Source organism: Phycicoccus mangrovi (genome assembly GCF_018729305.1).
Classification (GTDB): Bacteria; Actinomycetota; Actinomycetes; order Actinomycetales; family Dermatophilaceae; genus Phycicoccus; species Phycicoccus jejuensis.
In genome coordinates, this window is the sequence record NZ_JAHHWP010000014.1 from 168,918 (window position 1) to 280,040 (window position 111,123).

Genomic DNA, 111,123 nt, shown 5'->3' on the forward strand with positions numbered 1-111,123 from the left:
TCGCCCGAGTTGGTGCGGATGGCCGTCGCGATGGCCGCCAGGTCCGAGGAGCCGGCGTAGCCGAAGAGCAGCGCCGCCCCGAAGAGGAAGAACGCGCTGGAGAAGGCCCCGAGGAGGAAGTACTTGAGGGCCGCCTCCTGCGAGAGCAGCCGGCGCCGTCGGGCCAGGCCCGTCATGACGTACAGCGGCAGCGAGAGGACCTCGAGCCCGACGAAGAGCGTGATGAGGTCGTTCGCCGAGACGAAGACCATCATCCCGAGGACCGCGAAGAGCGTCAGCGGGAAGACCTCGGAGGTCGCGTACCCGGCGCGGGTCGCGGCGTCCTCCTGGTGCGAGCCCGGCGTCGAGGCGCCCATCGGGGTGAACGCGTCGGAGCCGGTGCCGCCGAAGCGCTCGGCCATGACGAGGACGCCGATCGTCGCGAGGAGCAGCAGCGTGCCCTGGAGGAACAGCGCGACCCCGTCGACGGCGACCGAGCCGCCAAGGGTGATCGCCTGGTGGTCGCGGCTCCAGACGGCGAGGACGACGAGGGCGGCCACGAGGACGCCCGTCGTCAGCCACACCTGGATGGCGTGCCGCTTGGCCCGGGGCGCGAAGGCCTCGACGAGGACACCGACGAGGGCGCCCGCGACGACGAGGAACATCGGCAGGACCGCGAGGTAGTCGATGCTCACGGCCTTGAACTCGGCCGGCATCACGCTCGGCATCACTTGGCACTCCCGGAGGCGTCGGTGGCGGCGGCCGGGTCGGTGACGCCGACGATCTGCAGCGTCTTGTCCACGGCCGGGTTGACGATGTCGAGCACCGGCTTCGGGTAGAAGCCGAGGACGACGAACGAGGCGATGATCGGCGCGACGACCCACCGCTCGCGCGAGGAGAGGTCGCGCGGGGCGCTCCCCTCGGCGAAGGAGGGCTTCGGGCCGGTCATGACGCGCTGGTACATGAGGAGGATGTACAGCGCGGCGAGCACGATGCCGAGCGCCGCGATGACGGCCGCGACCTTGTAGCGCATGAACGTGCCCTGGAGCACGAGGAACTCGGAGACGAAGCTCGACAGGCCGGGCAGCGCCAGCGAGGACAGGCCCGCGACGAGGAAGGTGCCGGCGAGGACGGGCGTGACCCGCTGCCAGCCGCCGTAGTCGGGGATGCGCTTGCTGCCGTGCCGGGTCACGAGGAAGCCGGCGATGAGGAACAGTCCGGCCGTCGAGAAGCCGTGGTTGACCATGTAGAGGGTCGACCCGGCGCCGCCGACGCTCGTCATCGCGAAGATGCCGAGCACGATGAAGCCGAAGTGGCTGATCGAGGTGAAGGCGATGAGCCGCATCATGTCGGTCTGGCCGATCGCGAGCAGCGCGCCGTAGATGACCGAGATGACCGCGAGGGTGATGACGACCGGCGTCGCCCACTGCGAGGCCTCCGGGAAGAGCTGGAGGCAGAAGCGGATCATCCCGTAGGTGCCGACCTTGTCGAGGACGCCGACGAGGAGGACCGCGGTCGCCGGGCGCGACTCCGTGGCGGCGTCGGGCAGCCAGGTGTGGACCGGCCACATCGGGGCCTTGACCGCGAAGGCGATGAAGAAGCCGACGAACATCCAGCGCAGCGCGGCCGTCGAGCCGTCCATGCCGCCAATGAGGTTCTCGACGAGGAAGCCCTCCCGGCCGCCGGGGCCCGCGAAGTACACCGCGATGACCGACACGAGCATGACGAGCCCCCCGGCGAGCGAGAAGAGGAGGAACTTGACCGCCGCGTACTGCCGCTGCGGGCCGCCGTACAGCCCGATGAGGAAGTACACCGGGATGAGCATCGCCTCGAAGAAGACGTAGAAGAGGAAGACGTCGGTGGCGGCGAAGACGCCGACCATGAACGCCTCGAGGACGAGCATGAGCGCGAAGTAGCGCTTGAGCCGCCCGGCCTCGGCCTCGGGGACGTCGTTCCAGGCCGCGAGGAGGCAGACCGGCACGAGGATCGCGGCCATGACGATGAGCGCCAGCGCGATGCCGTCGACCCCGAGCGCGTACGAGACGCCGAACTGCGGGATCCACGCGTGCGTCTCGGTCAGCTGGAACATCGCGGTCGACCCGGAGTCGAACGCCACCCACGCGAGCACCGCGAGGACGAGGGTCACCAGCGAGGCCCCGAGGGCCACCGGGCGCGCGAGGCGCACCGAGCCGTTCGGCAGGGCCGCGACGACGACCGCGCCGAGCACCGGCACGACCATCATCAGGGTGAGGAGGGGCAGGGAGGTCACTGGATCACCCACAGAGCACCGAGGACGGCGACGACACCGGTGAGCATCGTCAGGGCATACGACCGGGCGTAGCCGGTCTGGAGGCGACGCAGCCTCGAGGAGAACCCGCCGACGAGGGCGGCGAGGCCGCCGGCCGCGCCGTCGACCCCCTTGCCGTCGACGTAGACGAGCGAGCGGGTCAGGTGGATGCCCGGCCGCATGAACAGGCCCTCGTTGACGGCGTCCTGGTAGAGGTCGACGCGCGCCGCGCGGGTGAGCACCGAGCCGCGCGGGGCGACCTCGGGCACGTCCTCGTTCCAGTACTGCCGCCACGCGAGGAAGATCCCGATCGCGACGAACAGCAGGGTCAGGCCCATGAGGACCGGCACCGCGAGGACCGGATGCTCCTCGCCGTGCTCGCCGACGACCGGCGCGAGCCACGAGACGATCGGGGCGGTCTCGGCGAAGGGCCACGCGAGAAGGAGGCCGAGGAAGGCCGAGCCACCCGCGAGGACCATCATCGGGACGGTCATGATCTTCGGCGACTCGTGCGGGTGGACCTCGTCGGTCCAGCGCTTCTCGCCGTGGAAGGTCATGAAGAACAGGCGCGACATGTAGAAGGCCGTGACCCCCGCGCCGACGAGCGCGGCGCCGCCGAGGACCCAGGGCTTCCAGCCCTCGCCGACGAACGCGGCCTCGATGATCTTGTCCTTGGACCAGAAGCCCGAGAACGGCGGGACCCCGAGGATCGCGAGCCAGCCGAGGCCGAAGGTGGCCCAGGTGATCTTCATGGCGCCCGACAGCCCGCCGAAGCGGCGCATGTTCACCTGGTCGTTCATGCCGTGCATGACCGACCCGGCGCCGAGGAACATCCCGGCCTTGAAGAAGCCGTGCGTCAGCAGGTGGAAGATCGCGAACGCGTACCCGACCGGGCCGAGGCCGGCGGCGAGCATCATGTAGCCGATCTGGCTCATCGTCGAGGCCGCGAGGGCCTTCTTGATGTCGTCCTTCGCGCAGCCGACGACCGCACCGAAGAGCAGCGTGATCGCGCCGACGATCGCGACGGCGAGGGCGGCGTCCGGGGCGGCGTCGAAGATGACGTGCGAGCGGACGACGAGGTAGACGCCGGCGGTGACCATCGTCGCCGCGTGGATGAGCGCGGACACCGGCGTCGGGCCGGCCATCGCGTCACCGAGCCAGGACTGGAGCGGGAACTGCGCCGACTTGCCGCAGGCGCCGACGAGCAGGAGCAGGCCGATGGCGGTGAGGGTCGACTGGTTCGCGCCGGCGACGCCCTCGTTGACGGTCGCGTAGTCGACACCGCCGAAGGTGATGAACATCGTCATGATCGCGATGGACAGGCCGAGGTCGCCGACGCGGTTGACGAAGAACGCCTTGTTGGCGGCGCTCGCGTAGGCCGGGTTCCAGTTCCAGAAGCCGATGAGGAGGTAGGACGCCAGGCCCACGCCCTCCCAGCCGACGAAGAGGAGCAGGTAGCTGTCGGCGAGGACGAGGACGAGCATCGCCGCGACGAAGAGGTTGAGGTAGGCGAAGAAGCGCCGCTTGTCGGGGTCGTGCTCCATGTACCCGAGCGAGTACACGTGGATGAGCGAGCCGACGAACGTGATGAGCATGACGAACGCGATGGACAGCGGGTCGACGAGCATCCCGAGGTCGAGGTCGAACGACCCGGCCGGCACCCAGCTCCACAGCGTCAGGTGGTGGGCGCGCGCCCCCGCGTCCTGGCCGAGCAGCTGGAGGAGCACGACGACGCCGACGCCGAAGCTCGCCCACGACAGGCCCGTGGCCAGCGCGGGGCCGACCTTGTTCGTGCGGCGTCCCCCGAGGAGGAGGATCGCCGCACCGAGGAGGGGCAGCGCGACGAGCAGCCACGCGACCGACGCGGCGCCGGTCGCGGGGGCCGCGGTCATCGCGTCGCCCTCGGTGATCAGAGAGTGCACGTCCTACTCCTTCAGAGCTTCAGCAGGTTCGCGTCGTCGACCGAGGCCGACCGGCGGGACCGGAAGATCGCCATGATGATCGCGAGGCCGACGACGACCTCCGCGGCCGCGACGACCATGACGAAGAGGGCGAGGACCTGGCCGTCGAGCGAGCCGTGCATCCGCGCGAACGTCACGAAGACGAGGTTCGCGGCGTTGAGCATCAGCTCGACCCCCATGAACACGATGATCGCGTTGCGCCGGGTGAGGACGGTGGCCGCCCCGACGGCGAAGAGGATGGTCGCCAGGTAGATGTAGTTGACCAGGCTCATCGCTCGCCTCCTTCGCGCACGTCGCGCTCGATCTGGCGCTCACCCTCGGTGTAGACCTCGGGCGAGCGGTTCTGGTCGCGGGCGGTGAGCACGCGCGAGACGGACAGCTCCGACGGGGTGCCGTCGGGCAGGAGGGCCGGGGTGTCGACGGCGTTGTGGCGCGCGTAGACACCGGGCGCGGGCAGGCCGGCGAGGTGCTCGCCGCCCTGGAAGCGCCGCTTGCTCCACTCCTTCTGGTTCGGGCCCTTGCCGAGGCGCTCGCGGTGGGCGAGGACCATCGCGCCGAGGGCCGCGGTGATGAGCAGCGCGCTCGTGATCTCGAAGACCCAGACGTAGCGGCCGAAGATCAGCTGCGCGACGCCCGAGACGTTGCCCTGGTCGGCGTTGATCGACGCCACGCCGACCGGGTCGCCCAGCGCGACGTGGCCGACCGAGAACCCGAGCAGGCCGCCGAGGCCGAGCACGAGGACGACGGTGGCCCAGCGCTGGCCGGACAGCGTCTCGACGAGGCTGTCGCTGGAGTCGACCCCGACGAGCATGAGCACGAAGAGGAAGAGCATCATCACCGCGCCGGTGTAGACGAAGATCTGGATGACGCCGAGGAAGTCGGCGTCCTGCGCGATGTAGAAGACGCCGAGGATGATCATCGTCAGGGCCATGCCGAGGGCCGCGTGGACGGCCTTCCTCGCGAAGACCAGGCCCAGGGCCCCGAGCACCGCGAGGGGCCCGAGGATCCAGAACATGATCTCCTCACCCGTGCCGGTCACGAGCCCACCTCCGCGTCCTGCTCGCCGCCGGCGCGGGCCGCGACGACCTCGCGCTGGCTGTCCGTGGCCTCGGTGACCTTGCCGAGGTAGTAGTCGCGCTCCTCCATGCCGTCCGCCATCGGGAACGGCGGCTGGAGCATGCCCGGCTGGAGCGGGGCGAGGAGCTGGTCCTTGGTGAAGATGAGGTCCGCGCGGTTGTTGTCGGCGAGCTCGTAGAAGTTCGTCATCGTCAGCGCACGCGTCGGGCACGCCTCGATGCACAGCCCGCAGAAGATGCAGCGCAGGTAGTTGATCTGGTAGACGCGGCCGTAGCGCTCGCCCGGGCTGAACCGGCCCGCGCCGCCCTCGCTGTCGTCGTTGTTCGCGCCCTCGACGAGGATCGCGTCGGCCGGGCAGGCCCACGCGCACAGCTCGCAGCCGACGCACTTCTCGAGGCCGTCGGGGTGGCGGTTGAGCTGGTGGCGCCCGTGGAAGCGCGCCTGGGTCGGGCGCTTCTCCTCCGGGTACTCCTCGGTGATGACCTTGCGGAACATCGTCGAGAAGGTGACGCCGAACCCGGCGACGGGGGCGAACAGGTCGGAGAAGAAGCCGGACTTCTTCTGCTCGTCAGCCACGAGTGGCCTCCTCGGTCTCGGGACGGGCGGCGAGGGCGGGGGCGAGCGAGGGCTCGCGCAGGCGCTGCCCGGGCATCGGTGGGACGGGGTGCCCACCGGCGTAGGGGTCGATCTCGGTCGGCACGCTGGGGTGCAGCGACGCCTCCTTGCGCTCGGCCCGGCTGTCCCACAGCCAGCCACCGACGAGCGCCAGCACCGCGATGATGCCGACGAGGGCCAGCGAGAAGGCGGGGAAGCTGCGGCCGGCGAAGTCGATGTTGCCGCCGAGCCAGCCGTTCTGGCCGGCGCGGAAGAACGCGACGAGGACGACCCACCCGAGCGTCGTCGGGATGAGGAACTTCCACCCGAAGCGCATGAACTGGTCGTAGCGCACGCGCGGCAGCGAGCCACGCAGCCAGACGAAGACGAACATGAACGCCCACAGCTTGGCCGTGAACCACAGCACGCCCCACCAGCCCTCGTTGAACATGCCGCCGTTGATGGCCGCGATGCCGGGAGGGGCCTGGGGGCCGCCGAGGAACATCGTCGTGGCCAGGGCCGCGACGGTGAACATGTTGATGTACTCGCCGAGGAAGAACATCGCGAAGCGCATCGAGCCGTACTCGGTGTGGAAGCCACCGGTCAGCTCGCCCTCGCCCTCGGCGAGGTCGAACGGCAGGCGGTTGGTCTCGCCGACCATCGTGATGACGTAGACGAAGAAGCTGAAGAACGCCGGGATGACGAACCACATGTTCTGCGCCTGCGCGGCGACGATCTGCGAGGTCGACATCGAGCCGGCGTAGAGGAACACCGCCACGAGCGAGAGGCCCATCGCGATCTCGTAGGAGATCATCTGGGCCGACGCGCGCAGGCCACCCATGAGCGGGTAGGGCGAGCCGGAGGACCAGCCGGCGAGGACGACGCCGTAGATGCCGATGCCCGCGACGGCGAGCACGAGGAGCACCGCGACGGGGGTGTCGGTCAGCTGGAACGGCGTCGTGTGCCCGAACATCGACACCTCGCCGGCCAGCGGCATGATCGAGAACGAGACGAAGCACATCGTCGCCGTGATGAGCGGCGCGAGGGTGAAGACGAAGGCGTCGGACGCCTTGGGCCGCACGTCCTCCTTGAGCATCGACTTCATGCCGTCCGCGAGGGTCTGGAGCAGACCGAAGGGGCCGTTGCGGTTCGGGCCCGGGCGCTGCTGCATCCGGCCGATGACGCGGCGCTCGAACCAGATGACGAGCAGCGTCGAGACCAGCAGGTAGACGAAGATGATCAGCGCCTTGACGAGGCTGAGCCACAGCGGGGTGTCGCTGAAGTCGGCCGCGGGGTTGTCGGTGCCCGCCGTGGCGAGCGTGCCGAGACCGGCCAGCGCGGTGACGGTGCTCATCGCGCACCCTCCTTCGAGACGGTGACGAGCGCACCGGGTGCACCCGCGAGGGTCGCCCGCAGGTCACAGCCCTGCGAGTTGGTCGGGAGCCAGACGACGTGGTCGGCCATCTCGCTCACGAGGACGGGCGCGGTGACCGTGGTCTGCGCCGCGCGCACGGTGAGGTGGTCGCCGTCGACGACGCCGAGCGCCTCCGCGGTGGCCGCCGAGATGCGGGCCACGGGCTTCGGGGCGGTGCCCGCGAGGAACGGCTCGCCGTCCTGGAGGGTGCCGCGGTCGAGCAGGTGGCGCCACGTCGCGAGGACGAGCGTGCCCTCGGTCAGCTCGGGGACCTCGCCGGCCTCGGCGACCGGGGCCGCCGGACGCGCGCCGGCCCATGAACCGAGGGACTGCATCTCGGCGCGGACCTCGCGCAGCGTGCGGGTCCCGAGGAACTCGCCCATCTCGTCGGCGAGCATCTCGAGCGCGCGGTAGTCGCTGACGTAGGAGGTGTCGAGCGCGGCCTCGAAGGCACGGACCCGGCCCTCCCAGTCGACGAACGAACCGCCCTTCTCGGCGTGCGCCGCGACGGGCAGGACGACGTCGGCGTGCTCGGTGACCGCCGAGCGCCGGATCTCGAGGGAGACGACGAACGGGGCGGCGAGGGCCGCGGCCGCGGCGTCGCTGCCGAGGTCGGCCGGGTCGACGCCACCGACGACGAGGGCGCCCAGCTCACCGGACGCGGCCGCGGCGACGATCCCCGCGGTGTCGCGGCCCGGCGTCTCCGGCAGCGCGGCGACCTGCCAGGCGGCGGCGATCTCGGCGCGGGCGGCGGCGTCGGCGACCGGGCGGGCACCGGGCAGGAGGGTCGGCAGCGCGCCGGCCTCGAGCGCCCCGCGCTCCCCCGCCCGACGCGGCACCCACGCGAGGCGGGCGCCGGTGGACGCGGCGAGGGCGGCCGCGGCGCTCAGCGCACCGGGGACCATCGCGAGCCGCTCGCCGACGAGGACGATGCCGCCCTCGCGCAGGCCGCGGGCGGCCTCCTCGACGACCTCGGAGCCGGACCCCTCCTCGAGGGCGCGCAGCACCTCGGGCTCGGTGCCCGGCGCGGTGGGGATGAGCGTGCCGCCCATCTTCGCCAGCCCGCGGGTGGCGACCGCGGAGACGGCGAAGACGCGGGTCTTGTGCTTGCGGTAGGCCTTGCGCAGGCGCAGGAACACGATCGGGGACTCGTCCTCGGGCTCGAAGCCGACGAGGAGGACCTGGCCGGCCCGCTCGAGGTCCGCGTACGTGACCGCGCCACCCTCCGGCCCCGTGCCGACGACCGTCGAGGCGAGGAAGTCCGCCTCCTCGGCCGAGTGCGGGCGGGCGCGGAAGTCGACGTCGTTCGTGCCGAGCACGGTGCGGGCGAACTTGCCGTAGGCGTAGGCGTCCTCGGCGCTGACGCGGCCACCGACGAGCACGCCGGCCTTCGCGCCGCGCAGACCCTCGGCCGCGCGCTCGAGCGCCTCGCGCCACGACGCGACCCGCAGCTCGCCGTCCTCGCCGCGCACCATCGGGTACTCGAGGCGGTCGGCGGTGCTCGCGTAGGCGAAGGCCCAGCGGCCCTTGTCGCAGTTCCACTCGTCGTTGACGAGCGGGTCGGCGGTCGCCATCCGGCGCAGGACCGTGCCGCGGCGGTGGTCGGTGCGGGTGGCGCAGCCGCTCGCGCAGTGCTCGCAGACGCTCGGGGTCGACACGAGGTCGAACGGGCGGCTGCGGAAGCGGTAGGCCGAGCCGGTCAGGGCGCCGACCGGGCAGATCTGGACGGTGTTGCCCGAGAAGTAGGACTCGAACGGCTTCTCCTCGTAGATGCCGACCTGCTGCAGCGCGCCGCGCTCGACGAGGGCGATGAACGGGTCGCCGGCGACCTGGTCGGAGAAGCGGGTGCAGCGCGCGCACAGGACGCAGCGCTCGCGGTCGAGCAGCACCTGCGAGGAGATGTTGATCGGCTTGGGGTAGGTGCGCTTGACGTCCTCGAAGCGCGAGGTGCTGCGGCCGTTGCTCATCGCCTGGTTCTGCAGGGGGCACTCGCCGCCCTTGTCGCAGACCGGGCAGTCGAGCGGGTGGTTGATGAGCAGCAGCTCCATGACGCCCTTCTGCGCCTTGTCGGCGCCCTCGGACGTGTACTGCGTCTTGACGACCATGCCGGGGGCGACGGTCATCGTGCAGGAGGCCTGCGGCTTCATCCGGCCGGGCGGGCCCTGCATCTGCGTGGGCTCGCCGGGGGTGCCGTCGGGGCCGGGGCGGCCGGGCATCCACACCTCGACGAGGCACTGGCGGCAGGCGCCGACGGGGTCCAGGCCCGGGTGGTCGCAGAAGCGCGGGATGTCGATCCCGGCGGTCTCGGCGGCGCGGATGATGAGGGTGCCCTTGGGCACCGACACCTCGACGTCGTCGATCGTCAGCGCGACGAGCTCGACCGGGGCCTGGGTCTCGGGCGTGGCAGTCATGCGGAGACGGTCTCCTTCGCGCCGCCGGCCGTGGCCCACAGGGTCGAGGCGGCCCGGTCGAACGGGCACCTCCCGTGGGTCAGGTGGGCGACGTACTCGTCACGGAAGTACTGGATCGAGCTCGTGATGGGGCTCGTCGCGCCGTCACCGAGGGCGCAGAAGCTGCGGCCCAGGATGTTGTCGCAGATGTCGAGGAGCTTGTCGAGGTCCTCCTCGCTGCCCTCCCCGTGCTCGAGCCGGCCGAGGATCTGCTTGAGCCACCACGTGCCCTCGCGGCACGGGGTGCACTTGCCGCAGGACTCGTGCTTGTAGAAGTCGGTCCACCGGTCGACGGCGCGCACGACGCAGACCGTCTCGTCGAACACCTGGAGGGCGCGGGTGCCGAGCATCGAGCCGGCAGCGGCGACGTTCTCGAAGTCCAGCGGCACGTCGAGGTGCTCGTCGGTGAAGAGCGGGGTCGAGGACCCGCCGGGGGTCCAGAACTTCAGCTTCTTCTCGGGGTCGCGCATCCCGCCGCACAGCTCGATGAGCTCGCGCATCGTGATGCCGAGCGGGGCCTCGAACTGGCCGGGGTTCTTCACGTGGCCGGAGACCGAGAAGATGCCGAAGCCGGTGGACTTCTCGGTGCCCATGCCGGTGAACCAGTCGACGCCCTCGAGGATGATCCCGGGAACGGAGGCGATGGACTCGACGTTGTTCACCGACGTGGGGCGGGCGTAGAGGCCCGCCGCACCCGGGAACGGCGGCTTGCTGCGCGGCTGGCCGCGGCGGCCCTCGAGCGAGTCGAGGAGCGCGGTCTCCTCGCCGCAGATGTACGCGCCGGCGCCGGCGTGGACGGTGATGTCGACCGTGCGCCCCGAGCCCTTGATGTCGGCGCCGAGCAGGCCGGCCTCGCGGGCCTCCTCGACCGCGCGCAGGAGGCGGCGGTAGACGTGGACGACCTCGCCCCGGAGGTAGATGAAGGCGTGCTCGCAGCCGATGGCGATCGAGCTGATGATGATGCCCTCGATGAGGACGTGCGGGTTCGCCATCATCAGCGGGGTGTCCTTGCACGTCCCCGGCTCGGACTCGTCGGCGTTGACGACGAGGTAGCGCGGGCCGCCGTCCGGCGGGGCCATGAAGGACCACTTCATGCCGGTCGGGAAGCCGGCGCCGCCGCGGCCGCGGAGGCTGGAGTCCTTGACCATCGCGAGGATGTCGGCCGGCTCCATCGAGAGGGCCTTGTCGAGGGCCCGGTAGCCGCCGCCGTCGCGGTAGGTCGCGAGCGTCCACGACGTGGGGTGGTCCCAGTCGCGGCTGAGGATCGGGGTCAGCGCGGTCATCACTTGCCCTTCCCGTCACTGTCGTCGGTGTCGTCGCCGGTGGCGTCGAAGAGGGTCGCCTCGGGCGAGGCGTCGTGGTCGGTCGGGACGCTGGCCGTCTGGGCCGAGACGACGGCGCGGCGAGCCTTGCCGGTCGGCTGCTCCTCCTGGCCGGGGGCGACGTCGACGGCGTCGGCCTTCGCCTCGGCCTGGCGCGCGACGCCCTGGACACCGTCACCGGTGGAGACGACGGCGGGGCCCTCGTCCTTCGTGGGGGTCGCGTCGTCGTCGTCCGCGGCCTTCGCGTCGCCCTCGTGCTTCTCGCCGGGGGCGTCGTCGGTCTCGTCACGCTGCGCGGCGGGCTCGGCCTTGTCGGCCCGGGCGTCGTCGCTGGCCGGCGTGGTCTCGGTGCTGCCCGGGGCCTCGTCGGTGGCGTCGGGCGCGGACCCGGCGCCGTTCGCCGAGGAGGAGGCGTGCGCACCCTCGCCCTCGGGGGCGGTCCAGCCGTTGCGCTTGGCGATCTCGAGGCCGAGGAGCGAGGCCGGACCGGCGCCCACCCCCTCGTCCGCGAGCCCGTCGGAGAAGCCCGCGAGCGTGCGGCTGACCTGCTTGAAGGTGCACAGGCGGTTCGGACCGCGGGTGGGGCGGACCTCCTTGCCGGCGCGCAGGTCGTCGACGAGCTCCTTGGTGGAGTCCGGCGTCTGGTTGTCGAAGAACTCCCAGTTCGCCATGACGACCGGCGCGTAGTCGCACGCGGCGTTGCACTCGACGCGCTCGAGGGTGATCTTGCCGTCCTCGGTCGTCTCGTCGTGGCCGATGCCGAGGTGCTCCGAGACGGCGTCCCAGATCTCGTCGCCGCCCATGACCGCGCAGAGGGTGTTGGTGCAGACGCCGACCGTGTACTCGCCGTTGGGGTGGCGCTTGTACTGCGTGTAGAACGTCGCGACCCCGCTGACCTCGGCGGTCGTCAGGTCGAGCAGCTCCGCGCACAGGTCGATGCCCCGACCGGTGACGTAGCCGTCGACCGACTGCACGAGGTGCAGCAGCGGCAGGAGCGCCGAGCGCTTCTGCGGGTAGCGGGCGATGACCTCCGCGGCGTCGGCGCGGAAGGTCGCCTCGACGTCGGTGGGGTAACGCTCCTTGGACTCCTCGGGCACCGTGAGGTGACCGGAAGCGGACTGCAGACCGAAGTCGCCGGCCATCAGCGGTCGACACCTCCCATGACGGGGTCGATGGAGGCGACGGCGACGATGACGTCGGCGACCTGCGAGCCTTCGCACATCGCGGCCGTGGCCTGGAGGTTGTTGAAGCTCGGGTCGCGGAAGTGCGCCCGGTAGGGGCGGGTGCCGCCGTCGGAGACGGTGTGGCAGCCCAGCTCGCCCTTCGCGGACTCGACCGCGACGTAGGCCTGGCCCGGGGGGACCCGGAAGCCCTCGGTGACGAGCTTGAAGTGGTGGATCAGCGCCTCCATCGAGGTGCCCATGATCTCGCGGATGTGGTCGAGGCTGTTGCCCTGGCCGTCACCCCCGACCGACAGCTGCGCCGGCCAGGCGATCTTCTTGTCCTCGACCATGACGGGCTGGCCGTCGGTGCGCTGCAGGCGCTCGAGGCACTGCTCGACGATCTTCAGCGACTCGTACATCTCGTCGATGCGGATGCGCAGGCGGTCGTAGGCGTCGCAGCCGGTGCGGGTGACGACCTCGAAGTCGTAGGTCTCGTACCCGCAGTACGGCGTGGCCTTGCGCAGGTCGTGCGGCAGGCCGGTCGAGCGCAGCACCGGGCCGGTGACGCCGAGGGCGATGCAGCCGGTGAGGTCGAGGTAGCCGACGCCGACGGTGCGGCCCTTGAGCAGCGGGTTCTCGTTGAGGAGCTTCTCGAGCTCGCCGAGCCCGGTGCGCAGCTCGGCGATCACCTCGCGGATCATGTCGACCGCGCCGTGGGGGACGTCCTGCGCCACGCCGCCGGGGCGGATGTAGGCGTTGTTCATCCGCAGGCCGGTGATCGCCTCGAAGACGCGCAGGATGCGCTCGCGCTCGCGGAAGCCGACGGTCATGACCGTCGTCGCGCCCATCTCCATGCCACCGGTGCCGAGGGCGACGAGGTGGGAGTTGACGCGGGTCAGCTCCATCATCAGGACGCGGATGATCGAGGCGCGCTCCGGGATCCGGTCCTCGATGCCGAGCAGCCGCTCGACCGAGAGGCAGTAGGCGGCCTCCTGGAACATCGGGGTCAGGTAGTCCATCCGGGTGCAGAACGTCACGCCCTGCGTCCAGGTGCGGAACTCCATGTTCTTCTCGATGCCGGTGTGCAGGTAGCCGATGCCCGCGCGGGCCTCGGTGACCGTCTCGCCGTCGAGCTCGAGGATGAGCCGGAGCACGCCGTGGGTCGACGGGTGCTGCGGGCCCATGTTGACGACGATCCGCTCCTCGTGGAGGGCGGTGGCCTCGTCGACGAGGTCGTTCCAGTCGCCGCCGGAGACGGTGAAGACGCGCGCGCCCTCGGTGTCGTCGTCGACGGATGCGCCGTAGGGGTCGGGGACCGTGAGGTCCTCGGCGACGGTGTCGTGCTCGTGGGTCGTCATCAGCTGTACGCCCTCCGCTGGTCCGGCGGCGGGACGGTGCCGCCCTTGTACTCGACGGGGATGCCGCCGAGGGGGTAGTCCTTGCGCTGCGGGTGGCCCGGCCAGTCGTCGGGCATGAGGATGCGGGTCAGGGCCGGGTGGCCGTCGAACTCGATCCCGAACATGTCCCAGGTCTCGCGCTCGTGCCAGTCGTTGCCCGGCCAGATGCTCACGAGCGAGGGGACGTGCGCGTCGTCGTCGGGGCAGGTGACCTCGAGGCGGAGCCGGCGGCTGCCGTGGGTGATCGACAGCAGCGGGTAGACGACGTGCAGCTCGCGCCCGGTCTCGCCGGGGTAGTGGACGCCGGAGGCACCCATGCACATCTCGAAGCGCAGGCCGGGGTGGTCGCGCAGGACGCGGGCGACCTCGAGGAGGTGCTCGCGCCGGACGAAGACGGTCATCTCGCCGCGGTCGACGACGACCTTCTCGACGGCCGCACCGAGGCCGGGACCGGCCTCGAGGGCGGTGCCGAGGAGGTCGGCGACCTCGTCGTAGTAGCCGCCGTAGGGGCGGGGCGAGGCGCCGGGCAGGAGCGTCGGGGTGACGAGCCCGCCGTAGCCGGTCGTGTCCTGGCCGCGGGTCGCGCCGAACATGCCGCGCCGCTCGCCGATCTGCACCGGCTCGGAGTCGGCGCCGGCGAGCTCGACGACGCGGCCGCCGCCGGTGTGCTGCGCGGTGTCGGACGAGCGGGGGTCGTCGTCGGTGCGGGTGGCCTCGGTGTCGAGGGCCTTGTCGGGCACCGGGGCGCCCTCGCCGCTCTCGAGGTGCTTCGGGTCCTTGGCGTCGCTCATGCGAGGAGGTTCTTCCCGGCCGGCGCCGCGAGGTGCGCGAGGTGGTCGTGGGTCGGCGCCATGAGCGAGGTCGGGGTGGCGCGCAGGGCGGCCTCCTCGGCGGCGCGGGCGGCGGCGACGCGGTTGACGCCGAGCTTGCTGTTCTGGATCTGGTCGTGGAGCTCGATGATCGCGTTGAGCAGCATCTCGGGGCGCGGCGGGCAGCCCGGCAGGTAGATGTCGACCGGGATGACGTGGTCGACGCCCTGGACGATGGCGTAGTTGTTGAACATGCCGCCCGACGAGGCGCAGACGCCCATCGAGATGACCCACTTGGGGTTGGGCATCTGGTCGTAGACCTGGCGGACGACGGGCGCCATCTTCTGGCTGACCCGGCCGGCGACGATCATCAGGTCCGCCTGGCGCGGCGTGGCCGAGAACCGCTCCATGCCGAAGCGGGCGATGTCGTAGTCGGGCGTGCCGACGGCCATCATCTCGATCGCGCAGCAGGCGAGCCCGAAGGTCGCCGGCCAGATCGAGGCCTTGCGCATGTACCCGGCGACGTTCTCGAGCGTCGTCAGGACGAACCCTGCGGGCAGCTTCTCCTCGAGTCCCATCACGCCTCCTCGGCGGTGTTGACGGTTGTGCGGGCGGTGCTCAGTCCCACTCGAGCCCACCCCGCTTCCAGACGTAGGCGTAGGCGACGAACACCGTGAGGATGAACAGGACCATCTCGACGAGGGCGAACAGGCCCAGCTGGTCGAAGGCCACGGCGAACGGGTAGAGGAAGACCGACTCGATGTCGAAGATGATGAAGAGCATCGCGGTCAGGAAGTACTTGATCGGCACGCGACCGCCGCCGGCGGCGCGGGGCGTCGGCTGGATGCCGCACTCGTAGGCCTCGAGCTTGGCGCGGTTGTAGCGCTTCGGCCCGACGACCAGGCTCGTCCCCACCGACAGCGCCGCGAAGCCGAAGCCGAGCGCCAGGAGGATGAGGAGGGGGACGTAGGGGTTGCTCATCGCGGGCGAACTCCCCTTTCGCTGCTCGGGTGCGACGGGTGGTCGACGGGCGCCGGGGCCGCACACGGCGTCCCCGCCATCCTAGGGGCGATGGCCGACGGCGCACCCAGGGGCGTCTCGCCCCCGGCCACGGCGCGTCGAGACGCGCGGTCAGTGCAGGTCACAGGTCCCTCGGATGCTTGTGAACGTGTTCACGAACGGTCGGAAGTCTAGGACGCGCCTCGCGGCGCCCGAACTGAGGTATGCCTAACCCTCGACGCCCGGCTTCGTGGCGCGGTGGAGGGCGACGATCCCGCCGCTCAGGTCGCGCCACTGGACGCCGCTCCAGCCGGCGTCCGCGACCTGCCGGGCGAGCCCCCGCTGGTCCGGCCAGGCCTGGATCGACTCGGCGAGGTAGACGTAGGAGTCGGGGTTGGAGCTGACCGCGCGGGCGATCCGCGGCAGCGAGCCCATGAGATAGGTCGAGTAGACGCGGCGGAACGCCCGGTTCGTCGGGCTGCTGAACTCGCAGACGACGAGCCTGCCCCCCGGCCTGGTCACCCGGAGGAACTCGCGCAGGGCGACGGCCGGCTCGGCGACGTTGCGCAGGCCGAAGCTCATCGTCACGACGTCGAAGGAGTCGTCGGCGAAGGGCAGGCGCATCGCGTCGGCCGCGGTGAACCCGAGGTCCGAGCGGCGGCGGTGGCCGACGCGGAGCATCCCCAGGGAGAAGTCGGCCGGGACGACGTCGACGCCGGAGTCGGCGAAGGGCTCGCTGCTCGTGCCGGTGCCGGCGGCGATGTCGAGGACGCGCTGGCCGGGGCGCGCGTCGCACGCGGCGACGACGGCCCGGCGCCACAGCCGGTCCTGGCCGAGCGAGAGCACGTCGTTCGTCACGTCGTAGCGGTCGGCGACGTCGTCGAACATCGACGCGACGTCGCGGGGGTCCTTCTCGAGGGAGGCGCGGGACATGGTGGCCATCCTCCCACCGATGCCGGAGGGCACCGCACCGCGCCGTATCGTTGCCTGCTGATGACCTCGCTCCCCGCGGGCCGGCCGGCCCCCTCCGCACCGGCGGCGCACGCCCCGGCGGCGCCCCTCGTGGCCCGGACCGTGCCGCTGGACCCCGCGCTCGCCGCGGACCTGCTCGCCGTCCTCCCCGCGGCCGGGCCGACCGACGCCTGCTCCTGGGTGCGCCGCGGCGAGGGCCTCGTCGGCTGGGGCCGCGCCGCGTCGCACGTCGCCGTGGGGGAGGACCGGTTCGGCGAGCTCGAGCGCTGGTGGAGCGGGCTCGTCGGGGGCGCCGTCGTGCGCGACGAGGTCGACCTGCCCGGCACCGGCCCGGTGGCCTTCGGGTCCGTCGCCTACGCGGCCGGGTCGGCCGAGGGCGGGACGCTCGTCGTCCCCGAGGTCGTCGTCGGCCGCCGCGGCGACGTCGCCTGGCTGACGACGATGAGCGCCGGGCCCGCCGTCCCCGGCGCCGCCGAGGTCGCCCCGCAGCCGGCGCCCCCGCGCCCCGTCGACGTCGCCTTCTCCGACGGCGCCCTCTCCCCCGCCGACTGGTCCGCCGCCGTGGCGACCGCCGTCGCCCGCATCACGGAGGGCGAGCTCGACAAGGTCGTGCTCGCCCGGGACCTCGGTGTGACGACCCGCTCGCCGCTCGACGTCCGCTGGCTGCTGCACCGCCTCGCCGAGCGCTACGACACGACGTGGGTCTTCGCCGTCGACGGCCTCGTCGGCGCCACGCCCGAGCTGCTCGTGCGCCGCGAGAAGGGGCTCGTGACGTCCCGGGTGCTCGCGGGGACCATCCGGCCGACCGGCGACGACGCGCACGACCTCGCGCTCGCGGCGTCGCTGGCCCGCTCGTCGAAGGACCTCGAGGAGCACGAGTACGCGGTGCGGTCCGTGGCCGACGCCCTCGCGCCGCACTGCTCGTCGATGAACGTGCCCGAGGCGCCGTTCGTCCTGCACCTCTCCAACGTCATGCACCTGGCCACCGACGTGGCGGGGGTGCTCGTCGACGACACGTCGTCGCTGACCCTCGCGGCCTCGCTCCACCCGTCCGCGGCGGTCTGCGGCACACCGCGGCTCGTCGCCGACGACGTCATCACCGAGCTCGAGCACATGGACCGCGGCCGTTACGCCGGTCCGGTCGGGTGGATCGACGCCGACGGCGACGGCGAGTGGGGCATCGCGCTGCGCTGCGGGGCGGTCGACCGCGACGACGCCTCGCGGATGCGGCTGTTCGCCGGCTGCGGCATCGTCGCCGGGTCCGACCCCGACGACGAGCTCGCCGAGTCCTCGGCCAAGCTCGTGCCGATGCGCGACGCCCTCACCGCCGACGCCCCCTGACCGCGGCCCCCTCGGGGTCGCACGTGCAGAAATCGACGAAAGTGTCGATTGCTGTACGCCGACGGCCCTCAGGCGCCGGGCGCCGGGCGCCGGGCGTCGGGCGTCGGGCGCCGGGCGTCGGCCCGAGGTTCCGCGCCCGCTGACCCGGCACGTGCGGGGTTTCCGCGGTCGCTGCCCCGGACGGACAGCGATGACCCCGCACGTGCGGGGTTTTCGCGGTCGAGGTCGGTCAGGTGAAGGGCGGGCGGGCGTCGACGGCGACCGAGCGCCGGCCGGCCCAGCGCCAGATGCGCGCCGAGGCGTCGCGGTCCTCGTCGGTGATCAGGTTGCCCATCCAGCGCAGCGCGAGCGTCATCAGCCAGTCGCTGCGCATCCCGACCGGGCCGAGGGCCGCGAGCGTGCGCGGCACCGTGAAGATCGCCGCCATCCGCCGGGCGATGGAGAACGCCTCGCCGTAGTGGTCGCGCAGCAGCGCCGGCCACACGGTCGCGAGGTCGTCGTCGAGGTGCAGGGCCGCGAGCCGGCCGGTCTCGAGGCCGTAGTCGATGCCCTCGCCGTTGAGCGGGTTGACGCACGCGGCGGCGTCGCCGACGAGCGCCCAGTTCGGGCCGGCGACGTTCGACACGGCGCCGCCCATCGGCAGCAGCGCGCTCGTCGGCATCCGCTGCTCGCCGGTCAGCCCGAAGTCGGCCCGGCGCTCGTCCGTGTACCGGCGCATGAGCGGCTTGATGGCGACCTCCGCCGGGCGGCGGGTCGTGGCCAGCGTGCCGACGCCGACGTTCACCTGGCCGCCGCCGAGCGGGAAGATCCAGCCGTAGCCGGGCAGCGCCTCGCCGGCGTCGCCGCGCAGCTCGAGGTGGCTGGAGATCCACGGGTCGTCGGCCCGGTCCGAGTCGACGTAGCAGCGGCCGGCGACGGCGTAGACGGTGTCCTTGTGCCACTCGCGGCCGAGGACCTTGCCCAGGCCCGAGCGGACCCCGTCGGCGACGACGAGGCGCTCGCACGCGATCTCGTGGGTGCTGCCGTCGTCGCGGCGGAAGGTGACCGACCGGACGCGGCCGCCCTCGAGCGTGGCGTCGACCGCCTTGGCGCCCTCGACGCCGGTCGCGCCGGAGTCGAGCGCGGCCTCGCGGATGCCGGCGTCGAGCTCGGTGCGCGGCACGGCCGAGCCGTGCGAGGGCAGCGTGCCCCCCGGCCAGGGCAGGTGCAGCGTCTGGCCGAAGCCGTGCGCCCGCAGGCCCTGGTTGACGGTGTGCGAGCGCACCCACTCGCCGAGGCCGAGCCGGTCGAGCTCGGCGACCGCGCGGGGGGTCAGGCCGTCGCCGCAGGTCTTGTCGCGCGGGAAGGTGGCGGCGTCGGCGAGGACGACGTCGCGGCCGGCGCGCGCGGCCCACGCGGCGGCGGAGGCGCCCGCGGGGCCGGCGCCGACGACGAGGACGTCGGTACGGGTGGGGGTGGTCGGCACGGGTCGATTCTCGCAACCGCGGGCGCCGTGGCCGAATCGGCCCCCGGTCAGCTGTCGAGGGTGCGGGCGGCGAGCGCCCGGAGCGCGGCGTGCGCGTCGCGATGGGTCGAGCGGCCGACCGGGACCTCGACGACGCGCAGGCCGTCGGGACGGCGGGCGACGGCGGCGGCGAGCGCCTCGCGGTCGGCGACGACCTCGTGGGCCACGCCGTGCGCCCGGCACAGGGCGGCGAGGTCGGTGCCGGTCGGCGTCCCGAAGACGCGCTCGAAGGAGGCGGCACGCTCCGGGGCCCCGTGCTCGAGCGTGGTGAAGATGCCGCCGCCGTCGTCGTTGACGACGACGAGCGTGAGGTCGGGGCGCGGCTCGTCGGGGCCGAGGAGCAACCCGTTGGCGTCGTGGAGGAAGGTCAGGTCCCCGAGCAGGGCGTGGGTCGGCCGGCCGCACCCGAGCGCGACACCCGCGGCCGTCGAGACCATCCCGTCGATGCCGGCGAGCCCGCGGTTGGCGAGCACCCGGATGCCGGGCGCGTCGTCCCGGCGACCGGCCGTCGCGAGGTCGAGGTCGCGCACCGGGTTGGACGAGCCGAGTACGAGGACCCCGTCGGCCGGCAGGGCGTCGTGGACGGTGGCCGCGACGGCGAGGCCGCTCGGCCACGGGACGCCCTGCGCGGCGACGGCTTCGGCGAGGCGGGTGCCGGCCTCGTCCCAGGCCTGCGCCCAGGCGCCGCGCTCGGCGGCAGCGACGTCGGTCCCGGCGGAGAGCGCGGCCAGGGGGTGGACCACCGCCGCCACGTGCGAGGGGTCGGGCCACGTCGTGGACCCGGCGACGACCTCGACCCGCACCCCGGGGCGGCGCAGCAGCGCCCCGACCGGGCGGGCGAGCGTGATGCGCCCGACGACGACCACCCGCTCGGGTGCGTGGGCGTCGAGCCAGCCGGTGGCCGTGAGCAGGAGCGGTCCGTGCGGCAGCGCGCCGGCGCGAGCGGTGGGCCCGACGAACGGTTCGGCGACGACGGGGTAGCCGCGGCTCGCCGCCCACGCGACGGCCTCCTCGCCGCCGTCCCCCGGCAGGTCGCCGACCACGACGAGGGTGCGCTCGACGTGGTCGAGGCCGCCGGGCGCGGTCCGCGGGGTCGTGGGCACCGCGGTCCACGGCGCTCCGTCCGGCCGACCGGCGAGGTGCGCCGGCAGCGCCTCGGGCTCGCCGACCTCCGGGGCCAGCGGGTCGCGGAAGGCGATGTCGAGGTGGGCCGGCCCGGGCTCGCCGCCGGTCGCCCCCCGCGCCGCGGCGAGCGCGCGGCACACGGTGGTGCGCCACCAGGCCGCCCGGCCGTCGCCGTCCGTCGGGACGGCGTCGGGGGCGGGCACGTCCGCCTCGAACCGCACGGCGCCGAACAGCCCCGGCTGGCGCGTCGTCTGGTTGGCGCCGCTCCCCCGCATCTCGTGCGGGCGGTCGGCGGACAGCACGAGCAGCGGGACGCCGGCGTGGGACGCCTCGAGGACGGCGGGGTGGAGGTTGGCCACCGCGGTGCCGGAGGTCGTGACGACGGGAACCGGCCGGCCGGAGCCCTTCGCGAGCCCGAGCGCGAGGAACCCGGCCGAGCGCTCGTCGACCCGCACGTGCAGCCGCAGCCGACCCGCGCGGTCCGCCTCGAGCAGCGCGTAGGCGAGCGGCGCCGAGCGCGAGCCCGGCGCGAGCACGGCGTCCCGGACCCCGCCGCGCACGAGCTCGTCGACGAGGACGGTGGCGAGCGCGCTGGAGGGGTTCACGGGCGGCGATTCTGCCAGCCCTCCCGCGACCCCGCGCCGGGTCAGCGGCTGCCGACCAGGCGGCGGAGCGCCGCCTCGGGCGCGGACCCCACCGAGGGCGTGCCCCCGACGACGGTCACCCGGTTGGTCGCGAGCCGCAGGAGGATCGTCCCGACGGCCGGGGGCAGCCGGTCCCGGCCCGTGAGGAGCACGGGTCGGCCGGTCCCGGCCGCCGCCGCACCGCCGCTCAGGCCGTCGGGGAACACCTCCCCGGAGGTGACGACCGCCGCCGCGTCCGTCCAGAACGTCCGGGCGACGACCCGCGAGACCTCGTAGCGATCGGCCCCGGCCAGCCGGGTCACCCCGGCACCGGTGCCCGACACGTACGTCCGGAGCCGGGCCAGCACGGCGTCGTCGACCGTCGGGGAGCCGCCGACGAGGTAGATGCGGGTGGGTCGCAGCCGCTGCAGCTCGGTGGCCGTGGCGGCCGGCAGGGTGCGGCGTCCGGCCAGGAGGAGCGGGGCGTCCTGCCGCGCCGCGGCCGGCCCGGCCGAGAGCGCGTCGGTGAAGACCTCGCCGGAGGTGACGAAGACCGTCCGGGCGCCGGACGGGTACTCGGCGCGGGACAGGGCCGCCGCCACGTCGTACCGCGTGTCGCCGCCGACCCGCGAGACCGTGGCTCCCCCGACCGCTCCCCGGATGGCGTCGAGGACGCCGTCGGACACGGTCGGCGGCCCGCCGACCACCGTGACCCGCGTCGGCGCCAGGCGCTGCAGCTCGCGACGGGTCGCGTCGGGCAGCGTGTCGTCCCGGGTGAGCAGGAGCGGCGCACCGGCCCGCCCGGCGACCGGCCCGGCGGCGAGGGCGTCGGCGAAGACGAGCCCGCTCGCCACGTAGACCTCGCGGGCACCCCCGGGGTACGTGGCCGCACTGATGCCGGCCGCCGCCGCGTAGCGGTCCGCGCCGCCGACCCGCGTCACCGACCCGGTGGCGGGCCGGATTCGGAGCACGCGGTCGTCGGTCCCGTTGGACGTCGTGACGTAGAGGTCGCCGCCCGGTCCGCTGACGGCGGCGCGCAGCCGGCCGTAGGCGCCGTCGTACAGGCGCTGCGCGAGGGTCGCGGTGGTCGACCCGGCGATCTCGAAGCGGCGCAGCTCGGTGTCCTTGAGCGTCGGCACGACGAGGTCGCCGGCGAAGTCCGCCCACTGCGCACCGTGGACGAAGGTCGCACCGGAGGTCGCGACCGTCGGCATCCCCGACGCCCACGCCGGGTCGCGGTAGGCGCTCGCCGCGCCGCAGCTCGTCGAGGTGGCGTTGCGTCGACCCGCGCCGGTGTAGCAGGGCCAGCCGTAGTTGCCCCCGGCGACGATCCGGTTGACCTCGTCGTCGGTGTTCGGCCCGTGCTCCACCTCCCAGACCTCGCTCGTGCCGGGACGCAGGGCGATGCCCTGCGGGTTGCGGTGCCCCATCGACCACACCGCGCCGCGTGACCCGGCGATGACCGGGTTCGACGACGGCACGCCGCCGCTGCGGGTGAGGCGCAGGATCTTGCCGTTGAGGCTGTGCCGGTCCTGCGCGAGGCCGTCGACGCCGGCGTCGCCCATGCCGAGCCAGAGGTAGCCGCTCTGGTCCATCTCGAGCGAGCAGCCGTCGTGCCGGTTGCTGGCCGCCATCCCGCTGCGCAGGACGGTCGGGCCGGACCACGAGCCCCCCGAGGAGACGGTGTAGCGCAGCAGCTGGTTGACCCAGCCGTTGCTGCCCGCGTAGTCCCGTGACGCGCAGACGTACACGTAGGGGTGGTCGCGGAAGTCGACGTCAACTGCGACCCCCATGAGGCCCGACTCGTCCACGGACCGCACGCTCGGCACGGTGACGGTCCGCTGGAGCGCGGCACCCGGGGCACCGTCCGCGTAGACGCGGATGCGGCCCGGTCGCTCGGTGACGACCATCTGGCCCGTCGGGAGGAACGCGACGTCCCACGGGATGGTCAGCCCGGAGGCGACCGTCGAGACCGTGAGGGAGGGCGCGGCGGCCGCGAGCGACGGCGCCGCGGCCGCGGTGGCCGACGACGTGCCCGGGGACGCCACCGCACCGGGCGCGGCCGCGACGAGCGACCCCCCGAGCAGCGTGCAGGCGGCCGCACACGCGAGCAGTCCCCGACGGCGTCGGGACGGAGCGGAGGACGGCACGGGACCCGGGCGCGACGTCGCGCGGTCAGCCGGCACGGGACGATGGATGCGGAGCACGGATGCCTCCTGCCGTCGGCGGTGCCGTCACCCTACGGCGGCCGGGCACCGTCCGCCTGCCGGGCGTCCCGCGTGACGACGACCTCGGTGACGCCGAGCACCGGCCGCCCGAGGACCGACCCCGCGGACGCCTGCCACGCACGGACCCCCGGCACGGTGCCGAACGGTGCGCCGGCCGCCGCCCGGACCGTGCGCTCGTAGGCGCCGAGGCGGTGGCGGGCGACGTCGACCGGTGGGCCGGCGCCGACCCGCAGCGTGAGCCAGGACGCGCGGGCCGGGTTGGGGGCGAGGTCGAGCGTCGGCACCGGGTCGTCGGCGTGCTCGACGGACAGGACGCGCACGTCGTCGGGTACCGGCACCAGCCCGACCGGTGCGCCGGTGGTCAGGACGTGGGTGACCCGGTGCCCGCGGCGGAAGCCCGCGTCGGCGGCGAGCGACGCGGCGTGCAGGCCGCCCTGGCTGTGCCCGACGAGGACGACCGGCTCGTCCGCGAGCCGTCCGGGTGGCAGGGAGCGTCGCCGCGCGGAGCCCGCGCGGGCCACGTCGAGCGCGGCGGTCACCCCGGTGCCGGCGAGCGTCGCGTCGCCGGTGACGGCGGTGAGGTCGGTCGTCAGGTCGAAGGGCTGGGGCCCGGCCCGGGGGGACCACGACTGCGTGCCCGGCACGACGACGACCCAGGCCGACCCGCCGCCCGGCGCCGCGACCTCGACGACCCGCACCCGCCCGCCGTCGAGGTCCTCGCCGAGCGCCACGAGGTCGCCCGGGCCGGCGAGCGTGCGGGGCGTCCACCGCGGCGGCACCTCCTCGACCACCACCCGGGAGCCCGTCTCGTCGAACCACCCGACCGAGGCGGCCCGCGCGACCCCGGAACCCACGCCCGCGAGGGCCGCCGTCGCGAGGTCCTCGGCCCCCGCGTACGCGACGGCCGCGAGCCGCAGCCGGACCGCCAGGGCGTCGAGGGCGAGCGCCTCGCCCCAGAGACCGGCCGGCCCCGCCACCCGCGCCGCGTCGGCCTCGACCCCGACCCACGCGGCGAGCACGCCGACCCCCGGCAGCCCGCCCCGGCCCACCCGCGCCGCCAGCCGGGCCGCGCCGCCACCGATGGCCGACCCCTCGTCGCGCAGCACCTCGGCGGTCGACGCCAGGCCACCGGCCCAGGCCAGCAGGGCCTCGGACCGCACGGCCACCCGCGTCACGAGGCCCTCCCCAGCCCGTCGTCCGCCGAGGCCCGCAGGGCCGACGCGAGGGCGCGCAAGGAGCGCGCCAGCCACGCGAGCTCGTCGACGAGGGCCGCCAGCCGGGTGCGGCGCTCCTCGACCGCCGCGCGCAGGGCGTCCGCCGCCGGGCCCTCCCACCACTCGCCCGACGCCCGCGCCAGGGCGCCCGCGCGCACCCCGACGACCTCGACCGCCTCCTCGACCCGCCGGGCCAGCGCCTCGACCTCCACCACGTCCACCGCGGCCTCCTCCCGTGTCTCCTGCCCCGACCCCACCCCACGACCCGTGCCCGCACCAGCACCGGCGCCCGGTCTGTGGACGAGCGCCCGCGCACCGGCGCCCTGTGGACGAGCGGCACCACGTAGCGTGGCGCCATGCCCCACCACGACCTCGTGATCATCGGCAGCGGCTCGGGCAACTCGCTCCTCACCCCGGAGCTCGAGGGCCTCGACGTCGCGATCGTCGAGAAGGGGACCTTCGGGGGGACCTGCCTCAACGTCGGCTGCATCCCCACGAAGATGTTCGTCCTCCCCGCCGACCGCGTCGTCGAGGCCGAGGACGCCCACCGGCTCGGGGTGACCTTCGAGCCGCCGCAGGTCGACTGGCCGGCCATCCGCGACCGCGTCTTCGGGCGGATCGACCCGATCTCGCACGGTGGCGAGGACTACCGCGCCGGCCAGGAGCACGTCACCCTCTACCGCTCCCGGGCGCGCTTCACCGGTCCCCGCGCCCTCGTCCTCGACTCCGGCGAGGAGGTGAGCGCCGAGCGCGTCGTCGTCGCTGCGGGCAGCCGCCCCGTCGGCCTCGCCCTCGAGGGCCTGACCGGCGCGGACCCCGCGCACGGCGTGCACACCTCCGACACCGTCATGCGCCTCGACGCCCTCCCCGCGCGGATGGCCGTCGTCGGCGGCGGCTTCGTGGCCTGCGAGATGGCCCACGTCTTCTCGGCGCTCGGCGTCCACGTGACGCAGGTGCAGCGCTCGGGCCGGCTGCTCATGGCCGAGGAGTACGAGGTCTCCGAGCGGTACACCGAGGTCGCACGCTCGCGCTACGACGTGCGCCTGTCGACGACCGTCACGAGCGCCGAGCACGTCTCGGGCGTCTGGCGGCTCGGCACCGAGGGGCCCGAGGGCCCCGCGCACGTCGAGGCCGAGGTCGTGCTCCTCGCCGTCGGCCGCCGCCCCAACAGCGACCTCCTCGATGCGGCCACGGGTGGCCTCGACACCCACCCCGACGGGCGGCTCGTCGTCGACCGGCAGGGGCGCACGAGCGTCCCGCGCGTCTGGGCCCTCGGCGACATCAGCTCCGAGCACCAGCTCAAGCACGTCGCCAACGGGGAGGCGCGGATCGTCGCCCACAACCTCGCGGTCGACCTCGGCCGGCTCGACGGCCCGCCGCACGAGGCCGACGACCGCCCCGTGCCCCACGCCGTCTTCGGTCACCCCCAGGTCGCCTCGTTCGGCCCGACCGCGGCGCAGTTGCAGTCCGACGGCACCGAGTTCGTCACGTACACGCAGAAGGTCGGCGACGTCGCCTACGGCTGGGCGCTCGAGGACACCACCGGGGTCCTGACCCTCCACGCGTCACCGGACGGTCGCCTCCTCGCGGCGCACATGGTCGGCCCCCAGGCGTCGAGCATCGTCCAGCCCCTCGTCCAGGCGGCGAGCTTCGGCCAGCACGTGCACGACGTCGCGCGCGGGCAGTACTGGATCCACCCGGCCCTCGCCGAGGTCGTCGAGAACGCGCTGCTCGGGCTGCCGCTCGAGCGCTGAGCGCGGCGGGCGGGGTCGGCGCGGACCTCAGCGCGCCGGGCTCGGCGGCCGGTCGGTGAGGCAGTGGACGCGGCCGACCGGGTCGAGCAGCACCGTCCAGAACGAGCGCTCCTCAAGCACCACGGCGCCCGCGGCGACGTGCCGCGCGGTGTCCGAGGCCCGGTCCGCGCACGCGAGGTCGACGTGCCCGCGCACCTCCCCGTCCTCCTCGCCGAGGGTCTGCAGCAGCATGCGCGCCGGCATCGCGGCGCCGGCGCTGACGGAGGCGTACCCGGGCTCGTCGGAGGCCCGCCAGGTCCAGCCGGTCAGCCTCTGCCAGTACGCGTTCTCCGCCTCCCACCGCGAGCTCGGCACGTCGAGGCAGCACTGGTCGAGGATGCTGGTCAACCCGTCGCGCGGCTGGCCCCCACGGCCGGCCCGACCGTCCCACGTCGTGAGGCAGTGGACGAACCCGCCGGGCGAGCGCAGGACGACGACGGTGTCGCCGATGGCCCCCACGCGCGTGGCCCCCAGCGCCTCGGCCCACGATGCGGCGAGGTGCACGTCCTCGACGTCGAGGTCGAGGTGCACTCCCCCGCGACCGGCGTCGACGGCCTGCAGCTTGATCCACGGGTCGCCGTGCGGCGGTGCGAGGGTGGCGAACTCGTCGCGCTCGCCGCGCCGGTCGACGACCTCCTGACCGGTCACCTCGGACCAGAAGGCCCAGGACCGCTCGGCGTCGCCGCGCGGAGTGTCGAGGAAGAGCCAGACCCACCGGACGGCCGCGCCGTCGGGGACCTCGTCGTCCGTGGTGGCTCCGGTCATGTGGGCACTCCCGTCAGGTGGGTGTGGGCGGCCGCGATGCGCTCGCGCCACCACTCGGTTCGTTCCGGCGGCGCCGCCCAGCGCTCGAGCAGCCCCGGGTCGGCGGCGACGTGCCGAACCGGCAGCGCGCCGCCGGCGGGCGCCATCGGCTCGGTCGTCACGTCGCCGGCGAGCAGGGCGACCGTGCCGAGCCCGCAGGCGAACGGCAGGTCGGGGAGGGCCGCGGCGAGCGCGACGCCGGCCGCCATCCCGACGCTCGTGTCGAGCGCGGACGACACGACCGCGGGCAGCCCGCAGGCCTCGACGACCTCGAGCGCCTGCCGCACACCACCGAGGGGCGCGACCTTGACGACGACGACGTCCGCGGCCTCGAGGTCGCGCACACGTAGCGGGTCCGACGCCTTGCGGATGGACTCGTCGGCCGCGACCGGGACGTCGAGCCCGCGACGGCCGAGGAGGAGCCGCAGGTCACGCAGCTCCTCGACGGTGGCGCACGGCTGCTCGGCGTACTCGAGGTCGTAGCGGGCGAGCCGGCCGAGGACCTGCGCGGCCTCCTCGACCCCCCAGCCCCCGTTGGCGTCGACCCGGATGCGGCCGCTGCGCCCGAGCACGGACCGCACGGCGGCGACCCGGTCGACGTCGGCGGCGGACGGCTGGCCGCGCTCGGCGACCTTGACCTTCGCGGTCGTGCAGCCGGGGAAGCGCGCGAGGACCCCGGCCACCTCGTCGGGCGGGACGGCCGGGACGGTGGCGTTGACGGGCACGCTGTCGCGCAGCGGCTCCGGCCATCCCGTCCACGCGGCCTCGATGCCGGCGGCCAGCCAGCGCGCCGCCTCGGCCGGACCGTACTCGAGGAAGGGCGCGAACTCCCCCCACCCGCGGGGTCCCCGCAGGAGCGCCGCCTCGCGGACGAGGACCCCCCGGAAGGGCACCCGCATCGGGACGGCGACGACGTGGACGCCGGCGAGGACCTCCGGCAGGGCTGCGACCGTCACCGCACCACCGTAGGACGGACCGCGCGCCACGCTCAGTCGCCCGTGACGACCTTCACCAGCTCGTTGGCCGCGAGCGCGACGAAGGCGACGGCGGTGATCCCCATCCAGAGGTTCGACCACCACTTGTTGCGCCACTCGCGCGGCACCCGGTCGGTGTTGAGCAGCCAGATGAGCGTCACGGCGAGGAACGGCATGAAGAACGCCCCGAGGACGCCGTAGGCGAGCAGCAGCCAGACGGGGCGGCCGACGAGGATGAGCGCGATCGGCGGCAGGGTCAGCCAGAGGATGTACGCGCGGTACCAGCGGCCGCCGATGCCGCGCTCGGGCGCGTCCTCGGGCAGCCTGCGGACGTGACCGACGAAGTCGGCGAACATCAGGCTGACGCCGTTCCAGACGCCGAGGAGCGAGGACATGGCGGCGGCCCAGAAGCCGACGAGGAAGACCTTGCTCGCCCACGTGCCGTACCGGTCGTCGAGGACGTTCGCGAGGTCGAGGAGCCCCTGGTCGCCGGTCTGCACGGCGATCTTCGCGGAGTAGAGCAGCTCGGCCCCGACGATGAGCGTGGCGACGACGAAGATGCCGGTGACGATGTACGCGACGCGGTTGTCGAGGCGCATGACGCGCATGAACCGCGGTGTCGTCCATCCCTTCTCGCGGATCCAGTAGCCGTAGGCCGCGAGCGTGATGGTGCCGCCGACGCCGCCTGCGACCGAGAGCACGTTGACGACCGACCCGGCGGGCACGGTCGGCACGAGCCCGACGAGCAGGTCCGGGAGGTTGGGGACGGTCAGCACCGCGGCGCCGACGACGGTGACGAACATCAGGCCGACGAGCGCGGCGCAGAGCTTCTCGAAGAGCTCGTACCGGCCGAACCAGACGAGCAGCGCGCCGACCAGGCCGGACCCGATGCCCCACACCGGGACCGACACGGCGGGGAACAGCGAGTGCAGCGGGAGCCCGGTGCCGGCCATCGCCGCGGCGCCGTAGACGAAGCCCCAGACGACGATGTAGGGACCGAAGTAGAACGTCGTCCAGCGGCCGAGGCTCGACCACCCCTCGTAGATCGTCGAGCCCGTCGCGAGCGTCCACCGGCCGGCGCCCTCGACGAGGACGATCTTCATGAGGCAGCCGACGACGACGGCCCACAGCAGGGCGTAGCCGTACTTCTGCCCGGCGACGAGGGTGGCGACGAGGTCGGCCGCCCCGACGCCGGTGGCGGCGACCACGAGGCCCGGCCCGACGAGACGCCATCGCGGCGAGGAACCGGACTCGGACTGCTGGGGCGGCGAGGTCGTCGTCGACATGCGTCCTCACCCTGCCCGATGACGCCGCCGGTCGGGGCTTTCGGCGTCAGCCGGTGCCGGGGCCCACCGCCCGCTCGCGCAGCCCGAGCGCGCGGTCCCGCATCGCCACCACCCGCCGCCGGAACCGTCCGAGCAGCAGGGCCGGGTCGCCGAGCGGGAGCACGTCGGGGCTCTGCGCCCCGTGGTACCCGTTCCACGAGAAGCCGGCCGGGCCGCCGCCCACCGCGTGCGCGAGGGACGTCGCGCGGCTGCTCGGCGACGACGTCAGGCCGAAGGCCTCCTGCACCGCCCGGGAGCGCAGCGGCCGGCCCGCCCCGGCGAGGTCGTTGCCGCGCGCCACGGCCCAGAGGACGGCGGCCGCGGTCGCCTCCGGGCGGTCCGTCCGCAGCACGGCGCCGGGCGTCTCGTGCACGACCCGGGCCAGCAGCCGTCGACACGCGGTCAGCCCCTCGGGCCCGAGCAGCTCGAGCACCGGCCCGGTCATCGAGGCGTCGACCGACTGCGCCCGGGCGCGCACGTGGTCCGCCACCCCGTCGAGCACCAGGACCTCCTGCGGGAGGGGTGTGTCGGTGAGCGTCGCGAGCGCCTCCTCCCCGCCGACGACGGTGGCGAGCCACGCCAGCTGGAGCTCGTGCCCGGGAGGGGTCGGCGGGGCGGGGGCCGCGCGCCACGCGTCCTCGAGCTCGAGCGCGGCACACTCGTACTTGCTCCCGCGCGCCGGGCGTTGGACGACGTCGACGACCCGGTCCCCGACGAGGACGATGCTCGTCACCCGGTCACGGCGCGTGGAGAGGAGGTCGACGTCCGACACCCGGCCGGCCGACCGGCCGTACGGCGCGTCCCACGCACCGCCCCACCCGTCGCCGGTCGGCTCGTCGTCGCGCCACCGGTCCGGTCGCAGCACCCCGTCGAGGTCCTCCTCCCACCGTCGGCCACCCCGCGGCTCCGGCCATCCGTCGACCATCCTCGTCACCCCGTCCCCGGCTCCCGGACGCCACCGGCGTCCTGGACCGACCGTGCCACGGAATCGCCACCGGGCCGCGGGGTTTTCCACAGGCCCCTCCCGGCTACCCTTGCCGCCGTGAGCGCGATCCCCGGTGTCAGCGAGACCTTCGACCCCTCGGCGTGGGAGGACGTGCCCGGCTTCGAGGACCTCACCGACGTGACGTACCACCGCGCGGTCGGGCTCGGTTGTGTCCGAGTCGCGTTCGACCGGCCCGAGGTGCTCAACGCGTTCCGGCCGCACACCGTCGACGAGCTGTACCGGGTCCTCGACCACGCCCGCCGCACCGCCGACGTCGGCGTCGTCCTCCTGACCGGCAACGGCCCGACGCCGCGCGAGGGCCAGTCGGCGCGCACGGACGGCTGGGCGTTCTGCACCGGCGGCGACCAGCGCATCCGCGGCCGATCGGGCTACCAGTACGCCGAGGGCGAGACCGCCGACACCGTGGACGAGCGCCGCGTCAAGGCCGAGGGCGGGCGGCTGCACATCCTCGAGGTGCAGCGACTCATCCGGACGATGCCGAAGGTCGTCGTCGCCGTCGTGGGCGGCTGGGCGGCCGGCGGCGGTCACAGCCTCCACGTCGTCTGCGACCTCACCGTCGCCTCCCGCGAGAACGCCCGCTTCAAGCAGACCGACGCCGACGTGGGCTCGTTCGACGGCGGCTACGGCAGCGCGTATCTCGCGAAGATGGTGGGGCAGAAGTTCGCCCGCGAGATCTTCTTCCTCGGCCGGGAGTACACCGCCGAGGACATGCACCGGATGGGCGCCGTCAACATCGTCGCCGACCACGCCGAGCTCGAGGCCACCGCGCTCGAGCTCGCCCGCGACGTGATGTCGAAGTCGCCCCAGGCGCAGCGGATGCTCAAGTTCGCCTTCAACCTGCTCGACGACGGGCTGATGGGCCAGCAGGTGTTCGCCGGCGAGGCGACGCGGCTCGCGTACATGACCGACGAGGCCGTCGAGGGGCGCGACCAGTTCCTCGAGAAGCGCGACCCCGACTGGTCGCCCTTCCCCTGGTACTTCTGAGATCCCGAGACCCCCGAGACCCCGGCCCCCTGACCCCAGGACGACCATGTCGACGACGACCGCCCCCACGACCGACGAGCGTGGGCTCGCCCGCGTCGCCCAGACCTTCGCCGCGTTCACCGAGAAGTGGTTCCCCGACGCGTGGGTCTTCGCCGCGCTCGGCGTCGTCATCGTCTCGGTCGCCGCGCTGGCCAACGGGTCCACGCCGGCCGCCGTCGTCGAGACCTTCGGCACCGGCTTCTGGGACCTGACGGCCTTCACGCTCCAGATGGCGATGGTCGTCCTCACCGGCTACGTCGTGGCGACCGCTCCCCCGGTGGCCCGGCTCATCGAGGCGCTCGCCCACCTGCCGAACGACCCGCGCCGCGCGGTGGCCTTCGTCGCGTTCCTGTCGATGAGCGTCTCGCTGCTCAACTGGGGCCTGTCGCTGATCTTCGGCGGCCTGCTCGCCCGGGCCGTCGCCCGCCGCGAGGACCTCACCGTCGACTACCGCGCGCTCGGTGCCGCCGCGTTCATGGGCCTGGGCGCCGTCTGGGCGCTCGGCCTGTCGTCGTCGGCCGCCCAGCTCCAGGCCACGCCGGCCTCGCTGCCCGCGCCGCTGCTCGAGATCACCGGCGTCCTGGACTTCGGGAAGACCATCTTCACGTGGCAGTCGATGGTCTCGGCGCTGCTCCTCATCGTCCTCACCACCGTCATCGCGTGGGCGTCCTGCCCGCGCGGCGCGTCGGTCCGCACGGCGCAGGACATGGGCATCGACACCGAGGACCTGCCCGAGGCGCCGCCGGAGCGCGAACGTCCCGGCGAGTGGCTCGAGTACTCGCGCGTGCTGCCGGTCCTGCTCGGGGTCATCACGCTCGGCTGGCTCGTCGGGCAGCTGCTCGAGAAGTCCGCCGTCGCCGTGCTCAGCAGCCTCAACGGCTACCTGCTCGTCTTCCTCGTCCTCGGGCTCGTCCTGCACGGCACGCCGCGCCGCTTCCTCATGGCCGTCCAGAAGGCCGTGCCCGCCACGGCCGGCATCCTCGTGCAGTTCCCGCTCTACGCGGCGATGGCGGCCGTCCTCACCAAGGCGGAGGGCCGCGGCGGCGAGACCCTCTCGGACCACCTGTCCTCGATCTTCACCTCGTTCGGCGGGGGCGGCGGGTTCGCCGTCGCGCTGGCCGTCTACACCGCCGTGCTCGGCATCCTCGTGCCCTCCGGCGGCGGCAAGTGGCTCGTCGAGGCGCCGTACGTGATGCAAGCGGCCACCGACGTGCAGATGAACCTCGGCTGGACCGTCCAGATCTACAACATGGCCGAGGCGCTGCCCAACCTCGTCAACCCGTTCTTCATGCTGCCGCTGCTCGCCGTGCTCAAGCTGCGCGCCCGCGACCTCGTCGGGTTCACGTTCCTGCAGTTCGCGATCCACCTGCCGGTGGTGCTCCTGCTCGTGTGGCTGCTCGGCAACACCTTCGACTTCGTGCCCGCCGTCCAGCCGTAACCGGCACTCCCTCAGCCGGACCCGCCGAGGTCGACGTCGTAGGCGGCGTAGACGAGGTCGGACCCGCGCTGGCGGTGGCGCACGAGCCGGCCGAGCAGCTGTGTCGCCGCCTCGCGGTGGGCGCGCACGGCGTCGTCGTCGGCGAGCCCTTCGTCGCGCTCCTCGAGGAGCCGCTCGACCTCGGCGACGACCTCGACGTGGTCGTCGAGCTGGCGGGCCACGTCGTGCGCCAGCCGCGGGGCGCGGGTGCGCAGGTCGGCGTAGAGGCCGTCGGGCGCCTCGGTCAGCGCGACGTGGTCGCGCAGGTCGTGGGCGAGCTCGGTCAGCGCGGCGCGCACCCGGCGCCGCCACACCGGCCCGAGCCCCACCGGCAGCGCGAGCGCGGCGTCGAGGGCGGCCATCGACTCCCCGAGCTCGGCGCGGTGCGCGCGCAGGCGCTCCAGGTCCGTCGTCGTGGTCCCGAGCATCCGGCCACCTCCTCGCGCTCGCCCCATGGTCCCGCGGGACGCCGCGGATGACCAGCCCGGGGCGGCGACGGGTCGCCGCCGTGCGCCTCGGTACCGTGACCCGCATGGACGTCGAGCCGCTGCCCGTGCCGGCGGGCGAGGAGGCCGTCGCGGTCCTCCCCCGGCTGCGCCGGGCCCTCGCCGGCGGCGGAGCGGTCGCGCCCTACGTCGCGGGGTCGGAGCCGCCGCAGCTGCCCGCGCGGGCGGCCGCGGCCGACGACCTCGCCGTCGTCGTCGGCACCTCCGGCTCCACCGGCGCACCGAAGCTCGCGATGCTCGGGGCCTCCGCGCTGGGTGCCAGCGCCCGCGCCACCCACGAGCGGCTCGGGGGCCCCGGCCAGTGGCTGCTCACGCTGCCCGCCGGCCACGTCGCCGGCCTCCAGGTCCTCCTGCGCGGGCTCGACGCCGACACCGAGCCGGTCGCCACGGACCTCTTCGCCGGCTTCACGCCCGGCGCCTTCGTCGCGGCCGTGCGCCGGATGGACCCGCGCCACCGTCACTACACCTCGCTCGTCCCCACCCAGCTCGTCCGGCTGCTCGCCGACCCCGCCGCGACCCACGCCCTGACGACGCTGCACGGCGTCCTCGTCGGCGGCGCCGCCACTCCTCCGGTGCTGCGCCGTCGGGCCGAGGCGGCGGGCGTCCGCGTCCTCACGACCTACGGGATGAGCGAGACCTGCGGCGGCTGCGTCTACGACGGCACTGCCCTGCGCGGCGCGGAGGTCCGGCTCGACGACGACGGGCGCATCCGGCTCGGCGGCGCCACGCTCGCGCACGGCTACCTCGGGCGGCCGGACCTCACCTTCCGGGCCTTCGAGGTCGACCACGACGGCTCGCGGTGGTACCGCACCGACGACGCCGGGCACCTCGACGACGAGGGCCGCCTCCACGTCGACGGCCGGCTCGACGACCTCGTGACGACCGGCGGCCTCAAGGTCGCACCGCGCGTCGTCGAGGAGGCGGCGCTCGAGCACGTCCCCGGCGTCCTCGAGGCCGTCGTCGTCGGCACGCCGGACCCCGAGTGGGGGCAGGCGGTCAGCCTCCTCGTCGTGCCGGCGCCCGACGCGCGTCCGCTCTCGCTCGCCGAGGTGCGCGACCTCCTGCGCCCCCACCTGCCGGCGCACGCCCTCCCGCGGCGGGTCACCGCGGCGGGCTCCGTCCCCCTGCGCGGGCCGGGCAAGCCGGACCGGGCCGCGGTGGCCGCGCTCTTCCCCGTGGGAGGATGACGGGGTGCTGCGGTTCCTGCCCGTCGTCCTCAGCCTCGCGCTGACGGTCTGGACCCTCGTCGACTGCATCCAGACCGACGACGGGTCCGTCCGGAACCTGCCCAAGATCGCCTGGATCCTCCTCATCCTGCTCTTCCCGGTCGTCGGGCCGGTCGCCTGGCTCGTCGCCGGGCGCCCCGCCGGGCCGCTCCTCGGGGGCGGTCGGCCGGGCCGCGGCACCCCCGGGCCGACGCGGCGCCCGCCGCGCGGCCCCGACGACGACCCCGACTTCCTCAAGGGACTCTGACCGACCGATGGCCACTCTCGCCCAGTGGGTGGCGGGCGCCCGCCCGCGCACCCTGCCCGCCGCCGTCGCCCCCGTCGTCCTCGGCACCGCCGCCGCCCTGCGCGTCGGCGAGGCGGACGCCGGGCTCGCGCTGCTCGCCCTGCTCGTCGCCCTCGCGCTGCAGGTCGGCGTCAACTACGCGAACGACTACTCCGACGGCATCCGCGGCACCGACGAGGTCCGCTCGGGCCCGGTGCGGCTCGTCGGCCAGCGACTCGCCGACCCGCGCAACGTCAAGGTCGCGGCCTTCCTGTCCTTCGGGGCGGCCGGCGTCGTCGGGCTGGCGCTCGTCGCGCTCTCGCAGGCCTGGCTGATGCTCCCGCTCGGCGCGCTGGCCGTCCTCGCGGCGTGGCGGTACACCGGCGGCGACAACCCCTACGGCTACCGCGGCCTCGGCGAGGTCTACGTCTTCGTGTTCTTCGGCCTCATGGCGACGCTCGGCACGGAGTACACCCAGGCCGGGGCGGTCTCGTGGTTCGGCCTCGCGGGCGCCGTCGGCGTCGGGGCCATCGCCTCGGGCATCCTCGTCGCGAACAACCTGCGCGACATCCCGACCGACGTCGAGCACGGCAAGCGGACCCTCGCGGTGCGGCTCGGCGACGCCCGGACCCGGATGTTCTACGTCGGGCTCGTCGGGGTGTCGGTGCTGGCTCTGCTCGTCATGGCCCTCGGGCAGCCGTGGGCGCTGCTCGGCCTGCTCGCGCTCGTCGTGGGGTGGCGCGGGGTGCGGGTCGTGCGCGCCGGCACGACCGGGCCCGGGCTCATCCCGGTGCTCGCCGCGACGGGGCTGTACGAGGTGGCCTACGCCGTCCTCGTCCTCGCCGGCGTCGCCCTCGGCCGCGCCCTCACCTGACCCTCCCGCCCCACCCGCCTCGACATGTCGGGGTCGCCCCGACATGTCCACGAGACACGAGCTCGGAGCCGGGGTCTCGTGGACGAACCCCCGTGTCGAGGTGATGCTGGACCGCCGGAGGGTCGCGTTTCACCTCGACCGGGCGCATCCACCTCGGATCGAGGTGTCCGGCCACCACCGGACGCCGGCGGCATACCTCCACCCACCCAGACGTCGACTTCTTGCGAGTTCCGCCGCTCGACGCGCCGTCCGGCGGCGTGTCGAGCGGCTCAACTCGCAAGAAGTCGGATGCTCTCCACCGTCGTGCGCGGGTCGAGGTGAAGAGAGACCACGAGAAGGTCGGGTTTCACCTCGACCGGGCGAGACGGGTCAGCGGAAGTCGTCGTCCTCGGCAGCGGTCTGACGCGCCGCCGTCGACGGCCGGACGGTGACCTCCTCGTCCTCGGCCTGCTCGTCGGTGCGCCGGTCGCCGCCCTTCTCGCGGCGGGCGGCGGCGCGCCGCTCGATGGTCTCGGACAGCTGCGTCGAGTAGTCCTGGCGGAAGCGCCGCAGCGCCACGTACGAGATGGCCATCGACGCCAGGGCCGCGAGGACGACGAGGAGCAGCAGCTGCTCCTCGGACCGCAGCCCGGCCAGCCACAGCGCGAGGACGCAGCCGAAGAAGATGAGCAGGCGCAGGACGGTGTAGCGCAGGAAGGCGTTCATCGAGCGGGGTCCCTCACATGCCCGAGTAGGAGTGCTGGCCGACGAAGAACACGTTGACCACGGCGAAGTTGAGCAGCACGCAGACGAACCCGGCGAGCGAGATCCACACGGCGTTCTGGCGCTTCCAGCCGGTCGTCGCGCGGGCGTGGAGGTAGGCCGCGTAGACGGTCCAGATGACGAAGCTCCAGACCTCCTTCGGGTCCCAGTTCCAGTAGGAGCCCCAGGCCTGGCGGGCCCAGATGGCGCCGGCGATGACGGTGAAGGTCCACATCGGGAAGGCGACGATGTGCGTCGCGTACGTCAGCCGCTCCAGCGCGCGGGCCGTGGGCAGCCGCCGCATGAAGGCCGCGCGGCCGGTCGCCCCGCCCTCGCGCGCCTCGACGCGGTCCTGGATGAGGTAGAGGATGCCGAGCGAGGCGCCGATGGTGAACACCGCGACCGACATCGTCGCGACCGTGACGTGGATGGCCAGCCACACCGAGCGCAGCGACGGCATCAGCTCGGAGGCGTCGGTGTACCAGACGGTGATGGCCGCGCCGAGGACGAGCAGCACCGGCCCGGTGACGAACAGCCCGAGCCAGCGCAGGTCGCGCCGCGTGGACCACCCGACGTAGGCGAGCAGCGTGAACATCGCCCCGACGATGGCGAACTCGTACATGTTGCCGAGCGGCCAGCGGTGCACCTCGAGCGCGCGCAGCACGACGCCGGCCACGACGAGCAGCGTCCCGAGGACGGTCAGCGAGTGCCCGATGCCGGCGGCCTTGCGCGCGCCGGCCGGCTCGTCGGCCTTCTCCTCCGGGACGACGGGCGCGTCGCCCGCCGGTGCGGACCCGCCACCGGCCGCGACGAGCTCGCGCTCGGGCGCCTCGACGGCGGCGGACTCCCGGGCGGGCACGACGCGGGCCAGGTAGAGGCCGTGCGCGAGCATCGCGAGGGTCAGCACGGCCATCGCCGAGTAGACGGACAGGTTCGACAGCTGCGCGAGCGTCAGGTCGGTCATCGGGTTCCTCCGGGTGCGGTGAGGACGGCGGCGACCTCGTCGGCCATCCCCTCGTCGTCGTCCTTGGCCAGGCCGCCGACGGAGACCACGGTACGACCCGTGCCCTCCTGCGGGCCAACCCGGACGAAGACCCGGCGGCGCCGGACGACGAGGCTGAGGACGAGCCCGGCGAGCGCGAGCAGCGCCGAGACGAGGGTGAGGGTCTTGCCGGGGTCGGTGCGGATCGACAGGCCGGCGAAGCGCTCGACCCCGTCGAAGGTGATCGAGCCGCGCCCCTCGGGCAGCTCGTAGGTCTGTCCGGGCTTGAGGAGGATGCGCAGCTGGTCGGCGCCGTCCTTGCCGGGCAGGGGCTTCATCTCGGCCGTGTCGAGCGTGTAGACCGACTGCGGGCCGCCACCGGGGAAGAGTGTCCCGCTGAACGCGGTGAGCGCCAGCTGCGGGTCGAGGGTGTCGGGGAAGGTCGAGTGCGGCCCGCGCTCGGAGTCGATGACACCCGTCGGCAGGAAGAACCCCGCGAAGCCGAGCTCGTCGGGCTGCGCCCCGGGCACCTTGATGGCGCCGACCGACGTGTAGTTGTTGTCCTGCGGGAGGAACGGGGTGGCCGAGGTGTAGATGGCCTTGCCCGCGGCGTTGCGCACGGTCACCTTCGGGGCGTAGCCGTTGCCGAGGAGGAAGACGCTGCCGCCGCCGGTCTCGAGCGGGTGGTTGACGGCGATCTCGCGCGCCTCGGTGCGGCCCTCGGGCGTCGTGAAGGTCGTGTACGCCCGGAAGTCGCGCGGCATCCCGAACTGCCCGCGGCCGGTGTCCTCGGTCTCGAACTTCACGTCGAGCCGGTCCAGGCGGATGGCGTACGGCGAGAGGTCGTTGACGTCGACCCACGGGCCGGGGCTGAAGGTGTCGTACGACGAGAGGCTGTTGGCGAAGGTGTCGCCGACGGGGACGATGACGTCGCCCTTCCACCCGAGCAGGTGACCCCACGCGACGCCGACGAGGACGCCGATGAGGGCGAGGTGGAAGACGAGGTTGCCGGTCTCCTTGAGGTAGCCCTTCTCGGCCGACAGCGAGGTGTCGTCGTGGGCGTGCACCCGGTAGCGCTTGGAGCGCAGCACGCCGCGGAGCCGCTCGCGCACCTCGTCCGGGGTGCCGTCGACGACCTCCTCGGTGTGCGCGGCGAGGCGCTCGAGGCGACGCGGGGCCCGCGGCGGCCGCGAGCGCAGCTGGTGCCAGTGGATGCGGCTGCGGGGCGCGACGCACCCGATGAGCGAGACGAACAGGAGGAGGTAGATCGCGGCGAACCACGGCGACGCGTAGACGGCGAAGAACCCGAGCTTGTCGAGGATGGGGCCGGCGGTCGGGTGGTCGGTGATGAACTGCGTCGTGCGCGCGGCGTCGATGGAGCGCTGCGGGAAGGTCGAGCCGGGGATGGCCGCGACCGAGAGCAGGAGCAGGAGGAACAGCGCGGTGCGCATGCTCGTCAGCTGCCGCCAGAGGAAGCGCAGCCAGCCGACGGCGCCGAGCCGCGGCTGCGTGACCGGCGTCCTGGGGGGCGTGCCGGACCCGGCGGTGACCTCGGTCGTCGGACGGTCGTCGGTCGTGCTCACAGGGACACCTCGAAGCCGGAGACGAGCTCGGTCTGGACCCAGCGGTTCATCGTCTCCCAGACGCCGGTGAGCATGAGCAGCCCGACCACGACGAGCAGGATGCCGCCGAGGAGCTGGATGGTGCGCATGTGCCGGCGCAGCCAGGCGGACGCGCGGCCGGCGCGGTCGAGCCCGGCCGCGACGAGCAGGAACGGCAGGCCCAGCCCGAGGCCGTAGGCGAGCGCGAGCGTGACCCCGCGGGTGACCTGGGCGTCGCCGGACGCGGTGGCCATCACGAGGACGGCGGCCAGGGTCGGTCCGGTGCAGGGAGCCCACCCCAGCGCGAACACCGCGCCGAGCAGGGGCGCCCCGAGCAGTCCGGCCCGCGGGCGCCAGTGGATGCGCACCTCGCGCTGGCTGCCGAGACCGACGAAGACCAGCCCCATGAGGACGACGACCGCGCCGCCGACCCGCAGCAGCACCTCGCGCTGCTCGACGAGGACGCTGCCGACGCCGGTGACGAAGATCGAGCCGAGGACGAAGACGACGGTGAAGCCGACGACGAACAACAGAGCCCCGGCGAGGGTGCGCCCGCGCGAGCGGTCGGCGGCGGACTCGCCGGTCAGCCCCGTGACGTAGCCGAGGAAGCCGGGGACGAGAGGCAGCACGCAGGGGCTCGCGAACGAGACGAGCCCGGCGAGCGCGGCGACACCGACCGCGAGCGGGAGCGCCCCGCTCGTCACGGTGTCGCCGGTGGCGGCGACGAGGCCGGCGGTCACTTCTCCGCGACCACGTCGTCGACGAGGCCGGAGAGGGTCGTGGCGTCGACGGGGCCGTTGACCCGGGCGGCGATGCGTCCCTCCCGGTCGAGCACGAGCGTGCTCGGCGTCGTCGGGGCCTTGCCCTGGAGGCGCAGGATGAGCAGGCCCGGCTTGTCGCTGAGGCTCGGGTAGGTGATGCCCGCCTTGTCGACGAACGCGGCGCCGCGCTCGGCCTCCTCGCGGAAGTCGATGCCCATGAACTGCACCGGCGCCTTCTTGGCCTGCTGCTCCTCCCAGGCCTTCTGGAGGTCGGGGGCCTCGGCGACGCACGGGGCGCACCAGGAGCCCCAGACGTTGAGGACGAGCACCTGCCCGCGGGTCGAGGCGATGTCCCATGCGGTGCCGTCGAGCAGCTGCCCGTCCATCGTCACCGGCTCCAGCCGGTCGGCGGCCGGGATGGTCTCGACGGCGCCGTCGCCGCTGATGTACCCCTTCTGGTCGCCGGCCTTCGCCTGCGCGGCCACCGAGTTGGGGTCGCTGCTGCAGCCGGCCAGCACGAGGGCGGCCAGGGCCACGGCACCGAGCGCGGCCCGGCGGGAGGGGGTCCGGCTCATGCGCCGGCCCCCTTCTGGGCGCGGGGCAGCAGCTGGGCGGCGGGCTCGGCGTACGACAGCGAGAGCAGCTCGTCGCCGAGGAAGGTCAGGGAGGTGAGGCTCGCGAGGGAGCACTCGCGGCGGGCGGGGTTGTGCACGAGGGGGCGTCCTTCGGTGGCGAGCCGGATCATCCAGATCGGCGCCTGGTGGCTGACGATGACCGCCTCGTGGCCGCGGGCGGCGGCCCGGGCGTCGACGATGGCGGCGCGCATCCGCTCGACGATCTCGCCGTAGGGCTCGCCCCATGACGGCCGCAGCGGGTTGAGCATCTTCGGCCACAGGCGCGGGTGGCGCAGCAGTCCCTGGCCGCCGGCGACCGGCAGGCCCTCGAACTCGTTGCCGGCCTCGAGGACCCGCTCGTCGAGGGTGACGGGGAGGTCGTGCGCGGCCGCGACCGGCGCCGCGGTCTCCTGCGCCCGCTCGAGGGGGCTGGAGACGACGTGGACGACGTCGTGGTCGGCGAGGTGCTCGGCGGCGAGCTCGGCCATGTGGCGCCCGAGCTCGGAGAGGTGGTAGCCGGGCAGCCGCCCGTAGAGGACCTGCCCGGGGTTGTGGACCTCGCCGTGCCGCAGCAGGTGCACGGTCGTGCGCTGCGGCTCGGCGGGGACGGCGCCACCGGCGGTCGGGGTCATGCTCGCGATTGTCGCAAACCCACCTGAGTGCCGCGGACGGGGTTCGACACCGCCGCGGCGACCCGGGGGGCGGTCAGCCGGCGGCCGCCGCGGCGGCGGCGCCGGGCAGGGCGTCGAGCACGCGCTGGACGGCCGCGTCGTCGTGCGCGGCCGAGACGAACCAGCACTCGTAGGCGCTCGGCGGCAGGTAGACGCCGGCCGAGAGCATCGCGTGGAAGAACCGGCCGAAGGCGGCCGTGTCCTGGTCGCGGGCGTCGTCGTAGTCGCGCACCTCGCCGTCGCGGAAGAAGACGGAGAACATCGAGGAGGCGTACTGGACGCGGTGCGCGACGCCGGCGGCCGAGAGCGCCTCGGACGCAGCGGTGCTGATGGCGCGGGACACCTCGTCGAGACGGGCGTAGACGGCGTCGTCGCAGTGCTGCAGCGTGGCGAGGCCGGCGGCGGTCGCGACGGGGTTCCCGCTGAGCGTCCCCGCCTGGTAGACCGGCCCGTCCGGCGCGAGGAGGGCCATGACGTCGGCACGGCCGCCGAACGCCGCGGCCGGGAAGCCCCCGCCCATCACCTTGCCGAAGGTCAGCAGGTCCGGGGCGAGGTCGAGTCCCTCGTGGCCCCACCAGCCGGCGCGGCTGCAGCGGAAGCCGGTCATCACCTCGTCCGAGACCAGGAGCGCGCCGTGCTGCGCGGTGACCCGGCGCAGCGCCTCGGTGAAGCCGGGCTGCGGGGCGACGACGCCCATGTTGCCGGCGGCGGCCTCGGTGATGACGCACGCGATCTGGTCGCCGCGGGCGGCGAAGAGCTCCTCGAGGGCGGCGACGTCGTTGTACGGCAGGACGACCGTCTCTGCGGCCATCTGCTCGGGCACGCCCGCGGAGTCGGGCAGCGCGAGCGTGGCGACGCCGGAGCCGGCGGCGACGAGGAGGGAGTCGACGTGGCCGTGGTAGTGCCCGGCGAACTTGACGACGAGCGGGCGGCCGGTGAAGCCGCGGGCCAGGCGGATGGCGCTCATCGTCGCCTCGGTGCCGCTGCTCACGAGCCGGACCTGCTCGACCGGAGCGACGCGGGCGACGATCTCCTCGGCGAGCGCGACCTCGTTCTCGCTCGGGGTGCCGAAGGACGTGCCGCGCGAGGCCGCGGTGTGCACGGCGTCGAGGACGGCCGGGTGGGCGTGGCCGAGGATCATCGGGCCCCAGCTGCCGACGAGGTCGACGTACTCGTGGCCGTCGGCGTCGGTGAGGTGCGGTCCCTCGCCGCGGACCATGAAGCGGGGCGTGCCGCCGACCGAGCGGAAGGCGCGGACCGGGCTGTTGACGCCGCCGGGGGTGACGGCGCGGGCCCGGGCGAGGAGGGCGGCGGAGGCCGGGGCCTCGTCAGCGGCGGCGGGGGCGGTGGAGGTGTCGGTCACCTCCCCATTGTCGGGTCAGCAGGGCTCGCAGGGGGATGCCGGGGTCGTCGGGTCGCTGGCGTACGCGTCGCGGACGGCCTCCATCGCCTCGCCGAGGGCGCGGAACTGGTAGGGCGTGAGGACGTCGACGAGGTGGCGGCGGACGCTGGTGACGTGCGCGGCGGCGAGCCGCTCGACGGCGCCGAGGCCCTCGTCGGTCAGCTCGAGGACGACGCCGCGGCCGTCGTCGGGGGCCGGGGTGCGGCGCACCCAGCCGCGGCGCTCGAGGCGGGCCGCGGTGTGCGTGACCCGGCTGCGCGACTGGACGATGAGCTCGGCGAGGGCGGACATCCGCAGCCGGCGGCCCTCGGCCTCCGAGAGCATCGAGAGCAGCTCGTAGTCCGAGAGGCTCACGCCCTCGCGGGAGAGGTCGCGGTCGAGGGCGACGTCGAGCTCGCGGTTGCCGCGCAGGTAGGCGCGCCACCACCGCTGCTCGTCGCTCGCCAGCCACCGGGTCGTCTCCACGGGTTCATCGTCCCACGACCCGGGAGGCGGAATACTCGGAGATGGTGCATAGTTGAAGCGTCAACTACCGCACGCCCCACCCTCTCGAAGGAGCACCACCCATGACCGACACCCTCACCGGCCTCTCCACCGGCACCTGGACCATCGACCCCACCCACACCGAGGTCGGCTTCGTCGCCCGCCACCTCATGGTGAGCAAGGTCCGCGGCTCGTTCACCGACGTCGCCGGCACCGTCGTCGTCGGTGAGTCCCTCGCGGACTCCACCGCCGAGGTCACCATCAAGACCGCCTCCGTCGCCACCGGCACCGCCGACCGCGACGGCCACCTGCGCAGCGGCGACTTCTTCGACTCCGAGAACCACCCCGACATGACCTTCCGCTCGACCTCGTTCGACGGCTCCACCCTCACCGGCGAGCTCACGATCAAGGGCGTCACCAAGCCGGTCTCGCTCGACGTCGAGTTCGGCGGCGTCGCGACCGACCCGTGGGGCAACGAGAAGGCGGCCTTCGAGGCCACCGGCGAGCTCGACCGCACCCAGTGGGGCCTCACCTGGAACGCGAACCTCGAGAAGGGCGGCGTCCTCGTCTCCGAGAAGATCAAGCTCGTCATCGACCTCCAGCTCGCCAAGCAGGCCTGAGCGAGGCCCCTCCCCGGTTCCGCTCCCTCCGGCGAGCCGCCCGGGCATCCCGTCGTGCAGGGACGACGGGATGCCCCACCCCGGACCGCCCGTCACGCACCGCGTGGCGGGCGGTCCGCCGTCCGGTCCGACCCGCGGCCCCGTCGGTGGCGGCCCGTAGCGTCCGCGGCATGACGGAGTGGAGCGAGGTCCTGGCCGGCGTCACGCAGGCGCTCGGCGGCGAGCGCGAGGCAGGACGGGCCCGGATGCTCGCCGCCTGGGAGGGGACCGGGTCCGGCGACCACGCCCATCGCTGCGTGCTGGCGCACTACCTCGCGGACCTCGAGCCCGAGCTCGTCGACGAGGTGGCGTGGGACGAGGTCGCGCTGCGCGAGCACGCGCACCTGGCCGACGACGCCCTGGCGCCGGTCGGCATCCCCTCGGCCGCGGCCCTCGCGCCCAGCCTGCACCTCAACCTCGGCGACGGCTACCGCCGCCAGGGGCGCGTCGTCGAGGCCCGTCGCGAGCTCGAGGCCGCCGAGACCGCGGCCCACCTGCTCGGCGACGACGGCTACGGCGAGCTCCTGCGCGGCGGCATCGAGCGCCTGCGCGCCCGCCTCGACGCCGGCGACGCCTGAGCCCGGCCCACGCCAGGCCGGCGCCCGCGAGGGGTGGCGACACGCGGACGAGCGAGGCCATCCCTCTGCGTGTCACCTCCTCTCGGCCGACCGCGACCGCCGGACGACCCCGCACGTGCGGGGTTGTCGCTGTCGGAACCCAGCACCCACCGCGAACAGCCCGCACGTGCGGGGTAATCGCTGTCCGACACCCGCTCCAACCGCGGAAAGCCCGCACGTGCGAGATGGTCGCGGTCACCGGCGAGGCTCCCCACGCCCACGAGCACTGACCCCGCGACCCGTCCGAGCGCGGGCTACACCGCAGTAACTGACGCTGCAGCGGCACGTACTGCGGTGTAGCCGGCACCCGAGGAGGGACGGGCGTCTGCGCTCAGAGGCGCTGGGCGGCCTCGATGGCGTGGTAGCTGAGGATGATGCTCGCGCCGGCGCGGCGGATGCCGAGCAGCGCCTCCATCATCACCCGCTCGCGGTCGACCCAGCCGCGCTCTGCGGCGGCCTCGATCTGGGCGTACTCGCCGGAGATCTGGTAGGCCGCGACGGGCACCGGCGAGACCGCGGCGGCCCCGGCCACGACGTCGAGGTGCGGGCCGGCGGGCTTGACCATGACGATGTCGGCGCCCTCGGCGATGTCGGCCTCGAGCTCGCGCAGCGCCTCCCGACCGTTCGCCGGGTCCTGCTGGTAGGTCGAGCGGTCCCCGACGAGCGAGGACTGCACGGCCTCGCGGAAGGGCCCGTAGAGCCCCGAGGTGTACTTCGCGGCGTACGCGAGGATCGCGGTGTCGGTGTACCCGGCGGCGTCGAGGGCCGCCCGGACGTACCCGACCTGGCCGTCCATCATCCCGGACAGGCCGAGGACGGGCGCGCCGGTCGCGGCCTGCGCGAGGGCCATCGACGCGTAGCGCTCGAGCGTCGCGTCGTTGTCGACCGAGCCGTCGGCCGCGAGCACGCCGCAGTGGCCGTGGTCGGTGAACTCGTCGAGGCAGAGGTCGCTCATGACGACGAGGTCGTCACCGACCGCCTCGACGACCCGCGAGAGCCCGACGTTGAGGATGCCGTCGGGGTCGTCGGCGCCGGAGCCCCGGCCGTCCTTGGCCGACGGCACGCCGAAGAGCATGATCCCGCCGAGCCCGGCGTCGACGCAGCGCCGCGCCTCCTCGACGAGCGAGTCGAGCGTGTGCTGGAGGACGCCCGGCATCGACGAGATGGCGACCGGCGCGTCGATGCCCTCGCGGACGAAGACCGGCAGGACGAGCTCGGCCGGGTGCAGCCGCGTCTCGGCGACGAGCCGCCGCAGCGCCGGGGTGCGGCGCAGCCGGCGCGGCCGGCCGACCGGGAACGGCGCCCCCGGCAGCGGCAGGCCCGCCGTCACGTGGCGCGCTTCCGGCCGCCGGCGCGACGCTGGCTCGGGCGCACGACCTCCTCGCCGGCCTCGGCGGCGTCGAGGGCGATCGAGCGGCCGTGGTCGGCGAGCGCGTCGACGAGCGCCGCGGCGCTCGGCTCCGGCGCGAGGACGTCGACCCGCAGGCCGTGCTCCTCGGCGGTCTTCGCCGTGGCCGGCCCGATGCAGGCGATGACCGTGCTGGGGTGCGGCTTACCGGCGATGCCGACGAGGTTGCGCACGGTCGAGCTCGACGTGAAGAGCACGGCGTCGAAGGCGCCGGACTTGATGGCGTCGCGGACCGGCGCGGGCGGCGGGGCGGCCCGGACGGTGCGGTAGGCCGTGACGTCGTCGACCTCCCAGCCGGTGGCCTGCAGGCCGGCGACGAGGGTGTCGGTGGCGATGTCGGCGCGCGGCAGGAAGACCCGGTTGATGGGGTCGAGGTCGGCGTCGAACGGCGGCCACGCGTCGAGCAGGCCCTGGGCGGACTGCTCGTCCGTGGGCACGAGGTCGGGGTTGATGCCCCACTCGCGCAGCGCGTCGGCCGTGACGCCGCCGACGGCGGCGACCTTGAGGCCGGCGAACGAGCGCGCGTCGAGCCCGAACTCGTCGAACTTCTCGCGGATGGCGCGCACGGCGTTGACCGACGTGAAGCCGACCCACTCGTAGCGGCCGGTGACCATGCCCTTGACCGCGCGCTCCAGCTGCTGCGGCGTGCGCGGCGGCTCGACCGAGATGGTCGGGACGATCTCGGCGTGCGCGCCGTGGTGCTCGAGGCGCGCGGTCATCGTGCCCGACTGCTCCTTGGTGCGCGGCACGAGGACCGACCAGCCGTAGAGCGGCTTGGTCTCGAACCACGAGAGGGCGTCGCGCAGCCGGACGGTGTCGCCGACGACGGCGAGGACGGGGAAGCGGCTGTCGGCCATGACGCCCGGCGCCTCGCCGAGGGTCGTGACGAGCGTGCGCTGCTCGGTCGTCGTGCCGCGCTCGGTGAGGGCGACCGGGGTGGCGGCGTCGCGGCCGGCGTCGAGCAGCGCCTGGAGCGCGACGGCGGCGCGGTCCGGGGCGCCGAGGACGACGACGGTCACCGAGGGGTCGACCCCGCCGGCGACGGCCGGCGCACCCGGACCGGCGACGACGACGTGGACGGCCGAGGTGGACTTGGCCGTGAGCGGCACGCCGGCGTAGGCGGGCACCGCGCTCAGGCTGCTGACACCGGGCACGACCTCGAAGGAGATGCCGGCCTTGACGAGCGCCTGTGCCTCCTCGGCCAGCCCGTTGAAGACGGCCGGGTCGCCGTCCATGAGGCGGACGACGAGGCCGCCGGCGTGCGCCTTGGCCGCCTTGACGACGAGCTTGGCGCGCGAGGCCTGGGTCAGGGCCTCGCCCTGGTCGCCATGACCGGCGTCGACGACCTCGACGTCCTCGCGGGCGTGCCGCAGGGCGATCGCCTCGCGGGCGACCTGGTCGATGACGACGGCGTCGGCCGCGGCGAGCAGCTCGACGGCACGCACCGTGAGCAGGCCGGGGTCGCCCGGCCCGCCGCCGACGAAGGCGACGCGCGCGGGGACGCGGGAGGGGCGGGTGGACGAGCGCGTGGGGCTCACTGGGCACGCTCCGTGACGGATCGGTCGGTGGACGTGGGCATGAGGTCGGCGGCGCCGTCCTCGAGGAGGAGGCGGGCCGTCCTCCGGCCGAGGTCTGCGGCCTCGGCGGGGTCACCGGTCAGGGACCGGCGCAGGTCGTGGGAGCCGTCGGGGGCGGCGACGACGGCCCGAAGCGACAGCTCGGGCCCGTCCACCCCCTCGACGACCTCGGCGAGCGCGCCGACCGGGGCGGAGCACCCGGCCTCGAGCTCGGCGAGCAGGGTGCGCTCGGCGGTGACGCACGCGCGGGCGTCGGCGTCCTCGAGCGGGGCGACGGCGGCGCGCGTGGCGTCGTCGTCGCGGCGGACCTCGACCGCGAGGGCGCCCTGGCCGGGGGCCGGCAGCACCTGGAGCGGGTCGAGCAGCTCGGTCACCTCGTCGGCCCGGCCGAGCCGGCGCAGGCCGGCCGCCGCGAGGACGACGGCGTCGAGCCGGCCCTCGTGGACGGCACGCAGCCGGGTGTCGACGTTGCCGCGCAGGTCGGTGAGGACCAGGCCGAGGCCGAGGGCCTCGAGCTGCGCGCGGCGGCGCGGCGAGCCGGTGCCGACGGTGGCACCGGCCGGCAGCTCGCCGAGGGTCAGGCCGTCGCGGGCGACGAGGGCGTCGCGGACGTCCTCGCGGACGGGGACGGCGGCGACGTCGACGCGGGGATCGGGCGCGGTCGGGAGGTCCTTGAGCGAGTGGACGGCGAGGTCGACCCGGCCGTCGGCGAGCGCCTCGCGCAGGGCGGAGACGAAGACGCCGGTGCCGCCGAGCTGGGCGAGCGGGGTCGTGCGGTCGCGGTCGCCCTCCGTCGTGATCTCGACGAGCTCGACCTCGTGGCCGAGGGCGCGCAGCCGGTCGGCGACCCACGAGGACTGGGTCGTCGCAAGGGCGGAGCGGCGGGTGCCGAGGCGCAGCGCGGTCATGCGTCCTCCCCCGGGATGGCCGGCGGCGCCGAGACGAGCGAGACGTCGCGCGGGTCGAGGTCGAACAGGTCCGAGAGGGCGCGGGCGTAGCTGCCGCCCTGGCCGTCGCGGGCGAGCTCCTTGACCCGGACGGTCGGGGTGTGGAGCAGCTTGTCGACGACCCGCTCGACGGCGCGGCGGACCTCGGCCCGCTCGTGCTCGTCGAGGCCGGGCGTGCGCCGCTCGAGGCGGGTCAGCTCGGCGTCGACGACCTCGCCGGCGCGGGCGCGCAGCGCGGTGACGGTGGGGGCGACGGCCTGCGCGGAGCGCTGGACGAGGTATGTGGCGACCTCGGCGGTGACGAGCTCGCGGGCCACGGCGACCTGCGGGGCGGAACCGGCCTCCGCGAGGTCCTCACCGAGCTCGGCGAGCCCGACGCGGGTGGCGCCCTCGAGGGTGTCGACGTCGAGCTCGACGTCGTGCGGCAGGGCGAGATCGACGTACACCTGCGGGCGTCCGCCGCGGGTGGCGAGGGCGGCCCGCACGTGGTCGGCGGTGACGACCTGGCCCCGGGCGCCGGTCGAGGCGATGACGAGGTCGGCGTCCGCGAGCGCCTCGGTCAGCTCGGCGAGCGGACGGGCGCGGCCGCCGACCCGCTCGGCGACGCCGACCGCGCGGTCGGGGTTGCGGTTGACGACGACGACCTCGCGGGCGCCGTGCCGCGAGACCGTGGTGGCGGCGAGCGCCCCCATCCCGCCGGCGCCGACGACGAGGACGGACCGGGCGCCGAGGCCCCCGAGCACGGCCTCGGCGCGGGTGATGCCCGCCTGCACGAGGGAGCCGCTCACGAGGTCGATCTCGGTCTCGGAGTGGACGCGCTTGGCGACGCGCAGTCCCTGCTGCAGCAGCCCGTTGAGGGCGGGGCCGACGTGGCCGTGCTTCTGGGCGCGCGAGAGGCTGCGGCGCACCTGGCCGAGGATCTGCGCCTCGCCGACGGCCATCGAGTCCAGGCCGGCCGCGACGGTGAAGGCGTGCGCGATGCCGCGGTCCTCGTAGTGCACGTAGAGGTGGGGCTGCAGCTCGGCGCGGTCGACCGAACAGGCCTGTGCGAGAGCGTTGGTGATGTCGACGAGCGCGCCGTGGAAGGTCAGGCTCTCGGCGTAGACCTCGGTGCGGTTGCACGTCGAGAGGACGACGGCCTCGGTGACGTGCTCCGAGCGCAGGACGGCGGTCTCGAGGTCGGTCGCGGCGGGACCGTCGAGGGCCACCGACTCGAGCAGCCCGAGGGGCGCCCCGTGGTGGGAGAGGCCGAGGACGACGAGGCTCACGGGGCCACCGCCTCGGCAACGGCGTTGCGCTGGCCGTGGAAGGCGAGGATCTGCAGCTCGGTCGAGAGGTCGACGGTGCGCACGGCGACGTCGTCGGGGACCGACAGCAGCACCGGCGCGAAGTTGAGCACGGAGCGGATGCCGGCCGCGACGAGTGCGTCGCAGGCGTCCTGCGCGCCGTCGGAGGCGGTGGCGATGACGCCGACCGAGAGCCCGTCGTCGCGCACGAGCGCGCCGAGGTCGGTCATCGGGCGCACGACGCGGCCCGACACCTCCTCCCCCACGACCCGCGGGTCGCGGTCGAGCAGGGCGATGACCCGGAAGCCGCGCTCGGCGAACCCGCGGTAGGCGGCGAGCGCCCGCCCGAGGTTGCCCATCCCGACGATGGCGACCGGCCAGTCCTGGGTCAGCCCGAGCGCCGCGGCGATCTCGGAGGCGAGCCGCTCGACGTCGTACCCGACCCCGCGCACGCCGTAGCTGCCGAGGTGCGAGAGGTCCTTGCGGAGCATCGCCGAGCTGACCCCGGCGGCGCCGGCCAGCTCCTCGGAGCTGACCGAGGCGATGCCGGCGTCGGCGAGGGCGGTGAGGGCTCGCAGGTACCCGGGCAGACGGGCCACCGACGCGTCCGGGATGCCCCGGCGGGTGGCTGCTGCGGTGGACACAGGCGGTCACCGACTCCTTTCGCGGGTCACGGGCTGCGGCGAGAGGCACGGCGGGACGCCGCACGGTCGCCCGCGGAACCCGGTCAGCCTACGACTTTGTGAAGGGAGGCACAAAGTTGCGCGGGACCCCGGTGACGTGCCTCACGACGACGATGTGCTAGTGCGCTCAACGTCCGGTCGGGCCCGATGCTTCCCCTCGGGGCGGCGTCGCGAGGGCCGCCCGCAGCCGGGTCTCGTCGACCCGCCAGAAGTCGTGCTGGCGCCCGTCGACGAGGGTGACCGGCACCTCCTCGGACCAGCGTCCGAGCAGGTCGAGGTCGCCGTCGACGTCGACCTCGCGCCACCCGACGCCGAGGTCGGCACACACCCGGGCGACCGTCTCGCGGGCGCTCGTGCACAGGTGGCAGCCCTCGCGCGTGACGAGGGTGACGCGGGGCTCGGGGGTGCTCACGGCGCGGTGCCCACGGCGCTCAGAAGAAGACCGACCGGCGCTGCATGAGCAGCGTGTAGAGGGTCTGCTGGATGGTCTCGCGCACCTGGTCGGTGAGGTCGAAGACGAGCATCGGGTCCTCGGCGGCCCCCTCGTCGTGGCCGGAGGTGTCGATCGGGGCGCCGAACTCGATGATCCACTTGCTCGGCAGCGGCACCATCCCGAGCGGGCCGAGCCACGGGAAGGTCGGGGTCACCGGCGCGTAGGGCAGGCCGAGCAGCCGCGCGAGGCTGCCCATGTTGCCGATGATCGGGTAGGTCTCCTCGGCGCCGACGACCGAGCACGGGACGATCGGCACCCCGGCGGCGAGCGCCGCGGAGACGAACCCCCCGCGGCCGAAGCGCTGCAGCTTGTAGCGCTCGCTGAACGGCTTGCCGGTGCCCTTGAAGCCCTCGGGGAAGACGCCGACGAGCTCGCCGCGGCCGAAGAGACGCGCGGCGTCCTCGCTCGCTGCGAGGGTGGAGCCGGAGCGGCGGGCCATCGTCCCGACGAACGGGGTCTGGAAGACGAGGTCGGCGCCGAGGGCGCGCATCGTCCGGTGCTGCGGGTGCTCGTCGTGGATGGCCAGCTGCACCATGAGGGAGTCGAGCGCGATCGTGCCCGAGTGGTTGGAGACGACGAGGGCACCGCCCTCGGCGGGGATGTTCTCGATGCCGCGCACCTCGACCCGGAACCAGTGCCGGTAGAGCGGCCGGAGCATCGGGTAGAAGACGTTCTCGGTGAAGTGCTCGTCGTAGCCGAAGTCGTCGACCTCGTAGTCGCCCTCGACCCGGCGGCGCAGGTAGGCCAGCACCTGCGCGACGCGCCGCTCGACGTCCTCGGGCGCGACGCCGGCCGCCTCCGCCGCGACCCGCAGACCCACGACGAGGGCGTCCAGGAGGTCGGCGAGGTCCGGCACGGGCAGGCCGGAGCGTCCCGGCGCCGACGCGGTGGTGGGGTCGAGCGGAGGCACGGCGGCCAGCGGCGGGGTGGTCGTCGCCGCGGGGGTCGGGGCGCTCGGCGCGGACGACGCGGCCCGGCGCCGGGGCGCGGTGGGGGGCGCGGCGGGCTCCGCGACCCGCAGGTGCGGCCGGCGGGCCGCGGCGTCGCGCCGGGCCTTCTCGCGGGGCGTGAGACGACCCGCTCCGGTGCGCTCACCGGCCTGCGTCGTCGCGCGCGGCGACGGGGCCGAGGTGACCTTCGGGGCCGGCCGGTGCTTGCGGACCGGTGCTGCCGGGGTGGTGTCCCTCGACGCAGCCGGTGCCGTCGGCGCGGCCTTCTTCGCCGGCGCGGCCTTCGTCGCCGGCGCGGCCTTCTTCGCGGTCTTCGGCGCCGGCGCGGAGCGCTTCGCCGGCGCGGCCTTCGTCGCGGCCTTCTTCGCCGGCGCGGTGCGCTTCGCCGGTGCGGCCGTCACCGGCTCGGCCCCGATGAGTGGCGTCGAGCGGCGGCGGGCCCGCTCGCCACCGGCGCGCGCGGCACCGGCCGCGAGGGCTCCCGGGCGAGCGGCCATCAGCGCACGCTCCCGGCACCGAGGGCCGTGAGGACCGACTGGCTCGCGGCACCGGCGACACCGCTCACGGCGTCGACGACCGAGCCGAGCCCCGGCCCCTGGGATCCGAGGGTGGCGGCGAAGGCCTCGAACGCCTCGCGGGTCGTGTACCGGGGCTCGAACCCGAGCCGGGCGCGCATCCGCGTCGTGTCGAGGCCGCGGCCGTAGGCGAGGAAGGACATCTGGTCCGGCGAGAAGTCGGCGAGCCCGAGCCGGCGGGTGACCCCGCCGACCAGCGAGGCGCTCCCGAGCGGCAGCGGGACCGCGGGCCGGCCGGCGAGGGCGACGGCCTGCAGGACGGTGACGACGCCGTCGCCGGCGACGTTGACGACCCCGGTCGCGTCACCGGTGGCCCCGAGCACGAGGGCGTCGATGGCGTCCTCCTCGTGGAGGAACTGCATCCGGGCGTCGTAGCCGAGCGGGACCGGGACGGCCGGCATCGAGAAGTAGTCGGTGATCGAGGTGCGGATGCGCGGGCCGATGACGTTGGCGAGGCGGAGCATGAGGATGTCGACGTCGGGGCGGCGCCGGGCGAACCCGCGCACGTAGCCCTCGACCTCGATCGAGTCCTTGCCGAAGCCGCTGCTCGGGGTGCGGCGCGCGTCCATGTCCTCGGTGAAGAGGGCGGGGTCGCGGGGGGTCGACCCGTAGACCGCGGCGGAGGACTTGACGACGAGGCGCCGCACGGTCGAGGACTTCTGGCACGCGGCGAGGAGCTGCATCGTGCCGATGACGTTGATCTCCTTCTGCGGGGTCCGGCCCCCGACGAAGGTCGGCGTCGCGATGACGTTCATGTGCACGACGGTGTCGACGCCCGAGGACTCGATGACGCGGGAGATCATCGGGTTGCGGATGTCGGCGCGCACGAACTCGACGCCGGGGACGGGGTGCGGCGGCGGGATGACGTCGACGCCGACGACGCGCTCGACGCCCGGCTCGGCCGCGACCCGCCGCGCGAGCAGCCCCCCGAGGTACCGGGACACCCCGGTGACCAGCACCACCTTCGCCACCGCGACTCCTCCCATGCCGGTCCGACGGGACCGAGACTACCGGGGCGCTCCCGGGACCCACAGGGGGAGCCGGGACGTGGTCGCGGGACGGGCTCCCCGGGGACGACAAAGGTCCCCGGCATCGGCCGGGGACCCTCGACGCTCAGAGGTGACGCGTGGTCACTTCTTGTTGCGACGCTGGTGACGCGTCTTGCGCAGCAGCTTGCGGTGCTTCTTCTTCGCCATCCGCTTGCGCCGCTTCTTGATGACAGAGCCCATGGGTGTTCCTCACGGTGGTACGGGGGTACGGCGGCCCACCCTACCGGCGGGCCCCCACCGGTCCCAAACCGCGGGGGCCGGACCCGGTGACGGGGGTCGTGCACGAGGGGCGCCCCGCCGGTCGGCGGGACGCCCCTCGTCGGTCGGTGGACCGGGTCACGCGGTGTCGACGAACGAGCTGCGCAGGTACGCGTGCACCTCGTCCTCCGGGACCCGGAAGGACCGGCCGACCCGGATCGCCGGCAGCTCACCGGCGTGGACCATGCGGTAGACCGTCATCTTCGAGACGCGCATGATCGTGGCGACCTCGGCGACGGTGAGGAAGCGCACCTCGCCGAGCTGACGCTCCGTGGACATCTGGACCTCGATCTTCTGCCCGCCGCAGTGCCGGACCCAGCCCGGACAGCTCCCTGTGGCGTGCTGTCGCAACCATAGGGGCAGTTGTGACCACTGTGAAGGGGAATGGACGCACTCGTGGACGTTGTCCAGCCGACACGCCGTGTGCGCCAGCGAAATTTCGGCGTGTCGGGCCGATCGGCCGAACCGCCTCTCGGGCGCTCGGCCCCGGCCGGACGGCCGCCCCCCGGGCGGGCGGCGTCAGTCGAACCAGGGGTCGAGGCCGTGCAGCGGGAAGACCGCCTGACGGGTCGCGAACACCGCGCGGTCGAGCGGGTTGTCCGGGTTGTGCCCCATCCCCCACGGCTGCACCCAGATCGGGAGCCGGTCCTTCGGCAGGTCGCCCATCCGCCGCGGCCCGGGCCGCCCGAGCAGCGACTCGACGTGGTCGAGCCAGTCCTGCGGGACGGGCGTCTGCACGTCGACCGGCGCGTGCGCCGCGATCGCCGTCAGGTGCGTCCACGAGCGCGGCACGACGTCGACGAGCTCGTAGCCCCCGCCGCCGAGCGCGACCCAGCGCCCGCCGCACACCTCGTGCGCGAGGGAGTGCAGCTCGTCGTGGGCACGTCGCTGCGCGTCGACGGTGATCGCCAGGTGCGCGAGCGGGTCCTCGAGGTGGGTGTCGCAGCCGTGCTGCGTCACGAGGACGTCGGGCCGGAACGCGCGGACCAGGTGGGGCACGACCGAGTCGATGGCCCGCAGCCACGACGCGTCGCCGGTGCCGGGCGGCAGGGCGACGTTGGCGATCGTGCCGCGCGCGTCGGGCCCGCCGACGTCGGCCGGCCAGCCGGTGCCGGGGAAGAGGTGCTGACCGCTCTCGTGGAGCGAGATCGTCATGACCCGCGGGTCGTTCCAGAAGGCGCGCTCGACGCCGTCGCCGTGGTGGACGTCGATGTCGACGTAGGCGACGCGCTCGGCGCCGTGGTCGAGCAGCCACTGGATGCCGACGGCGATGTCGTTGTAGATGCAGAAGCCGCTCGCGTGGGTGCGCATCGCGTGGTGCAGGCCGCCGCAGTAGTTGACGCCGTGCTCGGCCTCGCCCTCCCAGACGCGCCGGCAGACCTCGACGGTGCCTTGGACGATCCGGGCCGACGCCTCGTGCATCCCCCGGAACGCCGGGTCGTCGTCGGTCCCGAGGCCGCGGTGGACGTCGGCGCGCGCCGGGTCGGCCGAGGCGACCTTGACCGCCTCGACGTACGCGGGGTCGTGGACGGTCGCGAGCAGGTCGTCGTCGGCGACACCGGGGCTCACGAGGTCGACGTGGTCGAGGACGCCGAGCGAGCGCGCGAGGCGCGTCGTGAGGTCGAGGCGGACGGGGCCCATCGGGTGGCCGGGACCGAAGTCGTAGGCGGTGAACACGTCATCCCAGATGACGCTCGTCCGTGGGGCCATGGCTGCACGCTACTCGGTGGTCGGTCCGTGGCAGTCTGGGACCGCACGGACCCACCACCGGGAGGAACGCACCCATGGGCAGGAACGCCCGCGACGACGAGGTCCTCGTCATCGGCCTCGGTCGCTTCGGCGCCGCCGCCGCCCTCGAGCTGCGACGGCTCGGGCACAAGGTCACCGCGATCGAGAAGGACGGCTTCCTCGCCGAGAAGTTCCTCGGCCGCATCTCGCAGGTCGTCCACGGCGACGCGAGCGACGCCGGCGTCATCCGCGACGCGAAGGCCGGCCGCTTCCAGATCGCCGTCGTCGCCATCGGCTCCTCGGTCGAGGCCTCCGTGCTCGCGGCGGCCAACCTCGTCGACGCCCAGGTGCCCGCCATCTGGGCCAAGGCGCTCTCGCCGGAGCACGCCCGCATCCTCGACCGGATCGGCGTGCACCACATCGTCCGCCCCGAGGCCGACACCGGCCGGCGCGTCGCCCACCTCGTCGGCGGGCGGATGCAGGACTACATCGAGTTCGACGACGGGTTCGCCATCGTCAAGATGCGGCCGCCGACCGAGACCATCGGGTTCACGCTGGAGCAGAGCCAGGTCCGCAGCAAGTACGGCGTCACCGTCGTCGGCGTCAAGGCGCCCGGCGAGGACTTCACCTACGCCGTGCCGACGACGAAGGTCTCGGCGCACGACACGCTCATCGTCAGCGGTCCGACGACGCTCATCGAGCGCCTCGCCGCCCGGCCGTAGCCGGGCCGGCGCGGCTCAGATCGCGGTCGGGATGCCGCCGCGGTCGCCGGCGAGGGAGAGGGTCATCGCGACCTCCTCCTCGCCGTCGTCCTCGGAGACCACGCGCATCGGGCGACGGCTCTCGGTGGGCCGGAAGCCGAAGCTGCTCGCGAAGGCGACCGCGCGGCCGTTGTCGGTGCCGACCCAGTAGAGGAGCTGGCGGCGGCCGTCCTCGGCGGCGACGCGCGAGGCGGCCCGCACGAGCGCGGCGGCGACACCGGTCCCGCGCGCCTCGGGCGTGACGAACAGGCCGAAGAGCTGGGCGTGGTCGGGGCGGTCCTCGTCGACGTCCCCGACGCTCGCGATGCCGAGGGGCTCGCCGTCGCGCTCGGCGAGGAGCCGGGTCGAGCGCTCCATCCGGGCGCGCCAGAAGTCCTCGGGTTCGGCCTCCTCCTCGTCGTGGGAGGCGACGAACGCCTCGGGCGACTCGCGCAGCGCCGTGAGGCGCATGGAGCGGTACTGCTCCCACTCCTCGGCGCCCAGGGTGCGGACCGTGATGTCGCTCATGGCCGTCACTCTCCCACGACACCCACGGTGTGCGGCAACCGGGGAGGTGAACAGCGGGTGCTCCGCGGGTCCGTCACCCGAGCTCCAGCACCATCCGCTCCTCGACGCACGTGGGGTCCCACGGCATCGCGCCGGTCTCGCCGGTGAGGGCGAAGCCGCGCCGCAGGTAGAAGCGCAGGGCGCGGGAGTTCTCGCGCGCGACGTCGAGGACGACGCGGCGGCGGCCGTCCGCGCGGGCCCGCGCGAGCGCGGCGTCGACGAGGGCGGCGGCCGCGCCGCTCCCCCGCGCCGCGCCGGCCACCCACATCCCGACGAGGTACACCTCGTCGCCCGGCCGGTCGTCGCCATGGGCGAGGCCGACGGTGCCGACCGGGCGGTCGAGGTCCCAGGCGAGCCACAGGGCCGGGCCGGTGGCGACGAGCGCCCGCCAGTCGTCGTCGGTGCGGGCCGCGCTCTGCGCGTACGTCGTCCAGAAGGCGCGCGGGCTGTCGATGAGCGCTGCCTGGCGCACGTCGCGGTAGGCGCGCCACGTCGCGTCCGTGACCGGCTCGACCCGGATGCCCGGGTGCAGGCCCGGCGCCGCCTCAGCCACCGGCGAGCTCACGGCTGCGGGTGGCGGCGGCCTCCATCGCGCTGATGAACGCGGCGCGCACCTTGTGGTCGTCCATGACGCGCAGCGCGGCGGCGGTCGTGCCGCCCGGCGAGGTGACCTGCTCGCGCAGGACGGTCGGGTGCTGGCCGGTCTCCTTGATCATCGTCGCGGCCCCGTACAGGGTCTGGACGACGAGCTCGGTGGCGGTGGAGCGCGGCATCCCGAGGACGACACCGGCCTCGATCATCGCCTCGACGACGTAGAAGATGTAGGCCGGGCCGCTGCCGGAGATGGCGGTGACGGCGTCCTGGAGCTTCTCGGGGACCTCGACGACCTTGCCCGTCGCGGCGAGCAGCGACTGCGCCTCGGTGAGGTGCTCGGGCCCGCAGTGCGCTCCGGCCGAGACGGCGGCCATCCCCTGGTCGACGAGGGCCGGCGTGTTGGGCATCACCCGGACGACCGAACGGCCCTCCGGCAGACGGGACTCGACGAACGAGGTCGTGATGCCGGCCGCGAGGCTGACGACGAGGTCACCGGGCTCGACGTGCGGCGCGATCTCGTCGAGGAGTGCCCCCATGTCCTGCGGCTTGACGACGAGGACGAGCGTGGTCGCCGCGGCGGCGGCCTCGGCGTTCTCGAGGACGCGCACCCCGTAGCGCTCGGTCAGCTCGGCGGCGCGGTCGGCCCGGCGCTCGGTGATGACGAGGGAGTCGGCCGGTCGCCCCGCGCGCAGCAACCCCGAGAGGAGCGTCTCGCCCATGACACCGGCACCGAAGATCGCAGTCGTGGCCATGGCGCCGAGTATGCCGTCCGGCCGCGTCGGCGGCGCGGGGGTTTCAGCTGCTGCCGGCGAGCGAGCGCAGGAAGAAGCGCAGGTTGGCCGGCCGCTCGGCGAGCCGGCGCACGAGGTAGCCGTACCAGTCCTCGCCGAAGGGCAGGTAGACGCGCATCTGGTGGCCGCGGTCGGCGATCCGCTTCTGCTCGGTGGAGCGCACGCCGAGGAGCATCTGGAACTCGTAGGAGTCGGGCGCGCGGCCGTGGTGCGACGCGAGCGCCTCGGCGATCTCGACGAGGCGGGGGTCGTGGCTGGCGACCATCGGGTAGCCCTCGCCCGCCATGAGCACCTTGAGGCAGCGGACGTACGAGAGGTCGACCTCGCCGCCGTCCTGGTACGCGACGGACGCGGGCTCCTTGTAGGCGCCCTTGCACAGCCGGACCCGGCTGCCGGGGCCGGCGAGGTCGCGGCAGTCGGCCTCCGTGCGGTGGAGGTAGGCCTGGAGGACCGCCCCGACCCACGGGAAGTCGGCGCGCAGCGCGCGCACGGCCTCGAGGGTGCGGTCGGTCGTCGTGTGGTCCTCCATGTCGAGGGTCACCGTCGTCCCGGCGCGGTCGGCCGCCTCGCAGATGGCGCGGGCGTTCTCGAGGGCGATGGCGTCCCCGTCGCCGGGGATGGCCTGCCCGACGGCGCTCAGCTTGACGCTGACCTCGGCGGCGCCGAAGCGCGCGAGGTCGGCCTCGGCGAGCGCGTCGAGGAGCGCGAGGTAGGTGTCGCGGGTGCGCTCGGCCTGCGCGCGGTCGGTGACGTCCTCGCCGAGGTAGTCGATGGTCGCGAGGCGGTTGGTGCCGCGCAGCTCGCCGGTGACGGCGACGGCCTCGGGCACCAGGTCGCCGGCGACGTAGCGGGAGACGACCGACCGGCTGACCGGCGCCTTCGTCACGGCGGTGCGCACCGCGTCGGAGCCGGAGATCTGGAGCAGTGCTCCACGGAGCAGGTCGGAGGCGTCCACGACGAGCAGGCTAGCCCGGCGGCGGGCCCGCACCGGACCGCAGGGGCGCCCGGGACCGCTCGACGCGCGCGTCGGGCGGTGCGCGCCCGGCGACCGTGCACCGATCGACGAAAGTGTCGAATCCTGCACACCGCCCACCCCCCGACCGTGCAGCAATCGACGAAAGTGTCGAATCCTGCACACCGCCCACCTCCGACCGTGCAGGAATCGACGAAAGTGTCGAATCCTGCACACCGCCCACCCTCCGACCGTGCAGGAATCGACGAAAGTGTCGAATCCTGCACACCGGTCGGTGTCAGGGGGTGCGGCGGCGCAGGGTCAGGCTGCCGAGGACGAGCGCGACGACGATCCAGAGCAGCATGACCCCGAGGCTCGGCAGCACGTCGCCGAGCGGGTCGGTCTGCGTCGCCACGTCCTTCATCGCGTCCACGGCGTACGACAGCGGCAGGACGTCCGACACCGCCTCGAGCACCCCGGGCATCCGGTCGCGCGGCACGACGAGACCGCAGAGCAGGAACTGCGGCAGGACGAACGCGGGCATGAACTGCACGGCCTGGAACTCGGTGCGCGCGAACCCGCTCGCGAGCAGGCCGAGCGCGGTGCCGAGGACCGCGTCGACGACCGCGATGACGACGAGCAGCCAGACCGGGCCGGCGACGTCGAGCCCGCACACCCACACCGCGAACGCGCTGGCGACGACGGCCTGGACGAGCGCCATCACCCCGAAGGCCAGCGCGTACCCGAGCATGAGGTCGCCCTTGCCGAGCGGCGTCGTGAGCAGCCGCTCGAGCGTGCCCGTCGTGCGCTCGCGCAGGGTCGCGATGCTCGTGACGATGAACATGACGACGAGCGGGAAGACGCCGAGCAGCGCGGGCCCGACGGAGTCGAAGACGTCGACCGGGGAGTCGGCGTAGACCCACGCGAGCAGGCCGAGGAGCACGCAGGGGACGACGAGCATGAGGGCGACGGTGCGGTGGTCGCCGCGCAGCTGGCGCAGGATGCGCGCCGCCGTCGCGAGCGTGATCCGGGCGTTCACGACGCCTCCCCCGCGTGCCGGCCCCGATAGCCCTCCGGTGGTGCGTCCGTGGGCCGCCCGTCGTCGGCGTCGACGAGCGCGAGGAAGGCCGACTCCGCGTCGGTGGTGCCGGTGCGCTCGAGGAGGCCGGGCAGCGTCGAGTCGCTGAGCACCCGCCCCGCGCGCAGCAGCACGAGCCGGTCGCAGCGCACGGCCTCGTCCATCACGTGGCTCGAGACGAGGAGAGTGCGACCGTCGGCGGCGAGACCACGGAAGATGCGCCACAGGTCGCGGCGCAGGACGGGGTCGAGGCCGACCGTCGGCTCGTCGAGCACCAGCACGTCCGGGTCGCCGACGAGCGTGCACGCCAGCCCGGCCCGCGACAGCTGCCCGCCCGAGAGCGCCCCGGCCCGGGCGTCCGCGTGGTCGGTCAGGTCGACGGCGGCGATGGCGCGCTCGGCCGCGGCGGCGTCGGCGCCGACGACCCGGGCGAGGTAGCGGACGTTCTCGCGCACCGTGAGGTCGGCGTAGACGCTCGGGGCCTGCGTGAGGTAGCCGACCCTGCGCCGCAGCGCCGGCGACCCGGCCGGCTCGCCGAGCACCGTCACCGTGCCGCCCGCGACGACCTGGACGCCGACGACGGCCCGCATCAGCGTGGACTTGCCGCCACCGCTCGGACCGAGGAGCCCGACGATCTCACCGCGCGGCACGGTCATCGACAGGCCGGGCAGCACCTCGCGCCCGCCCCGGACCACCCGGAGGTCGTCGACCACGATCGCGTCGTCGGTCATGACCCCGACGATGGCACCGCCCGCGCGCCGTGTCGAGCACCGCCGGCGTCCCGTCGGGCCACGGGGCGCGACGACGCGCCTACTGTGGCCGCGTGAGCGAGAGCACCACCGCGACCGGACGGCGCCGCGTCCTCCTCGTCGAGGACGACGCCGTCATCGGGGAGGCCACGGCCGCCCACCTGGAGCGCGACGGCTACGACGTCGTCTGGCACACCGACGGGCTGGAGGCGTGGGACGCCTGGCGCTGTGCCGCACCGCCGTTCGACCTCGTCGTGTCGGACGTGATGCTCCCCGGCCTCGACGGCGCGAGCCTGACGCGGCGCATCCGCGAGAGCGACCAGGTGCCCGTCGTCCTCGTCTCGGCGCGCACCGACAGCCTCGACGTCGTCGGCGGGCTCGAGGCCGGCGCGGACGACTACGTGACCAAGCCCTTCGACGTCCAGGTCCTGCGCGCCCGGCTGCGCAACGCCCTGCGGCGCTCCGCCGCCGACCGGGAGGCGACCGCCACCGAGCCCGCTGCCACGTCCGCCGACGGGACGGGCCCGGAGACGTTCGGCGACCTCGTCCTCGACCGCCGGGCCGTCCAGCTGCGCCGCGGCGACGAGGTGCTGCGCCTCACCCCGACCGAGATGCGACTCTTCCTCGAGCTCGCCGACGAGCCCGGCCGCGTGCTCTCGCGCCGCGCGCTGCTGGAGCGGGTCTGGGGCTACGGCGACACCGAGGACGACGACCACGTCGTCAACGTCCACGTCCAGCGGCTGCGCTCCAAGGTCGGCGCCGAGCGGGTCGAGACCGTCCGCGGCTTCGGCTACCGGCTGGTCCGATGAGCCGGCGCGCACGTGGCCTGCGCGGCCGGATCGCCACGGCCGTCATCCTCGTCGCGCTCGCCGCCGTGGCCGCCCTCGGGGTCGCCGTCCACCTCCTCGTCCTGCGCGAGCAGGTCGACACGGCGCGGCGCACCGCCGCCGACCGGATCTCCGCCGCCGTCGACGTCCGGACGGCCACCGGGCTGCTCGCCTTCGACGCGCGCGTCGACGACCCGGCGGTGCCCGCCGAGCTGCGCGACGCGGTGCGTGCCGACGGTGCCCGCGCCACCCTCGTGACCGGTGGCGCGGTGCGGACGGTGTGGGCGGCGGCGCGCGACGGCGAGGTGGTCCTCTCGACGCGGACGCGCTTCGTCCCGGCCGACGGCACGGTCGCGCAGGTCGACCGCGCGCTGCTGCTCGCCGGGGCGGTCGTCGTGCTCGTCGCGGGCCTCGTCGGCTGGGTGACCGCCGGCCGGCTGGCGCAGCGCCTGCGCCGGGCCGCGGACACCGCGCGCGGTGTGGCCTCCGGGGACGACCCCACGTCGCTACGCCGCGTCGTCGGGGAGCGGCACGACGAGGTCGGCGCGCTGGCCGACGCCGTCGACGCGATGGCCGCCCGGTTGGCCGACCGGGTCCGCGCCGAGCAGCGCTTCACCGCGGACGTCGCCCACGACCTGCGCACCCCGGTGACCGGTCTGCTCACCGCCGCCGAGCTGCTGGAGCCCTCGCGTGCAGCCGATCTCGTGCGGGACCGCGCCCGGGCCCTCGCTGCCCTCGTCGAGGAGCTGCTCGAGGTCGCCCGTCTCGACGGCGGTCGCGAGCGGGCCCTCGCCGAGCAGGTGGACCTCGGCGAGGTCGTGCACCGCGTGGTCCGCCGCGGCGTCGCGTCCGGTGAGATCCCGGAGGGCGCCGTCACCGTCCGCACCCAGGGAGGCGCCGGCGTGGTCACCGACCCGCGCCGGGTCGACCGGGTCGTCAGCAACCTGGTCCGCAACGCCCTGCGGCACGGGGCGCCCCCCGTCGAGGTCGTGCAGGACGGCCGGGTCGTCGAGGTGCGCGACCACGGCCCCGGCTTCGAGGCGTCCCTGCTCCGGGAGGGGCCGCAGCGGCTGCGGCACAGCCGGACCGACCGCGACGGGCACGGTCTCGGGCTCGTCATCGCGACCGGGCAGGCCCGCGTGCTCGGGGCGACGCTCGCGCTCGACAACCCGTCCGGCGGTGGCGCCCTCGCGCGGCTCCGGCTGCCCGAGAGGCCCTCCGACCCACCTCACGACGAGGTCACGGCCGGGTCACCGGACCGTGAGCGGACCGGTGCGTGACGGTGACCGCGGCGAGGCGTGCCGGAGACCTCGCCGTCCTAGCGTCGTCGGCATGAGCACACGACGCCTCCGTCCCGTCCTCGCGGCGACCGCCCTGGTCGCCGCCCTCGGCCTCACCGCCTGCGGCAACGGCCTCGAGTCCTCCGGCAGCGCCACGACGGGCCTGTCCGGCAGCCCGAGCGCGACCAGCAGCGCCGACCCGTCGGCCTCGCCGAGCATCTCCCCCACCGGCTCCACCCCGTCGAGCTCCGCGAGCTCCACCGGCGGCTCCTCGCCGACGGCCTCGTCCGGGTCCGGCGCATCCCCGACCTCGACCTCGTCGTCCGGCCGGGTCGGCCGGTGCCCGCTCGGCTCGCTCGACGTCGGCGTCCGGAGCCCGTCCGGTGGCGCGGCCGCCGGCAGCACGTACTACCTGATCAGCTTCCGCAACACCGGGTCACGCAGCTGCGTCCTCGACGGCTTCCCGGGCGTCTCGTTCGTCGGCCGGGGCGACGGCACGCAGCTCGGGTCCGCCGCCGAGCGCACCGGCACGGCACGCACGGTCACCCTCGCCCCGGGCCGCTCGACGACCTCCCTCCTGCAGGTCGCCAACGCGGGCAACTACCCCCAGCGCAGCTGCGCCCCGACGACGGCGGACGGGTTCCGGGTCTACCCGCCCGGGTCGACCGAGGCCGCGTTCGTCAAGCAGTCCGTCCAGGCCTGCCAGGGCTCGACCGGCGGCTCGCCGCAGCTCGTCGTCTCGTCGGTCGGCACCTCGGGCTGACCCCGCCCCGCCACGCACCGCCCCGGTCCCTCCCCTCAGGAGGACACCGGGGCGAGGTGCAGCCGGGCGAAGGCCAGCGACTCCGCGAGGTCGAGGTCGCGGCGCTCGTCGTCGGCCCGGCGGGTCGAGACCTCCACGACGACGTCGCCCGCGAACCCCCGCGTCGCGAGGGCCTCCAGCACCTCGCCGCAGGGCTGGGTGCCGCGACCGGGCACGAGATGCTCGTCGCGGGGGGCCCCGGAGCCGTCCGCGAGGTGCAGCTGGGTGAGCCGGGGTCCGAGGGAGGCGGCCATCGACAGGGCGTCCGAGCCCGCGGTCGCGGTGTGCGACAGGTCGAGCGTCACGTGGTCGTAGGGCTGGGGCACCGGGTCCCAGTGCGGCAGGTAGGCCTCCACCTCGCGCGAGCGGGCCCCCGCCTTCCACGGGTACATGTTCTCGACGGCCAGCCGCAGGCCGGTGCGCTCCTCGCGCAGGGCCACCCCGTCCGCGAACCCCCGGGCGTAGTCGCGCTGCCAGCGGAAGGGCGGGTGGAGCACGACCGTGCCGGCGCCGAGCTCCGCGGCGAGGTCGAGCGAGCGGTCGACCTTCTCCCACGGGTCGGTCCCCCACACCCGCTGGGTCACGAGCAGCGTGGGCGCGTGCACCGAGACGACCGGCACGCCGTGGTGCTCCACGAGCCGGCGCAGCGCCCCGGCCTCCCGGGTCAGCGGGTCCGTCCACACCATGACCTCGACCCCGTCGTAGCCCAGCTGGGCCGCTGTGGCGAAGGCCGCGGCGCAGCCGAGCGGGTAGACCGACGACGTCGAGAGCGCGACCCGCGGCGCCGCCGGTCGGCGGCGGCGCGGGGTGCGCGGGCCCGGCACGGTCACCGCATCCGGTCGAGGTGGCGCAGGAGGATGCCCTCGCGCAGCGCCCACGGGCAGATCTCGAGGGCCTCGAGGCCGAGCAGGTCCATCGTGGCGTCGGCGACGACGGCGGCGGCGAGGACCTGCCGCGAGCGGGAGGTCGACACCCCGGGCAGGTCGGCCCGCTCGCGCGCGGTCATGGCGGCGATCTTCGGGAGCCACTCGAGCAGCGCCTCGCGCGGCAGGAGCCGGCGTGCGTACATCCCCTCGGAGCTCGGCGCGGCGCCGCAGATGCGGGCGAGCGAGCGCATCGACTTGCTCGTGCCGACGGCGAGGTCGGGTGCGCCGGCCTTGGCGAGCGGTCGCAGCTCGGCGGCGATGGTGGCGCGCACCCGGCGGCGGGCCTCGCGCAGGTCGTCGGGCGAGGGCGGGTCGCCGGGCAGGAGGTCGCGGGTGACGCGGCCGGCGCCGAGGGGGACCGAGATCGCCACGTCGGGCTCCTCGTCCATGCCCATCGCGAGCTCGAGGGAGCCGCCGCCGATGTCGGCGACGAGCAGCGTGCCGGCCGACCAGCCGAACCACCGGCGGACGGCGAGGAAGGTCAGCCGGGCCTCCTCCTCGCCCGTCAGGACGTCGAGCCGCACGCCGGTGCGCTCGGCGACGTGGGCGAGGACCTCGGTGCCGTTCGGCGCCTCGCGGACCGCGCTCGTGACGAACCCGCGCAGGTCCTCGACGCCCTGGTCCTCGGCGACGGCGAGGCACTCCGCGACGAAGTCGGCGAGCGCGTCGCGGCCGTCGTCGGCGATGAGGCCCTCGTCGGTGACGTGCTCGGACAGGCGCAGGTCGATCTTGTGCTTGCTCGCCGGCAGCGGCTGGGCCCCGGGATGGGCGTCGACGACGAGGAGGTGGACGGTGTTCGAACCGACGTCGACGACCCCGAGGCGCATGGGCACAAGGTATCCGCTGCGGGGTGGCGCGGCCCCACCGCGCCCATCCCGCGGCCGACCGTGCATAGGGTGGGCGCGTGCCCGAAGCGTCCCTCGACATCCCCCGCACCTGGGCGGAGTTCGCCGACCCCGACGACCCGGGGCAGCGCTTCCGGGTCGACCTCACGTGGCTGACCTCGAGCTGGAGCTGCATCTTCGGCTCCGGGTGCCGCGGCATCTACGCGGACCGGCCCGACGACGGGTGCTGCACCCTCGGCGCGCACTTCACCGACGACGACGACCTCGAGCGCGTCCGCGCCGTCGTGGCCGAGCTCGGCGAGGACGAGTGGCAGCACCACCCGGGCCACGGGAAGCACGGCGACAAGAGCCCGGCCCGCCGCTCGGCGTGGACCGAGGTCGACGACGAGGGCGACCGCAAGACCAAGGTCGTCGACGGGGCCTGCATCTTCCTCAACCGGCCGGGCTTTCCCGCCGGGGCCGGGTGCGCGCTGCACCAGCACGCCGTCCTCACCGGTCAGCAGCCCCACGAGGTCAAGCCCGACGTCTGCTGGCAGCTGCCGATCCGGCGCTCGTACCGGACCGTCGAGCAGCCCGACGACACCTCGTACCTCGAGGTGACCATCGCCGAGTACACGCGCCGCGGGTGGGGCCCGGGCGGGCACGACCTCGACTGGTACTGCTCCTCCAACCCCGAGGCGCACGTCGGACGCGAGCCGGTCTACCGCAGCAGCCACGCCGAGCTCGTCGCCCTCATGGGGCAGGCCGGCTACGACGAGCTCGTCGTCCGCTGCGAGGCGCACCTCGCCGTCGTCCGCCACGCGCAGTCGGCCGGCGCCCGCAAGCTCATCCCGCTGCTCGTCCACCCCGCCACGGCCGAGGCCGGGACCATCGGGGGACGGCGCGAGCGGGTCAAGCGCCGCCGGGGCACGAACGCCCTGCCCGGTGACGAGGACGGCGCGAACGAGCCGGCGCACCCGGTCGCCGGCCGGACGGCGCGGGGACGCCGCGAGGGGTGAGCGGGTCCGGTCGGGCCATCCGCAGCCCGAACATCTGGGACACCCCCGAGGTCTACGAGCTCGAGAACCTCGCGTCCGACCGCGCCGGCGTCATCGACGCCGCGATCGCCGCGCTGCACCCCCTGCGCGGCGCGGTGCTCGTCGACGTCGGCTGCGGCACCGGGTTCCACCTGCCGCGGTTCGCCGAGCGCGGCGCGACCGTGCTGGGTGTCGAGCCGCACCTGCCCCTCGTTCGCCGGGCGGCGAACCGGCTGCGCGCCAAGGGGTCCCGCGCCCGGGTCGTGGCCGCGAGCGCCGAGGCGCTGCCGGTCGCCGACGCCTCCGTCGACGTCGTGCACGCGCGCTGGGCGTACTTCTTCGGCGCCGGGTGCGAGCCGGGGCTCGCCGAGCTGGAGCGCGTCCTCCGGCCCGGCGGCGTCGCCTGCCTCGTCGACAACGACGCGACGCGCTCGACCTTCGGCGGATGGTTCGCGCGCGCCTACCCCGCCTACGACCCCGTCGCCGTGCAGCGCTTCTGGGACCGGCAGGGCTTCACGACGCAGGCGCTGACCATCCGGTGGACCTTCGACCGGCGCGAGGACCTCGAGGCCGTCGTCCGCATCGAGCTGCCGCCGGGGCCGGCCGACGCCGTCCTCGCGGAGCACGAGGGGCTCGAGGTGGACTACGCCGTGGCCCTCCGCTGGCGCCGCTCCTGACCCCATCCCCTCCCCCACTCCTCCGCGAACGTGTGTTGAACCGCCGGTGTCCTCCGGCGATTTCACACACGTTCGCGGGGAGGAGGGGGGTGTCAGGTGAGGCGGGTGGGGCCGGTGTGCGCGACGGCGGTGCGGATGCGCTCGCGGTGGTCGGCGGCCATCGGCGGCAGCGCCCGCAGCGGGAACCAGGCGACCTGCGACGACTCGTCGTCGGCGACGTGCGCGTCCCCGCCGAGCCAGCGGCAGCGGAAGGTGTGGTCGACGTACTGCGACCGGTCGCCGTTCGGATACTCGATGACCGGGGTGACGTCGACCCACGCGAGCAGCTCGACCTCGCAGCGGACGCCGGTCTCCTCGAGGCACTCCCGCACGGCGGTCGTCGCCGGGTGCTCGCCGGGGTCGCAGATGCCCGTGACCGGCGTCCACTCCCCCGTGTCGGCGCGGCGGACGAGGAGGACGTCGTCGCCGCGCAGCACGACCGCCGTGACGCCGGGCAGCCAGAGCAGCTCGTGACCGACCGAGCGCCGCAGCGAGACGATGAAGTCGGGCGTCGCCATCAGCCGTCGTACCTCGGCCGCTCGATCTCGCGGATCTCGCCGAGCAGCCCCCACTCGTCGGCGCCGAGGCGCGACCAGGGCTGCAGCGCACCGATGTCCACGTGCGGACGCCGCACCATGTCGTCGCTGGCGGCGACCGAGGCGTCGACCGCCGCGTGCAGGACGAGCCCGACCACGACGAAGCAGTTTCCGGTCGGGCGCACCTCGTGCAGCCGGCACTCGAAGGCGACCGGCGACCCCGCGACGCGCGGCGGGGCAACGGTCAGCGACGGCTCGCGCGTCACGCCCTCGGCGTCGAACTCGCCGACCTCCGGCGGGTAGTCGGCGCTCGTCGCGTTGACGACCTCGAACAGCGGACCGGGCGCGACGTTGACGACGAACTCGCCGGTGGCCTCGATGTTGCGCAGCGTGTCCTTGCGACCGACCGACGTGAACGCGAGCATCGCCGGGTCGGTGCTGACGACGGTGAAGAACGAGTGCGGTGCGAGGTTGTCGACACCGTCGGCCGACCGGCTGCTCACCCACGCGATGGGCCGCGGCACGACGGCCGACGTCATCAGCCGGTAGGCGGCGCCGGGGCGCATCCGGTCGTCCTCGGGGCCGTGCTGCACGGCGAGCTCGTGGCGCATCCACCGAGCCTAGGTCTTCCGCGGGGGCCTCCTGCCCACGCAGACTGGCGGCATGCTGACCCGGTTCGTGGCGACCGTCTTCTACGCCGACCTCGAGGTCGGTCTCGACCTGTTCGTCGACGGCCTGCGGATGGACGTCGTGCACCGCGACGGCGGGTTCGTCGTCCTGGAACGGGACGGCGCGAAGATCCAGCTCGCCGAGAACGCCGAGGCCGCGGCCCACGCCGAGCGGCCCGAGCTCGGTCTGGAGACCGACGACCTCGACGCCGTCTTCGCGGACGTCGCCGCGCGCCGGCCGGACCTGCTCCACCCCAACCTGCCGAGGCCCACCCTGCGGCCGTGGGGCGCCCGGGAGCTCGCCCTGCTCGACGCGACGACGGTGTGCGTCGTGGTGCGCGAGTGGCCGCGCCCCTGATGCGTCAGGCGTCCGAGGGGTCGAGGTCGAGCGCGATGTCGACGATCGGCGAGGAGTGCGTCAGCCCACCGACCGACAGGTAGTCGACACCGGTCTCGGCGTACGCGCGCACCACCTCGAGCGTCAGCCCGCCGGTCGCCTCGAGCTCGACGTGCTCGCCGGTGGCGCGCACGGCCTCGACGGTGGCCCGCAGCAGGTCGGGGGACATGTTGTCGCAGAGGAGGAACCGCGCGCCGACCGCGACCGACTCCAGCGCCTCGGCCGTCGTCGTCACCTCGACCTGCACGTCGACGTCGGGGTAGGCGCTCCGCACCGCCGCGTACGCCGCGCCCAGCCCGCCGGCGGCGAGCTTGTGGTTGTCCTTGATCATCGCGACGTCGTACAGGCCCATCCGCTTGTTCGTGCCCCCGCCGCAGCGCACCGCGTACTTCTCGAGCGCCCGCATCCCCGGGGTCGTCTTGCGGGTGTCGAGCACGGTCGCCCCGGTGCCCTCCAGCGCGTCGGCCCAGCGCCGGGTGTGCGTCGCGACGCCCGAGGTGCGCGAGAGGACGTTGAGCAGCGTCCGCTCGGCGACGAGCGTGGTGCGGGTCGACCCGCGCAGCGTCGCCAGGTGCTCGCCGCGTGCGATGCGCTCCCCGTCGGCCACGTGCTCCTCGACCTCGACGGCACCGGTCCCGAGCCGGCGGGCCACCGCCTCGCAGACGAGCGCGGCCACCGGCAGGCCGGCGAGCACGCCGTCCGCACGGGCCACGACGTGCGCCACCGACCGCTGCCCGGCGGGGATCGTGGACAGCGTGGTCACGTCGCGCCCACCGGAATTCGACGTGCCGAGGTCCTCGTCGAGAGCGCGCTCGACGACGAGCCGGGCGTCGTCGAGGGGGAAGCCGAGGTCGCTCACAGGGCTCCTCCGAGGGGGTCGAGGGCGGGTCGCTCGAGCACGTCGAGCCGCCCGTCGGCGCCCCGGACGACGGACTGGTGCACGAGCCAGCGGTCGTCGTCGCGCCGCGGGTGGTCGGTGCGCACGTGGCCGCCGCGGGTCTCCTCCCGCCGGTGGGCCAGGAGCGCGAGCGCCTGCCCGAGGTGCAGGAGGTTGGTCGTCTCCCAGGTCCCCGGCCCCGGCTCGGCGTCCCCCGCCGGCACCGTCGAGAGGGCCTCGAGGTCGAGCAGCGTCCGCGTCGTCGAGTCCGCGCTGCGCAGCGGGCCGCATCCGCGGGTCATGGTGCGCTGCACCGAGATCCGCTCGGAGAAGTCGAGGAGGTCGGCGCCGCCGTCCTCGTCGTCGTCCGGCTCGCGCCGGGGCAGGTCGCCGGCCGCGAGCCGCTCGGTGACGTCGTCGGCGATGCGGTGGGCGAACACGAGGCCCTCCAGCAGCGAGTTGGAGGCCAGGCGGTTCGCCCCGTGCACGCCGGTGCAGGAGACCTCGCCGCACGCGTAGAGACCGTCGAGGGAGGTCCGCCCGCGCAGGTCGGTCTCGACGCCGCCGGAGGCGTAGTGCTGCGCCGGCGCGACCGGCAGCAGGTCGGTCGCCGGGTCGAACCCGAGCTCGCGGCACCGGGCGACGATGGACGGGAAGCGCTCCTCGAGGAAGTCGCCGCCGAGGTGGCGCGCGTCGAGCCAGACGTGGGGCAGCCCGCGCTCCCCCATGACGTCGAGGATGCCGCGCGCCACGACGTCGCGCGGCGCGAGGTCGGCGAGCTCGTGCCGCCCGACCATGAACCGCTCGCCGCGGTCGTCGACGAGGAAGGCGCCCTCGCCGCGCACGGCCTCGGAGATGAGTGGCTGCTGGCCGGTCGAGCCCTCGCCAAGGAAGAGGACGGTCGGGTGGAACTGCACGAACTCCAGGTCGGTGGTGCGGGCGCCGGCGCGCAGGGCGGCTGCCATCCCGTCACCCGTCGCGACCGGCGGGTTCGTCGTCGAGGTGTAGATCTGCCCGAGCCCACCCGTCGCGAGGACGACGGCGCGGGCGCGCGCCGCGCCGACGCCGTCGACCTGGCCCTCGCCGATGACGTGCAGCGTCACGCCGCCGACGGCCCCCTCGGCGTCGGTCAGGAGGTCCACGACGAGCGCGTGCTCGACGACCTCGATGCCGGGGTCGTCGACGACGGCCCGCAGCGCGGCGATGAGCGCCCGCGAGATCTCGGCGCCGGTGGCGTCGCCCCCGGCGTGCGCGATGCGGTCGCGGTGGTGCCCGCCCTCGCGCGTCAGCTTGATGTCGCCGCCGGCGTCGCGGTCGAACTCGGCGCCGAGCGCGACGAGCTCGCGGACGCGGTCGGGCCCCTCGGTGACCAGCGCCCGCACGGCCTCGACGTCGCAGAGCCCGACGCCGGCGACGAGGGTGTCGTCGAGGTGCTCCTGCGGGGTGTCCTCGGGGTGCAGGGCCGCGGCGATGCCGCCCTGCGCCCACGCGGTCGAGCCCGCCGACAGCACCGTCTTCGTCACGAGGAGCACGCGCTCGACCCGCTCGCGCAGCCGCAGCGCGCAGGTGAGCCCGGCGATGCCCGACCCGACGACGACCACGTCCGCCTCGACCGTCCAGCCCGGGGCCGGCGCGGCGAGGCGGCGCGGGAGCAGCGGCGAGCCGGGCAGCACCGCGGTGCCCGGCCCCTCCTCCACGGCCGGCGCGGGCTCAGACATCGGCGCGGGCGTGCGGGACGTCGGAGAAGACGTCGAGGGCGCCACCCCCCGGTCCGACGACGAGCGGGGTGTTGTCGATGAGCCGGGTCGTGCCGATGCGGGCGGCGACGGCCAGCAGCGCCTCGCCCCGGTACCACTCCGGGACGTCCGCGAGCGTGTGCGGGTGGACGAGCACGAGGTAGTCGACGAGGGCCAGGGGTTCCTCGACGAGGATCTCGCGGGCGGCCCGCCGGACCGCCGACGGGCCGAAGGGGGCGGCGTCGGCGCCGGCCCGCAGCGCACGGCTGAGGCAGAGCGCGACCTCGCGGTCGGACGGGGTGAGGTAGGTGTTGCGGCTGCTCATCGCGAGCCCGTCGGCCTCGCGGACGGTCGGGACCGACACGACGTCGACCGGCACGTCGAGGTCGCGCACCATCCGCCGGATGAGGAGCAGCTGCTGGGCGTCCTTCTGGCCGTAGTAGGCGCTGCGGGCGGCGGTCAGGTGCAGCAGCTTGCCGACGACGGTGAGGACGCCGTCGAAGTGGCCGGGCCGCGAGGCACCCTCCAGCAGCTCGCCGAGCGGGCCGGCCGAGATGCGGACGCCGGGGTCGCCGTCGGGGTAGACGACGTCGGGCGTCGGCGCGAAGACGACGTCGACGCCGGCCGCCGTGCAGATGGCCATGTCGTCGTCGAACGTGCGGGGGTAGCGGGAGAGGTCCTCCTTCGGCCCGAACTGGAGCGGGTTGAGGAAGATCGTCACGACGACGTGGTCGTGGCGCTGCCGGGCGGCGCGGATGAGCTGCGCGTGCCCCTCGTGCAGGGCCCCCATCGTCATGACGACGGCGACGTCCCGGCTGGGCAGGGCCTCACGGGCGGCCTTGAGCTCCTCGCGGGTCATCGCGACCGTCGGGACGGCTCTGGGATCGGTCGACTGCGACGTCATGCCCGCATCCTTGCGCACCCGCGCGGCGACGGGCCCGCCGGGAGGTCCCGGCGGGCCCGTCACCGGCTCAGCGGACGAACTTGAGGTAGGTCCACGACGACCAGACGGCGGCGTTCTTCGTGTCCCCCGTCCAGAGGACCCGCGTCCGCACGCGCTCACCGGCGGCCCACTCGGGGCCGAAGTACAGCCCCTTGCGGCTCGTGCTGTCGAGCTTCACGCACGACGACGTCCACGTGTAGCCCCAGCCGCGCCCCTTGGGGGTCTGCGCCTGGAACTTCACACACTGGCCGGCGTGCGACGGGGAGACCTTGGCGACGACGTACGGCTTCGACCTCGCCCGGACCAGCTGGTAGGAGCCGGACCGCCCGACCACCTTGGTGATCGTCGTCGCGACCCTGGCCCGCACGTCGACGTGGGTCCCGGCGGTCGCCGGGTCGCGGTCGGCGTCACCGGCGTACGCGACGGAGAACGCGGTGCGCACGGTCACGGGCAGGGTGACGGTGAGGTTGCCCCGGGAGTCGGTCGCGGCCTCCTTGACCAGCTTCTTCGTGCCCTTGTACGGCGTGGCGTAGACCGCGACCGTCGCGCCCGGGTGCGAGACGTGCACCGTGACCTTGGCCGTGGCGCCGTAGGAGTAGGTGGAGGCACCCCGCGTGATCGACAGGCTCGTCGCCTGGCGCGGCGTGATCCGACGGTAGGTCCACGACGTCGTGCCGGACCCGTCCCAGCCGCTGTCGACGACGTAGAGGTCCGTGGCCCCGAAGGCGAGGCCCCGGGGGGCCAGCTCGTGCAGGGTGCCCCCGAGCTCGTAGGAGCGCACGAGGCTGCCGCTGCCCTGGCGGTAGAGGTAGACGTCCGGCTCGTACCAGCCGGAGATGCCGGCCGCGACGAGCCCGTCGGCGCGCACGGCGACGGCGTTGGGGTAGGCGTCGCTCGGGTAGACCGTCCGCTCGGTGAGGTCGTCCGTCGAGAAGCCGACGTGGCGGTACGGCGAGTAGTCCGTGGCGATGACCTCGGCGCCGTCGGGCGTGACGGTGAAGTCGCGCGCGTCCGTGGTGACCGTCGGGCCCGCGAGCGCGGCCGTGGCGGGTCCCCCCGAGACGTCGAGGACCGCCAGCCCGCCGGAGACCTGGACGACGACCTTCCCGGCCAGCCCGGTGGAGGTCTCGACGCGTTGCGGCGCGACGCCCTCCGGCGCGAGGTCCAGCGTGACGCTCGAGTCGCCGAGCTGCACCGACCCGAGCCGCCAGGACCCTCCGGTGCAGTCGTCGTAGGTGAACCACAGGACGCTGCCCTGCTGCGCCACCGAGCTCGGGCAGACACCGCTGCCGAGCGCGATGCGGCTGACCGCCAGGCTCGTCCCGTCGACGACGCCGACGGCCCGCTGGGAGGTGAGGGCGAGGTAGAACACCGACCCGTCGAGGGCCAGGTCGACGTCCTGGGCCCCCGCGAGCCCGCTGACCGGGGTGCGCGGCGTGCCGTCCAGCCCGAGGACGGTCACCTCGGACGAGGCCGTCCCGGAGGTGATGAGCACCCGGTCGTGGGCCTCGTCGACGGCCAGGTCGGTGAAGCCCGGCAGCGACAGCGACGACCCGGCGGCGCCGGACGGTGCCGCCGGTGCGACGAGCAGGCCGGCGGCGAGAGCCGCCGTGCCCAGGACGGATGTGAGGCTTCGGCGCATGCAGGAACTTCCCTCGGTCGACGGCGGTCCCCTCGACCGCGGCGTGACCGTATCGCCGATCGACCCGGGGCCGTGGCCGATTCGGCGAAAGTGGGCCCGGTCGGCCGGGCGCGCGTCAGTCGGTGCCGAGCACGCCGAGGAGCGGCTCCGCCGCGGTCGGCGACAGCCGCCCGCTGTCGAGGGCCCGCAGCGCCGTCGCCCGGGCGAGCGCGACGTAGGTGCGGCGCACCTCGGGCGAGGTCCGTCCGAGCTCGCGGAGGTGGTCGGCGAGCGTGCCGACGTCGCCGCGCGCGACGGGCCCGGTGAGCGCGGCGTCGCCCATCCGCAGGGCGTTGTCGAGGGCGGCGTGCATGAGCGGGGCGAGCACCGCCCGGGGGTCCGGCACCCCGGCGCGCGCGAGGACCTCCATCGCCTCCGCGGTGAGGGTGACGAGGTGGTTCGCGCCGTGGGCGAGCGCCGCGTGGTACGCGAGCCGGTCCTCCTCGGGGACCCAGACGGGGGTGCCACCCATCTCGAGGACGAGGGCCTCCGCGACCGGGCGCAGCGCCTCGTCGGCGGTCACCCCGAAGGCGCAGTCGACGAGCCGGTCGAGGTCCATCGCGGTGCCGGTGAACGTCATCGCCGGATGGAGCGCGAGCGGCATCGCGTGGTGCTCGCGGACCGGCTCGAGGACGGTCGTGCCGTGCCGGCCGCTCGTGTGGACGACCAGCTGGCCGGCCTGCCACGCCCCCGTGGCCGCGAGCCCACGGACGAGGTGCCCGAGGGCGTCGTCGGGGACGGCGAGCAGCACGAGCTCGGCCCCCTCGACGACGGTCGGGACGTCGGCGACCGGGACGCCGGGCAGGAGGGTCGCGGCGCGGTCGCGGCTGGCGTCCGAGACGGCGTAGACGCCGCTGACGCGGTGCCCGGCGCGGGCGAGCGCCGCGCCGAGGACCGCCCCCACGCGGCCGGCGCCGACGACGCCGACGGTGAGGCGGGCAGGGTGCTCGAGGCCGTCCACCCGTCGCACGCTACCGCCGTCGCGCACCGGTAGCGTGCGGCGGGTGGACCCCGTGCCGTGGCGTGACGCGTGGCAGGACGCGCTGTACGGACCGGACGGGTTCTACCGGCGGCCCGAGGGACCGGCGGGCCACTTCACCACCTCGGCGCACGGCGGGCCCGGCGCGCTCCTCGCGCAGGCGCTGGCTCGCCTCGCCGACACCGAGGGCGCGACCCACGTCGTCGACGTCGGCGCCGGTCGCGGTGAGCTCCTGGAGGCGCTGCACGCGGACCGGCCCGACCTGCGGCTCACCGGGGTCGACGTCGTCGACCGGCCGGTCTCCCTGCCCGCCGGCGTCGGGTGGACGACCTCGCCCGGCGGCGCGGTGCTGCCCGAGGCGCTGGTCGACCTCGACGACGTCCTCGTCGTCGCCCACGAGTGGCTCGACGTCGTGCCCTGCACCGTCGCCGAGATCGACCGGGCCGGCCGGCCGCGCACGGTGCTGGTCGACCCCCGCTCGGGCGAGGAGTCCCTCGGCGGCCCGCTCGACCCCGCCGACGCCGCGTGGTGCGCGGCCCACTGGCCCACCGACGACCTGGCCCCCGGCGACCGCGTCGAGGTCGGGCTGGCGCGCGACCGCGCCTGGGCCGACCTGCTCGGCCGCGTCAAGCGCGGGGTGGTGCTCGCCGTCGACTACGGCCACACCGCGGCCGACCGGCCCGCCCGGGGCACCCTCATCGGCTACCGCGACGGCGTCGGCGTCGACCCGGTGCCGGACGGCTCCTGCGACGTCACCGCGCACGTCGCCGTCGACTCGCTCCGGCACGACGAGCTGACGACGCAGCGCGAGGCCCTGCACCGGCTGCTCGGCCGCCCCGTCGTGCCCGACCACGGGCTGTCCCGCACCGACCCGGCCGCCTACCTCGCGGCGCTGGCGCGCACCTCGGCGCTCACCGCGCTGACCGACCCGGCCGGGCTCGGCGGCTTCCGCTGGGTGCTCGCCCGCGTGCGCGCCGGATGAGCCCCCGGGGCGTGCGGCAGACTGGCCGCGTGAGCCCCCACGCCCCCACCGAGCAGCACGCGCCGCGGGCCCTCGACGTCGCGGTCGGGGCCGGCGGGCTCGCGACGGCCGACATGGTCCTCAACATCGGTCCGCAGCACCCGGCGACGCACGGGGTGCTCCGGCTCAAGGTCGTCCTCGACGGTGAGCGCATCGTCGCCGCCGAGCCGGTGGTCGGCTACATGCACCGCGGGGCCGAGAAGCTCTTCGAGGTCCGCGACTACCGGCAGATCACCGTCCTCGCCAACCGCCACGACTGGCTCTCGGCCTTCTCCAACGAGCTCGGGGTCGTGCTCGGTGTCGAGGCGATGCTCGGGATGGAGGTGCCCGAGCGTGCGGTCTGGCTGCGCACGCTGCTCGCCGAGCTCAACCGGGTCCTCAACCACCTGATGTTCCTCGGCTCCTACCCGCTCGAGCTCGGCGCCATCACGCCGGTGTTCTACGCGTTCCGCGAGCGCGAGGAGCTGCAGGCCGTCATGGAGGAGGCCTCCGGCGGCCGGATGCACTACATGTTCAACCGGGTCGGCGGCCTCAAGGAGGACGTCCCGGCCGGCTGGCTCGGCCGGGTCGCCGACGCGGTGGATGCCGTGCGCCGTCGCCTGCCCGAGCTCGGGTCGCTGCTCGTCGGCAACGAGATCCTCCTCGCGCGCACCCGGGGCGTCGGGGTGCTCGACCCCGCGACGGTCCACGCGTACGGCGTCTCGGGCCCCATCGCCCGCGCGAGCGGCGTCGACCTCGACCTGCGCCGCGACGACCCCTACCTCGCCTACGCCGAGCTCTTCGCGCCCGGAGGGCCCGGCCGGGTCGTCACCCGCACCGAGGGCGACTGCCTGGCCCGGCTCGAGGTGCTGCTCGAGCAGGTGCACGTCAGCCTCGACCTCGCCGACGCCTGCCTCGACCGGCTGCGCACCCTGCCGCCCGGACCGGTCAACCAGCGCCTGCCCAAGGTGCTCAAGGTGCCCGAGGGCGAGCGGTACACGGCGACCGAGAACCCGTTGGGGCTCAGCGGGTACCACCTCGTCTCCCGCGGCGAGAAGACGCCGTGGCGGCTCAAGCTGCGCTCGGCGTCGTTCAACAACGTGCAGGTCCTCACCGAGGTGCTGCCCGGCTGCCTCGTCGCCGACATGGTCGCCGTGCTCGGGTCGATGTTCTTCGTCGTCGGCGACGTCGACAAGTAGTCGCCGGCGTCAGTGCCCGCGCGCGTCCCCGGGCGTGCAGGAATCGACGCTTTCGTCAGTTCCTGCACGCCCGGGACACCGTCACCCCAGCCCTCGGTGTGCAGGAATCGACGCTTTCGTCAGTTCCTGCACGCCCGGGACACCGTCACCCCAGCCCTCGGTGTGCAGGAATCGACGCTTTCGTCAGTTCCTGCACGGGCCGCCGGCGTCAGTGGTGGGGGGCGGGCTCGTCCGCCGGGCCCGTGCGGTCCTCGTCGTCGTCGCGGTCGATGCGGCACCACGCCTGCGCGACCATGCCGGCGACCACGAGCAGCACCGACGCGAGCAGCATCAGGCCGAAGACGAGCAGCCGGTCGCGGTTGGCGACGAGCGAGAGGTCGCCGAGCAGGCTCGCCAGCTGCCCGAGGTACCACCCGGAGGCCGCGGCCCCGGTCAGCGCGGCAGCCTGGGCGAGGACGACGGTCCGCGCCGCGCGCAGCGCCTCGACCGACGTCCGGTGGCCGCTGCGCAGGTGGCGCCGGACCGGGCGGGCCAGCCAGAGCACGAGCCCACCCATGACGACGAGCAGGACGCCGGCCGCCCACGGGGGGCGCTGCAGCAGCGTGCCGTCGCGGGTGACGACGAAGGCCACGAGCCAGCCGAGCACCGCCGTGACGAGCGCGACGAGGGCCAGCACCTGGAGGCGGATGCCGTTGCGGCTCAAGAGATCTCCTCGTCCAGCGGCGTGATGTCGGAGGTGTCCAGGCCCGCCAGGAGGTCGGCCACGGCGACCACCCCGCCGGCGTGCCGCAGCACCGCCGACGGGTCGGCGTCGTGCCAGGGCGCGAGCACGAAGCCGCGCTCGTGGGCCCGCGGGTGCGGGAGCTGCAGGTGCGGGCGGTCGGACACGACGTCGGTGCCGTCGGCCGGGTCGCCGTACTGGACGAGGTCGAGGTCGAGCGTGCGTGCGCCCCACCGGACCTCGCGCACCCGGTCGAACGCGGCCTCGAGCCGGTGCAGCTCGCGCAGGAACGACGCCGGCGAGAGCGCGGTGCGCATCGTCGCGACGGCGTTGGCGTAGCGCGGCTGCTCGGGCCCGCCGACCGGGTCGGTGCCGACGACGCCGGAGGCGTGCAGCCCGTGGACCGCGGGATGGTGCGCCAGCGCCTCGAGGGCCGAGCGCACGGTGTCGGCGGGCGCGCTGGCGCCGTGCGGCAGGTTGGCCCCGACCGCGACGACGACCGGCACCGGCTCGCGGTGGCGCACGACCCGGACGGTGACGTCGCCGAACGGCACGCCGACCGGCGCCTGCGGCTTGTGGACGGTCACGACGACCTCGTCGACGGCGGTGTGCCGCAACGCGTCCTGCGCGACGACCTCGGCAAGCCGCTCGATGAGGTCGAACGGCTCGCCCTCGATGCGCGCGAGGGTCGCGGCCCCGATCTCACCGTAGTTGACGGTGTCGCCGAGGTCGTCGGTCCGACCGGCCGGCGCGAGGTCGACGGCGATCTCGACGTCGACGACGAACTCCTGGCCCTCGCGCTTCTCGTGCTCGAAGACGCCGTGGAACCCGCGCCCGCGCACCCCGCTGAGGGTGACGCGGTCGCGCGAGGTGCCGGCGGGGATCACGCGTCGACCCCGGTGCCCCGCAGGGCCTGCGCGACGTCGAGGGCGTCGACCGCCGCGACGACGTCGTGCACGCGCACGCCCCACGCGCCGTGGGCGGCGGCGTGCGCGGTCGTCACGGCGGTCGCGACGTCGCGCTCGAGCGGCGTCCGCTCCGCGCGGCCCTCGCGGCCGACGAGACCGAGGAACTTCTTGCGCGAGGTGCCGACGAGCACCGGCTGCCCGAGGGCGAGCACCTCGTCGAGCCGGCGCAGCAGCTCCCAGTTGTGGGCCGCGAGCTTCGCGAACCCGAAGCCCGGGTCGAGGACGAGCCGCGAGGGGTCGACCCCCGCGGCCAGCGCGGCGTCGAGCCGTCCCTGCAGCTCGCGGCCGACGTCGGCGACGACGTCGTCGTAGCGGGCGCGGTCCTGCATCCCCGCGCTGTGCCCGCGCCAGTGCATCGCGACGTAGGGCACGCCGCGCTCCGCGACCAGCGGCAGCATGTCGGAGTCGGCGAGGCCGCCCGAGACGTCGTTGACGAGCGTGGCACCGGCGTCGAGCGCCGCGGCGGCGACCGAGGCGCGCATCGTGTCGACCGACACGGGGCCGTCGGCGGCCAGCGCCTCGACGACGGGCAGCACCCGGCGCAGCTCCTCGGCCTCGGAGGGCCGTTCGGCCCCCGGCCGGGTGGACTCGCCACCGACGTCGAGGACGTCGGCGCCCTGCTCGCGCAGGAGCCGGCCGTGCGCGACGGCGTCCTCGGGCTGGAACCACTCGCCGCCGTCACTGAAGGAGTCGGGCGTCACGTTGACGACGCCGAGGACCAGCGGCCGACCGGGCCGGCCGGTGGGGAGGGGCACCGCCCCGGTCACCGCTTCCCGCCGAGCAGCAGCGACATCGCCTCTGCCCGCGTGGCCACGTCGCGCAGCTGCCCGCGCACCGCGGAGGTGATCGTCCGCGAGCCCGGCTTCTGCACGCCGCGCATCGACATGCACAGGTGCTCCGCCTCGATGACGACGATGACGCCCTGCACCCCGAGGTGCTCGACGAGCGCGTCGGCGACCTGGGTCGTGATCTGCTCCTGCACCTGCGGGCGCCGGGCGTAGACCTCGACGAGCCGGCCGAGCTTCGACAGGCCCGTCACGCGGCCGTCGGTGCCGGGGATGTACCCGATGTGCGCGACGCCGTGGAAGGGCAGGAGGTGGTGCTCGCACGTCGAGTACATCGGGATGTCCCGGACGATGACGAGCTCCTCGTGCTCGATCGGGAACGTCGCCGACAGCACCTCGGCGGGGTCCTGCCACAGGCCGGCGTACAGCTCGTGCGCGGCCTTGGCCACCCGCTTCGGGGTGTCGAGCAGGCCGTCGCGGTCCGGGTCCTCGCCGATGGCGTAGAGGAACTCCCGGACCGCGGCCTCGGCGCGCGCGACGTCGACCGGAGGTCGGGTCGTGCCGGTGCCCTGCGTCATGACGACCTCCTGGTCAGGGTTCGACACGCCCACCCTCCGGCACCTCGACGGTCTCGGACGCGGGGTGCTCCGAGGGTCCGGCACCGTCCTGCGCCCGGGCGTCGATGGCGGCCTCGGTGGCCGGGTCGCCGGGGGTGACCACGGCGCCGTGGGGGGCGCCGGAGCCGTTGGCGCGCCCGGCGAGGGCGGCCTCCTCGGCCGGCGTGAGGACCGGCGGGATGTCGGACAGGGTGCGGTGCTCGCTCGAGAGCCACAGCGGGCGACGCGGCCGCTTGTGGATGTCCTCGAAGATCGTCGCGAGCTCGGCCGCGTTGAGCGTCTCCTTCTCGAGGAGCTCGAGGACGAGGCGGTCGAGGATGTGGCGGTTGTCGTTGACGACGTGCCACGCCTCGTCGTGCGCGGAGTCGATGAGCTTGCGCACCTCCTCGTCGACGACCGCGGCGACCTGCTCGGAGTAGTCGCGCTGGTGGCCCATGTCGCGGCCGAGGAACGGCTCGCCCTGGCTCTGGCCGAGCTTGATCGCGCCGACGCGCTCGCTCATCCCGAACTCGGTGACCATCTTGCGGGCCATCGCCGTGGCCTTCTCGATGTCGTTCGCGGCGCCGGTGGTCGGGTCGTGGAAGATGATCTCCTCCGCGACGCGGCCGCCGAGGGCGTAGGCCAGCTGGTCGAGGATCTCGTTGCGGGTCGTCGAGTACTTGTCGTCGACCGGCATGACCATCGTGTAGCCGAGGGCGCGGCCGCGCGGCAGGATCGTCACCTTGGTCACGGGGTCGAGGTGGTTCATCCCCGCCGCGACGAGGGCGTGGCCACCCTCGTGGTAGGCCGTGATCTTGCGCTCCTTGGCCGACATGATGCGCGTGCGCTTCTGCGGGCCGGCGATGACGCGGTCGATGGCCTCGTCGAGGACCTCGTCGTCGATGAGCTTCTTGTCGCCGCGCGCGGTGAGCAGCGCCGCCTCGTTGAGGACATTGGCGAGGTCGGCACCGGTCATGCCGGGGGTGCGGCGCGCGACGGCGAGGAGGTCGACGTTCGCGGCCATCGGCTTGCCCGCCGCGTGCACCTGGAGGATGCGGTGGCGGCCGATCATGTCGGGGTTCTCGACGGCGATCTGGCGGTCGAAGCGGCCCGGGCGCAGCAGCGCGGGGTCGAGGATGTCGGGGCGGTTGGTCGCCGCGATGAGGATGACGTTGGTCTTGACGTCGAAGCCGTCCATCTCGACGAGCAGCTGGTTGAGCGTCTGCTCGCGCTCGTCGTGCCCGCCGCCGAGGCCCGCGCCGCGGTGGCGGCCGACGGCGTCGATCTCGTCGACGAAGACGATGGCCGGGGCGTTGGCCTTGGCCTGCTCGAAGAGGTCGCGGACACGGCTGGCGCCGACACCGACGAACATCTCGACGAAGTCCGAGCCGGAGATCGAGTAGAACGGCACGCCCGCCTCGCCGGCGACGGCGCGCGCGAGGAGGGTCTTGCCGGTTCCGGGCTGGCCGTAGAGCAGCACGCCCTTGGGGATCTTCGCGCCGACCGCGAGGAACTTGGCCGGCTCGCGGAGGAACTCGACGATCTCGTGGAGCTCCTCGACGGCCTCGTCGGCGCCGGCGACGTCGGCGAAGGTGACCTTGGGGGTGTCCTTCGTCGCGAGCTTGGCGCGGGACTTGCCGAACTGCATGACACGCGAGCCGCCGCCCTGGGCCTGGGTCATGAGGAACCAGAAGAGGCCGACGAGCAGGAGCACGGGGAAGAAGCTGATGAACAGGGTCCAGAAGGCGCTGTCGCCCTCGACCTTGTCGTCGTAGCCGTCGGGGAGGTTGGACTTGAGCTCGGCGACGAGGTCCGCGGCGCGGGCGTCGACGTACTCGGCCCGCACCTGCGTGGCGCCCGAGATCTTCTTCTCGGGGTCGGAGAAGGTCTGGCCGCTCCTGAGGTCGAGGGTGAGCACGTTGTCGGTGCTCATGACCGCCGACTCGACCTTCTTGTCGGTGATGAGCTTCTCGGCCTGGGCCGTCGTGATCGTCGTGTAGCCCCCGTTCCCACCGACGGTGAAGACGAGGAGGAGGAGCACGAGGGCGGCGAGCACCCAGAACACCGGGGCCCGGAGAATGCGTTTGAAGTCCATCTGGTCGCGGGGCGCGGGGCCCCACCCTCCTGGTGCTCGTCGAGAGTGGCCCGGGCGGTCCGTCCGGGACTGGTACACGCTAGCAACGAGCCCGTCCGCGCTCGTGTTCCGCCGTCGAACCCGGACCCGGTCGGTCACGGGTCGGCGGCGGGCGCGGGGTCAGCTGTAGACGTGCGGGGCGAGCGTGCCGACGACGCGCAGGCCGCGGTAGGCCTCCGCGTAGTCGAGGCCGTAGCCGACGACGAACTCGTTGGGGATGTCGAAGCCGACCCACTTGACGTCGACCTCGACCTTGGCGGCCTCGGGCTTGCGCAGGAGGGTGCAGATCTCGACCGAGGCGGGGCTGCGCGACTCGAGGTTGGACTTGATCCACGACAGCGTGAGACCGGAGTCGACGATGTCCTCGACGATGAGCACGTGGCGGCCGCTGATGTCGGTGTCGAGGTCCTTGAGGATGCGGACCACGCCGCTGCTCTTGGTCCCCGAGCCGTACGACGAGACGGCCATCCAGTCGACGGGCGCGGTCATCGGCAGCGCGCGCATGAGGTCGGCCATGACCATGACGGCGCCCTTGAGGACCCCGACGAGGAGGAGGTCCTTGTCCGCGTACTCGTCGGCGATGAGACCGGCCAGCTCCTCGAGCTTGGCGTGGATCTCGTCCTCGGTGATGAGGACTCGTTCGAGGTCGGCTCCCATGTGGGCAGCGTCCACGTCGGCTCCTGGTGAAGGGGATGGGTGGGTCGCGCCCTATTCAACCCGAGCGGGGGGACCGATGGACACCCGGCCGTCGGCCCGCTGCACCCGCAGGTCCCCCGGCGTGTGGACGGCGCCCTGCCCACGCCAGTGCGTCAGGAGCCGGTCGCACGCGTCGACGTGACGCGACGAGACCTGCCCGGCCGGGGCGCCGGCGGCGACGAGGAGCCGCCGCCAGACCCGGGTGCGGACGGCGCGCGGCAGGGTCGCGAGCGCCTCGACGGCCCACGGGCCGGGCCCGAGGGCCGCGGCCGCCTCGTCGGCGAGGGCGTCGAGGTGGTCGGCGTCCTCGCGCAGCCGGTCGGCGCTGCGGGCCAGCGCCGCGACGAGCCCGGGGCCGAGGTCGGACTCGAGGTCGCGCAGGGCGCGGCGGGCCCGGACCCGGGCGAAGGCCGGGTCCTCGTTCATCGGGTCCTCCCACCACGCGAGGCCCTCGGCCGTGCAGGCGGCGCGGGTCTGCTCCCGGGTGAGGCCGAGCAGCGGCCGGCGGTAGGGCCCGCGGGCGGCGGGCATCCCGGCGAGGCTGCGCGCGCCGGAGCCCCGGGCCAGGCCGAGGAGCACCTGCTCGGCCTGGTCGTCGCGGGTGTGGCCGAGGAGGACCAGGCGCGCCCCGTGGTGGCGCACGGCGTCGTCGAGGACGCGGTAGCGGGCCCGGCGGGCCATCGCCTCGAGCCCGTCCGGGCCGTCGGCCACCACCCACGTCGAGGCGACGGACACCGGGTCGAGCCCGAGCGAGCGCAGGCGCGCACCGGCCTCCTCGGCGACCTCGCGCGAGCCCTCCCGGAGGCCGTGGTCGACGACGACGGCCCCGACCCGCAGGCCGGCCCGCTCGCCCTCGAACCGGGCGGCGTCGGCGAGGGCCGTCGAGTCGGCTCCTCCGCTGCAGGCGACGAGGACGAGGTCGCCGGGGCCGCACTCCGCCAGCGTGCCGCGCACGGCCGAGCGCACCGCGGCGACCGCCCGGTGCGGGCGGCCCCACGCGCGCGCCATCGGGGTGCCCTCAGGCGTGGACGCGGCGGACCCAGGCGGCGGGGTCGGCGATCTCCTGCGGCAGCGGGAGGGTCTCGGGCGAGGTCCACACGGCGTTGAAGCCGTCGACGCCCACCTGCTCCTGCACCCCGCGGACGAACGCGGCGCCGTCGCGGTACTGGCGCATCTTGGCCTCGAGGCCGAGCAGGCGGCGCAGCAGCCGGTCCGGTGCCCCGGAGCCGCGCCGGCGGGCCGTGAAGCGCGAGCGGATCTCGGCGACGGTCGGGATGTGCGCCGGGCCCACGTCGTCCATGACGACGTCGGCGTGCCCCTCGAGGAGCGACATGACGGCGGTGACCCGGGCCAGCTGCTCGCGCTGCTCGGGGGTCGCGAAGAGCTCGGTGATGCCGGTGCCGCCCTCGGAGAAGACCTCGGGCAGGCGCTCGGTGACGCGCGAGACGATCTCCTGGACGCGCTCGGAGTCGGGCGCGAGGTCGACCGCGAGGCGCCGCGCCTGCGCGACGAGGTGGTCGCGCAGCCACGGGTTGGCCGTGAACTGCACGCGGTGGGTCTCCTCGTGCATGCAGACCCAGGCCCGGAAGTCGGCGGCGTCGACCCCGAGCTCGCGGGCCGTGGCGACGAGGTTGGGGGCGACGAGCAGCAGCGCCGGGGTGCCCCCGGGGGCGATGTCGTACTGGCCGAGCACCTTGCTCGCCATGAACGCGAGGAGCGCCCCGGCCTCGGCGCCGGTCACCTTGCCACCGATGGCCTGCGCGGTCGCGCCGGGGGTCACGCCGCGCTTGCCGACGATCGCGTCGACCGCGGGGTCGAGCAGCGCGGACATCGAGTCGGCGTTGACGGCGATCCACGTCGCTCGGTCCACGACGAGGGCGTCGGGCGCGTCGGCGGGGGTGTGCATCCGCGCGGTCTCGGCCACCGGCTGCCGGGCCGCCCGCGCCGCGGCACGGATGGCCTCGACCTCGGCCCGCGCCTGCGCCGGTGACACCACGGGACCGGCCGGCACGAGCGTGCGGCCGGTGCTCTTCGCGAACTCCCAGTCGACGTATCCCACGGGCTCAGCCTCTCATCCGGGTCAGCCGGATCCGCCGTCGCAGCCGCACCGGGTCACGGCGGCCACGACGCGGTCCATCGCCGCGCGGGCGCGCAGCGTGCCGTCGTAGGTGCGGGGGAAGCCGTCGACCTGGACGACGAAGGTCAGGGGCCGGCCGTCGGCATCGACGGTCGTGCCCGCCAGCGACGAGCCGGCCCGCAGGGTGCCGGTCTTGGCGCGCGGCACGCCCAGCACGTCGCGCGTCGCGTCCGCCGAGAAGCGGTGCACCAGCGTGCCCGACAGGCCCGAGACGGGCAGCCCGGCGACGACCCCGCGCAGCTGGGCGGGCTCGCCCCGCACCGCGAGACCGAGGACCGCCGAGAGCGTCGCGGGCGCCACGGCCTGCCCGGGGCTCAGGCCGCTCGCGTCCTCGAGGCGCATCCCGGCGGTGGGGACGTCGGCGGCCTCGAGTCGCGCCCGGACGAGGTCGGCGTTGGCGTCCGCGTCCTCGGTCGGCCGACCGAGCGTCGCGGCGGCCTGCCGGACGAGGCTCTCGGCGAGCGAGTTGTCGCTCTCGGCGAGCGCCAGCCCGAGCAGCTCGCCGTAGGTGGCGGACTCGACCGTGCCGAGGGCGATCGCGTCGGCGGGGGCCGGCCGCGACCACGTCGAGGTCGGGCGCAGGCGGGCCGTGACCCCCTCGGCGCGCAGCCGCTGGACGAGGGTGCGGGCGACGACGTCCTCGGGCCGGTCGGGCGCCGGCCGGGCGGGGGTCGCGCGGGTCGTCGTGAGCCCGGTCATGACGACCGGCCCGGCGAAGCCGTCGCGGACGTCGTTCGGGTTCCACGTCGGGGGCACCCGGGGCCCGGGCGCGAAGGAGGTGTCGAGGCGCAGGGTCACGTCGGTGCGCCCGTCGGCCACCAGCGTGCGGGCCACCCGGCGGGCGAGGTCGGCCAGTCCGGCACGGCCGGCGACGGCGTCGGCGTCCCCGCGACCGGGCGCGAGCAGCATGTCGCCGCGCACGACGAGCACGAGGTCGCGCGAGCCCGGGGCGGCGACGACGCTCGTCGGGACGCGCTCGGAGAGGTCGAGGGTGTCGGCGACGGCGAAGGCCGCGAGGAGCTTGGCGGTGGAGGCCGGCGGGCGCGGGGTGCCGGGTGCGCGCGACCACAGCTCCTCCCCGGTCACGCCGTCCCGGATGCTCACGCCGAGGCCCTTCCGCAGCGCCGGGTCGTCGGAGGCCCCGGCGACGGCGGCGGCCAGCCCGGCGGCCGAGGGCACCGGGGCGCTCGTCCCGTCGGTCCCCGCCGGGGACGGTGCGACGGTGGGCAGCAGCGCGACCGCGTCGTCGCCGTCGGCGCTCCCGGCCGGGGTCGGGGCGAGGGCGACCGGGCGGTCCAGGGTGAGCACGCCGGGAACCACGTCGTACACGTCGGCGGCCACGTAGCCGGCGCCGCCGAGGAGGACGAGGGCGCTCGCGCCGGCGAGCATGACACGTCTCACCCGGCCTCCCTTCGTCCCCTGGGCCCTCCATGCGCCAGACTGTCGGACGAGCCTAGGTCACGCAGCAGAGGGAGTCTTTCCACCGTGGAGTTCGACGTCACCATCGAGATCCCCAAGGGTCACCGCAACAAGTACGAGGTCGACCACGAGACGGGGCGCATCCGGCTGGACCGGATGCTGTTCACCGCGATGGCGTACCCGTCGGACTACGGGTACATCGAGGACACCCTCGGCGAGGACGGCGACCCGCTCGACGCGCTGGTGCTCCTCGACGAGCCGACCTTCCCCGGCTGCATCGTCCGGGCCCGCCCGATCGGCATGTTCCACATGCGCGACGAGGCCGGCGGCGACGACAAGATCCTCTGCATCCCCGCGGGCGACCCGCGCCGCAGCCACGTCACCGAGCTCGAGCACGTCAACGAGTTCGAGCGCCTCGAGATCCAGCACTTCTTCGAGACCTACAAGGACCTCGAGCCCGGCAAGTCCGTCGAGGGCGCCCACTGGGCCGGCCGCGACGAGGCCGAGCAGTGCATCACCGAGGCCCTCCAGCGCGCCAAGGCCGCCGGCCTGACGACCGCCCGCTGGCGGATGCCGGCGCACCACGAGGTGCCGGTCGAGGCCGTCACCTCCGCGCACACCCCCGAGGAGATGCAGGCGGCCGCCGAGAAGGCGCGCGCCGAGCTCGCGACCAAGGACCAGCCGCTCAGCGACGACTGACCGACGACGACACCGGACCCCCGGCGCACCGACGCGGTGCGACCGGGGGTCCGTCGTCTCCCGGGGCTGGTGGCGGTCCGGGCTCACCATCCCCAGGTGCCGGGTCCGCCCTTGAACGGCCCGACGACGCGGCTGGTCACCCATCCCCCGTAGAAGCCGCCCTCCTGCGGGGTGACGACCTCGCCGGCCACGACGCAGCGGTCCATCGCGGCGGGCATGACGGCGACGTGGTCGACGAGCGTCGCGAAGCCGGGGTTGGGGTGCGGGTAGGTCCACGCGGCGGACTCGGCGACCTCGCGGCGGCCGAGCACGTCGAAGTAGACGGCCTCGCCCTTCCACTCGCAGTACGACGAGCCGTGCGCCCGCCGTAGCGCGCCCTCGGTGAAGTCCTCGCGCGGCAGGTAGTAGGTCGGGGGGTGGCTCGTCTCGAGGACGCGCAGGGTGCGGGTGGAGCGGGCGACGAGGACACCGCCGAACCAGACCTCGACCGGCTCGTCGCTCGGCTCGACCGCCGGCGGGCGCGGGTAGTCCCACACCGACTCCTGGCCGGGGGCGGTGGGCAGCGGCACGGGTCTGGTCATCTCGCCACGCTATGCCCGGCGCCGCGCCCCTGACCCGCCGTTGGCCGACGTTCGACAGCCCCCGCCCCGCACCTCCCGACTTCTTGCGAGTTCCGCCGGTCGACCCGCCCGTGGACGGGGTGTCGAGCGGCGGAACTCGCAATCAGTGGGGTCGGAGACGTGCGAAGGCCCCCTCGACGCGGGGTCGAGGGGGCCTTCGGGTGGAGCCGCCTATCGGAATCGAACCGATGACCTATTCATTACGAGTGAATCGCTCTGGCCGACTGAGCTAAGGCGGCGTGCGCACGCGGCGGACCGGGCGCGCCGGACGAGTATATGGACATCGGCGCGGCGATCGCGAATCGACCCGGGCGACACCCGCCCGGCCCGCTCCCCCGGGCTGCCTCGGTCGCGCCCTACGCCGCAGTAGGTGTCGCCAGGACGACACGTACTGCGGTGTAGCCCGCGACGAGGGAGCGGGTCAGCAGCGCAGGCCGTCCTTGGGGAGCTTCCCGTCGACGTACCAGCCGTCGACCGCGTCGTCGACGCACGAGTTCGAGCGCGTGTAGGCGGTGTGCCCGTCGCCGTCGAACGAGATGAGCGAGGCCTTCGCCAGCTGGTCGCGCAGACGCACCGACCACTCGTACGGCGTCGCGGGGTCGCGGGTCGTGCCGATGACGACGATCGGCTCGGCGCCCTCGGCCCGGACCTCGTGCGGCTCGTTCGTCGGCTCGAACGGCCACGACCCGCACGGCAGGGAGCTCCACGCGAGGTAGCGACCCCACGTCGGCGCCTTCTCGGCGGCGGCGTCGGCGAGCGCCTGGTGCTCGGGGACGGAGTCGGACTCCGGCTTGTCGAGGCAGTTGACCGCGTAGATGACCTCCATGATGTTGCCCGCGTAGCCGCCGCCCGGGTTTCGGTCGGCGTACTGGTCCGCGAGCTGCATCAGGGCGGTGCCGTCACCGTCGACGGCGTCGGTCATCGCGTCGACGAGGGTCCGCCACGCGCCCTGGTCGTACATCGCGGCCGCGATGCCGAGGGAGGCCCAGCCCTCGGTCAGCGCCGGCACCGAGCCGTCGCCGGTCTTCGGCAGCGGGGTGGCGTCGACGTCGGCGAGGAAGGCGCGCAACCCCTCCATCACGGCGTCGACCGAGTCACCGAGGGGGCAGTCGCCCTCCGAGACGCAGTACTGCGCCCAGGCCCGGGTCGCGCGCTCGAAGCCCTCGGCCTGGCCGAGGTTGATCTCGGCGGAGGTGAGGTCGGGGGCGACGACGCCGTCGAGGACGAAGCGGCCGACCTGCTGCGGGAAGAGCTCGGCGTAGGTGGCCCCGAGGTAGGTGCCGTACGACTTGCCGAGGTAGGTCAGCTTCTCCTCGCCGAGCGCGGCGCGCAGCACGTCCATGTCGCGCGCGGCGTCCTTGGTCGAGACGTGGGCGAGCAGGGGGCCGGCGTTCTTGGCGCAGGACGCGGCGAACCCGGCCGCGCCGGCGGCGAACTGCTGCTCCTCGCCGGCGTCGTCCGGCGTCGGGTCGGCCCCGAGGAAGGCGTCGAGCCCGGCGTCGGAGAGGCAGTCGATGGGCGAGGAGCGCGCGACGCCCCGCGGGTCGAACCCGACGACGTCGTAGCGGTTGCGGACGTCCTTGCCGACGATGAAGTCCGCGGCGCGCGCGTAGTCGACCCCCGAGCCGCCCGGTCCGCCCGGGTTGACGACGAGCGAGCCGAGGCGCTGGCCCGACTTCTTCGCGGGGACCCGCAGCACGGAGATCTCGATCGTCGCCCCGGTCGGCTGCGCGTAGTCGACGGGCACCGTCAGCTGGGCGCACTCGGCGCCGGAGCACCCCGTCCAGGCGAGCTGCTGCGAGTAGAACCGGTCCAGCCCCTGCGTGCCCGGTGGCGGCGTCTGGGGGCTCACCGACACCGAGGGCCGGGCGCTCCCCTGGCCGCGCAGGCCGTCGACGACCGAGCAGCCGGCGAGGGCGGTGGACACGGCGACGGCGCCCGCGACGAGGGCGAGGCGGCGCGGGGTCATGGGCGCACCCTAGGCGAGCAGCATGGGAGCCTTCTCGCCGGGGAGGTCACGAATCGGCCGCAACCGGGGAGTCCTGCCCATTGCCGCCCCCTCCCCTCCGGGGCAGGGTGGGGCACCGACGACGAGGAGGGGTGTCCATGACGCACCGGGACGAGAGCAGCGCGAGCAGCCCGCGGGACGAGAGGTTCCGGGTCCACCCGGCGCGGCTGCGCGAGGCCGCGACCGAGTTCGGGGGGCTCGGCGACGACGCCACCGAGGCGATGTCCTACGCCTCGCGGTGGGTCGACTTCGACCCCTCCGGCGGCGCGGTCTTCGAGCGCTTCGTCGACGTGACGACGGGGATGGACACCGGCGTCCGGGACCTCATGGCCGACATCGAGCGGGCGATGAGCGGCACGGCGGCGGCGCTGCTCGCGTCGGCCGAGCGCTACGAGTCCCTCGACGCCGCCGCGGCCCAGCGCCTCGACACGAGCTACTGGGGTCACTGATGGTCAACGCGACCACCGGTGGGGGCGGGTACAACCCCGCGAGCTGGCTGTACGAACCCGTTCCCGCGGAGGCGATCCCGTCGACCTTCGACGCGGCGCTGGGGATGGCGGACTGGCTCTCGCTCGGGCACTGGGCCCTCGTCGTCCTCGACAAGGCCGACGGGGGCTTCGACCTGCAGGAGAAGGCGCAGACGTGGCTCGCCGGCGACTGGCAGCGGGTCGCCACCTCCGCCGCCGCGATGCGCAACCTCAAGGGCTTCTGCGAGAGCATGTCCGGCGCCGTCGACTCCGCGTCCGCCGTGCTCGACCAGCACTGGGACGGCAACGCCTGGCGGGACGCCCAGGCCACGATGGTCAGCCACAGCGTGGCGCTCGAGAAGGCCGCCGGGATGCTCGAGATCGCGGCCAAGGGCTACGACGACGTCGCGAACGGTCTCTACGGCGTCGCGAAGGACGTCGGCAACGTCGTCCAGACCCTCATCGACCTGCTCATCGCCGCGGGCATCAGCGCGGCCGCGACGGCCGGCGGCTCGTGGACGCTCGTCGGCGGGGCCATCGGCGCCGCCGCCACCTACTGGGGCATCACCGAGATCATCTCGAACATCCAGAAGATCATCGGCCTCATCGAGGGCGCGATGACCATCGTCGACGTCCTCGTCGACACGGTCTCCGCGACGATGGGGTCGGCCGGCGACTGGCACCTCGTCGACATCCCGGACGCCTTCGACAACAACGTCGCCCCGTCGGGGGCCCGGTCGTGAGCGCCGAGGGGCGCACCGACGGTCCGCCGCTGCTGCCGGGCGGCACCCTGCCGGGCCCTCTGCAGACCCACCTGCGCCGTTCGCTCGAGGTCCTGCGCGACCGGGCCGACGACGCCGGTGTGCGGCGCCGCATCGAGGACGTCCTCGCCGGGCGCGCCGCCCTGCGCGACCTCGCCGGTGACGACGGGTTCAGCGCGTTCGCGGCACCCCTCGTCGAGCAGGGGCTGCGCCGCCTGGACGAGCTCGGGCCGCAGGAGCGCGAGCAGCTGGCGCTGGACGCCGCCGCCCTGGGCCGGGGCGAGGTCCCGCCCCACCTGCGCGAGGACGGGGACGCGAGCGCGGTGGGTCCCGCCCGGGACGACCGTCCGCCGGCCCCGCCGAGGTCACCCGGCACCTGGTGAGCCGCGGGCGCGCGCCCCGGTCGGCTCAGCGGGGCAGACGCAGGGAGAGCGCCATCGCCTCGAGCGCCAGCAGCGGCGCGACGTTGGCCCCGATGCGCTCGCGCGCCGTGCCGACGGCGTCCATCGCCTGGAGGAGCTGCTCGGGCGTGAACGCCTCGGCGACGCGGGTGACGACGGCCCGGCTGTCCTCGTTGACGAGGGCGGCGCCGGCGCGGGTGCGGTGCACGAGCGCGTCGCGGTAGACCGACAGCAGGTCGACGAGGGCGCGGTCGACGACGTCGCGGGTGAAGCGCGTGGCGCGCGTCTTCTGCTCGCGCTCGAGCGCCGCGACCTGCGAGCGCACGTGCGGCGGCTGCGTCCGCGCGGTGGGGTCGGCGCCGAGCACCTCGAGCAGGCGGGCCCGCTCGGCGGCGTCGCGCTCCCCCGACGCGGCGGCCGACTCCTCCTGGGCGATCGTGACGATGTCCTGCGCGGCCCCGACGGCCTCGCCGACCGAGACGATCTTGCCGGCCATGGACACGACGTCGTGGCGGCGGATGCGGGCCTGCTCGTCGCGGGCGAGGCGGCGCGCGAGCCCGACGTGCGACTGCGCGGCGCGGGCGGCGTAGAGCGCCATCGAGTGGTCGACGCCGTCGCGGCGCACGAGGAGGTCGGCGACGGCCTCGACCGACGGCGTCCGCAGCCGTACGTGCCGCGAGCGCGAGCGGATCGTGATGATGACGTCCTCGACCGACGGCGCGCAGAGCATCCAGACGGTGCGCGGGGCCGGCTCCTCGAGCGCCTTGAGGAGGGCGTCGGCGGCGCGCTCGGTGAGCCGGTCGGCGTCCTCGACGACGATGACGCGGTAGCGGCCGACGCTCGGCCGGTGGGCCGCGAGCTGGACGAGGTCGCGCGCCTGCTCGACCTTGATCGAGAGCCCCTCGGTGGCGATGACGTCGACGTCGGCGTGCGTGGCGTCGAGCGCGGTGCGGCACTCGCGGCACTCGCCGCAGCCGCCGCGCGGGCAGAGCAGCGCGGCCGCGAACGCCCGCGCGGCGACCGACCGGCCCGAGCCCGGCGGCCCGGTGAAGAGCCACGCGTGGGTCATCGACGCCGGGTCCTGCACGGCCCGCTCGAGGACGGCGACCGCGGCCTCCTGCCCGATGACGTCGCGCCAGACGCTCACGGCGCTCCCCCGTCGACGGCGTCGAGGGCCCCGGTCGCGCGGACCCGGTCGAGGACGGCCGCGTGCACCGCGTCGGGCGGCTGCGTGCCGTCGACGACGAGGTAGCGCTCGGGGTTGCCGCGGGCCATCGCGAGGAAGTGCTCGCGGATCGCGGCGTGGAAGGCGTCGGCCTCCGCCTCGAGCCGGTCGTGGACCTCGCCGCGGCGCCGGCGCCCCTCGGCGGGGTCGACGTCGACGACGACCGTGAGGTCCGGGACGAGGGCGTCGACGGCCCACATCTGCAGGTCGTGGACCTCGGCGGCCCCGAGGTCGCGCCCGGCCCCCTGGTAGGCGACGGAGGAGTCGGTGTAGCGGTCGGTGAGGACGACCTGCCCGGCGGCGAGCGCCGGCCGGATGACCAGGTCGACGTGGTGGGCCTTGTCGGCCGCGAAGAGCAGCGCCTCGGCCCGCGGCGAGACGTGGTCGCCGTGCAGGACGAGGTCGCGGATGGCCGCCCCGAGGTCGGTCCCGCCGGGCTGCCGGGTCACGAGGACCTCGCGACCGTGCGCGCGCAGGGCCTCGGCGAGCAGCCCGACCTGCGTCGACTTGCCCGCCCCGTCGCCGCCCTCGAAGGCGATGAAGACCCCGTCCCGTGCGCTCACGCCGCGAGCCTAGGCCAGCGCCCCGACGGTCGTCCCGGCGCGGGTCAGGGGGTGGGCAGGTGGTCGCGCGCCCAGAGGGCAGCGCTCGTGCGGTCGACGACCCCGATCTCGCGGAACACCCGGCCGAGGTGCGCCTTGACGGTGCGCTCGGTGATGCCGAGGGCCCGCGCGATCTGCTTGTTGGCCAGGCCCTGCGAGACGAGCCGGAGCACCTCGGTCTCGCGCGGGGAGAGCCCGACGGCCTCGCCGTCGCGCACCGGGTCGCCGGTGCCGGGCAGGAGGGCGGCCGCGACCCGCGGGTCGATCGGGACGTGTCCCTGCGCGGCCGCGCGGACCGCCGCGACGAGGTCGGCCGGCTCGGAGTCCTTGAGGACGTACCCGATGGCCCCGGCGGCGAGGACCTCGCGGACCCGGTCACGGTCGGAGAAGCTCGTGAGGACGAGGACGCGGGTGGCCGGGAGCGCGGCCAGCACCCCGCGGGTGCCCTCGACCCCGTCGAGGACGGGCATCGAGAGGTCCATGAGGACGACGTCGGGCTCGGTGCCGACCGCCGACTCGACCGCCTCGGCGCCGTCGCGGGCCTCGGCAACGACGGTGATGTCGGGCTCGGCGTCGAGGAGCGTGCGCACCCCGGCCCGGACCAGCTGGTGGTCGTCGGCCACGAGCACCCGGATCATGCGCGCACTCCCATCGGGCCGTCGAGGTCGAGGCGCCAGTGCGTCCCGGCGCCCAGCGAGCTGGCCACCCGCAGTGTCGCACCCGGGACCGACGCGGCGTCGGCGATCAGTGCGGTCCCGAGGTGCCCGGGCTCGGGGTCGGCGAGGACGGCCTCGACGTCGAAGCCGAGCCCGTCGTCGAGGACCTCGAGCTCGACCGTGCCCGGGCCGGTGCGGTGCAGCGACACGACGACCTCGGCGGGGCCCGCGTGGCGGGCGGCGTTGCGGACGCACTCCTGCGCGACGCGGTGGACGAGCCGCTGGGCGTCGGCGGTGAGGGCGAGGTCGGCCTCGGGGTCGGTGTCGAGCCGGACGACGACGCCGTCGGCCCGGACGGACGTCGCGAGGTCGGTCAACGCGGCGACCACCCCGGCCCGCGACAGGCTCGGCGGGTGCAGGTCGACGAGCAGCGTGCGCAACGAGCGGATGCTCGCGCGCACCGCGGTCGCCGCGGCGTCGAGGTCGCGGGCCAGCGCGCTCTCGCCGCGGGCCGCGGCCGTCGCGGAGGCGCCGGAGACGGTGAACGAGGTGGCCGCGAGCTCCTGGACCGGGCCGTCGTGGAGGGTCGCGGCGATGCGCCGGCGCTCGACCTCCGAGGCGTCGACCGCCCGCTGGAGGAAGGCGACCTGGCGTGCCTCCGCGCTGCGGACGCGCTTGAGCAGGGCGAGGACGAGCGGGGTGACGATGAGGACGAAGAGCACGAGGCTGCTCGCCGTCACCCCGGCGAAGCCGCGCCACAGCTCGCCGGTGCGGCTGGCCACGGGGTCGTAGGAGACGTAGATCTCGAACAGCGCGGTCTCCCCTTCCGGCATCCACACGGGCCGGTAGACCTCGACGAGCCGGTCGCCCTGCTCGAACTGGTTCTCGGACGCGTCGAGCTCCGAGACCTCCGCGACGGTGGTGGGACCGTCGAGGGCCTCACGCTGCCCCTCGTCGAGCGCGAACGTGCGCCCCACGAGCTGGGGCTCGTCGGCCCACAGGACGTAGCCGTCGGGCCGCCAGAGCTTGACTCGGACCACCGTCTCGCGGTCGAGGCTGCGCTCCAGCGTCGCCCCGAACGCGTCGGCGGCCGCGGGGTCGCCGGCCATGAGCTCCTCGGTCATCGCCGGCTGGACCACCGCCTCGGCGATGACCCCGGCCATCGAGGCGGCGTCGTTGACGGCCTCGCGCTCGGCCAGCTGCCGGGCGGCGAGGGAGCCGAGGACGCCGACGAGGACGAGAGCCGCGAGGACACCGAGCGCGAGCTGGGCGAGGACGCGGCGGGGGTGCACCGGAGCCTCGGCTGCGTCGAGCGCCGCCGGGCGGGAGACCGTGACCCACACCGGTTCCGGGCACGGAACGCCCCCGGCCGGGGCAGGGACCTCGACCGGGGACGGGACCGTGGGATCAGTCGTCGGATCCGTGCCCACCCGAGTCCCCACCGTGGTCGTCGCCGGCGTCGTGGCCGGAGCCGTCGTCGCCGCCGTGCCGCGAGCGGCCCGAGTCGTCCGAGCCGGAGTCGTCCGAGCCGTGGCCCGAGGAGCCGCTGGAGGAGTCGTCCGCCCCGCTGTCGTCGGAGCCACCGCCGTGGGAGCGGCCGCTGGTCGAGCTGCTGCCGCTGGAGCTGCTGCCACCGGAGCGCTGGCGGCCCGAGCGGTGACCGGAGCTGCTCGAGTCGTCGCCCGACCGGACGCGGTCGCCGCCGTGGTCGTCGTTCGCGTCGTGGTCGGCCGGGTCGTCGGAGGTGCCGCGCGGGCGGTCGCCACCGTGGTCGTCGTTCGCGTCGTGGTCGGCCGGGTCGTCGGAGGTGCCGCGCGGGCGGTCACCGCCGTGGTCGTCGCCCGCGTCGTGCGTGGCCGGGTCGTCGGAGGTGGCCGACGGCGACGGGCTGGAGCTGACGCTCGAGGGCGCCCGGACGGGCAGCCGCTCGGCGAAGGAGGCGTTGCCGAGCACGCCCAGGAGGGCGGGAGTGACGGCCACGGCGGCTCCGAGGGTGATGAGGGCGATGCGTCGCACGGTCCTGGTCCTTTCGTGGAGTGTGACAGGTGCGGTCAGCCGGCGAAGACGACTCGGGCGGAGCAGGTCTGCCCGGCGTGCGTCGCGACGGCGGTGATGGTGTCGGTGCCGGCGCGGTTCGCGATCCGGCGCGCAACGGTGAAGGAGCCGCTCGGCGCGACGGTGACCGCGGTGCCGGAGCCGACCTTGGTGCCGTTGTCGCGGAGCGTCCAGGCCCAGCTCTGGCCGTTGCGGTTGGAGTCGACCTCGAGCTCGACCTGGACCCGGCCGTTGTCGGCCTTGGCCTTGAGCTTCCACGTGGCGCCCTGGCTGCAGGTGCCGGAGGCCTTGGACTCGGGGGACTTCGCGAAGGTGGCGGGGGCGGCGCCGGCGACGAGGGCGGCGGCGACCGCGGCGGTGGCGGCGACCCGGGACAGGGACTGCGTGCGGATCATGGGGTGCTCCTGGTACTGAGGTGGGCCGCTCGTCGGCCCGATGACGAGAACGGTGCCCGTGACCGATGGACACCCACCATCGGGCTTTGGTCCTAGTACCTCCCCGCCCTCTCCCCCCGGTCGACGGAACAGGACACGCCGCCGGCACCGGGGTGCCGGCGGCGTGTCCTGTGCGCTCGACGGGTGGAGCGGGCCTCAGCCGGCCGGGCGCTCGTGCCGGTCGGCGTTGGCGTGGATGGCGTCGCGCACGTACTGCGCGAGGCCCGGCGCCTGCTCCTCGTAGGTGGCGGTGAACCGCGGGTCGGAGACGTACATGTCCCCGAGGCTCCGGTGGAAGGCGTGGTCGAGGTCGTAGAACCAGCGCTCGATCTGCACCCGGTGCGCCTCGGCGGCGTCCATCGCCCGCTGCGAGGTCGGCGGCTCGCCGGCCCGCAGCGCGGCGACGAGCTCCGCGTTGACCCGGTCCTGCTCCTCCTTGACCGCCTCCCAGTCGGCCTTGGTGTAGGAGTCGGTGCGGCGCTTGGACTGCCGCCAGGCGTCGGTGTCGCCCCAGCGCTCCTCCGCCTCCTGCTGGTACTCCTCGCGGAAGCCGTCCCCGAAGAGCTCCCTGAGGTCCTCGGTCGTGGCGGGCTGCTCGGTCATCTCTCGCTCCAGTGCTCGGTCGATGGCGTGGACGAGCTCCTCGAGCTCGCCCAGCCGGGACACGACCGCGGCGCGCTGGCGGCGCAGGTGCTCCACGGGCGTCCCCTCGCCGTCGAGCAGGGCGCGCACCTCGTCGAGGGGCAGGTCCAGCCGGCGGTAGGTGACGACGGTCGCGAGCCGGGCGAGGTCCGCGTCCGTGTAGAGGCGGTAGCCCGCGGGGGTGCGGCCGGACGGGACGACGAGACCGACGGCGTCGTAGTGGTGCAGCGTGCGCACCGTGACGCCGAAGGTCTCGGCGACCTGCCCGACCGTCAGCTCCATGCCTGCAGTGTGCTGGCTCGTCGTGGTCATGGCACCACAGTGGGGCCTCACGTCGCGTGAGGGTCAAGCCGGTTCGGGCACGGGCTCAGGACAACGGCGCGGTGAGCTCGAGGTTGACGTCGTCCGGGTCCTGGAAGGAGAGGATGGCGATGCCGGCGTCCGCCAGCTCGACGACCTCTCCGTGCGTGATGCCCGCACCGTCGAGCTCCCGGGAGGCGGCGTCCAGGTCGGCGCGCGAGTCCACGGCGAAGCTCACGTGGTCCAGGCCGGTGACGTCGGAGCGGAATGCCTGCGAGCCGACCGGCCGCAGGCCGAAGAGCGTGCCCTGGGGGGTCTGGTAGACGACGCCGCCGTAGAACTTCTCGGGGGCGTCCTCGAGACCGGGCTCGCCCTGGTGCTCGCGGGCGTCGACGGCCTTCGGCCAGCCGAAGACCCGGTCGTAGAAGTCGACCGAGCGCTCGATGTCGGTGACGGTGAGGCGGACGTGGGCGTAGCCGGAGCTCGTGACGAGGGACATCCCGCCACGCTACGTCGCGCCACCGCCGAGATCGCCCGCAGCGACGAGGTCCTCTTCCCACGCGTCACCCGCGTATCGGGTCACCCGATACGGGCGCGCTCCACCCCGGAACCGTTCCCGGGTGAAGCGCAGGCGTATCGGGTCACCCGATACGCGTGGTGCGTCGGGGCGGCCGGAGGGCCCTCAGGCCTTGGGGGTCTCGAACCAGTTGGCCAGCGCGGTCGCGAGGCCGAGGTCGCCGCGGGCCTTGATCTTCCCCATCATGAACATCATCGCGGGGTTGCCGGTGCCCGAGATGAGCTTGAGGAACTCCACCGGGCCGGCCATGAGCGAGAGGTCGGGCTCGGCGGTCGGCGCCTTCTCGACGGTGCACGAGCCGCGGTCGACGACGACGGCGTAGGTGTCGCTGGTGTCCCCCGGTCCGCCGGTCACCCGGAAGTCGATGCGCGCGGTACGGTCACCGGCCTTGTCGGCCCGGAACTGCTCGGGGAAGCGCCCGAAGACGGCGTCGAGCATCGCCGTGCGGTGCTCGCCGGCGAACGCGTCGCGGATCTCGCCGTCGGAGGCCCGCTTCACCGCCGCGACGAACTCGGCGGGCGAGGCGGTGGTCAGGGTCTGCGGGTCGAAGGCCATGCCTCGAACCTACTGGCCGGTAACCCTGGCCGCAATCGGGGTCGAGGGCGCGAGCGGTCGCCGGGACGACCACGAGCGCCCTCGGCTCCGGAGAAGAGGCGGGGGCGCGGCCCGGTCAGGCCTCCTTGGCGGTGGTCTTCCTCGTCGTGGCCTTCTTGGCCGCGGTCTTCTTCGTCGCGGTCTTCTTCGTCGTCTTCTTGGCCGTCTTGCGCGCCGTCTTCTTGGCGGGGCCCTTGGCGCGCTTGTCGGCGAGGAGCTCGTACCCGCGCTCGGGCGTGATCTTCTCGGGGTCGTCGTCCTTGCGCAGGGTCGCGTTCGTCTCGCCGTCGGTGACGTACGGGCCGAACCGCCCGTCCTTGACGACGACCGGCTTGCCGGACACGGGGTCGGTGCCGAGCTCGGCGAGCGGCGGCTTGGCCGCGGCCCGCCCACGCTGCTTGGGCTGGGCGTAGATCGCCAGCGCCTCCTCGAGCGTGATGTCGAAGAGCTGCTGCTCCGTCGTCAGCGACCGCGAGTCGCTGCCCTTCTTGAGGTAGGGCCCGTAGCGACCGTTCTGCGCGGTGATCTCGACGGTGCTGCCGTCCTCCTCGGTCGCCGTCCCGACGACGCGCGGGAGCGACAGCAGCCGCAGCGCGGTGTCGAGCTCGATCGTGCCGAGGTCCATGTCCTTGAAGAGCGACGCGGTGCGCGGCTTGACCTTCGACTTCCCCTTGCCCTGCTCCTCCTCGGGCAGCACCTCGGTGACGTAGGGGCCGTAGCGGCCGGCCTTGGCGACGATGTCGCGCCCGGTGTCGGGGTCCTGGCCGAGGACGCGACCGTCGTCGGCGGCGCGCTCGAGCAGCTCGCGGGCGATGGCCGGCGTCATCTCGTCGGGGGCGATGTCGTCGTTGATGGTCGCGCGACGCGGCTGTGCCGCAGCGGAGTCCGCGGCGGCGGCGTCGGTGACCTCACCGGTCGACGGGTCGACGCCGGCGGGCACGACCTCCTCGACGTACGGCCCGTAGCGGCCGACGCGCACGACGACGCCGTCGCCGATGTCGATCGTCGAGATGGCCCGGGCGTCGATGTCGCCGAGGTCCTCGACGAGCGAGCGCAGCCCCTCGGCCGAGCTCGCCTCGTCGCCGAAGTAGAAGCGGCGCAGCCACGCCGCTCGCTGCTCGTCGCCGCGCGCGATGGCGTCGAGGTCCTCCTCCATCGAGGCGGTGAAGTCGTAGTCGACGAGCCGCCCGAAGTGCTCCTCCATGAGGCGGGTCACGGCGAACGCGAGCCACGACGGGACGAGCGCCGAGCCGCGGTTGGAGACGTAGCCACGGTCCTGGATGGTGCCGATCGTCGAGGCGTAGGTCGAGGGCCGGCCGATGCCGCGCTCCTCCATCGCCTTGACGAGCGTCGCCTCGGTGTACCGGGCCGGCGGCGAGGTCTCGTGGCCGTTCGCCTCGGCGCGCTTGACGTCGAGGCGGCGCCCGGCGCCGAGCTTCGGCAGGCGGCGCTCGTCGTCGTCGCGGGTGCGGGCGTCGTCGCGCCCCTCCTCGTAGGCGGCGAGGAAGCCGCGGAAGGTGATGACGGTGCCGCTGGCGGACAGCTCGACCTCGCGGGCCGGGGCGCCGTCGCGCAGCGTCGCGGCGAGGCGCACCGACGCGGTGGAGCCGCGGGCGTCGGCCATCTGCGAGGCGACGGTGCGCATCCAGATCAGCTCGTAGAGGCGGAACTCCTCGCCGCGCAGCTCGCCCGCGACCTGGGCCGGCGTGCGGAAGCGGTCACCGGCCGGGCGGATGGCCTCGTGCGCCTCCTGGGCGTTCTTGACCTTCTTCTCGTAGCGGCGCGGCGCGTCGGGCACGGAGTCGCCCCCGTACATCTCGCGCGCCTGCTGCCGGGCGGCGGTGAGGGCGGTGTCGGACAGCGCGGTGCTGTCGGTCCGCATGTAGGTGATGTAGCCGTTCTCGTAGAGCCGCTGGGCCACGCGCATCGCGTTGCGCGAGTTGAGCCGCAGCTTGCGCGAGGCCTCCTGCTGGAGGGTGCTCGTCGTGAACGGGGCGCTCGGGCGGCGCGTGTACGGCTTCTCGGAGACCTCGGCGACGGTCACCTCGGCGGTGCGCAGCGCCTCGGCGATGCCGGTGGCGCGCTCCTCGTCGAGCTGCACGGAGCGCTCGCCCTTGAGGGTGCCGTCGTCGGCGAAGTCGCGGCCGGTCGCGACGCGCTTGCCGTCGACGCCGGTGAGGCGCGCCGTGAAGAGGTCCTCGTCGGCGCCGGGGGTGACGTCGGCGTCGACGTCCCAGTACGAGGCGCGGACGAACGCCATCCGCTCGCGCTCGCGCTCGACGACGAGGCGGGTGGCGACGGACTGGACGCGCCCGGCGGACAGGCCGGCCTTGACCTTGCGCCAGAGCACCGGCGAGACCTCGTAGCCGTAGAGGCGGTCGAGAATGCGGCGGGTCTCCTGCGCGTCGACGAGGGCGACGTTGATGTCGCGGGTCTGGTTGGCGGCCCGCTGGATCGCCTCGCGGGTGATCTCGTGGAAGACCATCCGCTTGACCGGGACCTTGGGCTGGAGGGTCTCGAAGAGGTGCCACGCGATGGCCTCGCCCTCGCGGTCCTCATCAGTGGCGAGGTAGAGCTCGTCGGCGTTCTTCAGGAGGGCCTTGAGCTCGCGGACCTTCTTCTTCTTGTCCGCGTCGACGACGTAGTACGGGTCGAAGTCGTCGTCGACGTTGACCCCGAACTTGCCGAACGGGCCCTTCTTGATCTCCGCCGGCATCTCGCTCGGGGTCGGGATGTCGCGGATGTGGCCGACGGAGGCCTCCACGTCCCAGTCGCTGCCGAGGTAGCCGGCGATGGTCTTCGCCTTCGCCGGGGACTCCACGATGACGAGCTTGCGTCCGGATGCCATGCCTCACACCTGCCTGTTCCGTCGGCCACGTGCAGCGGATTCGTCGCTGCTCGGACGTGGTGACGGCCCGACGGTAGCGCTCCGGAGCCACCGCCCGCACACCCGGGTCGCCGGCGGACGGCGCCCGGGGAGCCTCAGCGGTGGCTGCGGTGGAGCTGCGCGAGGACGGCCGCCGCGGCAACGAGCCCGATGACGAGGACCGGGACGTAGGTGGCGGCGGCGCTCGCCCACGCCAGGGCGACGAGCCCGCCGGCCACGACGACGAGCAGCGCGGGGACGCCCCGGCGGGGGGCGGCGCCGGCGCCGAGCGTGTACGCCACGCACGCCCCGACTGCGACGATGACGGCGATGAGCGGCGCGACCGACGGCAGGCCCCGCAGCAGCAGCGCGGCGGCGGCCGCGGACGAGACGACGACGAGGGCCAGGACCAGGCCCCTCGTGACGTGCTCGGTGGTCGTGGACGGAGCAGGACGCTGCAGCTGGTCGGTCACGAGGTTGCTCTTTCGGCGAGGCCGGGCCCCCTACAAGCCCGATCTGTACCCCTCACGCTAGGGCACGCGACGGGGGCGGCGCGGGCCGTTTCGCGGAAACCCGCGACGCGACCCGCGCCCGCCCCTCAGGCGATCTCCTTGCGGGTCACCCGCCAGGTGCCGACCGCGACCGGGAGGGCGACCCAGACGAGGACCGAGGTGCCCAGGTGCGCCCAGTCCTCGCCCTGCATGGTCCCGGCCATGAGCGGCTCGGTGACGAGCGAGAGGTCGATCCACGCGGTCACCCGCTGCGCCCCCTCGGTGAGCCCGCCGACGATGCTCAGGGCCACCGGCAGGACGAACGACGCGGCGATGGCCAGCGGCGTGTTGAGGAGGAGCAGACCGAAGCCGACGCCCTGGACGAGGAAGACCAGGAGCGCGAGCGCGAGCCCGAGGGCCAGCGCGCCGGGGACACGCCACTCGGTGGCTCCGCCCCCGACGAGCGAGCCGACGAGCCGGGCCAGCGCGACCGCGGCCGCCGTGGTCACGAGGACGACGAGCCCGAGGACGACGGCGGCGAGCGCCTTGGCCCCCACGACCCGGCCGCGGTGCGGTTCGAGGGCGAAGGTCACGAGCCCGGTCCGCTGGGACCACTCGGCGGTGGCCGCCATGATGCCGAGGACCGGCAGGAGGACCGAGAGCGGCAGCGCGGCGAGCCCGAGCAGGCCGGCGTACGAGGAGTCCTTCGCCGAGCCCCAGACGAGGAACGCGACGACGAGGGCGACGGCGATCCCGGCGGTCACGCCGAGCAGCCAGCGGCCGGCCCGGGTGTCGACGAGCTTGCGGACCTCGACGCGGACCAGCCGCGCGAGCGGGACACCGGGCCGTCCGGTGCGGCCGGCCGCGGGGGACGCGGCGCGCGCCGACGTCCCGGGGCTGCGGGTCGCGGTGCTCACGCCGCCACCTCCCGCGCGTCGTCGGCGGTCAGCCGGAGGAAGAGCTCCTCCAGCCCCTGCGCGCCGTGCGGCCGCAGGTCGGTGACGACGACCCCGGCGGCCAGCGCGGCCCGTCCGACCACGGCGGGCTCGACGTCGACGACCACCCCCTCCGGGGTCCGGGTCACCTCGTGGCCGGCGGACCGGAGGGCCGTGGCGAGCGCGGCGTCGTCCTCGGACGACACGCGCGTGCCCTCCCCGGCGACGAGCTCGGCGACGGCTCCGCTCGCGACGACCCGGCCTCGCCCGATGACGACGACGTCGTCCGCGACGGCCTGCACCTCGTGGAGCAGGTGCGAGGAGAGGAGGACCGCGCCACCGCGGTCGGCAAAGCCGCGCAGCAGGGTGCGCATCCAGTGGATGCCCTGCGGGTCGAGGCCGTTGGCGGGCTCGTCGAGGACGAGCACCTCCGGCTCGCCGAGGAAGGCCCCGGCGAGGCCGAGGCGCTGGCGCATCCCCAGGGAGTAGGTGCGGACGCGCCGGCCGGCCTCGTCGTCGCTCAGCCCGACGAGCCGCAGGACGTCGTCGACGCGGCTGCGCGGGACGCCGATGGTCAGCGCGGCCAGGACGAGCGCCTCGCGCCCGGTGCGGCCGGGGTGCTGGGCGGAGGCGTCGAGCATGACGCCGACGTGGGCGCCGGGGTCGACGAGGTCGCGGTAGTCGCGACCGAGCACGGTGGCGTGGCCGCTCGTCGGTGGGGTGAGGCCGGTGAGCATCCGCATGACGGTGGACTTGCCGGCGCCGTTGGGGCCGAGGAAGCCGGTGACCGACCCCGCCCGGACCTCGAAGGTGACGCCGTCGACGGCCGTGACGCGGCCGTAGCGCTTGGTGAGGTTCTCGACTCTGATCATGGCTCCAGCCTCGGGGCGGGTCGGGGTGCGCCGCATCGCCCGGCGGTCTGCTCCGGGGTAGACCTCGGTCTACATCCGTGGCGGGCCGAGGCGGACCTCCGGCCGACGCGGCGCCCCACCGGCCGCTCCTAGAGTGGCCGGATGCCTCCCGCGACGCCCGCCCCCCGGCTCTCCTGGTGGGGCCACGCGTGGCGCGTCGTCGTCGTGCTGCTGGCGAGCCTCACCCTCTGGGTCCTCACGCTCGAGTCGCTCGAGGACGCGGGGTTCGCCGACCACCCGCTGACCGTCTGGGTGCTCGTCGGCGACCCCGTGCTCTGCCTGCTCCTCGTCGTCCTCGTCGTCGTCGCGCGGCGTCGGCTGCCGCTGCCGGTCGCGCTCGCGACGGCCGCGCTCACCGCCGTCTCGCCGATGGCCTTCGGGCCGGCGACGCTGGCCCTCTGCTCGCTCGCCACCCGGCGACGCCCGCGCGAGCTGCTCCTCGTCGGCGGCACCACCGTCGTGGCCGCCCTCGTGTTCGAAGCCGTCTACCCGGAGCCGAGCCCCCTGCCGCTGTGGGCCGCCGGGCTGGTCGTGTCCCTCTTCGTCGCGGTCGTGCTCGCCGTCGGGTGGTCCGTGGGCACCGACCGCGAGCACCTCGTCACCCTCCGGGACCGGGCCGAGACGAGCGAGCGGGAGCAGCACGCCCGGGTGGCGGCGGCCCGGTCCGCCGAGCGGACCCGCATCGCCCGCGAGATGCACGACGTCCTGGCCCACCGCATCTCGCTCGTCGCGATGCACGCGGGCGCACTGACCTACCGGACCGACCTCTCGGTCGAGCAGCAGGCCGAGGCGGCCCGCACCATCGAGGAGAACGCACACCTGGCGCTGCGCGACCTGCGTGACGTCCTCGGGGTGCTGCGCGCCGACGCCGTCGACGCGACCCTCGCGCCGGAGCGGCCGCAGCCGGGGCTCACCGACCTGCCCGACCTCGTCGCCGAGGCCCGGACCGCCGGGACCCGCCTGACCTACGAGGACCGGACCGAGGGCGAGGTCCCGGCGACGACCGGCCGGACGGTCTACCGGCTCGTGCAGGAGGCGCTGACCAACGCGCGCAAGCACGCCCCCGGGTGCCCGGTCACGGTCTCGGTCGAGGGGCGGGCGGGGCGCGCGGTCGAGGTCGTCGTCAGCAACCCCGTGCCGCTGGGCGCCGGGGCGGCGCTGCCCGGGGCCGGGCTCGGGCTGCTCGGTCTCCACGAGCGGGTCGACCTCCTCGGTGGCGTCCTGCGGCACGGGCCGGAGGACGGCCGGTTCGTCGTGCGGGCCTCGCTACCGTGGGCGGCATGAGCACCGCCACCGTCCGGGTCGCCCTCGTCGACGACGACCCGCTCGTGCGCGCCGGCCTGACGATGATCCTCGGCGGCGACCCGGCGCTCGAGCTGGTCGGCGAGGCGGCGGACGGCGCCGACGCCGCGGACCTCGTGCGGCGCACCCGTCCCGATGTCGTCCTCATGGACATCCGGATGCCGCGGCGCGACGGCATCGCCGCGACGGGTGACCTGCTCGCGCTGCCCGACGCCCCGAAGGTGCTGGTGCTCACGACCTTCGACGCCGACGAGATGGTCCTGCGGGCGCTGCGGGTCGGCGCGCACGGCTTCCTCCTCAAGGACACCCCGCCGGCCCGCCTCGTCGAGGCGGTGCACGCGGTCGCGGCGGGCGAGCCGACCCTCTCGCCACGCGCGACGACCGCGCTCATCGCGGCGGTCGCCGGGCGCGACGGCGGGGACGCCGTGGAGCGCCGACGGGCCGGGGCGCGGCGGGCGCTGTCGTCCCTCACGGAGCGCGAGCGCGAGGTCGCGCTGGCCCTCGGGCGCGGCCAGAGCAACCTCGAGATCGGTGGCGCGCTCCACCTGAGCGTCGCGACCGTCAAGGCGCACGTCGGGCGCATCCTCACCAAGCTCGGGCTCGAGAACCGCACGCAGGTCGCGATCCTCGTCCACGACGCCGAGTAGGGAACACCGGCGGGCGGCATGTGGTTGAATGTTCAACAACTTGTCCGAGGAGACCGCCATGACCGACACCACCGCGTCGAGCCGCCCGCCCGTGCTCTACCTCAGCCACGGCGCCCCGCCCCTGGCGGACGACGCCCTGTGGACCTCGCAGCTGGCCGGCTGGTCGTCGGACCTCCCCCGCCCGGACGCCGTCCTCATGGTCTCGGCCCACTGGGAGCAGGCCCCGGTCTCGGTCTCGGCGACGACCGGCGACGTGCCGCTCACCTACGACTTCTGGGGCTTCCCGCAGCGCTACTACGACGTCACCTACGACGCGCCGGGTGCGCCCGAGGTCGCCCGCTCGGTGGCGCGGCTGCTGGCCCCGGCCGGCGAGACGCTGCACCAGGACCCGACCCGCGGCCTCGACCACGGCGCGTACGTCCCACTCAAGGAGATGTACCCCGACGCCGACGTGCCCGTCGTCCAGCTGTCGATGCCGACCCTCGACCCGCACCGCCTCTTCGACCTCGGCCGGCGCCTCGCCCCGCTGCGCGACGAGAACGTGCTCATCGTCGGGTCCGGATTCACGACGCACAACCTCGGCTGGTTCGACCCGCGCGCCGGGTCCGACGCCGCACCGCCCACGCCGTCCGCGGAGTTCGACCACTGGGCCGCCGAGACGGTCGCGGCCGGTGACGTCGACGCCGTCCTCGACTTCCTCGCCAAGGCCCCCGCGGCCCGCGAGGCGCACCCGCGCACCGAGCACTGGGCCCCGCTCTACGTCGCGCTCGGTGCGGCGTCGGTCCACGGCGACACCGCCGGGACGAGCGTCATCGACGGGTTCTGGTTCGGCCTGAGCAAGCGCTCCTGGCAGTTCGCCTGAGCCGGACGGCCCCTCGCGCCCACGTGCGCCGCGACGGCACACTGGCGGGATGACTGCCGTCGACCTCGACACCCACCTCGCCGGGCTCGCCGACGCCACCGACCGTCTCGTGCGGTGGGCCGGCGAGACGGGCCCGGAGGCCGTCGTCCCCACCTGCCCAGACTGGACCGTCGGTGACCTGGTCGTGCACCAGGGCGCCGTGCACCGGTGGGCGACGGCGATGCTGCGGGGCGGCGACCCGCGCGCGGTCGACATCCCGGACCTCGAGCCGGAGGGGCGCGCCGCACCGGACGTGACGGCCTGGCTGCGTGCGGGCGCCGACGAGCTGCTCGCGACGCTCGACGACGCGCCGGACGACCTCGAGGCCTTCACCTTCCTGCGCGAGGCGCCGCCGGCCCGCCTGTTCTGGGCCCGCCGCCAGCACCACGAGACCGCGGTGCACGCGCTCGACGTGCTCGCCGCGCGCGAGGGGCGGGCACCGACGGCGGACGACGCCTGGTGGACCCCCGCGGTGGCGGCCGACGCGGTCGAAGAGCTCCTCGTCGGCTTCTGGCCGCGCCGCGGCAGGGGCCCTCGCGCGGAGGGCGACCCGTACGAGGCGCTCGTCTCGGCCGCGGACACCGGCGACCGCTGGCTCGTCGCCGTGGGCGCCGACGCGACGACCGCCCGACGGCTCGCGCCCGCCGACGGGGCACCGGGCGGCGCGGCGACGCTGGCCGGTCCGGCCGTCGACCTGCACCTCGCCCTGTGGAACCGCGGCGGCGTCGTCGAGGACCCGGACGGCCTCCTCCCCCGGTGGGCGGACCGGGGCCGCGTCGTCTAGCCCGCCGGGGCGCCGAGGTGCTCGGCGAGGAAGGCGTCGATGCGCTCCCACGCGTCGGCGGCCGCCACGGGGTCCGGGCCCGCGTGCAGGACCAGGCGTGTCACCGGGGCCATCCACCACGGCGCCGAGTCGGTGGGGTTGAGGAACGAGTGCCCCGCGCCCGGGTACTCGCGGACGTCGTGCGGCACCCCGCGGGCCGCCAGGGCGACCTCGAGCTTCTCGGCGGCGCCGCTCAGGCTGCGGTCGCGGCCGCCGTAGCTCGCGACGACCGGACAGGCGCCGTCGAGGGCCTCCGGCGTGCTCGGGAGCATCCCGTAGTTGACCGACGCGGCGTCCCACCCGGGTCGCGGCGCGAGGGCGAGCGCGAAGGCCCCGCCCATGCAGAAGCCGATGACGCCGACCCGGCCCGTGCAGCGCTCGTCGCCGACGAGCTGCGCTCGGGCGGCCTCGACGTCGTCGAACGCCGGGCCGTGCCCGCGCCGCAGCGCCGTGAAGGTCGCCCGCAGACAGGCGGAGCGGCGCCCGCGCGAGAAGAGGTCAGGGGCCAGGGTGAGGAACCCGGCACCCGCCATCCGGTCCGCGAGGGCGCGCATGTTCTCGTCGAGCCCGAAGGCCTCGTGGACGAGCACGAGCCCCGGCCACGGGCCCTCGCCCACGGGGACGACCATGTGGGCCGGCACGTCACCGACCCTCGTCACGCCGCCCACGGCTCAGTGCCCGGCGCGCGGGCGCTTCTTGGGCGCCGGGCGGGTCGGGTCGTCGGTGACCTGCTCCACGTCCTCCGGGACGACGACCGGCCGCAGCCGGGACCACGCGACGAACCCGAGCCCGACGACGAGCAGGGCGAGGCCCGCCCAGAGGTTGGCGTTGGGCCCGCCCGTCTTGTCGGTCTCGGGGTCGGCGAAGATCCCCATGCCCGTGAGGATCACGCCGTAGATCGCGAGGAGGCCACCGATGACGTTGCGGATGTCGAAGGCTCCGGCCGTGTGCTTCTCTGCCATGACGACTCCCGGTCAGAAGAGGATGTTGAGGACGACGACGATGCCGAGCGCCACGCCGGCGAGCGGCACGGTGCGGCGGTACCACGGGTAGGACGCCTCGTTCGGGTCCGTGCGGGTCTCCACCGGCGTCTCGGAGTACACGAGCCCGACGAGCTGCTCGACCGGTTTCGGCTGCGTCACCATGGTCACCGCCACCGACACCGCGATGTCGACGACGAAGGCCGTGGAGGCGGCCACGAACGCCGCGCCCTGGCCGGAGAGGGGGAGGACCCCGAGCGAGGCCGACCCGAACGCGTCCTCGCTGAGGAACGCGACGACCACGGCGGAGAGCGTGCCCGACACGAGCCCGCTCCACCCGGCGGCCGGGGTCATCCGCTTCCAGAACATCCCGAGGATGAAGGTGGCGAACAGCGGCGCGTTGAAGAAGCCGAAGAGGGTCTGGAGGTAGTTCATGATGTTGCTGAACGAGCTCGCGATGAGCGCCGTGAAGATGGCGATGACGGTCGCGCCGATCGTGGCCAGGCGCCCGATCCTCAGGTAGTAGTCGTCGGACCGGTCCTTGCGGATGTAGTTCTCCCACAGGTCGTAGCTGAAGACCGTGTTGAACGCCGAGATGTTGGCCGCCATGCCGGCCATGAACGCGGCGAGCAGGCCGGTGAGGGCCAGCCCGAGGAGGCCGTTGGGCAGCACGTCACGCATGAGGTAGAGCAGCGAGTCGTTGTAGGCGACCCCCTGCCCCGAGGCCCCGCCGGGTGGGCTGCCCCCGTTCTTCAGCTCGACGATCTCGGGGACCAGGACCGCGGCGATCATGCCCGGGAAGATCGTGAGGAACGGGACGAACATCTTCGGGAAGGCCCCGATGACCGGCGTCTTGCGGGCCGCCGCGATGGAGTCCGAGGCCATCGCGCGCTGGACCTCGACGAAGTTGGTCGTCCAGTAGCCGAAGGAGAGGACGAAGCCGAGGCCGAAGACGATCCCGATGACCGACAGCACGGGGCTGTCGAACCCGGTGAGCGCCTGACCCGGCCAGGAGCTCAGCTGCTGCTCGGCGGGCGGCACCGCGGCCTCGGCCGGTGCGTTGGCCGCCATCTCGGTGATCTTGTCCTTGAGCCCCCCGTAGCCGCCGACCCGGTGCAGGCCGATGAGCACGAGCGGCAGGAGGCTCGCGACGATGACGAAGAACTGGAGCACCTCGTTGTAGATCGCCGCCGAGAGACCGCCGAGGGTGATGTACGAGAGGACGATGGCCGCGGCGACGGCCAGCGCGATCCACAGCGGCCAGCCGAGCAGCGCGTGGACGATGGAGCCGAGCAGGTAGAGGTTGACACCGGCGATGAGGAGCTGGGCCACGGCGAAGGAGATCGCGTTGACCAGGTGTGCGCGCTTGTCGAACCGGCGGAGCATGAACTCCGGCACCGAGCGGACCTTGGAGCCGTAGTAGAAGGGCATCATCACGATGCCGAGGAAGAGCATCGCCGGGATGGCGCCGACCCAGAAGTAGTGGACGGTCGAGATGCCGAACTGGGCGCCGTTGGCGCTCATGCCCATGATCTCGACGGCGCCGAGGTTGGCGGAGATGAACGCGAGGCCGGTCACCCAGGCCGGCAGGGAGCGGCCCGACAGGAAGAAGTCGACCGAGTCCGAGACCGAACGCCGCGCGATGAGGCCGATGCCGAGGACGAAGACGAAGTAGACGACGAGGATCAGGTAGTCCACCGGGCTCGCGTCGATGAGCGTGTCCGCGGCCGGCAGCGCCGCCGGCACCCCCTGGACCAACGCCTGTGCTCCTGCAGCGACCACGACCACCACCAGCTCCTCGTCGAGGGTGACGCCGGGCCCGACGCCGCCCGCCACGCTAACGCCTGCGTGGGGGCGTGCGGGGGCCGGGTGACCGGCGGTTTCGGGGGGTCGGCGGTCGCGCGTCGGGTCAGGCCGCGCGCCGCGCCGCCGGCGCCGGGAGGGCCCGCCCCGAGCGGGGGGTGACGATCCAGTCGTGCGCGCCGGTCAGCTCGCGGACGTGCGCGACCCGGGCGACCGCGTTGCGGAACTCGGTGTAGAAGAACATCCCCGCGAGCAGGTAGCCCACGAACCACAGCGGCCGACGGCGCAGGGCGGGCGTCGCGTTGAGCCACGCGAAGAAGGTCTGGGCGGGAGCGGTCGACAGGGGCACGAGCACCGCGAGCACGAGGACCGTCGTCACCGGCACCTGCGCGAGGTCACCGTCGACCCGCCACAGGGCGTGCAGCGCGAGAGGGAGGCTCAGCTGCCCGACCCACGGGGCCAGCTCGCGCCAGCGCAGGAGGTAGAACATGCCGATGCGCTGGCGACGCGTGAGCGGGACGGTGTTGCCGACCGAGCGGGCGTGCCGACGGGTCACCTGGAACCAGCCCTGCGCCCAGCGCAGTCGCTGCCACCACAGGGCTCCGGGGGTCGTCGGCGCCAGCTCGTGCGAGACGAGCCCGGCGTCGTAGACGATGCGGCCGCCGTCGGCGATCAGCCGGACGCTGGAGTCGATGTCCTCGGTGAGCATCGTCGAGCGCAGCCGCACCCGCCGCAGGACCGCCGTGCGCCAGTAGCCGTTCGAGCCGCCGAAGACCGCGAAGCCGTGCAGGCGCGAGCGGCCGGGGTGCGAGACGCCGTAGATGTTCTCGAACTCGACGGCGACGAGCCGC

112 protein-coding genes, 1 tRNA gene and 1 pseudogene (2 of these 114 running past the window's edge) are annotated in these 111,123 nt (G+C 74.5%); 26 read left to right on the top strand and 88 right to left on the bottom strand.

What is annotated here, in order from left to right; all coding sequences use genetic code 11:
- The 15 genes and pseudogenes from nuoN to KMZ30_RS12940 form a co-directional block, all read right to left on the bottom strand.
- Positions 1 to 707, bottom strand: partial view of an NADH-quinone oxidoreductase subunit NuoN gene (gene nuoN, locus KMZ30_RS12870; protein WP_215513475.1) — the start only. It extends 853 nt beyond the left edge of the window; the window shows 707 of its 1,560 coding nt (coding positions 1-707); the start codon lies at positions 705 to 707; its stop codon lies off the left edge, out of view.
- Positions 707 to 2,248, bottom strand: a complete 1,542-nt coding sequence (locus KMZ30_RS12875; RefSeq protein WP_215513372.1) for an NADH-quinone oxidoreductase subunit M — start codon at positions 2,246 to 2,248, stop codon at positions 707 to 709. The genes nuoN and KMZ30_RS12875 overlap by 1 nt, the downstream gene beginning before the upstream one ends.
- Complete coding sequence (gene nuoL / locus KMZ30_RS12880; RefSeq protein WP_215513476.1) at positions 2,245 to 4,158, bottom strand: NADH-quinone oxidoreductase subunit L; 1,914 nt, start codon at positions 4,156 to 4,158, stop codon at positions 2,245 to 2,247. The genes KMZ30_RS12875 and nuoL overlap by 4 nt, the downstream gene beginning before the upstream one ends.
- Before the next feature lie 41 nt (positions 4,159 to 4,199).
- Positions 4,200 to 4,499 (bottom strand): NADH-quinone oxidoreductase subunit NuoK, encoded by a 300-nt coding sequence (nuoK, locus tag KMZ30_RS12885; protein WP_207022496.1) that lies wholly within the window; start codon positions 4,497 to 4,499, stop codon positions 4,200 to 4,202.
- Complete coding sequence (locus KMZ30_RS12890) at positions 4,496 to 5,266, bottom strand: NADH-quinone oxidoreductase subunit J (protein ID WP_215513373.1); 771 nt, start codon at positions 5,264 to 5,266, stop codon at positions 4,496 to 4,498. Before KMZ30_RS12890 ends, nuoK begins: the two co-directional genes overlap by 4 nt.
- A complete protein-coding gene (gene nuoI / locus KMZ30_RS12895) occupies positions 5,263 to 5,880 on the bottom strand; it encodes an NADH-quinone oxidoreductase subunit NuoI (RefSeq protein ID WP_215513374.1) in 618 nt (205 codons plus the stop codon). Before nuoI ends, KMZ30_RS12890 begins: the two co-directional genes overlap by 4 nt.
- Positions 5,873 to 7,252, bottom strand: coding sequence for an NADH-quinone oxidoreductase subunit NuoH (nuoH, locus tag KMZ30_RS12900; protein WP_215513375.1), 1,380 nt, complete (start codon positions 7,250 to 7,252; stop codon positions 5,873 to 5,875). The genes nuoI and nuoH overlap by 8 nt, the downstream gene beginning before the upstream one ends.
- On the bottom strand, positions 7,249 to 9,723 hold the full coding sequence (locus KMZ30_RS12905) for an NADH-quinone oxidoreductase subunit G (RefSeq protein ID WP_215513376.1): 2,475 nt from the start codon (positions 9,721 to 9,723) through the stop codon (positions 7,249 to 7,251). Before KMZ30_RS12905 ends, nuoH begins: the two co-directional genes overlap by 4 nt.
- Positions 9,720 to 11,045 (bottom strand): NADH-quinone oxidoreductase subunit NuoF, encoded by a 1,326-nt coding sequence (gene nuoF, locus KMZ30_RS12910; protein ID WP_215513377.1) that lies wholly within the window; start codon positions 11,043 to 11,045, stop codon positions 9,720 to 9,722. The genes KMZ30_RS12905 and nuoF overlap by 4 nt, the downstream gene beginning before the upstream one ends.
- Before the next feature lie 368 nt (positions 11,046 to 11,413).
- Positions 11,414 to 12,226: pseudogene (gene nuoE, locus KMZ30_RS12915) on the bottom strand (NADH-quinone oxidoreductase subunit NuoE); the annotation flags it as partial.
- Entirely contained in the window at positions 12,226 to 13,605 is a 1,380-nt protein-coding gene (locus KMZ30_RS12920) for an NADH-quinone oxidoreductase subunit D (protein WP_215513378.1), read from the bottom strand. The gene KMZ30_RS12920 and the pseudogene nuoE, both read right to left, overlap by 1 nt.
- Positions 13,605 to 14,435: an NADH-quinone oxidoreductase subunit C gene (locus KMZ30_RS12925; protein ID WP_215513379.1), complete on the bottom strand. Its 831-nt coding sequence runs from the start codon at positions 14,433 to 14,435 to the stop codon at positions 13,605 to 13,607. The genes KMZ30_RS12920 and KMZ30_RS12925 overlap by 1 nt, the downstream gene beginning before the upstream one ends.
- Positions 14,432 to 15,031, bottom strand: a complete 600-nt coding sequence (locus KMZ30_RS12930) for a NuoB/complex I 20 kDa subunit family protein (protein ID WP_030526705.1) — start codon at positions 15,029 to 15,031, stop codon at positions 14,432 to 14,434. Before KMZ30_RS12930 ends, KMZ30_RS12925 begins: the two co-directional genes overlap by 4 nt.
- A 40-nt stretch (positions 15,032 to 15,071) precedes the next feature.
- Positions 15,072 to 15,434, bottom strand: a complete 363-nt coding sequence (locus tag KMZ30_RS12935; protein ID WP_173027699.1) for an NADH-quinone oxidoreductase subunit A — start codon at positions 15,432 to 15,434, stop codon at positions 15,072 to 15,074.
- 246 nt (positions 15,435 to 15,680) lie between these two features.
- On the bottom strand, positions 15,681 to 16,385 hold the full coding sequence (locus tag KMZ30_RS12940; RefSeq protein WP_215513380.1) for a demethylmenaquinone methyltransferase: 705 nt from the start codon (positions 16,383 to 16,385) through the stop codon (positions 15,681 to 15,683).
- Between the two features lie 60 nt (positions 16,386 to 16,445).
- Between KMZ30_RS12940 and KMZ30_RS12945 the strand changes: the two genes are divergently transcribed.
- A complete protein-coding gene (locus KMZ30_RS12945; protein ID WP_215513381.1) occupies positions 16,446 to 17,765 on the top strand; it encodes an isochorismate synthase in 1,320 nt (439 codons plus the stop codon).
- A gap of 229 nt (positions 17,766 to 17,994) precedes the next feature.
- Here the strand turns inward: KMZ30_RS12945 and KMZ30_RS12950 are convergent, their stop codons facing one another.
- The 5 genes from KMZ30_RS12950 to KMZ30_RS12970 are packed head-to-tail and all read right to left on the bottom strand — an operon-like array spanning position 17,995 to position 24,680.
- Positions 17,995 to 19,230: a geranylgeranyl reductase family protein gene (locus tag KMZ30_RS12950; protein WP_215513382.1), complete on the bottom strand. Its 1,236-nt coding sequence runs from the start codon at positions 19,228 to 19,230 to the stop codon at positions 17,995 to 17,997.
- 47 nt (positions 19,231 to 19,277) lie between these two features.
- A complete protein-coding gene (menD, locus tag KMZ30_RS12955; RefSeq protein WP_215513383.1) occupies positions 19,278 to 20,999 on the bottom strand; it encodes a 2-succinyl-5-enolpyruvyl-6-hydroxy-3-cyclohexene-1-carboxylic-acid synthase in 1,722 nt (573 codons plus the stop codon).
- Positions 21,000 to 21,040: 41 nt separating this feature from the next.
- Positions 21,041 to 23,224: a PQQ-dependent sugar dehydrogenase gene (locus tag KMZ30_RS12960; protein WP_215513384.1), complete on the bottom strand. Its 2,184-nt coding sequence runs from the start codon at positions 23,222 to 23,224 to the stop codon at positions 21,041 to 21,043.
- A 32-nt stretch (positions 23,225 to 23,256) separates the two neighbouring features.
- Positions 23,257 to 24,420 (bottom strand): hypothetical protein, encoded by a 1,164-nt coding sequence (locus KMZ30_RS12965; protein ID WP_215513385.1) that lies wholly within the window; start codon positions 24,418 to 24,420, stop codon positions 23,257 to 23,259.
- Positions 24,417 to 24,680 carry a hypothetical protein gene (locus KMZ30_RS12970; RefSeq protein WP_215513386.1) on the bottom strand — a complete coding sequence of 88 codons (264 nt, stop codon included), beginning with the start codon at positions 24,678 to 24,680 and terminating at the stop codon, positions 24,417 to 24,419. The genes KMZ30_RS12965 and KMZ30_RS12970 overlap by 4 nt, the downstream gene beginning before the upstream one ends.
- Positions 24,681 to 24,815: 135 nt before the next feature.
- Here KMZ30_RS12970 and KMZ30_RS12975 point away from each other — a divergent pair, with 135 nt between their 5' ends.
- Positions 24,816 to 26,213, top strand: a complete 1,398-nt coding sequence (locus KMZ30_RS12975) for a mycothione reductase (protein ID WP_215513387.1) — start codon at positions 24,816 to 24,818, stop codon at positions 26,211 to 26,213.
- Between the two features lie 27 nt (positions 26,214 to 26,240).
- On the opposite strand, the gene KMZ30_RS12980 is transcribed toward KMZ30_RS12975, so the two are convergent.
- The 4 genes from KMZ30_RS12980 to KMZ30_RS12995 are packed head-to-tail and all read right to left on the bottom strand — an operon-like array spanning position 26,241 to position 30,289.
- On the bottom strand, positions 26,241 to 27,017 hold the full coding sequence (locus KMZ30_RS12980; RefSeq protein WP_215513388.1) for a VOC family protein: 777 nt from the start codon (positions 27,015 to 27,017) through the stop codon (positions 26,241 to 26,243).
- Positions 27,014 to 28,012 carry an o-succinylbenzoate synthase gene (locus KMZ30_RS12985; RefSeq protein ID WP_215513389.1) on the bottom strand — a complete coding sequence of 333 codons (999 nt, stop codon included), beginning with the start codon at positions 28,010 to 28,012 and terminating at the stop codon, positions 27,014 to 27,016. The genes KMZ30_RS12980 and KMZ30_RS12985 overlap by 4 nt, the downstream gene beginning before the upstream one ends.
- 32 nt (positions 28,013 to 28,044) lie before the next feature.
- Positions 28,045 to 29,316, bottom strand: a complete 1,272-nt coding sequence (locus KMZ30_RS12990) for an Nramp family divalent metal transporter (RefSeq protein WP_215513390.1) — start codon at positions 29,314 to 29,316, stop codon at positions 28,045 to 28,047.
- 46 nt (positions 29,317 to 29,362) lie between these two features.
- Complete coding sequence (locus tag KMZ30_RS12995; protein WP_215513391.1) at positions 29,363 to 30,289, bottom strand: hypothetical protein; 927 nt, start codon at positions 30,287 to 30,289, stop codon at positions 29,363 to 29,365.
- 108 nt (positions 30,290 to 30,397) lie between these two features.
- Between KMZ30_RS12995 and KMZ30_RS13000 the strand changes: the two genes are divergently transcribed.
- Complete coding sequence (locus tag KMZ30_RS13000; protein WP_215513392.1) at positions 30,398 to 31,345, top strand: 1,4-dihydroxy-2-naphthoyl-CoA synthase; 948 nt, start codon at positions 30,398 to 30,400, stop codon at positions 31,343 to 31,345.
- A gap of 46 nt (positions 31,346 to 31,391) precedes the next feature.
- On the top strand, positions 31,392 to 32,822 hold the full coding sequence (locus KMZ30_RS13005) for a short-chain fatty acid transporter (RefSeq protein ID WP_207022482.1): 1,431 nt from the start codon (positions 31,392 to 31,394) through the stop codon (positions 32,820 to 32,822).
- A gap of 11 nt (positions 32,823 to 32,833) precedes the next feature.
- Here KMZ30_RS13005 and KMZ30_RS13010 read toward each other — a convergent pair whose 3' ends face one another.
- Positions 32,834 to 33,289: a hypothetical protein gene (locus KMZ30_RS13010; RefSeq protein WP_215513393.1), complete on the bottom strand. Its 456-nt coding sequence runs from the start codon at positions 33,287 to 33,289 to the stop codon at positions 32,834 to 32,836.
- Between the two features lie 104 nt (positions 33,290 to 33,393).
- Between KMZ30_RS13010 and menE the strand changes: the two genes are divergently transcribed.
- The 3 genes from menE to KMZ30_RS13025 are packed head-to-tail and all read left to right on the top strand — an operon-like array spanning position 33,394 to position 35,732.
- On the top strand, positions 33,394 to 34,554 hold the full coding sequence (gene menE / locus KMZ30_RS13015) for an o-succinylbenzoate--CoA ligase (protein WP_215513394.1): 1,161 nt from the start codon (positions 33,394 to 33,396) through the stop codon (positions 34,552 to 34,554).
- A gap of 4 nt (positions 34,555 to 34,558) precedes the next feature.
- Positions 34,559 to 34,840 carry a PLDc N-terminal domain-containing protein gene (locus KMZ30_RS13020; RefSeq protein WP_215513395.1) on the top strand — a complete coding sequence of 94 codons (282 nt, stop codon included), beginning with the start codon at positions 34,559 to 34,561 and terminating at the stop codon, positions 34,838 to 34,840.
- Between the two features lie 7 nt (positions 34,841 to 34,847).
- A complete protein-coding gene (locus KMZ30_RS13025; protein ID WP_215513396.1) occupies positions 34,848 to 35,732 on the top strand; it encodes a 1,4-dihydroxy-2-naphthoate polyprenyltransferase in 885 nt (294 codons plus the stop codon).
- Between the two features lie 369 nt (positions 35,733 to 36,101).
- Here the strand turns inward: KMZ30_RS13025 and KMZ30_RS13030 are convergent, their stop codons facing one another.
- The 8 genes from KMZ30_RS13030 to KMZ30_RS13065 form a co-directional block, all read right to left on the bottom strand.
- The gene (locus tag KMZ30_RS13030; protein ID WP_215513397.1) at positions 36,102 to 36,437 is read right to left on the bottom strand and encodes a DUF4229 domain-containing protein; all 336 of its coding nucleotides are present in this window, start codon (positions 36,435 to 36,437) and stop codon (positions 36,102 to 36,104) included.
- 13 nt (positions 36,438 to 36,450) lie between these two features.
- Positions 36,451 to 37,437 carry a c-type cytochrome biogenesis protein CcsB gene (ccsB, locus tag KMZ30_RS13035; RefSeq protein ID WP_215513398.1) on the bottom strand — a complete coding sequence of 329 codons (987 nt, stop codon included), beginning with the start codon at positions 37,435 to 37,437 and terminating at the stop codon, positions 36,451 to 36,453.
- Entirely contained in the window at positions 37,434 to 39,038 is a 1,605-nt protein-coding gene (gene resB / locus KMZ30_RS13040) for a cytochrome c biogenesis protein ResB (RefSeq protein ID WP_308279793.1), read from the bottom strand. Before resB ends, ccsB begins: the two co-directional genes overlap by 4 nt.
- Positions 39,035 to 39,796, bottom strand: coding sequence for a cytochrome c biogenesis CcdA family protein (locus KMZ30_RS13045; protein WP_215513399.1), 762 nt, complete (start codon positions 39,794 to 39,796; stop codon positions 39,035 to 39,037). Before KMZ30_RS13045 ends, resB begins: the two co-directional genes overlap by 4 nt.
- Complete coding sequence (locus tag KMZ30_RS13050) at positions 39,793 to 40,392, bottom strand: TlpA family protein disulfide reductase (RefSeq protein ID WP_215513400.1); 600 nt, start codon at positions 40,390 to 40,392, stop codon at positions 39,793 to 39,795. Before KMZ30_RS13050 ends, KMZ30_RS13045 begins: the two co-directional genes overlap by 4 nt.
- Positions 40,389 to 41,063, bottom strand: coding sequence for a histidine phosphatase family protein (locus KMZ30_RS13055; RefSeq protein ID WP_215513401.1), 675 nt, complete (start codon positions 41,061 to 41,063; stop codon positions 40,389 to 40,391). Before KMZ30_RS13055 ends, KMZ30_RS13050 begins: the two co-directional genes overlap by 4 nt.
- A gap of 73 nt (positions 41,064 to 41,136) precedes the next feature.
- Entirely contained in the window at positions 41,137 to 42,465 is a 1,329-nt protein-coding gene (hemL, locus tag KMZ30_RS13060; protein ID WP_215513402.1) for a glutamate-1-semialdehyde 2,1-aminomutase, read from the bottom strand.
- Positions 42,466 to 42,480: 15 nt separating this feature from the next.
- Positions 42,481 to 42,969 (bottom strand): MarR family winged helix-turn-helix transcriptional regulator, encoded by a 489-nt coding sequence (locus tag KMZ30_RS13065; protein WP_215513403.1) that lies wholly within the window; start codon positions 42,967 to 42,969, stop codon positions 42,481 to 42,483.
- Positions 42,970 to 43,070: 101 nt separating this feature from the next.
- Between KMZ30_RS13065 and KMZ30_RS13070 the strand changes: the two genes are divergently transcribed.
- Positions 43,071 to 43,607 carry a YceI family protein gene (locus tag KMZ30_RS13070; RefSeq protein WP_215513404.1) on the top strand — a complete coding sequence of 179 codons (537 nt, stop codon included), beginning with the start codon at positions 43,071 to 43,073 and terminating at the stop codon, positions 43,605 to 43,607.
- Positions 43,608 to 43,777: 170 nt separating this feature from the next.
- On the top strand, positions 43,778 to 44,224 hold the full coding sequence (locus KMZ30_RS13075; protein ID WP_215513405.1) for a hypothetical protein: 447 nt from the start codon (positions 43,778 to 43,780) through the stop codon (positions 44,222 to 44,224).
- Between the two features lie 370 nt (positions 44,225 to 44,594).
- On the opposite strand, the gene hemB is transcribed toward KMZ30_RS13075, so the two are convergent.
- The 11 genes from hemB to KMZ30_RS13130 form a co-directional block, all read right to left on the bottom strand.
- Positions 44,595 to 45,593 (bottom strand): porphobilinogen synthase, encoded by a 999-nt coding sequence (hemB, locus tag KMZ30_RS13080; RefSeq protein WP_308279795.1) that lies wholly within the window; start codon positions 45,591 to 45,593, stop codon positions 44,595 to 44,597.
- Positions 45,590 to 47,209, bottom strand: a complete 1,620-nt coding sequence (locus KMZ30_RS13085; protein WP_215513406.1) for a bifunctional uroporphyrinogen-III C-methyltransferase/uroporphyrinogen-III synthase — start codon at positions 47,207 to 47,209, stop codon at positions 45,590 to 45,592. The genes hemB and KMZ30_RS13085 overlap by 4 nt, the downstream gene beginning before the upstream one ends.
- Complete coding sequence (gene hemC / locus KMZ30_RS13090; protein WP_030526676.1) at positions 47,206 to 48,156, bottom strand: hydroxymethylbilane synthase; 951 nt, start codon at positions 48,154 to 48,156, stop codon at positions 47,206 to 47,208. Before hemC ends, KMZ30_RS13085 begins: the two co-directional genes overlap by 4 nt.
- Entirely contained in the window at positions 48,153 to 49,463 is a 1,311-nt protein-coding gene (locus KMZ30_RS13095; RefSeq protein WP_215513407.1) for a glutamyl-tRNA reductase, read from the bottom strand. Before KMZ30_RS13095 ends, hemC begins: the two co-directional genes overlap by 4 nt.
- Positions 49,460 to 50,125: a redox-sensing transcriptional repressor Rex gene (locus KMZ30_RS13100; RefSeq protein WP_215513408.1), complete on the bottom strand. Its 666-nt coding sequence runs from the start codon at positions 50,123 to 50,125 to the stop codon at positions 49,460 to 49,462. Before KMZ30_RS13100 ends, KMZ30_RS13095 begins: the two co-directional genes overlap by 4 nt.
- Positions 50,126 to 50,291: 166 nt before the next feature.
- Complete coding sequence (locus KMZ30_RS13105) at positions 50,292 to 50,576, bottom strand: glutaredoxin family protein (protein WP_215513409.1); 285 nt, start codon at positions 50,574 to 50,576, stop codon at positions 50,292 to 50,294.
- A 19-nt stretch (positions 50,577 to 50,595) separates the two neighbouring features.
- A complete protein-coding gene (locus KMZ30_RS13110; RefSeq protein ID WP_215513410.1) occupies positions 50,596 to 52,104 on the bottom strand; it encodes a lysophospholipid acyltransferase family protein in 1,509 nt (502 codons plus the stop codon).
- Positions 52,104 to 53,153, bottom strand: coding sequence for an SDR family oxidoreductase (locus KMZ30_RS13115; RefSeq protein ID WP_308279796.1), 1,050 nt, complete (start codon positions 53,151 to 53,153; stop codon positions 52,104 to 52,106). The genes KMZ30_RS13110 and KMZ30_RS13115 overlap by 1 nt, the downstream gene beginning before the upstream one ends.
- A gap of 159 nt (positions 53,154 to 53,312) precedes the next feature.
- Positions 53,313 to 53,411, bottom strand: a complete 99-nt coding sequence (locus KMZ30_RS13120) for a 30S ribosomal protein bS22 (RefSeq protein ID WP_003792170.1) — start codon at positions 53,409 to 53,411, stop codon at positions 53,313 to 53,315.
- A gap of 156 nt (positions 53,412 to 53,567) precedes the next feature.
- On the bottom strand, positions 53,568 to 53,768 hold the full coding sequence (locus KMZ30_RS13125; RefSeq protein WP_030526670.1) for a helix-turn-helix domain-containing protein: 201 nt from the start codon (positions 53,766 to 53,768) through the stop codon (positions 53,568 to 53,570).
- Positions 53,769 to 54,008: 240 nt separating this feature from the next.
- A complete protein-coding gene (locus tag KMZ30_RS13130; protein WP_215520043.1) occupies positions 54,009 to 55,199 on the bottom strand; it encodes an acetoin utilization protein AcuC in 1,191 nt (396 codons plus the stop codon).
- Between the two features lie 74 nt (positions 55,200 to 55,273).
- On the opposite strand from KMZ30_RS13130, the gene KMZ30_RS13135 reads away from it, so the two are divergent.
- Complete coding sequence (locus KMZ30_RS13135) at positions 55,274 to 55,939, top strand: potassium channel family protein (protein WP_207022463.1); 666 nt, start codon at positions 55,274 to 55,276, stop codon at positions 55,937 to 55,939.
- Between the two features lie 15 nt (positions 55,940 to 55,954).
- On the opposite strand, the gene KMZ30_RS13140 is transcribed toward KMZ30_RS13135, so the two are convergent.
- From KMZ30_RS13140 to KMZ30_RS13165, 6 genes are all read right to left on the bottom strand, one after another.
- Positions 55,955 to 56,485 (bottom strand): GNAT family N-acetyltransferase, encoded by a 531-nt coding sequence (locus KMZ30_RS13140; RefSeq protein ID WP_215513412.1) that lies wholly within the window; start codon positions 56,483 to 56,485, stop codon positions 55,955 to 55,957.
- A gap of 73 nt (positions 56,486 to 56,558) precedes the next feature.
- Positions 56,559 to 57,077: a GNAT family N-acetyltransferase gene (locus tag KMZ30_RS13145; RefSeq protein WP_215513413.1), complete on the bottom strand. Its 519-nt coding sequence runs from the start codon at positions 57,075 to 57,077 to the stop codon at positions 56,559 to 56,561.
- Positions 57,070 to 57,870 carry a pyrroline-5-carboxylate reductase gene (gene proC / locus KMZ30_RS13150; protein WP_215513414.1) on the bottom strand — a complete coding sequence of 267 codons (801 nt, stop codon included), beginning with the start codon at positions 57,868 to 57,870 and terminating at the stop codon, positions 57,070 to 57,072. Before proC ends, KMZ30_RS13145 begins: the two co-directional genes overlap by 8 nt.
- Positions 57,871 to 57,913: 43 nt before the next feature.
- Positions 57,914 to 58,864: a proline dehydrogenase family protein gene (locus KMZ30_RS13155; protein WP_215513415.1), complete on the bottom strand. Its 951-nt coding sequence runs from the start codon at positions 58,862 to 58,864 to the stop codon at positions 57,914 to 57,916.
- Positions 58,865 to 59,159: 295 nt separating this feature from the next.
- Entirely contained in the window at positions 59,160 to 59,900 is a 741-nt protein-coding gene (locus KMZ30_RS13160) for an ABC transporter permease (protein ID WP_215513416.1), read from the bottom strand.
- Positions 59,897 to 60,670, bottom strand: coding sequence for an ABC transporter ATP-binding protein (locus KMZ30_RS13165; protein WP_215513417.1), 774 nt, complete (start codon positions 60,668 to 60,670; stop codon positions 59,897 to 59,899). The genes KMZ30_RS13160 and KMZ30_RS13165 overlap by 4 nt, the downstream gene beginning before the upstream one ends.
- Positions 60,671 to 60,762: 92 nt before the next feature.
- On the opposite strand from KMZ30_RS13165, the gene KMZ30_RS22375 reads away from it, so the two are divergent.
- The 3 genes from KMZ30_RS22375 to KMZ30_RS13180 are packed head-to-tail and all read left to right on the top strand — an operon-like array spanning position 60,763 to position 63,558.
- Complete coding sequence (locus tag KMZ30_RS22375) at positions 60,763 to 61,497, top strand: response regulator (protein WP_215513418.1); 735 nt, start codon at positions 60,763 to 60,765, stop codon at positions 61,495 to 61,497.
- Entirely contained in the window at positions 61,494 to 62,795 is a 1,302-nt protein-coding gene (locus tag KMZ30_RS13175) for a HAMP domain-containing sensor histidine kinase (RefSeq protein WP_215513419.1), read from the top strand. Before KMZ30_RS22375 ends, KMZ30_RS13175 begins: the two co-directional genes overlap by 4 nt.
- Positions 62,796 to 62,847: 52 nt before the next feature.
- Positions 62,848 to 63,558, top strand: a complete 711-nt coding sequence (locus KMZ30_RS13180; protein WP_215513420.1) for a DUF4232 domain-containing protein — start codon at positions 62,848 to 62,850, stop codon at positions 63,556 to 63,558.
- A gap of 35 nt (positions 63,559 to 63,593) precedes the next feature.
- On the opposite strand, the gene KMZ30_RS13185 is transcribed toward KMZ30_RS13180, so the two are convergent.
- Positions 63,594 to 64,421: a sugar phosphate isomerase/epimerase family protein gene (locus KMZ30_RS13185; protein ID WP_215513421.1), complete on the bottom strand. Its 828-nt coding sequence runs from the start codon at positions 64,419 to 64,421 to the stop codon at positions 63,594 to 63,596.
- 2 nt (positions 64,422 to 64,423) lie between these two features.
- The gene (locus KMZ30_RS13190; protein ID WP_215513422.1) at positions 64,424 to 65,350 is read right to left on the bottom strand and encodes a Ppx/GppA family phosphatase; all 927 of its coding nucleotides are present in this window, start codon (positions 65,348 to 65,350) and stop codon (positions 64,424 to 64,426) included.
- Positions 65,351 to 65,427: 77 nt separating this feature from the next.
- Between KMZ30_RS13190 and KMZ30_RS13195 the strand changes: the two genes are divergently transcribed.
- Complete coding sequence (locus KMZ30_RS13195) at positions 65,428 to 66,366, top strand: DUF3109 family protein (RefSeq protein WP_308279797.1); 939 nt, start codon at positions 65,428 to 65,430, stop codon at positions 66,364 to 66,366.
- Positions 66,363 to 67,061: a class I SAM-dependent methyltransferase gene (locus KMZ30_RS13200; protein ID WP_215513423.1), complete on the top strand. Its 699-nt coding sequence runs from the start codon at positions 66,363 to 66,365 to the stop codon at positions 67,059 to 67,061. Before KMZ30_RS13195 ends, KMZ30_RS13200 begins: the two co-directional genes overlap by 4 nt.
- Before the next feature lie 92 nt (positions 67,062 to 67,153).
- Here the strand turns inward: KMZ30_RS13200 and KMZ30_RS13205 are convergent, their stop codons facing one another.
- Both KMZ30_RS13205 and KMZ30_RS13210 read right to left on the bottom strand, forming a co-directional pair.
- Complete coding sequence (locus tag KMZ30_RS13205; protein ID WP_215513424.1) at positions 67,154 to 67,618, bottom strand: NUDIX hydrolase; 465 nt, start codon at positions 67,616 to 67,618, stop codon at positions 67,154 to 67,156.
- Positions 67,618 to 68,247, bottom strand: a complete 630-nt coding sequence (locus KMZ30_RS13210) for a flavin reductase family protein (protein WP_215513425.1) — start codon at positions 68,245 to 68,247, stop codon at positions 67,618 to 67,620. The genes KMZ30_RS13205 and KMZ30_RS13210 overlap by 1 nt, the downstream gene beginning before the upstream one ends.
- 52 nt (positions 68,248 to 68,299) lie before the next feature.
- Between KMZ30_RS13210 and KMZ30_RS13215 the strand changes: the two genes are divergently transcribed.
- Entirely contained in the window at positions 68,300 to 68,662 is a 363-nt protein-coding gene (locus tag KMZ30_RS13215) for a VOC family protein (protein WP_215513426.1), read from the top strand.
- 4 nt (positions 68,663 to 68,666) lie between these two features.
- On the opposite strand, the gene nadC is transcribed toward KMZ30_RS13215, so the two are convergent.
- From nadC to KMZ30_RS13240, 5 genes are all read right to left on the bottom strand, one after another.
- Positions 68,667 to 69,560, bottom strand: coding sequence for a carboxylating nicotinate-nucleotide diphosphorylase (nadC, locus tag KMZ30_RS13220; protein WP_215513427.1), 894 nt, complete (start codon positions 69,558 to 69,560; stop codon positions 68,667 to 68,669).
- Positions 69,557 to 71,296: an L-aspartate oxidase gene (locus tag KMZ30_RS13225; protein WP_215513428.1), complete on the bottom strand. Its 1,740-nt coding sequence runs from the start codon at positions 71,294 to 71,296 to the stop codon at positions 69,557 to 69,559. The genes nadC and KMZ30_RS13225 overlap by 4 nt, the downstream gene beginning before the upstream one ends.
- Entirely contained in the window at positions 71,289 to 72,218 is a 930-nt protein-coding gene (gene panC / locus KMZ30_RS13230) for a pantoate--beta-alanine ligase (protein WP_215513429.1), read from the bottom strand. Before panC ends, KMZ30_RS13225 begins: the two co-directional genes overlap by 8 nt.
- A 67-nt stretch (positions 72,219 to 72,285) precedes the next feature.
- On the bottom strand, positions 72,286 to 73,899 hold the full coding sequence (locus KMZ30_RS13235; RefSeq protein WP_215513430.1) for a hypothetical protein: 1,614 nt from the start codon (positions 73,897 to 73,899) through the stop codon (positions 72,286 to 72,288).
- A 115-nt stretch (positions 73,900 to 74,014) separates the two neighbouring features.
- The gene (locus KMZ30_RS13240; RefSeq protein WP_215513431.1) at positions 74,015 to 74,899 is read right to left on the bottom strand and encodes a Rossmann-like and DUF2520 domain-containing protein; all 885 of its coding nucleotides are present in this window, start codon (positions 74,897 to 74,899) and stop codon (positions 74,015 to 74,017) included.
- Positions 74,900 to 74,942: 43 nt separating this feature from the next.
- Between KMZ30_RS13240 and KMZ30_RS13245 the strand changes: the two genes are divergently transcribed.
- Both KMZ30_RS13245 and KMZ30_RS13250 read left to right on the top strand, forming a co-directional pair.
- The gene (locus KMZ30_RS13245) at positions 74,943 to 75,899 is read left to right on the top strand and encodes an SAM-dependent methyltransferase (RefSeq protein WP_215513432.1); all 957 of its coding nucleotides are present in this window, start codon (positions 74,943 to 74,945) and stop codon (positions 75,897 to 75,899) included.
- A 113-nt stretch (positions 75,900 to 76,012) separates the two neighbouring features.
- Complete coding sequence (locus KMZ30_RS13250; RefSeq protein ID WP_226902809.1) at positions 76,013 to 77,116, top strand: NADH-quinone oxidoreductase subunit D; 1,104 nt, start codon at positions 76,013 to 76,015, stop codon at positions 77,114 to 77,116.
- A gap of 208 nt (positions 77,117 to 77,324) precedes the next feature.
- Here KMZ30_RS13250 and KMZ30_RS13255 read toward each other — a convergent pair whose 3' ends face one another.
- From KMZ30_RS13255 to KMZ30_RS13295, 9 genes are all read right to left on the bottom strand, one after another.
- Entirely contained in the window at positions 77,325 to 77,819 is a 495-nt protein-coding gene (locus tag KMZ30_RS13255; RefSeq protein ID WP_215513434.1) for a DUF3180 domain-containing protein, read from the bottom strand.
- Positions 77,816 to 78,724, bottom strand: a complete 909-nt coding sequence (folK, locus tag KMZ30_RS13260) for a 2-amino-4-hydroxy-6-hydroxymethyldihydropteridine diphosphokinase (RefSeq protein ID WP_308279798.1) — start codon at positions 78,722 to 78,724, stop codon at positions 77,816 to 77,818. The genes KMZ30_RS13255 and folK overlap by 4 nt, the downstream gene beginning before the upstream one ends.
- Positions 78,721 to 79,560 carry a dihydropteroate synthase gene (gene folP / locus KMZ30_RS13265; RefSeq protein WP_308279799.1) on the bottom strand — a complete coding sequence of 280 codons (840 nt, stop codon included), beginning with the start codon at positions 79,558 to 79,560 and terminating at the stop codon, positions 78,721 to 78,723. The genes folK and folP overlap by 4 nt, the downstream gene beginning before the upstream one ends.
- A gap of 8 nt (positions 79,561 to 79,568) precedes the next feature.
- Positions 79,569 to 80,168 (bottom strand): GTP cyclohydrolase I FolE, encoded by a 600-nt coding sequence (folE, locus tag KMZ30_RS13270; protein WP_215513480.1) that lies wholly within the window; start codon positions 80,166 to 80,168, stop codon positions 79,569 to 79,571.
- Between the two features lie 13 nt (positions 80,169 to 80,181).
- A complete protein-coding gene (gene ftsH, locus KMZ30_RS13275; RefSeq protein WP_215513436.1) occupies positions 80,182 to 82,281 on the bottom strand; it encodes an ATP-dependent zinc metalloprotease FtsH in 2,100 nt (699 codons plus the stop codon).
- Positions 82,282 to 82,440: 159 nt separating this feature from the next.
- Positions 82,441 to 82,992, bottom strand: a complete 552-nt coding sequence (gene hpt, locus KMZ30_RS13280) for a hypoxanthine phosphoribosyltransferase (RefSeq protein WP_215513437.1) — start codon at positions 82,990 to 82,992, stop codon at positions 82,441 to 82,443.
- Between the two features lie 36 nt (positions 82,993 to 83,028).
- The gene (gene tilS / locus KMZ30_RS13285) at positions 83,029 to 84,024 is read right to left on the bottom strand and encodes a tRNA lysidine(34) synthetase TilS (RefSeq protein ID WP_215513438.1); all 996 of its coding nucleotides are present in this window, start codon (positions 84,022 to 84,024) and stop codon (positions 83,029 to 83,031) included.
- A gap of 10 nt (positions 84,025 to 84,034) precedes the next feature.
- Positions 84,035 to 85,075: an Rv3626c family coenzyme F420 biosynthesis-associated protein gene (locus KMZ30_RS13290; protein WP_215513439.1), complete on the bottom strand. Its 1,041-nt coding sequence runs from the start codon at positions 85,073 to 85,075 to the stop codon at positions 84,035 to 84,037.
- Between the two features lie 21 nt (positions 85,076 to 85,096).
- Entirely contained in the window at positions 85,097 to 86,554 is a 1,458-nt protein-coding gene (locus KMZ30_RS13295; RefSeq protein WP_215513440.1) for a D-alanyl-D-alanine carboxypeptidase/D-alanyl-D-alanine-endopeptidase, read from the bottom strand.
- 84 nt (positions 86,555 to 86,638) lie between these two features.
- Here KMZ30_RS13295 and KMZ30_RS13300 point away from each other — a divergent pair, with 84 nt between their 5' ends.
- Positions 86,639 to 87,271 carry an inorganic diphosphatase gene (locus KMZ30_RS13300; RefSeq protein ID WP_215513441.1) on the top strand — a complete coding sequence of 211 codons (633 nt, stop codon included), beginning with the start codon at positions 86,639 to 86,641 and terminating at the stop codon, positions 87,269 to 87,271.
- 83 nt (positions 87,272 to 87,354) lie between these two features.
- On the opposite strand, the gene KMZ30_RS13305 is transcribed toward KMZ30_RS13300, so the two are convergent.
- The 3 genes from KMZ30_RS13305 to KMZ30_RS13315 form a co-directional block, all read right to left on the bottom strand.
- Positions 87,355 to 87,852: a DUF427 domain-containing protein gene (locus KMZ30_RS13305; protein ID WP_215513442.1), complete on the bottom strand. Its 498-nt coding sequence runs from the start codon at positions 87,850 to 87,852 to the stop codon at positions 87,355 to 87,357.
- 201 nt (positions 87,853 to 88,053) lie between these two features.
- Positions 88,054 to 88,130: transfer RNA gene (locus KMZ30_RS13310), tRNA-Thr, on the bottom strand.
- Between the two features lie 182 nt (positions 88,131 to 88,312).
- Entirely contained in the window at positions 88,313 to 89,860 is a 1,548-nt protein-coding gene (locus tag KMZ30_RS13315) for an alpha/beta hydrolase (protein WP_215513443.1), read from the bottom strand.
- 137 nt (positions 89,861 to 89,997) lie between these two features.
- Between KMZ30_RS13315 and KMZ30_RS13320 the strand changes: the two genes are divergently transcribed.
- The 3 genes from KMZ30_RS13320 to KMZ30_RS13330 are packed head-to-tail and all read left to right on the top strand — an operon-like array spanning position 89,998 to position 91,510.
- Entirely contained in the window at positions 89,998 to 90,348 is a 351-nt protein-coding gene (locus KMZ30_RS13320; RefSeq protein WP_215513444.1) for a type VII secretion target, read from the top strand.
- Complete coding sequence (locus tag KMZ30_RS13325) at positions 90,348 to 91,109, top strand: hypothetical protein (protein WP_215513445.1); 762 nt, start codon at positions 90,348 to 90,350, stop codon at positions 91,107 to 91,109. Before KMZ30_RS13320 ends, KMZ30_RS13325 begins: the two co-directional genes overlap by 1 nt.
- Positions 91,106 to 91,510 carry a hypothetical protein gene (locus tag KMZ30_RS13330; protein WP_215513446.1) on the top strand — a complete coding sequence of 135 codons (405 nt, stop codon included), beginning with the start codon at positions 91,106 to 91,108 and terminating at the stop codon, positions 91,508 to 91,510. Before KMZ30_RS13325 ends, KMZ30_RS13330 begins: the two co-directional genes overlap by 4 nt.
- A gap of 25 nt (positions 91,511 to 91,535) precedes the next feature.
- On the opposite strand, the gene KMZ30_RS13335 is transcribed toward KMZ30_RS13330, so the two are convergent.
- The 13 genes from KMZ30_RS13335 to KMZ30_RS13395 form a co-directional block, all read right to left on the bottom strand.
- Positions 91,536 to 92,675, bottom strand: a complete 1,140-nt coding sequence (locus tag KMZ30_RS13335) for a DNA polymerase III subunit delta' (RefSeq protein WP_215513447.1) — start codon at positions 92,673 to 92,675, stop codon at positions 91,536 to 91,538.
- Entirely contained in the window at positions 92,672 to 93,316 is a 645-nt protein-coding gene (gene tmk, locus KMZ30_RS13340) for a dTMP kinase (RefSeq protein WP_215513448.1), read from the bottom strand. The genes KMZ30_RS13335 and tmk overlap by 4 nt, the downstream gene beginning before the upstream one ends.
- Before the next feature lie 44 nt (positions 93,317 to 93,360).
- A complete protein-coding gene (locus KMZ30_RS13345; protein WP_215513449.1) occupies positions 93,361 to 93,993 on the bottom strand; it encodes a response regulator in 633 nt (210 codons plus the stop codon).
- Positions 93,990 to 95,303 (bottom strand): sensor histidine kinase, encoded by a 1,314-nt coding sequence (locus tag KMZ30_RS13350; protein ID WP_215513450.1) that lies wholly within the window; start codon positions 95,301 to 95,303, stop codon positions 93,990 to 93,992. The genes KMZ30_RS13345 and KMZ30_RS13350 overlap by 4 nt, the downstream gene beginning before the upstream one ends.
- Positions 95,304 to 95,418: 115 nt before the next feature.
- Complete coding sequence (locus tag KMZ30_RS13355; protein WP_215513451.1) at positions 95,419 to 96,027, bottom strand: hypothetical protein; 609 nt, start codon at positions 96,025 to 96,027, stop codon at positions 95,419 to 95,421.
- A gap of 35 nt (positions 96,028 to 96,062) precedes the next feature.
- Positions 96,063 to 96,461: a hypothetical protein gene (locus KMZ30_RS13360; protein WP_215513452.1), complete on the bottom strand. Its 399-nt coding sequence runs from the start codon at positions 96,459 to 96,461 to the stop codon at positions 96,063 to 96,065.
- Positions 96,462 to 96,656: 195 nt separating this feature from the next.
- The gene (locus tag KMZ30_RS13365) at positions 96,657 to 97,454 is read right to left on the bottom strand and encodes a MerR family transcriptional regulator (RefSeq protein WP_226902735.1); all 798 of its coding nucleotides are present in this window, start codon (positions 97,452 to 97,454) and stop codon (positions 96,657 to 96,659) included.
- Positions 97,455 to 97,509: 55 nt separating this feature from the next.
- Entirely contained in the window at positions 97,510 to 97,941 is a 432-nt protein-coding gene (locus KMZ30_RS13370) for a VOC family protein (protein ID WP_215513453.1), read from the bottom strand.
- A 183-nt stretch (positions 97,942 to 98,124) separates the two neighbouring features.
- Positions 98,125 to 98,574, bottom strand: a complete 450-nt coding sequence (locus tag KMZ30_RS13375) for an SCP2 sterol-binding domain-containing protein (RefSeq protein WP_215513454.1) — start codon at positions 98,572 to 98,574, stop codon at positions 98,125 to 98,127.
- A gap of 115 nt (positions 98,575 to 98,689) precedes the next feature.
- Positions 98,690 to 101,461, bottom strand: a complete 2,772-nt coding sequence (gene topA, locus KMZ30_RS13380) for a type I DNA topoisomerase (RefSeq protein ID WP_215513455.1) — start codon at positions 101,459 to 101,461, stop codon at positions 98,690 to 98,692.
- A 134-nt stretch (positions 101,462 to 101,595) separates the two neighbouring features.
- Positions 101,596 to 101,952, bottom strand: a complete 357-nt coding sequence (locus KMZ30_RS13385) for a hypothetical protein (RefSeq protein WP_215513456.1) — start codon at positions 101,950 to 101,952, stop codon at positions 101,596 to 101,598.
- 125 nt (positions 101,953 to 102,077) lie between these two features.
- A complete protein-coding gene (locus tag KMZ30_RS13390; RefSeq protein ID WP_215513457.1) occupies positions 102,078 to 102,887 on the bottom strand; it encodes an ABC transporter permease in 810 nt (269 codons plus the stop codon).
- On the bottom strand, positions 102,884 to 103,777 hold the full coding sequence (locus tag KMZ30_RS13395) for an ATP-binding cassette domain-containing protein (protein WP_215513458.1): 894 nt from the start codon (positions 103,775 to 103,777) through the stop codon (positions 102,884 to 102,886). The genes KMZ30_RS13390 and KMZ30_RS13395 overlap by 4 nt, the downstream gene beginning before the upstream one ends.
- A gap of 141 nt (positions 103,778 to 103,918) precedes the next feature.
- On the opposite strand from KMZ30_RS13395, the gene KMZ30_RS13400 reads away from it, so the two are divergent.
- From KMZ30_RS13400 to KMZ30_RS13415, 4 genes are read left to right on the top strand one after another with little or no spacing between them, the layout of a single operon-like run.
- Positions 103,919 to 105,100 (top strand): sensor histidine kinase, encoded by a 1,182-nt coding sequence (locus KMZ30_RS13400; protein ID WP_215513459.1) that lies wholly within the window; start codon positions 103,919 to 103,921, stop codon positions 105,098 to 105,100.
- The gene (locus KMZ30_RS13405; RefSeq protein ID WP_215513460.1) at positions 105,097 to 105,765 is read left to right on the top strand and encodes a response regulator; all 669 of its coding nucleotides are present in this window, start codon (positions 105,097 to 105,099) and stop codon (positions 105,763 to 105,765) included. Before KMZ30_RS13400 ends, KMZ30_RS13405 begins: the two co-directional genes overlap by 4 nt.
- A 58-nt stretch (positions 105,766 to 105,823) precedes the next feature.
- Positions 105,824 to 106,627, top strand: coding sequence for a dioxygenase family protein (locus KMZ30_RS13410; RefSeq protein ID WP_215513461.1), 804 nt, complete (start codon positions 105,824 to 105,826; stop codon positions 106,625 to 106,627).
- Positions 106,628 to 106,676: 49 nt separating this feature from the next.
- A complete protein-coding gene (locus KMZ30_RS13415) occupies positions 106,677 to 107,450 on the top strand; it encodes a maleylpyruvate isomerase N-terminal domain-containing protein (protein ID WP_215513462.1) in 774 nt (257 codons plus the stop codon).
- Here KMZ30_RS13415 and KMZ30_RS13420 read toward each other — a convergent pair.
- The 4 genes from KMZ30_RS13420 to KMZ30_RS13435 form a co-directional block, all read right to left on the bottom strand.
- Positions 107,447 to 108,130 (bottom strand): dienelactone hydrolase family protein, encoded by a 684-nt coding sequence (locus tag KMZ30_RS13420; protein WP_308279801.1) that lies wholly within the window; start codon positions 108,128 to 108,130, stop codon positions 107,447 to 107,449. The two genes, KMZ30_RS13415 and KMZ30_RS13420, sit on opposite strands and share 4 nt — an antisense overlap.
- Before the next feature lie 30 nt (positions 108,131 to 108,160).
- Positions 108,161 to 108,451 carry a hypothetical protein gene (locus KMZ30_RS13425; protein WP_215513463.1) on the bottom strand — a complete coding sequence of 97 codons (291 nt, stop codon included), beginning with the start codon at positions 108,449 to 108,451 and terminating at the stop codon, positions 108,161 to 108,163.
- A gap of 12 nt (positions 108,452 to 108,463) precedes the next feature.
- Entirely contained in the window at positions 108,464 to 110,215 is a 1,752-nt protein-coding gene (locus KMZ30_RS13430; protein WP_215513483.1) for a sodium:solute symporter family protein, read from the bottom strand.
- A 163-nt stretch (positions 110,216 to 110,378) separates the two neighbouring features.
- Positions 110,379 to 111,123, bottom strand: the 3' portion of a protein-coding gene (locus KMZ30_RS13435) for a glycosyltransferase family 2 protein (protein WP_215513464.1). The gene runs 1,583 nt beyond the window's last position; 745 of the gene's 2,328 nt are visible here — the last part of the coding sequence; its start codon lies beyond the right edge, outside the window — the gene reads right to left on this strand; it ends in the stop codon at positions 110,379 to 110,381.

What these genes read in the sequence shown, in the direction of transcription:
- nuoL (WP_215513476.1), bottom strand. Translation starts at nt 4,158, where the DNA reads ATGACCGCGGCCCCCGCGACCGGCGCCGCGTCGGTCGCGTGGCTGCTC.
- proC (WP_215513414.1), bottom strand. Translation starts at nt 57,870, where the DNA reads ATGGCCACGACTGCGATCTTCGGTGCCGGTGTCATGGGCGAGACGCTC.
- panC (WP_215513429.1), bottom strand. Translation starts at nt 72,218, where the DNA reads ATGACGTCGCAGTCGACCGATCCCAGAGCCGTCCCGACGGTCGCGATG.
- KMZ30_RS13005 (WP_207022482.1), top strand. Translation starts at nt 31,392, where the DNA reads ATGTCGACGACGACCGCCCCCACGACCGACGAGCGTGGGCTCGCCCGC.
- KMZ30_RS12990 (WP_215513390.1), bottom strand. Translation starts at nt 29,316, where the DNA reads ATGTCGACGACGACCTCGCCGCCCCAGCAGTCCGAGTCCGGTTCCTCG.
- KMZ30_RS13360 (WP_215513452.1), bottom strand. Translation starts at nt 96,461, where the DNA reads ATGATCCGCACGCAGTCCCTGTCCCGGGTCGCCGCCACCGCCGCGGTC.
- KMZ30_RS12905 (WP_215513376.1), bottom strand. Translation starts at nt 9,723, where the DNA reads ATGACTGCCACGCCCGAGACCCAGGCCCCGGTCGAGCTCGTCGCGCTG.
- KMZ30_RS13250 (WP_226902809.1), top strand. Translation starts at nt 76,013, where the DNA reads ATGGTCCTCAACATCGGTCCGCAGCACCCGGCGACGCACGGGGTGCTC.
- KMZ30_RS13325 (WP_215513445.1), top strand. Translation starts at nt 90,348, where the DNA reads ATGGTCAACGCGACCACCGGTGGGGGCGGGTACAACCCCGCGAGCTGG.
- topA (WP_215513455.1), bottom strand. Translation starts at nt 101,461, where the DNA reads ATGGCATCCGGACGCAAGCTCGTCATCGTGGAGTCCCCGGCGAAGGCG.
- KMZ30_RS12935 (WP_173027699.1), bottom strand. Translation starts at nt 15,434, where the DNA reads ATGAGCAACCCCTACGTCCCCCTCCTCATCCTCCTGGCGCTCGGCTTC.
- KMZ30_RS12945 (WP_215513381.1), top strand. Translation starts at nt 16,446, where the DNA reads ATGACCTCGCTCCCCGCGGGCCGGCCGGCCCCCTCCGCACCGGCGGCG.
- nuoK (WP_207022496.1), bottom strand. Translation starts at nt 4,499, where the DNA reads ATGAGCCTGGTCAACTACATCTACCTGGCGACCATCCTCTTCGCCGTC.
- KMZ30_RS13030 (WP_215513397.1), bottom strand. Translation starts at nt 36,437, where the DNA reads ATGAACGCCTTCCTGCGCTACACCGTCCTGCGCCTGCTCATCTTCTTC.
- KMZ30_RS13320 (WP_215513444.1), top strand. Translation starts at nt 89,998, where the DNA reads ATGACGCACCGGGACGAGAGCAGCGCGAGCAGCCCGCGGGACGAGAGG.
- menE (WP_215513394.1), top strand. Translation starts at nt 33,394, where the DNA reads ATGGACGTCGAGCCGCTGCCCGTGCCGGCGGGCGAGGAGGCCGTCGCG.
- KMZ30_RS13425 (WP_215513463.1), bottom strand. Translation starts at nt 108,451, where the DNA reads ATGGCAGAGAAGCACACGGCCGGAGCCTTCGACATCCGCAACGTCATC.
- KMZ30_RS13210 (WP_215513425.1), bottom strand. Translation starts at nt 68,247, where the DNA reads ATGCGCCACGAGCTCGCCGTGCAGCACGGCCCCGAGGACGACCGGATG.
- KMZ30_RS13315 (WP_215513443.1), bottom strand. Translation starts at nt 89,860, where the DNA reads ATGACCCCGCGCCGCCTCGCCCTCGTCGCGGGCGCCGTCGCCGTGTCC.
- KMZ30_RS12980 (WP_215513388.1), bottom strand. Translation starts at nt 27,017, where the DNA reads ATGACCGGAGCCACCACGGACGACGAGGTCCCCGACGGCGCGGCCGTC.
- KMZ30_RS13205 (WP_215513424.1), bottom strand. Translation starts at nt 67,618, where the DNA reads ATGGCGACGCCCGACTTCATCGTCTCGCTGCGGCGCTCGGTCGGTCAC.
- KMZ30_RS13405 (WP_215513460.1), top strand. Translation starts at nt 105,097, where the DNA reads ATGAGCACCGCCACCGTCCGGGTCGCCCTCGTCGACGACGACCCGCTC.
- nuoH (WP_215513375.1), bottom strand. Translation starts at nt 7,252, where the DNA reads ATGAGCACCGTCACCGCGCTGGCCGGTCTCGGCACGCTCGCCACGGCG.
- KMZ30_RS13395 (WP_215513458.1), bottom strand. Translation starts at nt 103,777, where the DNA reads ATGATCAGAGTCGAGAACCTCACCAAGCGCTACGGCCGCGTCACGGCC.
- KMZ30_RS12975 (WP_215513387.1), top strand. Translation starts at nt 24,816, where the DNA reads ATGCCCCACCACGACCTCGTGATCATCGGCAGCGGCTCGGGCAACTCG.
- KMZ30_RS13175 (WP_215513419.1), top strand. Translation starts at nt 61,494, where the DNA reads ATGAGCCGGCGCGCACGTGGCCTGCGCGGCCGGATCGCCACGGCCGTC.
- KMZ30_RS13125 (WP_030526670.1), bottom strand. Translation starts at nt 53,768, where the DNA reads ATGTCCACGGAGCGTCAGCTCGGCGAGGTGCGCTTCCTCACCGTCGCC.
- KMZ30_RS12930 (WP_030526705.1), bottom strand. Translation starts at nt 15,031, where the DNA reads ATGGGACTCGAGGAGAAGCTGCCCGCAGGGTTCGTCCTGACGACGCTC.
- ccsB (WP_215513398.1), bottom strand. Translation starts at nt 37,437, where the DNA reads ATGACCGACCTGACGCTCGCGCAGCTGTCGAACCTGTCCGTCTACTCG.
- KMZ30_RS12920 (WP_215513378.1), bottom strand. Translation starts at nt 13,605, where the DNA reads ATGACGACCCACGAGCACGACACCGTCGCCGAGGACCTCACGGTCCCC.
- KMZ30_RS13070 (WP_215513404.1), top strand. Translation starts at nt 43,071, where the DNA reads ATGACCGACACCCTCACCGGCCTCTCCACCGGCACCTGGACCATCGAC.
- KMZ30_RS13410 (WP_215513461.1), top strand. Translation starts at nt 105,824, where the DNA reads ATGACCGACACCACCGCGTCGAGCCGCCCGCCCGTGCTCTACCTCAGC.
- KMZ30_RS13180 (WP_215513420.1), top strand. Translation starts at nt 62,848, where the DNA reads ATGAGCACACGACGCCTCCGTCCCGTCCTCGCGGCGACCGCCCTGGTC.
- KMZ30_RS13215 (WP_215513426.1), top strand. Translation starts at nt 68,300, where the DNA reads ATGCTGACCCGGTTCGTGGCGACCGTCTTCTACGCCGACCTCGAGGTC.
- KMZ30_RS13165 (WP_215513417.1), bottom strand. Translation starts at nt 60,670, where the DNA reads ATGACCGACGACGCGATCGTGGTCGACGACCTCCGGGTGGTCCGGGGC.
- KMZ30_RS13305 (WP_215513442.1), bottom strand. Translation starts at nt 87,852, where the DNA reads ATGACCAGACCCGTGCCGCTGCCCACCGCCCCCGGCCAGGAGTCGGTG.
- KMZ30_RS12925 (WP_215513379.1), bottom strand. Translation starts at nt 14,435, where the DNA reads ATGAGCGACGCCAAGGACCCGAAGCACCTCGAGAGCGGCGAGGGCGCC.
- KMZ30_RS13375 (WP_215513454.1), bottom strand. Translation starts at nt 98,574, where the DNA reads ATGGCCTTCGACCCGCAGACCCTGACCACCGCCTCGCCCGCCGAGTTC.
- KMZ30_RS13135 (WP_207022463.1), top strand. Translation starts at nt 55,274, where the DNA reads ATGGGCAGGAACGCCCGCGACGACGAGGTCCTCGTCATCGGCCTCGGT.
- KMZ30_RS13075 (WP_215513405.1), top strand. Translation starts at nt 43,778, where the DNA reads ATGACGGAGTGGAGCGAGGTCCTGGCCGGCGTCACGCAGGCGCTCGGC.
- KMZ30_RS13120 (WP_003792170.1), bottom strand. Translation starts at nt 53,411, where the DNA reads ATGGGCTCTGTCATCAAGAAGCGGCGCAAGCGGATGGCGAAGAAGAAG.
- hemC (WP_030526676.1), bottom strand. Translation starts at nt 48,156, where the DNA reads ATGACCGCGCTGCGCCTCGGCACCCGCCGCTCCGCCCTTGCGACGACC.
- KMZ30_RS13365 (WP_226902735.1), bottom strand. Translation starts at nt 97,454, where the DNA reads ATGACCACGACGAGCCAGCACACTGCAGGCATGGAGCTGACGGTCGGG.
- KMZ30_RS13050 (WP_215513400.1), bottom strand. Translation starts at nt 40,392, where the DNA reads ATGAGCCGGACCCCCTCCCGCCGGGCCGCGCTCGGTGCCGTGGCCCTG.
- KMZ30_RS13190 (WP_215513422.1), bottom strand. Translation starts at nt 65,350, where the DNA reads ATGCGCCTCGGGGTCGTCGACGTCGGTTCGAACACCGTCCACCTCCTC.
- KMZ30_RS12940 (WP_215513380.1), bottom strand. Translation starts at nt 16,385, where the DNA reads ATGTCCCGCGCCTCCCTCGAGAAGGACCCCCGCGACGTCGCGTCGATG.
- folE (WP_215513480.1), bottom strand. Translation starts at nt 80,168, where the DNA reads ATGACGCAGGGCACCGGCACGACCCGACCTCCGGTCGACGTCGCGCGC.
- KMZ30_RS13025 (WP_215513396.1), top strand. Translation starts at nt 34,848, where the DNA reads ATGGCCACTCTCGCCCAGTGGGTGGCGGGCGCCCGCCCGCGCACCCTG.
- KMZ30_RS13370 (WP_215513453.1), bottom strand. Translation starts at nt 97,941, where the DNA reads ATGTCCCTCGTCACGAGCTCCGGCTACGCCCACGTCCGCCTCACCGTC.
- nuoF (WP_215513377.1), bottom strand. Translation starts at nt 11,045, where the DNA reads ATGACCGCGCTGACCCCGATCCTCAGCCGCGACTGGGACCACCCCACG.
- KMZ30_RS13415 (WP_215513462.1), top strand. Translation starts at nt 106,677, where the DNA reads ATGACTGCCGTCGACCTCGACACCCACCTCGCCGGGCTCGCCGACGCC.
- KMZ30_RS13345 (WP_215513449.1), bottom strand. Translation starts at nt 93,993, where the DNA reads ATGATCCGGGTGCTCGTGGCCGACGACCACCAGCTGGTCCGGGCCGGG.
- KMZ30_RS13235 (WP_215513430.1), bottom strand. Translation starts at nt 73,899, where the DNA reads ATGCGCCGAAGCCTCACATCCGTCCTGGGCACGGCGGCTCTCGCCGCC.
- tilS (WP_215513438.1), bottom strand. Translation starts at nt 84,024, where the DNA reads ATGGCGCGCGCGTGGGGCCGCCCGCACCGGGCGGTCGCCGCGGTGCGC.
- KMZ30_RS13140 (WP_215513412.1), bottom strand. Translation starts at nt 56,485, where the DNA reads ATGAGCGACATCACGGTCCGCACCCTGGGCGCCGAGGAGTGGGAGCAG.
- KMZ30_RS13400 (WP_215513459.1), top strand. Translation starts at nt 103,919, where the DNA reads ATGCCTCCCGCGACGCCCGCCCCCCGGCTCTCCTGGTGGGGCCACGCG.
- KMZ30_RS13010 (WP_215513393.1), bottom strand. Translation starts at nt 33,289, where the DNA reads ATGCTCGGGACCACGACGACGGACCTGGAGCGCCTGCGCGCGCACCGC.
- KMZ30_RS13110 (WP_215513410.1), bottom strand. Translation starts at nt 52,104, where the DNA reads ATGGCCGCTCGCCCGGGAGCCCTCGCGGCCGGTGCCGCGCGCGCCGGT.
- KMZ30_RS13055 (WP_215513401.1), bottom strand. Translation starts at nt 41,063, where the DNA reads ATGACCCCGACCGCCGGTGGCGCCGTCCCCGCCGAGCCGCAGCGCACG.
- KMZ30_RS13225 (WP_215513428.1), bottom strand. Translation starts at nt 71,296, where the DNA reads ATGTCTGAGCCCGCGCCGGCCGTGGAGGAGGGGCCGGGCACCGCGGTG.
- ftsH (WP_215513436.1), bottom strand. Translation starts at nt 82,281, where the DNA reads ATGGACTTCAAACGCATTCTCCGGGCCCCGGTGTTCTGGGTGCTCGCC.
- KMZ30_RS13130 (WP_215520043.1), bottom strand. Translation starts at nt 55,199, where the DNA reads ATGGCCCCACGGACGAGCGTCATCTGGGATGACGTGTTCACCGCCTAC.